Below are 110,758 nucleotides of genomic sequence, written 5' to 3'. Positions count from 1 at the left end.
CGGGCATCCGGATGTCCATCAGCACCACGTCGGCGCGGGCGCTGCGGGCGACCGCCACCGCCTCCCGCCCGTTCGCGGCCTCGCCGACGACCTCGAGATCGGGTGCCGAGTTGATGAGCACCCGGAACCCGTCCCGGATCAGGGTCTGGTCGTCGGCCAGCACCACGCGGATCGGACCGGTCATCGCAGAACCTCCTGGCTGACGGACGCGGGAAGGAAGGCACACACCGCAAATCGGCCTCCGGCACCGGGACCGGCGTCCAGTGTGCCGCCCACCGACGCGGCCCGCTCGCGCATCCCCGTCAGGCCGTGCCCGGGGTGCGCACCGGTCGCGGTGCCCGCGCGGTTCTCCACGGTGATCGTGAGCCCTTCCGGGGTGTAGGTCAGCCGGACCTGGGCGTTCGGGTCACGGCCGTGCTTCCGCACGTTCGTCAGAGACTCCTGCACGATCCTGTAAGCGGCCAGATCGACCGCCGACGGCAGTGGCCTCGCCTCACCCTCCTGCTGGTGCGCGACACGCAGACCGGCGGCGGCCACGGAGTCGAGCAGCCCGCCGAGCCGCGCCAGGCCGGGTACCGGTTCGGTGGATGGCTCGGGATCGTCGGCCTGGCGCAGCACGGTCAGCACGGCGGAGAGCTCCTCGAGCACGGTCCGGACCGACTTGCGGACGTGGGTCAGGGCCTGCTCGGCCTGGTCGGGCTCCTCGCGCAGCACGTGGGAGGCGACCTCGGCCTGCACGTTGATCAGGGCGATGTGGTGCGCCACGATGTCGTGCAGCTCGCGGGCAATGCGCAGCCGTTCCTCCGCGACGCGGCGCCTGGCCTCCTCGTCCCGGCTCTGCTCGGCACGGACGGCGCGCTCCTCGACCGCCGCGACGTAGGCCCGCCGGGTCCGGACGGCATCACCGATGGCGACGGCCATCCCCATCCAGGCGAGGTCCTCCAGGCTCTCGGAGGAGTCCCACAGCTGTCCGTCGAAGAGCACCGCGGCGAGATAGACGACGAGCGCCGCCGCCGCACCGGCGGTCCAGGCGATCGTCCGCCGCCGGCGCGACGCAACGGTGTACGCGCTCACAACCGACACCGCCGTCAGCACGTAGACCTCGCCGCCGTCGATCCGCGCCCACGCCGCAGCGACGGTGACGACGACCAGGACCGCCACGGGCCGCCACCGCCGCAACGCGACCAGCAGCGCCGCCACTGCCGCGATCAGCACGTCCAGCGCCGTCAGGCTCCGGCCCGGGATGCTCCGGGGGCCGCTCAGCACCGACAGCAGGGACAGCACGCCGACCAGCACCCCCAGCAGCGTGTCCACCACCTGCGGGTGGCGGGCAGCGGCAGCCCAGGCACGCAGGAGCCGGGTGTTCGACAGGGCCATGCCGGTCACCGTACGCGGGCCGGACCCCGCCCACGTCGTCCCCGCGTGGTAGCCCGTGGGCAACCCCGGATACCACCGCTGTGGTATCCGGCGGGGACCACAGCGGGAGGACGCGGACCGCACCCCCACCGGGCCATCGTGACGACATGATCGATCGACGCAAGCGCCCCCTGCTGCCGAGAGGCGAGCGGGTGCTGATCAGTGAGCACGACACGGCCGGCGATCGACAAGTCGTCGGCACCCGGTACGCGGTGTACCACCAGGGTGCGCCGCACGAGCCGGAACCGTGGCACCGGCTCGGCTGGGACCAGATCGAACGCGTCGACCGCGACTCCGCTCGCGGCGAACTCGTCCTCGTCCCCGCCGTGCCGGGCCGCGTACCCGTACTGGTTCTCCGGATCCGCGACGGGCAAAGATTCCACGACCTGGCCCGCGAACGCATCGCGGCCACGACGCTGCTGCGCGTGCCGTTGAGCCGCTCCGGGCGTCCGGCCGGCGCGCTGACGGCCCGGCGCCGGGCCGACGGCCGCGGCGAGGTGCTGTGGGTGCTGTCCTGCGGCGGCGAGACCCCGTGGACCACGGGCGAGCTGACCCCGGTCGTCCGGCAGGCGTGCGTCCAGGCGGGCCTGCCTACGACAGCCGTGGTACCCCGCATTGTCCATGGCTGTAGGACGCGGAACCCGCTGCCACCAGGCGATCGTTAGTCCGCCGCCGCGGCCCGTCGCACCTACCGCACTCCGAGGAGCAGCACATGTCCACTCTCGCCACATCCAGGCCCACGTCCCGCGTCCGGTCCGTCCTCGCCTGGTCTCTGCAGGGGCTGCTGGCCCTGGCGTTCCTGTACTTCGGCATCTCCAAGCTCGGCGGCGGCGCGGACGTCGTCGCGTCCTACGAGGAGATCGGCGCAGGTCAGTGGCTGCGCTATTTCACTGCGACGACCGAGATCCTCGGCGGGCTCGCCCTGCTCTGGCTGCCGCTCGCCGGTCTGGCTGCAGCCGCTCTCGCCGTGCAAATGATGGGCGCGGCGATCACCCAGCTCGTTGTCGTCGAGGACGGCGACGCGGTCATCCCGATCGTTTTCGGGCTCCTGGCCCTGACGATCGCCTGGCTCCGCCGCGACCGGTCGATCGACACGCTCCGCAGACTCCACCTGCTGCCCGCTACCCGCTGATCGACCGCGACAGGAGACCGATCCTCATGGCGCACCACCTGTACCGCCTGGGCACCTTCGCGTTCCGCAGGCGCCGTTACGTCCTGGTCGGCTGGCTGCTGGCCCTCGGCCTCACGCTCGGCGGTTCGATGCTCTGGTCCGGCACACCCACCAACGGCCTCGAGGTGCCGGGCACCGAAGCCCAGCAGGCCATCGACACCCTGCACCGGGAGTTCCCGCAGTCCGACGCCGGAGGCGCCTCGGCCCAGGTTGTCGTCGCCACCGGCGAGGGGAGGACTCTCGCCGATCCGGCCGCGGCCTCGGCCGTCACCGCCCTCGTCACCCGGCTCGGGACGGCACCCCAGGTCGCCGGGGTCACCGAGCTCGACGAACGCTCCACCAGTGCCGACGGCCGGACCGGCATCATCGAGGTCACCTTCACCGCCCGGGGCGACGACCTCACCCCGGCGGCGCAGGAGGGCCTCACCGCGGCACTCGACGGTGCCCGGGCGGCCGGACTGACCGCCGAGGCCGGGGGCAACGCGATCGATGGTCAGCCGGCCCTGGGCAACGCCGAGATCATCGGTGTGGCGGTTGCCGCACTGGTCCTGCTGCTCACGTTCGGCTCGCTGGTGGCCGCCGGTCTGCCGCTGCTGACCGCGCTCCTGGGCGTCATCATCGGCTTCTCGTCCATCGCACTGGCCTCGGCCGTGGTGGACATGCCCTCGGCCGTCAGCACCCTGGCCCTGATGCTCGGACTCGCCGTCGGCATCGACTACGCGCTGTTCATCACCTCCCGCTACCGGTCCGAGCTCGCCCGGTGCCACGAGCCGCAGGAGGCCGCCGGCCGGGCCGTCGCCACCGCCGGTTCGGCCGTGGTCTTCGCCGGGCTCACCGTGATCATCGCCCTGGCCGGGCTGATGGTCGTCAACGTCCCGTTCCTGACCGTGATGGGTCTCGGGTCGGCCGGTGTCGTCGCGATCGCCGTCCTGATCGCCCTCACATTGCTGCCCGCCCTGTTCGGCTTCGCCGGGCACCGGATCATCAGCAAGCGGGTGTGGCGGAAACCGGCCACCCGGACGCTCGGCCACCGCTGGGTCTCGCTCGTCCTGCGGCGCCCGCTGATCGCCGTGGTCGCCGGCGTCGCGGTTCTGGGCATCGCCGCGATTCCCGCACTCGACCTGCGCCTCGGCCTCCCCGACGACGGTACGGCCGCTGCGGACTCCTCACCGCGCAAGGCGTACGACCTGATCGCCGACGGCTTCGGCCCCGGGTACAACGGTCAGCTCACCGTTGTCGTGCAGGGTCCCGACGTCAGCACGGTCAGGACGACCGTGGCTGCCGTTCCCGGTGTCACCGCAGTGAGCCCGCCCCGCACCTCGGACAGCGGCACGGTGTCGATCTTCCAGGTGATCCCTGCGACCGGGCCCACCGATCCGGCCACCACCGGCACCGTCGAGGCCATCCGCACAGCGACGTCTGCCCTGCCCGGCGGTGACGTGTCGGTCACCGGCATCACCGCCGTCAACATCGACGCCTCCCAGAAGATCAGCGATTCGCTGCTGCCCTACCTCGCCCTGATCGTCGGCCTGGCGTTCCTGCTGTTGCTGGTGGTCTTCCGTTCGGTGCTGGTGCCCGTCAAGGCCACCCTCGGTTTCCTGCTCACCATCGGGGCGACCTTCGGCGTCATGGTCGCGGTGTTCCAGTGGGGCTGGCTCAACGGACTGCTCGGTGTCCCGGCCACCGGGCCGATCGTCAGCATGATGCCGATCTTCATCATCGGCATCGCCTTCGGCCTGGCCATGGACTACGAGGTCTTCCTCGTGACCCGCATGCGCGAGGAGTACGTCGCCGGCGCCGACCCGCGCGCGGCGATCGTCGAGGGTTTCGCCGGCAGCGCCCGCGTGGTGAGCGCCGCGGCCGTCATCATGATCAGCATCTTCTCCGGGTTCATGCTCTCCCCGGACCTCCAGATCAAGATGCCGGGCCTCGGTCTGGCGACCGCGGTCCTGGTCGACGCCTTCCTGGTACGCATGACCATCGTGCCCGCCGTCCTCGCTCTGCTGGGGCGCAGAGCGTGGTGGCTGCCCAGCTGGCTCGACCGCGCCCTGCCCGACCTCGACGTCGAGGGCAGCCGCCTGCAGGTGCCCTCCCCCACCGGCCCCGAGCCTGCACCGGCGGTCGAGCTCGTCCGCTGACCACACCCACCACCCGCCGCGTCCTGGTCGAACCGGGGGCGCGGCGGGTCAGTCCTTGCCGATGCCGCTCGTGAGGCCGCCGATGAGCTGGCGTTCGGCGAAGGCGTAACACACCAGCGACGGCAGCATGGCCAGCGTGACGTACGCGAGGATCCGTGCGGTGTCCGCCGAATACTGGGACTGGAACTGCTGGACGCCGAGCGGCAGCGTCCACCAGCGGGAGTCGTTGAAGACGATCAGCGGGAGCAGGAAGTTGTTCCAGCTGCCGACCACCGCGAGCACCGAGACCGTTCCCAGGGCGGGCCGGGACATCGGCAGCAGGATGCGCCAGAAGAAGCGGAACGGGCCGCAGCCATCGAGCACCGCGGACTCCTCGACCTCCGCCGGGATGCTGCGGAAGAAGCTGCGCAGGATGACGATGGTGATCGGCAGGCCGAACGCCGCCTGCGGCAGGATGACGCCGAGCGGGTTGTCCAGCAGGTTCATCTCGCGCAGCAGCACGAACAGCGGCAGGATCGCGACGGCGAACGGGAACATCAGCCCGATCGCGAAGACCATGAACACCACCTCGCGGCCCGGGAAGGCGTACCGGGCGAAGATGTATGCGGCCATGGCCCCGACGAGGACCACGAGCACCGTGCTGGCGATGGCAACGACGACGCTGTTGGTCGCCTGCATCCAGAAGGCGGTCGAGCTCACCGCGTCGAGGTAGTTGCCGGGCACCCACGGATCGGGCAGCCCGAACGGGTTGGCGAACAGCTGGCCGTTGTCCTTGAACCCGCCGAGGATCCCGAACACGATCGGCACCACGACGGCCGCTCCCACGGTGATGCTCACCGCGTGCAGCGCACCGGTCCGCAGCACACGCCGTGGATTTCGGGGGCGCCGCTCGGGCGCGACGGTTGTGCTCATCGGCGGTCTCCGATCGTGGTGATCGCGCCCTCAAGGTCGCGGCGCAGGACGAAGCGCTGGTAGAGCAGCCCGAAGGTGAGGCTGATCAGGAAGATCGCCATGCTGATGGCGCTGGCGTAACCGACGTGGAACCGCTTGAAGCCCTCCTGGAACATCGTCACGGCCAGGGTTTCCGAGGACCGGATCGGGCCGCCGCCGGTGAGCACCCAGATCATGTCGAAGAGCTGGATCGTGCCGAGGATCGACAGGAACACGCTGATCCGGATGGTGGGTCCCAGCAGCGGCAGGGTGATGTGCCGGAACGCCTGCCACGGCCCGGCGCCGTCGATGGCGGCGGCGTCGTGGAGTTCCGGCGGGATGCCCTGACGGCCGGCGAGATAGAGGATCGTGTGGAAACCGAAGTACTTCCACGAGATCACCAGGAACAGCGAGTACATGACCGTGTCGGGGTCGGCCAGCCAGGTGGCGCCCAGATCACCCAGGCCGATCAGCCGCGTGACGTGATTGGCCAGCCCCTGGTTCGGCGAGAAGATCATCGTGAACAGGACCGCCGTGACAACTTCCGAGAGCACGTACGGCGTGAAGAACAGCATCCTGTACGCACGCCGTCCGCGCAGCGGCTGGTTGAGCAGCATGGCGAGGGCGAGCGAGACGGGCAGCTGGATGGCCAGCGAGAGCACCACCAGCAGCAGCGCCCGCCGCAGGTCACCGGCGAAGATCTCGTCGGTCAGCAACCGGTGGAAGTTGTCCAGGCCGACAAACGTCGTCGGTACGCCGAAGCCGTTCCACTCGAAGAAGCTGCTGTACGCGGCGATCACGATCGGGGTGAGCACGAGCAGCGCGAAGAGCACCAGGGCCGGGCTCAGGAACGCCACCACGGTGGGCCAGGGCCGCCGGCGGCGACGACGCGGCCCGGCCGGTTGTGGTGGCGCCGGCGCCGGTCGTCGTTCCTCGGTGAGCACCGCCGATCAGCCCTGTTTGGCCGCGGTGGTGACAGCCTGGACCACCTGATCCGGCGACGACTTGCCCGCCAGCAGCTCGGCCACGCTGTCGTTGACCTGCTGACCCACGGCCGGCGCGTAGGCCTGGTCGAGGTAGAGCTGGAAACCCGTCGAGCGGGACAGCGTGTCGGCCACGAGCTTGAGGGCCGGGTCGGTGACGGCATCCCCGGCCGCCTTGACGACGGGCAGCACACCGGCCGTCTTCGCCTCGATGCGCGCGTTGTCCGGCTGGGCGATGAACTTCAGGAACTCCACGGCTTCCGGTGGCGCGTCCTTGCCGACGGCAAAGCCACCACCGCCACCGAACGCGTCGGTGATCTGCCCCTTGCCGCCGTCGACCGCCGGGAACGCGAAGAAGCCGAGCTTGTCGCCGAGGCCCTTCTTGCCGGCGGAGTTGTCGCGCTGGACAACCGGCGCCCATTGACCCATGAGCTCCATCGCCGCCTTGCCGTTGCCCATGGTCGCGGCCTGCCCGTCCGCCGTGGAGTAGCCGGCGGCCAGGAATCCGGTCTGGAACGGTTGCAGGGCAACAAGTTCGGCCAGCCGGGCACCCGCCGCGACGAAGTCGGGCTGAGTGAAGTTCTTGTCCACGGCGGCCTGCCGCAGGGCGTCCAGACCGGCGACCCGCATGGCCAGGTAGGCCCAGTAGTAGTGGCCGGGCCATTTCTCCTTGCCGGCCAGCGCGATCGGGGTGACCGAGGCCGCCTTGAGCCGCCGGACGGCCTCGAGATAGTCCGTCCAGCTCGCCGGTGGCGCCGTCACCCCGGCCTGCTCGAAGAGCTGCTTGTTGTACCAGAACCCGACCATGCCCGTGTCCACCGCCGACGCGTACGTCTTCCCGCCGATCGTGTACGCGTCCAGGGCCGTGGGGATGAGGGTGTCGCGCCACTGGCCGACGTCCGCGCTGAGGTCCTTGACCATGCCCGCGTCGGCCTGCTGAGCGAGGACGCCGCCACCCCAGGTGTGGAAGATGTCCGGCGGGTCACCGGCCTGGATCACGGTGGTCAGCTTGGTCTTGAAGGCCTCGTTCTCCAGCGGGGTGATCTCGAACTTGACCCCGGGGTGGGTAGCCTCGAACTGGCGGGCCATCTCGGCCCACTTCGACATCATCGGGTCGGTGTTGGCGATGTGCCACCACCGGATCTTCTTGGAAGAACCGGACCCTCCCCCGTCACCGCTGCACCCGCCCAGGACGGTGCCGGCCGAGGCCGCGGCGGCCAGACCGAGCAGCAGTCTGCGGCTGAATCGCGTCGGATCTGTCACGGTCAACTCCCCTTTCGGCGCCGTCACCGGCACACGGAGGCCGGCGGCCCGTGGCCCGGGCCGCGAACTGGCCCGGGCAGGCCCGGCTCTGTGCCGGGCCCGCCCGGGATGGTGCGTCAGCGCTGGCGGGTGAGCAGTCCGGGCCGGTACGGCAGCAGGCCGTAGTCGACGCCGTTGGAGTTGGGGTTACGGCCTTGGTAGAGCAGTTGCAGGTTGCACGGATCGACGGTCATGGTCTGGTCCGCGCTGGTACGCAGCAGTTCGCCGTGGCTGATGTCGTTGGTCCACGTCGCACCACTGTTGGCCTTACCCGCGAACGGGTTGCTCTCGGTCGCCGCCTGCGGTGTCCACGAACCGTTGAGACTGGTCGCGGTGAACGACCGGAAGTACCGTCCCTGACTGCCGATCGCCTCGACGATCATCAGGTACTGGTTCTGACCGGCGACCTTGTAGACCTGGGGTGCTTCGAACAGGTTGTTGGTGGTGTCACTCATGATCGTGGTGTAGCTCGAGCCGAAGTTGCCGGGGAAGTTCCCGATGGGCATGCTGGCCCGGTAGATCTTGCCGTTGTCACCGGCGAAGAACAGGTACATGTTCTGGCTGTCACCGATGATCGTCTGGTCGATCGGCCCGGTCCCGGACCCGGTGATCGAGCCGGTGAACAGAGGTTGGGCAGCTGACCAGCCATTGGGGTTCGTCGGGTCACTGCTGGTGCGGTAGGAGAATGCCGTCGGGCCCCACTGGTAGGTCAGGACCCAGATGCTGCGCGGCGCGAAGTAGAACAGCGACGGCGCCACCGTGGCCGAGTTCATGGCGTTCTGGCTGGCCGAGGCCAGGTCCGACCAGTTCGTGATGAGGCTGAAGTTCATCGAGCCCCACGTCGAACCGTTGTCGTGGGTGGTGGCGTAGACGAGCTGCTTGCCGTTGTACGGCGCGACGGTGAAGTCCTTCAGTGACACCCAGCCCGACCTCGGGTTGGCCAGCGGTCCCGTCGAGCTCCACCGGTACGACGACGGAAGCGTGCATGAGCCGCTCGGTGGCGGTGTGGTCGGGTTGGAGCCGCCGACACGCACGAGCTGCCACTGCTGGTTGGTGCCGTTCCAGTCGCTGTACTGGACGACGTTGCCGCCGTCGGCGGTGGATGCGCCCTGCACCTCGACGGCCTTGCCGCTGTTGCGGTTGATCAGCTGGATGTACCCGTCGATGTCCTGGATGCTGAACTGCTGGTTGGTGGTGTTGTTGTCGGTCCACTGGACGATGGCGCCACCGTCGGCGGTGGACAGGTTGTAGACGTCCAGCACCTTGCCGGACAGACGGGATTTCAGGCGGTAGTAGCCGCCACCGGAATCGACGAACTGCCACTGCTGCTGAACGCCGTCGTTACGCGACCACTGGGTGATCCGCGCGCCGTCGGTCGTCGCCAGGTTGTACACGTCGAGCGCCTTACCGCTGTTGCGGTTGACCAGGACGTACGACGCGCTGGTGTCGATGGTCGCCGCCGAGGCCGCGGGGGCGTTCACGACCGCGATCAGTCCGACGGACAGCGTCGCCAGCGCTGTGGTTGCAGCCGCCAGCCATCGGCGGCGCCTCTGGGGAGATGTTGTCACGTGGGTCCTCCGGGGGAAAAGGATGGAATGGGATTGTGAGCGTTAACAACTCACCGTTGAAAGCGGTCCAGGGACAGGCATTCAAGGATCGCAATGTTGCCAGAAGGTTTCCGCCGGCTCAACAAGAATCGATGTCGACTCCCTTTGAAAGGCCGGCGTAACAGCTTTTCCCGTCTTTTCGCAGATGTTTCTGAGCTACCGAAACTTTCGGCTGTTCATCACCGCCGACGACCGGCGCGAGCGAACGATGAAGGTGCTGGAGAGCGGCAACAAGCTGAGATCAGCACCACCTGGCGGGTTCACAGGGTTTCCGGAAGATTACCGGAACATATTGACAAGCCTTCCGGGCCGCGCCAATACTTTTCCATCGACAGGCGTCAACGTCGCGCGATACGTCGCACCAGCACGGTGACCGTCCACCGGGTCACCGTGCGCTCGACTCCGGCGGTGTCGCGCTTTTGATCTCCGCCGGCCTCATCGAGGAGGAATCACATGCACGAGATCTCCCCCCGTCCGAAGCGCACCAAGCGCAATCGCATCAGACTGCTCGTCAGTGCCGTCTGCGCCGCCGTGCTGGCGGTCGCCTCGGTGACCGTGGCCGGAGTCGCCCAGGCCGAGGCGGACCGGACCCTCACCTCGAACCTGACGGGGTACCACAACGGCTACTTCTTCTCGTACTGGAAGGACAGCGGCAACGTCACGATGAAGCTCGGCGCCGGCGGCAACTACAGCGTCCAGATGAGCGGCATCAACAACTTCGTCGGCGGCAAGGGCTGGAAGCCCGGCTCCAGCCGCACCGTCAACTACTCCGGCAGCTTCAACCCCAACGGCAACGGCTACCTGGCGCTCTACGGCTGGACCACCAACCCGCTGATCGAGTATTACGTCGTGGAGGACTACGGCAACTACAACCCCAGCTCCGGTACGACGCGGCTGGGCACGGTGACGACCGACGGCAGCACCTACGACCTCTACCGCACGCAGCGGGTCAACCAGCCGTCCATCATCGGCAACGCGACGTTCTACCAGTACTGGAGCGTCCGCCAGCAGCACCGGACCAGCGGCACGATCACGACCGCGAACCACTTCAACGCCTGGTCCCGGGCCGGTCTGACCCTCGGTACCCACGACTACCAGATCATGGCGACCGAGGGGTACCAGAGCAACGCCAGCTCGACCATCACGGTCAGCGAGGGCGCCGGTGGCGGCACCACCACGCCGCCCACCTCCCCCGGCCCGACCAACCCTGGTGGCGGCTGCACCGCGACCCTCTCGGCCGGGGACAGCTGGAGCGACCGCTACAACCTCAACGTCGCGGTCGGCGGGACCAGCAACTGGATCGTGACGATGAACGTCCCCTCCCCCCAGAAGATCAGCTCGACGTGGAACACCACCGCCACCTGGGACTCCAGTGGTCAGGTGATGACCGCCAGGCCGAACGGCAGCGGCAACAACTTCGGTGTGACGATCATGAAGAACGGCAGCTCCACCTGGCCCACGGTCTCCTGCCGCGCAGGCTGACCCGCACGACGTTCCGACAGGAGGGGCCGGGATGATCCCGGCCCCTCCTGCGTGTGCCCACCGGCTTGACGTTTTCCCATATGGGAAAATATGGTGGTGGTCATGGCACGAGCAGCAACGACGTCGGACGCGTTCAACGCGATCGCCGAACCTCAGCGCCGGGACATCCTGACGCTGCTGCGGGCGGGCGATCGCCCGGTGACCGACCTGGCCCAGCAGCTGGGCATGAGCCTGCCGGGCGCTTCGAAGCACCTGCGGGTGCTCCGAGAGGTGGGCCTGGTGCGGGTCCGCGGTGCGGGGCGGCAGCGCCTCTACGGCCTGGACGCCCGCGGGCTGCGGCCGATCCACGAGTGGGTCGGCGGGTTCGAGGAGTTCTGGACCGGGAGCTTCGACCGGCTGGACAGCTACGTGCAGGACCTCAAGCAGACACGCATGGAGGAATGACGCATGGCGGAGACAGAGCAGGACCGCGAGATCGTGGTCTCCCGGGTCATCGACGCACCCCGGGAGCTGGTGTTCGAGGCCTTCACCGAGGTGCGGCACCTGTCGCAATGGTGGGGGCCGGAGGGGTTCACCACCACCACGCGGTCGTTCGAGTTCCGTCACGGCGGCGAGTGGGACTTCGTGATGCACGGACCGGACGGCACGGACTACCCCGAGTGGATCACCTGGACCGAGATCACCGCACCGGAGCGGATCGCGCTGCTGCACGGTGAGTCCCGCGACGACCCGAACGCCTTCGAGTCGGTCCTGACCTTCGAGGCCGACGGTACGGCGACCCGGCTCATGATGCGCACCGTGTTCCCCACCAAGGAACTGCGCGACACCGCGGTCGAGAAGTACCACGCGATCGAGGGCGGCCGGCAGACCCTGAACAACCTGGCGGCCTACGTCACCGGGCTCACCGGCGCGGGAGCGCAGAACTGATGGCCGGCCGGGTGTTCTTCAGCGTGACGATGTCGCTGGACGGGTTCGTCGCGCCCGGGTCTCCGGACGAGCTGATGGGCCCGCAGTGGCGGGAGCTGCAGGCGTGGGTCTTCCCGCAGCGGTTCTTCCGGGAGAACCTGCACTTCGGCGAGGGCGGCGAGGAGGGCCTCGACAACGACATCCTGCGGCAGACCTTCGAGCGCACCGGCGTGAGCGTCATGGGCAAGCGCATGTTCGACGCCGGTGAGCAGGCCTGGCCGGAGGACGCCCCGTTCCACACGCCGGTCTTCGTCGTCACCCACGAGAAGCGTGACCCGTGGGAGCGGGCCGGCGGGACCACGTTCCACTTCGTCACCGACGGCATCGAGGCTGCTCTCGACCGGGCCCGCGAGGCCGCCGGCGACCGCGACGTCCGCATCGCGGGTGGCGGCACGACGATCCTCCAGTACGTGAACGCCGGACTGGTCGACGAGTTCTCGATCGCCGTGTCGCCCATGCTGTTCGGCTCCGGCATCCGCCTGTTCGACGGCGTAGACGCGTCCAGGGTCGCCCTGGAGCAGATCCGCTCGGAGTCCTCGCCGCGCGTCACCCACCTGACGTACGCCGTACGTCCCCGGTAGGTGCGTGTCACCTCAGGACAGTGCGGCGACGGCGACCCTCGTCGCCTCGGCGATCAGGGCATCGTCGGTGGTGGCGTCCGGCACCCCGCGGTCCGACTGGACAGCGATGACCAGGGGGCTGCCGGTGGGTGGCCAGACGACCGCGATGTCGTTGCGGGTGCCGTACTCGGCGCTACCGGTCTTGTCACCGACCTTCCAGCCGGCGGGCACGCCGGCCCGGATGCAGGTGTCACCGGTCGTGTTACCGAGCAGCAGGTCCGTCAGCTTCTGCCGCCGGGGCCCGGGCAAGGTGTCACCGAGGACAAACTCGCGCAGGTCGGTGCCGAGCGCCCGGGGTGTGCTCGTGTCCCGCCGGTCGCCCGGAGTGGCCTCGTTGAGGGACGGTTCGGTGCGGCTGACGTCGGTGGTGGTGTCACCGATCCGGCGCAGCTCACGCTCCAGACCCTTCGGGCCGTCGACCTTGTCCAGCAGGAGGTTGGCGGCGGTGTTGTCGCTGTACTGCACGGCCGCGGCGAGCAGCGCCTCGACCGTCATCCCGGTGGCCACGTGCTTCGAGGTGACGGGCGCCCATTCCAGCAGGTCCGCTTCGGTGTAGCGGACGAGCTGTCGCAGGCCGGCGTCGGGCAGGCGGCGCAGCAGCACGGCGGCCAGCAGCGCCTTGAAGGTCGACGCGTGGGCGAAGGGCTCGTCCGCGCGATGGCCGACCGTGCGCCCGGTTCCCGTGTCGACCGCGTGGACACCCAGACGCGCGTCGAACCGGCGTTCGAGGTCACGGAACTGGCGGGTGCCGGTGGCCGACGGCGACACGGACACGACGCTCGGCGGTGCGGGTGTTTCCACCGCCCGGACACCACATCCGGTCAGCAGGACTAGCGCGAGAGCAGCGACGGCAGAACGAATCATGCCTTCGAGCATGCGGACCGCGATCCATACAGTCAAAGACACCAACCGCAGGATCCATGCGCTTTGTGCATACGATGGGGTGGTGGATCTGATCGGGGCCTGCCGGGTGTTCGTGCACGTCGGTGAACGGGCCAGCTTCACGCTCGGCGCCGCGGCCGCCGGCGTGCCTCAGCCGGTGGCCAGCCGGAGGGTCGCGGCGCTGGAGAAGCGGTTCGGTGAGCGGCTCTTCGACCGGGCCGCCCGGCGTGCTGTGCTGACCACGTTCGGGCGTGACCTGCTGCCGGCGGCCAAGAGGCTGGTGCAACTGGCCGATGCGCTGGACGAGGACGTGGCGAGGGCCAGGCTCCGGCCGCTCACCGTGGCGATGCCGGAGACCTGTTCCGTGCGGCAGCTCGCCCTGCTGGGCGCCGCCGCCCGTGAGGAGAGCACGATCCTGGACTTCCGGCAGGCCGGGCCGACGGCTCGCACGGAGCTGCTCAGATCCGGCGAGGTACGCGTGGCGGTCCTCGCCGTCCCGCCCGACGCGGCAACCTGGGTGGCGCCCCTGGGTGCAGCCTCGGCCCGCGACACCGGCCCGGCGGTGCTGCACATCGACTCGCTCAGGCCACGCCGTTCCGCGCGGTCGTCCCGGCGGATCTGGATCCAGCCCGAGGACGACGTCGCCCACATCCGGGACACGCTGGTTCGTCTGGGTCATCGCGCCGCCCTGGCCCCCGCTCAGATCGCGGTCGCGCCGACACTCACCGCCGCGGTGTCCGAGGTGGTCCGGACCGACGATCTGGTGCTGTGCACGGCCGCCCAGGCCGACGAGCTCGAGCTGTACTGGCGTCCGCTGGCCGGAGATCCCGTCGCCCGGGGTTACGAGGTGGCCGCCCCGGCCGGTGGTGACGCCGACCGGCTCCGCGGCGAGCTGGCCTCGCAAGTCGGCCGGTGTCTGGCGGCGCGAGGATGAGTGCCGAACGGCTCGTCCGGGACCTGCGACGGCGACTGACCGCGGCCGGGCTGGCCGGCTCGTTCCTCGTCCGGGACCTCAGGAGCGGTGCCGAGATCGGCATCGAGCCCGACCTCGTCCACCCGGTCGCGTCACTGGTGAAGGTGCCCCTGGCGGTGGCCGTGCTCGACCGTGTCGAGGACGGCCGCCTCGACGGCGCCACGATGATCGACGTCGAACCGGGCCGGGTCGAGTCCGCCGGTCCGATGGGGCTGACGAAGTTCCGTCATCCCGCCCGGATCGCCGTGGACGACCTGCTCTATCTCAGCACCGCCGTCAGCGACAACACCGCCGCCGACGCGCTGTTCGACCTCGTTCCCCCGGAGGAGGTGCACCGGGCCGTCCGCGAGGCGGGCATCTCCGGGATCACCGTCCGGCACCGGCTGCGCGAACTCGCCGAGACACCCGCGGAGCGTTTCGAGCCCGAGGACGTGCACCTCGCGCACTCGCTGGCCATCGGCGCGCAGACCCCGGGACGCGGGAACGCGGTGCCGCAGCTGGACGTCAGCCGGGCCAACTCCGGCACCGCCCGCGCCTTCGCCGACCTGCTCGAGGCCCTGTGGACACCGGCACGGATCCCGGCCGGGGTCGCCGCACGGGTCCGGTCGCTGATGGCCGGCAACGTCGTCCGGCACCGCCTGGCCCCCGACTTCACCTCGGACTCCTCGGCCTGGTCGTCGAAGACCGGCACCCTGCTCAACTTCCGGCACGAGGTGGGGGTCGTCGAGCACGAGGACGGCGGGATGTTCGCCGTCGCGGCGCTGACCGAGTCCCGCGTACCGGCCGCCGTCCAGCCTGCGGCCGAGGCCGTGATCGGAGAGACGGCGCGCGCCCTCCACGACTACCTGCGGGCTTAGGGACGGACCGCTGCCGCGACGACGACGCTGTTGACGATGGTGGCCGTGACGGTACGGGTGACCGCCTCGGACGCGGCGCCGGCACCCCAGTTGCCCTGCTCGAGTTCCTTGGCGCGCTGGATGACCGGCGTGCTCCAGGGGATGCCGGGGTCGAACTGCGGAAGTGTCCCGCTGCCCGACAGCAGAGCCGCGAGGGCGGCGACGCGCGGCTCCGGCTCGACACCGTCGACCAGCGCCGCCCGGACGTCGGCGAGCAGCCGATCCCGGTGTCCCGTCCCACCGTCGGCCAGCTTCTGCACGGTCACCAGCCCGAGCACCTTGCGGCTGGTACGGCGGAGGTGACCCTGATCGACGAGCCTGTCGAGCAGCGGGGCGCGCAGGGGTGGCCCGATCGCCGCGAGCACGGTCTGGACGCTCCGGGGCTTCTCGGCGACGTAGTCCCACGCGGACCGCAGGACGGGGTCCGCCGGCGGGTGCTCCTCGACCGCCTCCACCTGGACCGATCCCATCCGGCCGGGGGCCGTTCGCACGTGCTCGCCCAGCGCGAGGTCGGCGAGCACCGCCCCGCCGAGGACGTAGAAGAGCGTGTTCTCGCCGGCGATGGTTCCGGAGTCCGGCTGGAACAGCAGCAGGAGCAGGTCCTCGGCCACAGTGTTCATGGCTCCAGCAGAAACCATGTTCCCGCCACACGGTCAACCGTTACCGGTAGAAGTCACCCGGGTCGCCCGCCAGTGCGGCCTTGACGTGGGCGGTCCACTCGTCGGCGACCACCTCGATGCGGTCCTGTTCGAGACCGTCCAGCGCGGCCCGTACCAGCACGGCCGGGTCGCCCTTCGGACCGTCGTAGTCGCTCAGGTCGGTGTCGGCGGCTCCGAGGTGCAGGGCGGTGACCAGCGTCTTCTGCTCGGCGAGTTCCAGCCGCACGCCGTTGGTCAGGTTCCACTGCGCGGCCTTGGCCACCCCGTACGCGGTATGGCCCGGGTAGTTGAACCACGACATCGCGGAGAGCACGTTGAGGATCGCCCCACCGGCGAGTTGTGGCGCAAAGGCACGGATCATGCCCAGCGTGCCCCAGAAGTGCGTGTCGAGTTCGAGCCTGATTCGGTCGAGATCGCCGGTGACCAGACCGGTCGCCGTGTCGATTCCGGCGTTGTTGACCAGCATCGTGACGTCGGGCGCGGCCGCCGCGGCGGCGGTGATCGACTCAGGGTCGGTGATGTCGAGCCGCAGGACCGTGGCGCCGGGCAGGTCGACGAGTTCGGGCCGGCGGGCGGTCGCGTAAACCTTCGCGCCGCGGGAGAGAAGTTGCTCGGCGAAGTGCTTGCCGAGTCCACGATTGGCGCCGGTGACCAGCGCGACTGCTCCGGAGATCTGCATGCCCCGACGCTAGAACCTGCCGTTGACGTCAGAGGCAAGTCTTGCGAGCGCCGTCACAGGCGGGTTGACCCTGTGGCAGGAACACGGTGTCGGATGGAGGTGACAGGCGGCTCGACAGAAGGAAGATCAGTCATGAGCGAACCGGAGTTTTTTGTCACGCCCGGATACGGCGAAACGATGCTGGCGGGCCGCCACTACAGCCAGGCGGTGCGGGTCGGCAACCGCGTCGAGATCTCCGGCCAGGGCGGGTGGAGCGACAGCTTCGAGTTCCCCGCGGATCTCGAGGCGGAGATCGTGCAGGCCTTCGGCAACGTTGCCCGGACCCTGGCCCAGGCCGGTGCCACCTGGGCCGACGTCATCTCGGTGGACTCGTTCCACGTCCTCGGCGCCGCCGATTTCGAGTCCCACAACCGGATCATGGTGGAACAGTTCGCCCAGCGCATGGGCGATCGCGCCCCCATCTGGACCGAGCTCGGTGTGGCCGCCCTGGGCGACCCGGCCATGCGCATCGAGATCCGGGTCGCCGCGGTGATCTGACGTCGAGGTCCGGCCGGGGCCGTCAGTCCCGGGTCAGGATGACCTTCCCGGCCACGGTGCCGGATTCGGCGAGGGCGAGCGCCTCGGCGGCCCGGCTCAGGGGAAAGGTCGCGGCGATCTGCGGGGTGATCCCACCTTGGGCGAGCAGCGCGAACACCGCGGTGAGGTCCTCGCGCAAGCGTCCGCGGAACTTCGCCTTCTGCCGTTCGCCCGCCCAGAAGTTGTAGAAGCGTGCGCTGCGGTTGTTCGGGGAGAGATGCCACATCCACAGTTGCGAGAACAGGCTCAGGTACGCGACCTGCGGCGAGCCGGACTCGTCCTTCAAACCGGCGATGCCGTAGGAGACCAGCGTTCCGCCCTTGCGGACCAGGTGCCAGGACTGCTTCAGGCCCTCGCCTCCGACGTGGTCGAAGACGGCGTCCACGCCGGACGGTGCAAGCGCCCGGATCCGGCGGTAGAGGTCCGGGTCGCGGTAGTCGACCGGGATCGCGCCGAGTTTGTTCAGCAGTTCGTGGTGCCGGGCCGAGGCCGTGCCGATGACCTTGATGCCGGCGTGCCGGGCCAGTTGCACCAGTGCCGAGCCGACACCGCCGTTGGCGCCCAGCACCACGATCGTCCCGCCCGCCTCGACCTTCGCCACCCGGAACAGCATCTGGTACGCGGTGACGCCGTTGACCACGAGTGTCTCGGCCGCGGCGGCGTCGACACCGTCCGGCACCGCCATGAGGTCGGCGGCGTCGACGACGAGGTGACTGGCCCAGCCGCCGACCTTGGTGACCACGGCGTACCGGTGGTCGAGCAGGGCGCTGTCCACGTCCGGTCCGAGGGCGGTGACCGTGCCCACCGCGTCGTAGCCGGGCACGAAGGGGAACGGCGGCTGACCGAAGTACCGGCCGAGCCGCATCTGCTGCTCCGCGAACGACACACCGGTGGCGTCCACCCGCAGCAGCACCTGGCCCGGTCCCGGCGGCGGCAGTTCGCGGGCGCGGACCTGCAGACCGCCCGGTTCCACGATGCCGGGAAGGACAATTTCGGTCGCGAGGGTCGTCATGGTTCGTTCCTTCGAGAGGGGTGTCGGGCGGGGGTGGTCGGTGGTCACTCGGGTGCGTGGTCCGACGAGTACGGCGTGCTGACGCTCCGGTACGCGAGGTGCATGATCATGCCGTTCGCGCCGTGCTGGAAGTTGTGGCAGTGGTCCATCCAGATGCCGGGGTTGTCGGCGATGAACTCGATCTCGTAGAGCTCACCGCTGCCGACGTTGAGCGTGTCGGTCCACCATGGACTGCCGGTGGCGGGGACACCGTTGCGGGACAGCACGCGGACCCGGTGACCGTGCAGGTGGAACGGGTGATTGATCAGGCTGCGGCTGGCGAGGCGCACCCTGACGCGGTCTCCCCGCTCGACCTCCAGAGACGGCACCGCCGGGTACAGCCGGCCGTTGATGAGACTGCTGACGTACGAGAGGCGGCCTTGACTGAAGCCGAACCCGTCGTCCAGCCGCAGGTCGAACGTCCGCTGGTAGGGGGCGGCCGCGGGTGGCGTACCGGATCCGTAGGTCAGGGGGTCGAACTGCCCACCGTCGGCGGCCGGTGCCGGGCCCGCTGCGCCGTCAGGGCTGAACGTGAGTGCGACGTCCGGGCTTCCCGCGAGGGCCACAGTGGCCGGGCCCGCGGGCATCGTGAAGCTGAGGTCGTAACGCCCACCGGCGGCGAGCAGCAGTTCGGTTCCGGGCTGCAGGGGCGTGGCGCCCTCGACGGTGTTGCCGTCGATCGCGGCAACCTGGAACGGCGTACCGCGTACCTGGAGGGTCTGCGGCTCCTCTGAGCTGTTGATCATGCGGAGCAGGACGTTCCGGCCGGCCGGGAGCTGAGCGGGGGCGGGCCGATCGTCGCGGTCGAACGCGGTGACGTCGCCGCCGGAACCGGGCCAGGCATGGGTGAACACCGTTCGCTCGGTCCCGGTGAACGGCGCCGTGTCCTCGACGATCAGCGCACCGTAGAGGCCCTTCTTGACGTTGAGCAGGCCGTCGCGGTGCGTGTGGTACCAGAACGTCCCCGCCCGGGTCGCGGTGAACCGGTAGACGTGGCGCCCGCCCGGCGGCACCGCGTCCTGGGTCACGCCCGGCACGCCGTCCTCCGCGTTCGGCACGTCGACCCCGTGCCAGTGCACGGTCACGCCTTCGGCCACGTCGGTGTTGACCAGTGTCACCTCGATGAGCCGGCCCTTCTTCACGCGGATCTCGGGGCCGGGGGAACTGCCGTTGAAGGTCAGGGCCTCCACCGTGCGCCCGGAGGCGAGCCGCACCTGCGACCGGGCCGCCACCAGCGTCGTCCGCACGTCGGGCACCTGATTGCGGGGTCCGACGAGCTGGTCGACGCTCAGCTGTCCGGCACCACCGTGGTCGTGGTCCGTCGCGGACGCGTTCGCCTGGCCCGCGACCACCAGCGTCACGGCCGGGACGAGCAGGAAGGCCGTGGTCAGCCAGGGCAGGCGGGACAGGCGTGACCGCGACTCGCGCCAGCGACCGACCGCGACGGAGAGGCCGCCGATGCCCGCCAGGGCCAGCACCGAGCCGGCAAGCACCAGCACGGTGTCCTGCGGGGCGAACGGCGCGAGCAGCCACCAGACGGAGAGCATCGCGCCGGCTGCACTGAGGTGTGCGGCCGTCCGGCCGGGCCTCCAGACCGCCCACAGCGCGGGCAGGAGTGCGAGCGGCACCTGGACCGCCAGCCGCGAATCCGCCAGCAGCAGCCCACCGGTCAGCATCAGGCAGGCGACGGCCAGGCGGCCGGCCGCGAGCGCGGCGAGTGAGATGAGCCAGAGGCGGGTTCGACGGATGCCGGCCACGGGCGCGGCGATCAGCGTCAGCACGGCCAGCGTCAGATCGATGAGGATGAGAATTGCTTGCACCCGACCACGGTGCGGTGGCGACGGGTCCGCTCGCGTCGGCAACGACTGCCTAACCGAGCTTTACGGATGAAAGTTTACGTGTGTAAGGTTACGGCGTGAACCTCACCGAGACCGGCCGTGCCCGCAACCCCCGCGGCGAAGGTGCACGCCTGCGCGACGAGATCGTCGGGGCCGCCGTGGACCTGCTCGACGAGACCGGCGACGAACGGGCGCTGACGCTGCGGTCCATCGCCCGGAGGGCGGGCATCGCGGCGCCGTCGATCTACCGGCACTTCCCGGACCAGCCGGCCATCATGCTGGCCGTGGTGCGTGACGCCTTCGCCGAGCTGCATCTGGCCCTGCGCGCCGCCGTGACCGGCGCCGGGGACGACCCGCGTGAGCGACTGCTGGCCCTCTGCCACGCGTACCTGCACTTCGCACAGTCCCGGCCGCAGCGGTACCGCACGATGTTCGGCGGCCTGTGGACCCCGACGCCGGGCGAGAGCTCGATCGTGGCCGAGGACCTGACCAGCCTGGGCAACGAGAGCCTGGCCCTGCTGGCCGAGGCTCTCGACGCCTGCGTCGCCACCGGGACCTCGCTCAGCACGGACCCGGCCGGAGACGCCGTGGCGGTCTGGCTCGGCCTGCACGGATTCGCCCACCAGCGCGCGGTCAGCCATCGTCTGCCCGGCCCCGCGGACCTCGGCGAGCGCATGATCACCGCGCTGGCCCGGCTGACCCAGCGATGATCACGACCTCCGACCTGCTCGTCGGCCGGACCGGCGAGATACGCCGGCTCGACGAGCTGACCGGCGCGGCGGCTGCGGGCCGGGGCGGCACGCTGGTCCTGCGAGGCGAGGCGGGCATCGGCAAGAGCGCCCTGCTGGCCCGGGCCGCCCAGGCCGCAACGGCGTTCCGGGTCGTCCGCGCGTCGGGCTCGGAGTTCGAACAGGAGCTGCCGTACGCCGGACTGCACCAGCTGTGTGTGCCGATGCTGGAGCACCTGGCCGAGCTGCCGCACCGGCACCGTGACGCTCTGCGGGCGGCGTTCGGGCTCGCCGTGGGGACGTCCGATCCGTACCAGGTCGGTATGGCCGCTCTGGGTCTGCTGACCGTCGCAGCCCGCGACCGGCCGCTGTTGTGCGTGGTCGACGACGCGCAGTGGCTGGACAGCGCGTCGTCGAGAGTGGTGCTGTTCCTGGCCCGCCGGCTCGCCGCCGACCCGATCGTGATGCTGTTCGGCGTTCGGCCCGGATCGGGCTCGGACGACCTGGGCGAGCTGCCCACCCTGCCCGTCGGCGCCCTCGACGACGAGGACGCCCGGATCCTGCTCAGGACACGCAGCCCGTTCCCACTGGACGATCAGGTGCGGGACCGGCTGGTCGCCGAGGCCCAGGGCAGTCCGCTGGCGCTGCTCGAGCTGCCCAGGGCCGGTGGTTTTGTGCTGCCCGGGGCGTCGTCGGTGCCGAGCCGGATCGAGCACGGATACCGGGCCCGGCTGACGGGGTTGTCCCCGCGGGCGCGGCTGCTGCTGACCGTCGCGAGCGCCGACCCCACCGGCGATCCGGGTCTGCTCTGGACGGCCGCGCGCCACCTCGGGCTCGACCTGACCGTGGCCGGGGCGGAGGCGGCCGGGACCGGGCTGGCCGACTTCGGCCCGCGGATCCGGTTCTGTCACCCGCTGGCCCGGTCGGCGGTCTACCGGGCCGCCTCCGACAGCGAGCGCCGCACGGCCCACGACGCGCTGGCCCGCGCGACGGACCCCGACGCGGCGCCGGACCGGCAGGCCTGGCACCGGGCGCAGGCGTGCGCCGGCCCCGACGACACCATCGCCGACGAACTCGAGCGGGGCGCGTCGCGGGCGCGGGCCCGGGGTGGTGTGGCGGCGGCAGCCGCGTTCCTCGAACGCTCGGTGGCGCTCTCCCTCGACCCGGAACGCCGGATCGACCGCACCCTGGCCGCCGCGCAGGCCACCTTCGAAGCGGGACGAGCGGACAACGCGGTCGAGCTGCTGGCGACCCTGGACCCGGCGACCCTCGACGACCACCGGCGCGCCCGGGCCGACCTGCTGCGGGGCCGGGCCGCTTTCACCCGGCACGATGTCGACGCCGGCCCGATGCTGATGGCACGGGCCGCGCAGCAGCTGTCGACAGTGGACCCGGCCCGGGCCCGCGAGTGTTTCGTGGAAGCCCTCGAGATGAGCCTGGTCGTCGGCCGGGGCCGCGGTGTCATCCGCAGGATCGTGGCCGCGGCCCGGTCCTCGGCACCGGCGTCGAGCTCCCCGGACCTGCTGGACGCGCTGATCGAGCTGGTCACCACCGGGTATCCGGCCGCGGCTCCCCTGCTGCGGCACGCCCTGCACGGTGACACCGAGCCGTTGTGGGTACGCCGGCCGGCCCTGGCCACGATGATCGCCGTCGAGCTGTGGGAGCCGGAGACGCACAACACCATCGCCGCCTGGCTGGTCAAGCAGGGCCGCGAGTCGGGCTCGCCCCAGCAGCTCCAGCTCGGCCTCGCGCAGAAGGCCACCGAGGGCATCATGACCGGTGACATCGCCCGGGCGATCGCCGCGACCGCCGGGGAAGCCGCGATCGCCGACGCCGCCGGACTGGCTCCGCTGGTCTACCACCGGTTGCACCTGGCCGCGCACCGCGGCCGGCGGGACGACTTCCTGGAGCTGACCGCTCCCCCGTCGGCGGGGCAGGTGACCAATCTGCACGCGACGGCGGCCATGCTGCACAACGGGCTGGCCGACTATCCGGCCGCGCTGCGGGCGGCCCGCCGGGCCATCGAGCACAACGACATCTTCCTCACGGGACAGGCACTGCCGGAGCTCATCGAGGCGGCGGTCCGCTGCGGCGACCACACCGCCGCGCGGCAGGCGCTGGCCTCGCTGACCGAACGCACCGAGGCCGCCGGGACCACCACGGGCCGGGGAATCGCCGCTTGCGCGCGAGGGCTCGTGACCGGCGTCGAGGACCACTTCCGGGAGTCCGTCGAACTCCTCGCCGAAGGCCGCCTGCTCCCCTACCTGGGTCGCGCCCACCTCCTGTACGGCGAATGGTTGCGCCGTGCGGGCCGCCGCCGCGACTGCCGCCCCCACCTGCACACCGCCCACGAGCTGCTGACCCGGGCCGGGAACGAGGGCTTCGCCCGGCGCGCCGCCGACGAGCTGCGCGCCACCGGCGAACGGGTCACCTCCCGCTCCGAGCAGCCGTACGAGCGGCTGACCATGCAGGAGGTCGCCGTGGCCCGCCTCGTCGCCGCGGGCGCCACCTCCCACGAGGTGGCGAGCCAGCTCTTCATCAGCAAACGCACGGTTGACGCCCACCTGCGCAGCATCTTCCGCAAGCTCGGTCTCACCTCACGGCGGCAGCTCCGGGACCACCCCGACCTGCGCGCCGCCCAGGGCTAGCCTGGGTGCAACACAACCTGGCTGGGCTCTCCGGGCGCACCTACCGTGGCCGCATGGAAGAACACACAGGGACCAGCCACCTCGGGATGTGGGTGACCTCGGACAACCACATCCGGCAGGAGTTGCGCGCCGACGGGCGTTACGACGAGGCCCGCGGCACCCGGGCCAGCGCCTACACCGGCCGTTACGAAGTCTCCGGCGAGCACATCGACTACTGGGACGACACCGGCTTCACCGCCGACGGCCGGTTCGACGGCGACGTGCTGCACCACGGCGGCTACCTCTTCTACCGCGAGGGCAGCCGGGCGCACCACGCCGCTCAGACCACCTGACGGGCCTCGGCGCTCAGAGCTCCTGACGGGCCTCGGCTCGCAGGGTTATTGCGACGCCGGCCAGCACCAGACCGGCCAGCACCCCGAACGCGGTCAGCGTCACCACGTCCGGGCGGATCAGCGGCTGCTCCCGCAGGGCCTGCCAGGTGGTCAGCACGGTGATCCCGGCGTAGCCGGCCCCCGCCAGCAGCAGGAGCCGCACCCTGGCCCGCTCGGACAGCCGCCCGGCGAACCGCGTCAGCCCCCACGCCAGCAGCGGCAGCACCTGCAACGCGTGCAGCCCGATGAAATGGCCCACCCGCAGGTCCCCGCCGACGGTGCTCCAGCCGACCACGGGCAGGCCCGGACCGCCGTCCGCCGCCCCGACCGTGTGCTGGTTCGCACTGCCCATCGGGGTGGCGACAAACAGGCCCACCAGGGAAACACCCACCCCCAGAGCCACTCCGGTACGCACGACCCGATCCGGGATCCGCGCCCGCAGCACCGCCACAGCGATCAGCAGGTGCGCGAAGAACAACACGATGATCGCCGCGAACATGATGTTCCACAGCGCCGTGTTCAACGGCGTGGACATGTTGTAGTGGCTGGTCGTCCCCCGGATCACCTGGACGACGACCACCGCCATCTCGATGAACAACGACAGCACGATGACCAAGGCCGACCGCTCGGCCAGGCGGCTGCGCCTGGGGAGCAACGACAGCATCCAGGCCAGCGCCACGGCGTACAGGAGGATCGAGACCGAGAACTTGAACGGCTTGAGCCAGATCGCGGACCCGGTCAGCACCCGGCCGTCGGCGAGGACACCGATGGTCGTGACGACCACCAGCACCGCCATCGCCGCGGCCAGGACCATCATCGGGCGGTTCCACGAACCGGTCCTGCTCGTTCTTGTCGTCTCCGGGGAAAGTGTTGCCATGGCGTCGATCCTGATCGGCGCCGGCGATCGGCGCGTCGGCAACAACTGCCTACTCCGGTCAGGCGTCCCGCAGTGATCGGAATGTCGTCCGGATCTGATCGGTGAGCAGGTCCGGCTGCTCGAGGGCGGCGAAGTGACCCCCGCGGTCGAGCTGGTCGTAGTGCAGCACGGTCCGGTAGCGGCGTTCGATCCAGCGCCGCGAGGCCTGCACGGCCTCGCCCGGGAAGATGCTGAAGCCGGCGGGCACCGGGTTCGGTTCCCCGGGGCCGCTCATGGTGGTGCTCTGCCTGTCCTCCCAGTACAGCCGGGCCGAGGACGCCGCAGCGTTGGGCAGCCAGTAGAGCATGATGTCGTCGAGGATCTCGTCGCGGTCGATGACCTTCTCGGGGTTGCCGTCGCTGTCGGTGACGTCCTGGAAGAGGGTGTAGATCCAGGCGGCGAGGCCGGCCGGCGAGTCCGCGAGTGAGTAACCGATCGTCTGTGGACGGGTCGCCTGTTCACGGGCGTATCCGTCCAGTTCGCTCTGGTAGCGCTGAGCGCGCGCCATCATCCGCTGCTCGTCCTCGGTCGCCTCGCTCATCTCCTGCCCGGTCGGGAACACCAGCGGCAGGTTGAAGTGCACACCCCGGCAGTGCTCGGGTGCCCGGCGGGCGATCTGCTCGACCACCGCCGCACCCCAGTCGCCGCCCTGGGCGAAGAAGGTGTCGTGGCCGAGACGCCGCATGAGGGTGACCCACGCGTCGGCCACCCGCGGGATGTTCCAGCCGGTGCCGGTGGGTTTGCCGGAGAAGCCGAAGCCGGGCATGGACGGGATCACGACGTGGAAGGCGTCCTCGGCCCGGCCGCCGTGGGCGACCGGGTCGGTCAGCGGGCCGATCAGGTGCCGGAACTCCAGGACGGAGCCGGGCCAGCCGTGGCACAGCAGCAGCGGAACCGCGCCGGGCTCGGCCGAGCGGACGTGCAGGAAGTGGATGTCGATGCCGTCGATGACGGTGCGCGACGAGCCGAGGTCGTTGATGGCCCGTTCGGTACGCCGCCAGTCGTAGCCGGTCGCCCAGTGGTCGCACAGCGCCCGGATGCGGTCGAGCTGTGGTCCCTGGCTGCCGTCCGCGACTGTTTCGCGGTCCGGCCAGCGGGTGGCGGCGAGACGGCGCCGCAGGTCGTGCAGGTCGTCGTCGGAGACCGCGATCGGCCAGCTGTTCATCAGATGCTCCCTGACCCAGAAGTGGAATAAGAATTCAACTTAGCCTACGATCACCACATGACCGCTCCCCTGCGGCGTGATGCCGAGCGCAACCGCCGGCTGCTGCTGCGTACGGCGTACGAGCTCATGGCCTCGAAAGGTCTTGACGTTCCCTACGAGGACATCGCCAAGGCCGCCGGCACCGGGATGGGCACGATGTACCGACGCTTCCCGCAGCGGCAGGACCTGCTCGACGCCCTGTTCAGCGAGCACATCGACACGGTGATCGGCTTCGCGGAGCAGGCCTCGCGCCACGACGACGCCTGGGCGGGGCTGACGTGGTTCCTCGAGCAGCAGCTCGAGATCGAGGCGCAGAGCCGCGGGCTCGGCGAGCTGCTGCGCAGCCGGAGCCAGGCCACGGCGCTGGTCCAGCGGGCACACGAGCGGATGACGCCGCTCGTGGCGGACCTCATCACCCGGGCCGTGGCCGCGGGTCAGCTTCCGACCGGCTCGACCCCGGCCGACTTCGCCGCCGCGCACCTGATGGTCGGCAGTGTCATGGACGCCTCCCGCACCTTCGCACCGCAGCTGTGGCGCCGGGCCCTGCGGGTGGCCCTGGCCGGGCTGCGCCACGCCGACCTGTCCGGCGACCCGCCGGACGAGACAGTCATCGACCACCTCTACAACGACCAGAAGAGATGAAGGTTCAGCCCACCATGACCCTGCCCGACGATCTGATCGCGGTCCTCAACACCAAGGCCATCTGCTTCGTGACCACCCTCATGCCCGACGGTTCGCCGCAGATCTCGCAGACCTGGGCCGGCACGGACGGCGAACACGTGCTCATCAACACGGTGGACACCCACCAGAAGACCCGCAACATCCGGCGTGACGCGCGCATCGCCATCGGCATCGCCGACCCGGCCGCGCCGCTGCGGTCCTGGGCGCTGCGCGGGATCGTCGTGAACGCCACCACCGAAGGCGCCCGGGAGAGCATCGACGAGCTGTCCCAGAAGTACATCGGCCGGCCCTACCCCGGCTTCGGCGGCGGCGATCAGCAGCGTGTCCTGCTCACCGTCAAGGTCGAGAAGCTGCACCAGCCCTGAGCCGGTAGTGTCGATCCATGTCCGCCCCCGGAGACGTGCGACCGGAGATCCTCGACCGGCTGCGCCCGATCTGCCGGCAACTGCCGGAGACCTACGAGGAACCGGCGTGGATCGGCGTCCGCTGGCGCATCCGCAAACGCACGATCGCCCACGTCTACACGGCCGACCCCGCGCGCACCCTGTCCTACCCCCGCCATCCGGTCATCGGCGAGGATCCCACCCTCCTGACCTTCCGCGTACCCCCTGACGACCTCGACGGTCTCGTCGGCACCGGCTTCCCGTTCTTCCGCGCGGGCTGGGGCCACAACGTCGCCGGCGCTGTCCTCGGCGATCACACCGACTGGACCGAGATCGCCGAGCTGCTCACCGACAGCTACTGCGAGATGGCCCCGAAGTTCCTCGCCGCCCGAATCTCAGCTCTCTAGCCGCGCCTTGATCGCGCCGGCGGCCATCCGCTCCGGCGGCTCACCGGGTGCTCCCGGCCGCTGGGCAGGCACTGGCCGATCGTCGACAGCACACACCCGGCGAAGATCGGCCCCCACACGGCGTGCGCGATCGTTCATGTCAGCTCTCCTTGATAAGCGAGTATGCCCGCGGTTAATGCGGTGGACGCGTCGTTCCGGGCCTTGTACCTTGCGACTGACCGCGACACCACCCGAGGAGGTGAGCCCCGTGAACGTTGTATCGATGTGGGTGCTCCCCCTGGCCGTCACGGTAGGGCGATCGACGTAGGGGTCGCCGGGAGCGCCTCGCCCATGAGGCACTCCCGAGAGGCAATCCCCTGTGAACCACGACGTGATCATTGCCGGATGCGGGCCGGCCGGCGCGATGCTGGCCGCCGAGCTGCGGCTGCACGAGGTGCGGGTGCTCGTCCTGGAGAAGGACACCGAACCCGTGTCGTTCGCCCGCATCGTCGGTCTGCACATCCGCAGTCTCGAGCTGCTGGCCATGCGCGGGCTGCTGGAACGCATCGCCGCCCACGGACGGCGACGTCCGGCCGGCGCCTACTTCGCCGCCATCGACAGACCCGCGCCCGCCGAGGTGGACTCCGCGCACGCCTATCTGCTGGGCATCCCGCAGCCGGTCCTCGTCCGCCTGCTCGAAGAACACACGATCGACCAAGGTACGCAGGTCCGGCGCGGGTGTGCGGTGACCGGCCTGGAGCAGGACGACAACGGTGTGACCGTCGAGCTGGCCGATGGCGAACGGCTGCGCGCGCGTCATCTCGTCGGCTGCGACGGCGGCCGGAGCACGGTCCGCAAACTGCTCGGCGTCGGCTTCCCCGGCGAGCCGTCACGCACCGAGACGCTGATGGGAGAGATGGCAGCTGATCTGCCGCAGCCGGAGCTCGCCGCTTCGGACCGGCGCCTCAGCCTCAGGCCCGCGGGCGCCGGGCTCTACCGCGTCGTCGTCCCGGCCGCGGGGGTCAGCGACCGTGCGGACCCGCCCACCCTCGAGGACTTCCGGCAGCAGTTGCGCGCCGTCGCCGGAACCGATTTCGGTGTGCACTCCCCCCGCTGGATGTCCCGCTTCGGCGATGCCACCCGGCTGGCCGACCGCTACCGGGTGGGGCGGGTGCTGCTGGCCGGCGATGCGGCTCACATCCATCCACCCCTGGGCGGGCAGGGGCTCAACCTCGGCGTTCAGGACGCGGTCAATCTCGGCTGGAAGCTGGCCGCGGAGATCCGCGGCTGGGCGCCGGAGACACTGCTCGACACCTACCAGAGTGAACGCCGTCCGGTGGCCGCGGACGTGCTGGACAACACCCGTGCCCAGACCGAGCTGTCGTCCGACGAGCCGGGTCCGCGGGCACTGCGCCGGCTGTTCCTCGAGCTGATGGAGTTCGACGAGGTCAACCGCCACCTGCTCGAGAAGATCACCGCGATCGGCGTCCGGTACGACTTCGGCCCGGGACCCGATCTGCTCGGCCGCCGCCTGCGCGACCTCGACCTCGGTCAGGGCCGCCTCTACGACCTGATGCACCGCGGCCGCGGCCTGCTGCTGGACCGCACCGGACGCCTGAACGCCGACGGCCACCGGGACCGGGTCGACCGTGTCGGGGATCCCACGGCGGACCTCGAGGTCCCGGCTGTCCTGCTGCGCCCCGACGGCCACGTCGCCTGGATCGGCGACGATCAGCGGGACCTGGACGACCACCTCACCCGCTGGTTCGGCGGGGCCACATCCATCGATAAACGGTGATATTGTCACCCGGCAATTCAGTGTTCACCGCACACAACGGGGGCTTCATCGTGTCCGAACCACATCGATCGAGCCGGATCTTGCGGGCCTTGGCGGTTGTCACCGTCCTGCTCGCCGGCCTGGTCTCCTTCACCACTTCTCCCGCCGCGGCTGCGCCCACCGGCCCGGCCGCCGCGGCGCCTTGCTACCCCGACGAGGACCCGTACGCCTGCCAGTACCTCGAGCTGTACTCCTCGCAGGAGTTCAGCGGCACGCTGGAGCAGATCCCGACGCAAGCGGACGGCACCTGTGCCGACCTGGCCAAGCCGGTGACACGGGCGAGTTCGCTGAGGAACCGGCAGGACCTGGCGGTGCTGTTCTACGACGCCACCGGGTGCACCGGCACGTCGTACAGGGTCGGCTCCTACTCGTACCTCCGGGATCTGACCCCGACCGGGTTCACCCGGGCAGTGTCGGTGAAGTTCGTGACGGACGTGTGCAGCAGTAAGCAGCGCTTTGTCGTCTGCCTGCACAAGGACATCGAGTCGGCGGGCGTCTTCCAGGCCTACCCCAAGCAGACGGTCAACGCGTGCGTGCAGCTCCCGGCGGCGCTCAAGGGGCAGGTCACCTCGATCATGAACAACCTGCAGGACGACGCCACCCGGCGGCAGGACGTGCTGCTCTTCGCCACCGACAACTGCACCGGCGCCGCGCACCGGCAGAACGCCTGGACGGGCCACCCGGACCTGGCCGACGTGGACTTCGACAACAAGGCGCGGTCGGTCAAGTTCGTGGTGGACCCGTGTGTCGGCCAGGTCATCTGTCTGTGGAACGACGTCCTCTACGACGGGCCGGCCCAGGTCATCGGTTTCCAGGCGACCAACACCTGCATCACGCTCAACACCGCGGTCCGCGGCCAGGTCAGCTCGCTGCGGCAAAATCTCTACTACCCCGACCAGGACGTCCTGCTCTACACGGGTGACGGCTGCACGGGCACGTCCAAGCGGATCGACGCGGGGACGGCCCACTCCCAGCTGAGCGACATCGCCTTCGACAACAAGGCCCGCTCGGTCAAGTTCCTCCAACAGGACGCCTGACCAGCAAGCGGTCCTCCGGCCGTCCGGCCGGAGGATCGCGTCTCTCGTTACGGTCAGACCGTAAAGGCAGCGGGCCGGGAGGTCGCGATCTACCGGCTGATGGGGTCACCCGGCTTCCCGCTCGACGAGGAGATGACCGCGGCGATCGGCCGGCGGTCGCACGAACGGCATCCGGCAGTGGCCGCCGGCAGCGCGCGGCAATCGCCGCCTCGCCGGAGGTGGATGACCGGGCGTGGACCGCTAGACTCTGGGGTCTGCGGTCCGGCACCGAAAGGTGGTGCCGGCGAGCCCAGCGTCAAAAAAGCGGCGCAGGTCCCGGCTTCCTACCCCGCGGAGGATGCCTGCAGTGACCTGCGCTTCGGCTCATTTCAGCGGATATGAGCAGTTGTGCCATTTTCAAGGGATTTATTCCGTGACCGATCAGCAGCCGTTGGATCCCACGCACGCTTTTGCCGAGCTCGGCCGGATCAAACTGCACGAGACGGACCTCGACGGTGTCCTGCTGCAGGTGGCCACCCTCGCCAAACGGACGATTCCCGGCATCGAAGATGCCTCGGTGAGTCTGATCCGGGCCAAGAACGCCCGCACCGCCGCGTTCACCGGCGAGCTCGCCCGCCAGATGGACGAGCGGCAGTACGAGGAAGGCGGCGGCCCCTGCATGGAGGCGGCCGCGACCCTCGCCGTCGTGTCGGTGCCCGATCTCGGTGACGAGCAGCGCTGGCCGCACTACACCCCGGCGGCCCTCAAAGCAGGCGTGCACAGCTCACTGTCGGTCGGCCTGCCGATGCACGAGGACGTCACCGGCGCGCTGAACATGTACTCCCGGAAGCCCGACGCGTTCGACGACGAAGCGGTCGTGCTCGCCCGGACGTTCTCCGGTTATGCCGCGGTCGCCGTGTCCAACGCCCACACGTACGACGCGACAACCACGCTGGCCCAGCACATGCAGGCCGCCATGGAACACCGTGCCGTGATCGAGCAGGCCAAGGGCATCATCATGGCCAGCCGGCACTGCACGGCCGACGAGGCGTTCAAGATCTTGAGCAAGCTGTCCCAGGACACCAACCGCAAACTTCGCGACGTCGCGGCGGCCCTGGTCGAACAGGCGCCGGCGTCCCCGAAGCGCTAGCGGGCGCCCCACCGGTCGCGGATGCCCACCGGCCGACTGCTTGACCGGAAGGCATCCGCCGGACCCGCACGGCAAGGCACGAGCAGGACCGTTCCCTACCTATCCGCACGATACGCAAGCGCGTCACGGCGTCGGCCGGTCAAGTTCGTCTCCGGCGAAAAACCTGCGTTTCGTGGATGACCTAAGCGTGGTTCTGTCATGACAGAAGAATCGATCCATCCCGGAACCCATTGGCAGCGCTTCGCCACCACGGACCCCGACGAGGGGTACGACCACATCCGAAAGGCCTACGTCGACTTCAGCGTCCGGTCGTCCAACGATCGCGGCGAGGGGTTCCGGCTCCGCACGGTTGCCACCGAACTCGGTGATGTCGGTCTGTCGCGGATGGTCTACTCGGCGCACACCTTCGTGGAAACGGTGCCGGAGGGTGACCTCAACGTCTCCCGGGCCATCAAGGGCCGGTACTCCTTGATCCACGGCAAGGAGGAACATCGGGTCCTTCCCGGTGAGGTGTTCCTCATCCTGCCGGACCATTCCCTGGGCACCGATTTCGAGGACGTCGACGTCTTCACGACGCGGCTACCCCGAGCCCTGCTCGAGGAGGCCGCTCACACGCCGGCCGGCTTCAACGGCGCCGACCTGCGCTTCGACAGCACACAGCCGATCTCGGCGCAGCTGGGCCGGCACTGGTCGGCAACGGTCTCCTACGTCACCCAGAGCATCCTCTCCGAGCCCAGTCTCCGGACGAATCCGCTGATCATCGCGGAGGCACGCCTGCTGCTGGCCCGGACGGCGCTCGCCGCCTTCCCGAACACCAGCCTCGACGCCCGTCCGACGAGTACCGGTGGCGATGTTCGTCCCCACGGGCTGCGCCGCGCTCTGGCGTACATCGACGACAACGCCGGCCGGCCGATCTCCGTGGCGCAGGTCGCCGCCGCGACAGGCCTGCATCCGCGCTCGCTCCAGCTCGCGTTCCGTCGCCACCTCGGCACCACACCGACGAACTACCTGCGCAGGGTCCGTCTCGAACACGCGCACCGCGACCTGCGGAACGCCGACCCGGCCACCGGCGTCACCGTCACGATGATCGCCAACCGGTGGGGCTTCCCCCACCTCGGACGGTTCAGCGCCGACTACCGCCGCGCCTACGGCTTCAGCCCGAGCCACACCCTGCGAACCTGACCCCACCGCCGGGCCGGCGGACAGGAAGTCCGGATTCCGGCCCTCGCGTGGCCGATACTCGCGCATCGTGACCCGATCCGCCCGCAGTACCCGAAGCCGCCGAGTGGTGGCGATGCTGACCGCGACGGTCCTCGCGGCGGTTGCCTGCGACAGCCCGCCACCCCACGAGGTGGTGCTGCCGAGCCGGGAAGCAGTGCAGCCGACGCCTCCGGCCGTCCTGCCGGAACAGGACGGTGCCCTGCGCGTCGACCAGGTCGGCTACGTGACCGGGGAGACCAAGATTGCGACGCTGCTGGCACCGCGGGACGCCACGGGTGCCCGCGTCACCGTTGTCGGCCCGCGCGGCGAGACGGTGCTGCCGCCGGTCGGGACCCGCCGCGGCACCTGGAACACCGGGTTCCCGTCGGTTCACCTGATCGATCTCACGGCACTCACCCGGCCCGGAACCTATCGCGTACGGGTCGAGGGGCCGGTCACCGCCGAGTCTCCGCCCTTCCGGATCGGATCGGCCGGTGACCTCTTCGGCCCGCTGGCGGGGAACTCGCTGGTGTACTTCCAGGCTCACCGCGACGGCGCCGACCAGGTCGCCGGCGCGTGGCGGCGGGCTCCGGCGCACCTGACGGACCGCGAGGCGACCGTCTACAGCGACCCCGGCTACGACGACGACGGCCGGATGGTCACGGCGATGGAACCGGTCGGCGGCCCCGTCGACGTCGAAGGCGGCTGGTACGACGCGGGCGACTACCTCAAGTTCTCCCACACCACCGCGTACGCGCTGATCGCGATGCTGCTGGTGCAGCGGGACGGACCGGCACCGGCCGGGCTGGCGGACGAGACCCGGCACGGCATCGCCTGGCTCGACAAGATGTGGGACGAGGACACCGGCACGCTCTACACGCAGGTCGGCATCGGCAGTGGCATCAACCCCGGCTTCCTCGGCGATCACGACACCTGGCGACTGCCGCAGGACGACGACCGGCTGACGGCCGAGCCCGGCGAGGCCCGCTACTACCAGCGGTACCGGCCGGTGTTCCGGGCCGCCGCCGCGGGCGCACCGCTGAGTCCCAACCTGGCCGGCCGGGTGTCCGCTGCCTTCGCCCTGGCCGCGCAGGTCGAGGCGTCCACCGACCCCGCCCGGGCCCGCCGCCACCTCGCCGCGGCGGCGCAGATCTTCGCGCTGGCCGACACCTCGGACACCGGTGATCTGGTCACTGCTCAACCCCGAAGCTTCTATCCGGAGGACAGCTGGGCCGACGATCTCGCCACCGGCGCCGCCGAGCTCGTCCTGGCCGGCCAGGCCCTGCGGGATCCGCGGACGTCCGAGTGGGCCCGGCAGGGCGAGCACTGGGCCGAGGTCAACACCGGCACGGGTCGCACCGACGCCCTCAACGTCTACGACCTCAGCGCCATCGCCGATGCCGAACTCGTCAAAGCGGGTGTCAGCCCCGGCGGCCTGCTTCGTGATCTTCGAAAGCGCCTCGACGCCGGTGTCCGGGCCGCCGGGACCAATCCGTTCCGGGCTGCCGCCGGCAACGGCGGATACGACTACGCCTCCCGCGAGCTCGGTTATGTCGTCACCGCCGCGCTGTACCGCGGGATCACCGGCGACGACCGCTACACGGACTTCGGCACCACCCAGCGTGGTGTCGTCCTGGGCGCCAACGGATGGGGAACGTCGCTGGTCGTGGCCGCCGGTACGACGTTCCCGCGCTGCCCCCACGATCAGATCGCGAGTCTGACCGCCGGACCTCCGGCGCCCGGCATGACCGGCGCCGTGGTCAACGGACCCAACAAGGCCGAACGTATCCACGAACTCATCGAGCAGCGCACCAGCGATGCGTGTTCCACGGACTCCTTCGCGGCCTACGACCGCGACGACGCCCAGTACACCGACGACGAGCAGGTCTCGGCCAACACCGAACCGTCCATCGACTTCACCGCAACAGGCATGCTCGCGTTCGCCCTCACCGCCCGTGATCTCTGAGCGCCGCCGTACCCTGGACGTATGTCAGGCCCACGGCCGCCGGTGTGCAACGCCGCTCGTCGTCGTGCCTGCAATTACGCGATCCTTCTGGTCCTGGTCCTGGTGGCCCTGCTCTTCTCCGCCGGCAGCGACCATCACCGCGCCGACAGGGCCACCGTCGTCCCCGTGGCGAGCAGCGAGGAGCCGGCCCTCGACGGGCCGGGCGAGCACCCTCATCACCACGGCAGCGAATGGACCCCCACGACGACCAGCAGGATCCGCGTCGTCGAGCCTGCCGCCACCACCGTGTACCCGGGACACGAGCCGACCGCGACGCCGGCCACGGGGGACGCGTCCCCGTTCCTCACCGTTCTGTCGCATGTCCGGGAGCTCGCTCAGCCGGGAGTCCTGCGGGTATAGCGCCGGCCGATTCTGCGCCGCCCACACCGTTGATCGCCGTCTTTTAACACGGCGGCGCGGTGACACCCCCCGTTCGAAGGACTGTCCGTGATGCCTGCCCGCCTGCCCTCGTTCAGAGCAGACCACCCGTGAACGCCACCGAACCCCTGCCACCGCGCCGCTCCACCCACACCTTCGGGCCGTGGGCGTACGACCGCTGGGGTGACACCGGCCGGCCCGTGGTCCTGTTGCACAGCCTGCTCTTCGACCGCCGGGTCTGGTGGCCGGTGGCCGCGGACCTGGCGGCGTACTGCGTGGTCATCGCGCCTGATCTGCCCGGGCACGGCAACTCTGCTGCCCGCGAGGGACTGGCGCCGGCACAGCTGGCCTGCGAGATCGCCGAGCTGGTGCACAGTCTCGATCTGCGCAGGGCGCCGGTGGTCGTGGGACACGGCACATCGGCACTGATCGCCACCGCGTTCGCCGCCTCCTACGCCATCCACACCCTGGTCACCGCCGACGAGATGGACCCCTGTCACGTCAACACCGCCGAACAGCTGCTGGCGGCCATCCGGCCTCAGGAGGTCCCGGCCGTCTATCGCCCGTACGCCATGGCCCCGCCCGACTGTGTCCTCTTCAGCGCCTACCGCACGGCCGGCCTGGGCGCCGAGCATCCGTCAGCGCCGGCCGACGTCCCGCACGTGCTGGTCAGCAGCGGCAGCCCTGGATGCGACACCGGCACCGGGGAACTGCGCTACACGGCAGCAGCGCGAATGCCGCAGCTCAGTGACCCGTACCGATTTGCTGCGGACCTGAGGGCCCTGTTGTAGCCGCCTGAGCCCAGGACCTGAACCGGCCGGCTGGTCCTGGGCTCACACGCCCGGCAGGCCGGTCAGGCCGGCGATCAGGCCGAGCAGGGCGCTGACGCCGAGCACCCGCAGCACCGGCCATTTCCACCGGAAGATCAGAGCTGCGGCGATGACCGCAATAACCACCGGTATGGGACGCACCGAAGCGAAGTCGGGCAGCTGCAGGTGCAGCGGCCCTCCGGTGACGGTACGGGTCCGCTCGAACAGGGCGTGCACGGCGAAGTAGAGGCCGAGCTGCGCGATGACACCGACCACGGCCGCCGTGATGCCGGTCAGGGCGGCGGAGAGGCTCTGATTGCCGCGCAGCCGCTCGACGTACGGTGCGCCGAGCAGGATGAACAGGAAGCACGGCACGAAGGTCACCCAGGTGGTCAGCAGCGAAGCGACCACACCGGCGGTCCAGGGGTTCAGCGGTCCGGGATCGTGATAGGCGCCGAGGAACGCCACGAACTGCACGACCATGATCAGAGGACCGGGCGTCGACTCGGCCAGAGCCAGGCCACGGACCATGTCACCGGCGCTGAGCCAGCCGTAGTGCTCGACGGCGCGCTGAGCCACGAAGGCCAGGACTGCGTACGCGCCGCCGAACGTCACCACGGCCGTACCGGAGAAAAAGAGCCCCTGCTGGGTGTAGACGCTGTTCCCGCCGGTCAGCGCCGCGACGGCGGCGATCGGCAGGAACCACACGACCAGCCCGGCACCGAGAATGGTCGACGCGCGCCGTTTCGACGGCCGGTCCTGGTGCAGCGCATCATCGGAGATCAGCGGCGGTGGCCCGTCGTCAGGGGCGGCCGGGCCGTCACCCGTCCTGGCCGCCCGCCGCCGCAGGGCCCAGCCGATCCCTCCGGCCACGAGGATCACCACCGGGAAGGGCACGGCGAACGCGGCCAGCGCCACGAACGCGGCCACCGCCGGGCCGAGCAGCACCCGGTCGGTCAGCGCACGGTTGCCCACGCGCCACACGGCCTGGGCGACGATCGCGACGACCGCCGGAGCCAGACCGGCGAAGATGCCGGTGACCACGGTGGTGTCCCCGAAGGCGACGTAGACGATCGACAACCCGAGCAGGGCCACGACACCCGGAATCACGAACAGGGTCCCGGCGATCAGACCACCACGCAGACCGTTGAGCAGCCAGCCGATGTAGATCGCCAACTGCTGGGCCTCCGGGCCGGGCAGCAGCATGCAGTAGTTCAGGGCGTGCAGGAAACGCTTCTGGCCGATCCAGCGGCGATCGTCGACGAGATGACGCTGCATGACCGCGATCTGGCCCGCCGGCCCCCCGAACGTCTGCAGCGAGATCAGGAACCACACCTTGACGGCCCGCCGCAGCGGCACGACGTCATCGTGCAGGGTGCCGGTCATTCGCCCTCCCGAGCAGCGCGCTGCGTTACCCCACCCCGGGCCGGCTACCCCACGACGACACCGTCGCGTTCGCCGGCCGGGACCATGGTTACATGACACGATTCCGGCCGGAGAAATACGCCGACGGGTGTAGGTGTGTCATCGCGGGGAGTCGGTGACAGACACTGCGTAAGGACGACGTCCGGCACCGCTGCCTCGTCCTAGCTTCGCCACATGAACCTTTCCCGCGTGCTCACCGGCCTTCTGGCCGCTCCCGCCGCGATCGCGGCTCTGGACCTGGCGAACCCGCAGTGGTCCTGGGTCGAGGTGCCGGCCAGCAACTTCGTCGGCGGCCGGTCCGGCTGGCTCCTCAGCCTGGCCGCGATCGGCGCCGGGCTGGCGTCGGCGGCCATGATCGGTCCGATCGGCGCCCGGTCCGGAGGTCGCCGCGCCGTCCGGTGGCTCCTCGGCGTGTGGGCCACCGGCATGATCATCGCCGGGATGGTGCCCGCCGATCCCCCGGAACGCTGGGACGACCGGAGCGCGGCCGACACGGTGCACGGGATCGCCGCGCTGACCGCGTTCCTGGTGCTCCCGATCGCCGCGACCCTGCTCACCCGGGCCTGGTGGCGCGACCCGCCCTGGCGCCGATGGCGTGCCCTGCTCGCGGTGACAGCCGCCGCGACGGTGGCCGGCTACGCCGCGTTCCTGGTCGCCCTGGTGGACGTCATGGGCGGCCCGGAACTCGGGATCGGACCGTACGCCACCCTGGTCGGACTGCTCGAGCGGACCATGCTCTGGTCGTACGTCGGCTGGCTGGCCTGCGCGGCTGTCGCAGCAAGCCGGATCGCCCCCGCGACCAGGGCGGGGTGATGCCGCCGGGGATCAGGTGGAGATGTGCAGGGCCGCGGCGAGGGGTGCCGGGAGCGGGTACGGGCGCTCGTCCGGGAGCATCCGCTCGGCCCGGAAGAAGTCACCCTTGCGGACCAGTTCACCCATGCGGCGCGCCTGGTGGGTGACGTCGGTGATGCCGACCGTCCAGTCCTGGACGTAGCGGTCGATCGTCTCCACGCCGAGGCCGACCCGCAGGGCCCGGTGCGGCAGCGGCTTGAGCTCGATCGAGCGCTCGTGCTCCCACTGCACGCGGACCGGGCTGCGGCTCAGGGTGGCGGCCCACTGCTCACGGTCGGGGAAGAACGTGTGGTCGTACTGGGCGAGGCAGGAGTGGGCCAGCGCCCATTCGAAGCCTTCCCGGGTCATCTCGACCGCGAGCACGCGCTCCTGGGTGTCCGGCGCGGCCCACTGCGAACGGAACATCATCCACAGGAACGACGGTTTGAGCCACGTCATCCGGTCGCGTTTGAAGGGCGGCACAAAAGCGCCGGCCTTGGCCGCGGCCAGCGCGACCGCCGGCGGGTAGGCCTGGTACACGGTGATCGTCTCAGGCGTGTAGACGGCACGCACCTGGCGTACCGGAACCTGCTGCAGCACAGTTCTGATGATCGTGCGCCGGGGACGCCCGCGTGGCCGTTTTCGCCCGAACACCACTCGACCGGTGTCAGGCGCCCTCGTACATCTTGTCGATCTCGGCCGCGAAGTTCGCCTCGGTGGTGCGCCGCTTGATCTTCAGCGACGGTGTGAGCTCACCGCCCTCGATGCTCAGGTCGCGGGGCAGGACGGCGAACTTCTTGATCGTCTCCCAGCGGTTGAGCTTCGTGTTGAGCTGCTCGACATAACCGCCGACCAGGGTGCGGGCCTGCTCCGAGGCGGCGATCTCGGCGTACGGCCGGCCCTCCAGCGGCCCACCGGCGGTCCAGGTGGCAACGGCGTCGGGGTCGAGCGAGACGAGCATCGTGCAGTAGTTACGGTTCTGACCGACAACAACCGCCTGCGACGCGTACGGGCACAGGGCCTTGAACGTCCCCTCCAGGTACGACGGAGCTACGTACTTGCCGCTGGACGTCTTGACCAGGTCCTTCTTCCGATCGGTGATCCTCAGGTAGCCGTCCGCGGACAGTTCGCCGATGTCACCCGTACGGAAGAAGCCGTCCTCGGTGAAAGCAGCCGCCGTCTCCTCGGGAAGGTTGTGGTAGCCGCGCATCACCGGTGCGCCACGCAGCAGGATCTCACCGTCGGCGTCGATGCGGCACTCCACGTCACCCAGCGCCGTGCCGCAGGTGCCGATGCGGACCGCGCCGGGGCGGTTGACGAAGACGCCCGCGCTCGTCTCGGTGAGCCCGTAGCCCTCGCTGATCGGCAGACCGGCCGCGGCGAAGAACTCACCGAGCGGCACGGAGACGGCTGCCGCACCGGCGACCAGCACGCGGATGCGCCCGCCGAGCCGCGCGTGCAGTTTGGCGAACACCAGTCTGTGGGCGATCGCGGAACGCAGCGATCCGCGTCTGCCGCCGGTGCGCACCGCCCAGGCGAAGATCGCGGCCCGGGCGCCGCCGGCCTGCTGCGCGGTGAGGACGACCTTGTTGTAGACCTTCTCGAACACCCGCGGTGGCGCGCACATGATCGTCGGCCGGACCACGGCGAGGTTGTCGATCAGCCGGTCGACCCGGCCGTCCACATAGGTCGGCAGTCCGACGTGCATGACGCCGCACAGCAGCGACTTGCCGAACGAGTGCGACAGCGGCAGCCACAGATATTGCAGGTCGTCGGGCTTCATCAGGTCCAGCTCACTCTGCGCCACCGCCTCCCAGCACCAGCCGCGATGCAGCAGCTCCACACCCTTGGGGCGGCCGGTGGTGCCGGACGTGTAGATCAGCGTGGCGAGATCGCCGGGTCCGATGCCGGCGACGACGTTCTTGATCAGGTCCGGCTCGCCGGCCAGGGCCGCGACGCCGCGCGCCTCGAGCTCGGCCAGGGTCAGCTGCGGCGGTGTGGCCCCGGGGTCGGCGGTGCCGTCCATCAGCACGACGTGGGTGAGCCCGGGCAGGGTGGCGCCGGCGAGCTTCGCCGCCTGCGCCGGGTCCTCGGCGATGAGCACCCTCGAACCGGAGTCGCCGAGGATGTAGGCGGTGTCCTCCGGCCCGGTCGTCGGGTAGACCGTGGTGGTCGCGGCGCCGGCGCACATCACCCCGAGATCGGCGAGAACCCAGTCGAGGCGGGTGCCGGCCAGGATGGCCACCCGGTCCTCGGCCTCGACGCCCAGGCCGCGCAAACCGGCCGCGATCGCGGTGGCCCGCTCGCCGACCTGCGCCCAGGTCGACCAGACCGGCCGCGAGTCGTCGGCAGCCGGGCGGGCGAACGCCTGCCGGTCCGGCGTAACCGCGACCCGCCGCAGGAACATGTCAGGAATCGAGCGGTACGGAATCTCCAGTGCCATCTGGACCCGCCTCCGTCGGCCGGAGAGTTCAGGCTACCAACATCATCGGGGCCCGACCTGGTCAACAGTCCGGAAAGGACACAATCCGATACCAACTCACGAAGTGGCCGCCATGAATGGTTAGTGTCGCGCCAACGGTGACCAGTCGTCACCGCGTTTGTCCGTACCCACAGGACAACCGCGTTTGTCCGTACCCATAGGACGAGGTGAGCACGTTGCGTGCAGCAAGGATGCAGGCCGGAAGGCTCCGGACGGTCATCACCGCCGGTGTTGTCGCGGCTCTGACGATCGGGGCCGCCGGCTGCGCGGAGAGCGACCGCGACAGCGGTGGTGACAAGGGTGCCGCCGCCGGCACCTTCATCTTCGCGGGTGCCGGTGACCCCAAGAACTTCGACCCGATCTTCAACGACGACGGGGAGTCGTTCCGGCCGATCCGCCAGATGTACGACACCCTGGTCACCCACAAGCCCGGCACCGCCGAGCTCGTCGGTGGACTGGCCGAGAGCTGGGAGAACGACCCCACCGGCAAGATCTGGACGTTCAAGCTGCGCCAGGGTGTCAAGTTCCACGACGGCACCCCGCTGGACGCCGCGGCGGTCTGCGCGAACTTCGACCGCTGGTACAACATGAAGGGCGAGGCCGCCCAGTCGCAGATGATCTACTACACCGACGTCTTCGGTGGGTTCGCCGGCAGCCCGGATGCCGTCTACGACAACTGCAAGGCGCAGGACGCCGGCACCGCGGTCGTGACGATGACGAAGTACAAGGGCGCTTTCCCGGGCGCGTTCACGCTCACCGCCTTCTCGATCGCGAGCCCGGCGGCGATGAAGCAGTACGCCGCCGACACGGTGACGCAGAACGGCGACTCGTTCTCCTACAGCGCCTTCGCCAACGAGCACCCGACCGGCACCGGCGCGTTCACCTACGGTGGCTGGAACAAGGCGACCGGCGAGATCACGCTGAACAAGAACCCCGACTACTGGGGTGACAAGGCCAAGGTCGACAAGATGATCATCAAGGTCATCAAGGACGAGAACACCCGCAAGCAGGAGCTGCGCGCCGGTACGGTCCAGGCGATCGACTTCCCCGCCCCGGCCGACCGCAAGGCGCTGGCGGACGAGGGTTACCAGGTGCTCAACCGGCCCGCGTTCAACATCCTCTACCTGGGCATCAACCAGAAGAACCCGAAGCTCAGGGACCTGCGGGTCCGTCAGGCCATCGCGTACGCGCTGAACCGCGCCCAGCTGGTGCAGACCAAGGGCCCCGGCGGCGCAGTCGTGGCCGACCAGTTCATGCCGAACACAGTTTCCGGGTACGCCCCGGACGTGCAGAAGTACGACTACAACGTCGAGAAGGCCAAGCAGCTGCTGGCCGACGCGGGCGCGACCGGTCTGACGCTGAACTTCTACTACCCGACCGAGGTGTCCCGGCCGTACATGCCGAACCCGCAGGAGATCTTCACCGTGCTGGCGAACGACCTGCAGGCCGTCGGCATCAAGGTCAACGGTGTCCCGCGGCCGTGGAACGGCGGTTTCAAGGACGACGTGCAGCAGTTCGGCAAGCAGGACCTGCACATCCTGGGCTGGACCGGCGACTACAACGACCCGGGCAACTTCGTCGGCACGTTCTTCGGCCGGGCCAAGGTCGAGTTCGGTGACGCGGCGATGTCCGACATGTTCACCGCCATCGGCAAGGCCGACGCGACCGTCGACCAGGCGGCCAAGAAGGCGGCGTTCGAGCAGGTCAACCGGGATCTGGCCGCCAAGTGGCTGCCGGCCGTGCCGCTCTGGCACGCCCCGCCGGCCATCGTCGCCACCAAGAACGTCCAGGGCCTGGTGCCGAGCCCGCTGACGGCCGAGGACTTCAACACCGTCTCGGTCACCAAGTAGGTCTCCCAGCACCTCCGCACCGCCGCGGCCCGGACCGACCTCAGGTCCGGGCCGCTCGGCGCGACCACCCGAAGGATTCCTCATGGTGAGAGTCATCCTGCGCCGCCTGGTCCAGCTGGTCGTCACGTTGATCGCGCTGATGACCCTGGTCTTCTTCTGGCTGCGCAGCCTGCCCGGCGGGCCCGTCGACGCGTTGCTGGGCGAACGCGCGACCCCGCAGACCCGCGAGCTGCTGACCCGGGCCCTCGGTTACGACCAGCCGATCTGGGTGCAGTACGGCCGCTTCCTCAAGAACGTCGTCACCGGCAACTTCGGCAACTCCATCCGTACCGGTGAGCCTGTCATGGACGTGATCAGCCGGTCGTTCCCGGCGACGATCGAGCTGGCCGTCGCGGCGATCATCATCGCGATCGGGCTGGGCATCCCCCTGGGCTACGTCGCGGCCCGGTACCGCGGGCGGTTGCTCGACAACGCGACCATCATCGTCACCCTGATCGGCATCTCGATCCCGATCTTCTTCCTGGGTTATCTGCTCAAGGACTGGCTGACCCAGGACATCCACTTCTTCCCGCCGTCCGGCCGGATCACCACCGGGCTGGGCAACACCGACGTGACCGGCTTCTTCGTGCTGGACGGACTGCTCACCCGGGAGTTCGACGCCTCGGCCGACGCCCTCTGGCATCTGGTGCTGCCCGCCTTCACTCTGGCCACGATCCCGCTGGCGATCATCATCCGGATCACCCGGGCCAGCGTGCTCGACGTGCTGGACGAGGACTACATCCGCACCGCGGACGCCAAGGGCCTGCGCAACGCCACCATCCGCAAGCGGCACGTGCTGCGCAACGCACTGCTGCCGGTGGTCACCACCATCGGGCTGCAGACCGGTGCGCTGCTGGCCGGCGCGGTGCTGACCGAGAAGGTCTACAACTGGGGCGGCCTGGGCACGCTGATCACCGACTCGATCAGCGGCGGCCGGGACTATCCGGTGCTGCAGGCGCTGATCCTGCTCGCCGCCGTCGTCTTCATCGTGGTCAACCTGCTGGTCGACCTCTCGTACGCGATCATCGACCCGAGGGTGCGTGTCCAGTGACCGGAGGGATCTCGACACTCGCCGACCACAAGCGTCGCCGCATCGAGGAGCTGACCGCCCGTACGTCGGAAGCCGGCGGGGTCAGCCTGATCCGCGACGCCGGCCGCCGGCTGCTGCGCAACCCCACGGCGATCGTCGGCGGGGCCATCATCCTGCTGTTCCTGGTCATCGCGATCTTCGCGCCGCTGGTGGCGCCGCACGACCCGGTGCAGCGGTTCCCGGAGCTGACCCGGGACCTGACCGTCGACTCGATCCCGGGCGCCACCGCGGGACATCCGCTCGGCAGTGACCCGCTGGGCCGCGACTTCGCGTCCCGGATGATCTACGGCGCGCGGCAGACGCTCTTCGTCGGCGTGCTCGCCACGCTCATCGGCCTGCTGCTCGGTGTGCTGCTGGGTGCGATCGCCGGCGCCGTCGGCGGCTGGGTGGACGTGCTGATCATGCGTGTCACCGACGTGATGCTGGCCCTGCCCAGCCTGCTGCTGGCGATCACCCTGGTCGCCCTGGCCAGCCGGTCCACGCAGTGGACGGTGATCATCGCGGTCGCGGTCGTCAATGTGCCCATCTTCGCCCGGCTGCTCCGAGGATCGATGCTGGCCCAGCGCGAGAGCGACCATGTGCTCGCGGCCCGCGCACTGGGCGTGAAGAGGCGGGACATCGTGCTGCGGCACATGCTGCCGAACTCGCTCACCGCGGTCATCGTGCAGGCCACCCTGACCTTCGCGGTGGCGATCCTGGACGCGGCCGCACTGTCGTTCCTGGGTCTCGGGGACCCGGACATCAACCGGGCCGAGTGGGGCCTGATGCTCGGTGTGGACGGCGTCCGTTACTTCGAGGTCCGCCCGGAGCTGGCCTACTTCCCGGCCCTGGCGATCATCGCCGTGGCCCTCGGCTTCACCCTGCTCGGCGAGAGCATGCGCGAGGCCCTCGACCCGAAGAACCGGCGGTGACTGTCATGCCATTGCTCGACGTTCGTGACCTGTCGGTCGTCTTCCAGCGCAAGGGCACCCGGCCCGTCACCGCGGTGGACGGCGTCAGCTTCACCGTGGAACCCGGCCAGACGGTCGGGCTGGTCGGCGAGTCCGGGTGCGGCAAGTCGGTGACCAGCCTGGCGATCATGGGCCTGCTCCCCCGCCGTGGCAACACCGTCACCGGCGAGGTCCGCTTCGAGGACACCGACCTGCTCAAGCTGCGTCCGCAGGACCTGCGCGACCGGCGCGGGCGGGACATCGGCATGATCTTCCAGGACCCGCTGTCCTCGCTGAACCCGGTGATCCCGCTGGGCGTCCAGGTGGCCGAGGTGCTCGAACGCCACCAGGGCCGGACCCGGCAGGCGGCGCTGCGGGAAGCCCGGGGACTGCTCGACGCGGTGGGCATCCCCGACCCGGCGCGGCGGCTCAAGGAGTTTCCGCACCAGCTCTCCGGTGGCATGCGGCAGCGGGCCCTGATCGCCATCGCCCTGGCCTGCAAGCCGCGCCTGCTGATCGCCGACGAGCCGACCACGGCGCTGGACGTGACCATCCAGGCGCAGATCCTCACGCTGCTCAAGGAACTGGTCGACGACTCCGGCACGGCCCTGGTCATGATCACTCACGACCTGGGGGTGGTGGCCGGGCTCTGCGACACGGTCAACGTCCTCTACGCCGGCAAGGTGGTCGAGCGGGCCGAACGCCACGACCTGTTCGCCGAGCCCCGGCACCCGTACACCCACGGGCTGCTGCAGTCCGTGCCCCGTCTCGACGCCGACCGGGGTGGGCGGCTGCACCAGATCCGTGGCTCGGTCAGCGACAACATCCCCTGGCCGGAGGGCTGCGCCTTCGCACCCCGCTGCGACCGGGTGATCGACGACTGCATCGGTGACACGGTCCCCCTCGAACCCACCTACCGCGGCGGCGCGCTGCGGTGCACCAACCCCGTACCGCAGGAGGTGCCGGCGTGAGCGACGCACTTCTCGAGATCGACGATCTCAAGGTCCACTTCCCGATCAAGAGCGGACTGCTCTTCGACCGTACGGTCGGCCACGTGTACGCCGTCGACGGTGTGTCGCTGAAGGTCCGCCGGGGCGAGACGTACGGCCTGGTCGGCGAGTCCGGGTGCGGCAAGACCACGCTGGGCCGCGGCCTGCTGCGCCTGGTCGAGCCGACCAGCGGCACGATCACCTTCGACGGTACGGACGTCCGCGCGCTCCAGGGCGAGAAGATGCGGCTGTTCCGCCGGCGTATCCAGATGGTCTTCCAGGACCCGATGTCGAGCCTCGACCCGCGGCAGTCGGTGGAGTCCCTGCTCGTCGAGGGTCTCAAGGCACACGGCCTGCACAAGGACAAGGCCGACGTGCAGCGACGACTGAGGTCCACTCTGGACTCGGTCGGTCTGCCCGCGTCGGCGCTGAACAATTACCCGCACGAGTTCTCCGGCGGGCAGCGCCAGCGCATCGGCATCGCCCGCGCCCTGGTCCTCGGTCCCGAGCTGATCGTCGCCGACGAACCGGTGTCCGCGCTCGACGTGTCGATCCAGGCTCAGGTGATCAACCTGCTCGGCGACCTGCAGGACTCGCTCGGGCTGACCTACCTGGTGATCGCGCACGACCTGGCGGTCGTCCGGCACATCTCCGACACGATCGGCGTGATGTACCTCGGATCACTGGTCGAGGAGGCGGACGGCGACCAGCTCTACGAACGGCCGCTGCACCCGTACACGAAGGCTCTGCTCTCGGCCGTGCCCATCCCCGACCCGCAGGTGGAGGACCGGCGCGAGCGGATCCTGCTGGCCGGCGACCTGCCGTCTCCGGCGGCACCGCCGAGCGGGTGCCGCTTCCGCACCCGCTGCCCCTGGTCGCAGCAGCGCTGCGCCGAGGAACGACCGGAGCTGCGCGTCTTCGACGACACCGGGCAGCGGGTGGCCTGCCATTTCGCCGAGGAGATCCTTCGCGGTGAGCTCGAGATGCACGATGTACGCGCCGAGCTCGTCCGGCCGGACTCCGACACCGCACCCGCTGTCGGCGCCGAGCTCATCCAGACCCGGACCGACCTGCCGGCGCCGTAACGGCTGCGGGAGAAGATCCGCGATGACCCGCCGCTGCCGGTGGGTCATCGCGGACACGCGCATCAGCCGGCGACGGCGGTGCCGTAGCCCTCCATCGCCAGGTAGGGGTTGAGGTGCGGGTGCCGGCTGCCCACCGCCACGTCCCGCCAGAAACGCTGCAGCGGCTGAGCCGTCCGGAAGCCGCTCGAACCGTGCAGGTCCAGCATCCGCTCGACCGCGGCGCGACAGTCACGACCGGCCTCACTCATGGTCAAGTGCAGCCGGGAGGCGTCCAGAGGGGTCAGTTCCGCGCCGCCGTCCAGCTCCGCGGCCACGGACAGCATCGTGCGCTCGGCCCGCTGCGCCAGCGTGGTCGCCTCGGCCAGCCAGTGCCGCGCACCAGGCGACTCAGCCATGCGGGAGTAGGCCGTCATGAACGGTTTGCGGTCCGAGGCGAACATCGCCGTGATCACGTCGAGCGCGCCGAACGTCGCCCCCACCACTGGGCCCAGGACAGTGAGCCCGAAGAACTGCAGGGTGCCGGGGTCGGGCGGGAGCTGCAGCGGCCGGATGAGCTCCGCGGGAACCAGCACGTCGTCGGCGACAACCGTGTGACTACCGGTGCCGCGCATGCCGGCCATCTGCCAGGTGCGGTCGATGGTCAGGTCGGCCAGCGGGATCTGTGCGTACGAGAAAGTCCCGTCGACCATCACCGCCAGGCCGGCCCAGGCCGCGTCCTCGCAGCCGGAGACGTTGGGCCAGCGGCCGGTGACCCGGACGCCGTCCGGGCCGGCCACACCACGGCCGCCCGGCACACCCGATCCGCAGATCAGGACGTCCGGGTCGGCGAAGAACTCCCGCCGCGCCGGCTCGCTGAAGTTTGCGCCCCGGGCGACCAGGAGCTTGCCGGTCAGGCAGGTACCCGCGATCCAGGCCGTGGAAGGGCAGGCCCGGCCCATAGCGGCGAGCGTGCGCACGGCGACCGTGGCGCTCGCGGCGGCGCCCCCGTACTCCGCAGGTGTCCCGAGGGCAAAGGCCCCCGCAGCCCGCGCGGCCTGCAGACTCTCCGCGGTGGGCCGCTCCTGCGCTTCGGTCTTCTCCGCGTTCGCGGCCAAAATGTCGATCATGAGTCAACCGAAGCACCGGACCCGGCCCGCAGCCATGTTCGTCCGGACCGGAAAAATACGCTTCCGGTTAGCATGTGACGAATGGACATGATCACGGCGACGATCAGCAGTGCGCGGATCGGCCGCGCCAACGGTCGCCGGGTCGCCGAAGCCAACGCCTACGGTGTGCGCTTCCCGAAGTTCCCCGTGCTCGGGTTCCACGTCATGCTGTCCGGCGAGGGCTGGCTCATCACGCAGTCAGCACCCCCGGTCGCGATCCGGCCGGGCGATGTCGTCTTCACGGCCTCCGGTGCCGAGTTCGGTCTCGCGCGGTCACCGCGCGCCCTCGCGGAGCTGCCACCGATCGTGCTGGCCGACGTGCCGCCACCGCCGGCACCCGTCGAGTTCGAATTCCTCTGCGGCGGCTATCCGCTGGAGTTCGGCAAGGTCCCCGGCTTCCTCCGGCACCTCCCGGAAGTCGTCACGTTCACCCCTGACTACGAGCGCCACCCGCAGCTGCAGGCCCTCGTGGAGATGCTGCACTCCGATTACACCGAGCCGGGACCGGGCACCGGCGCCGGCCGGTCGGCCCTGATCGACCTCATGCTCGTGCACATCCTGCGTCACCTGCAGGAGCACGGCCGCCTCGCCGGCTGGCCCCCGAACACCGACCCCGGCATAGCCGACGCGCTGCACGAGATCCACACCCGTCCGGAACACAAATGGACCGTGCAGGAGCTCAGCGAGGTGGCCGGGATGTCGCGCACGGCGTTCAACCGTCGCTTCACCGCCTCGGTGGGCACGTCACCGATGGCGTACCTGATCAATTGGCGCCTCGACATGGGTGCGGGATTGCTGCGCCGCTCCGACGTACCGCTGGCCGGGATCGCCCGGAAGGTCGGCTATTCGACGGAGTTCGCGTTCGCGGCCGCCTTCCGCCGCCGGTACAACGTCTCACCGGGACGTTTCCGCGCTGCGTGACCCTGTCCTCGGCTAGTGCTCGGCCTGGTGCTCGGCCTGGTGCTCGGCCTGGTGCTCGGCCTGGTCGAGGAACTGCTTCAGCAGGGCTGCTGTGGACGGTGCCGCGACGTTCAGGATCTGACCGAAGATCTGTTTCAGCTGGCCCACCTGCTCGGGGCTCAGGGTGTCGAGGAAAACCCGGCGGACCTCGCGGACGTGCCCGGGGGCCGCCGAGACCAGGTGAGCCAGACCGGCATCCGTCAGGACCGCCTCGATGCCGCGCGTCTTACCTTTGCGGTAGACCCAGCCCTGCTTCTCCAGACGCCCGACGGCGTGCGAGAGCCGGGACAAGGAACCACCCGTCAGGAAGGCCAGGGTGGTCATCTGCGCGGTCCGGTCGGGTGCGCGTTCCAGAGTCACCAGGATCGAATACTCGAAGAAGTTGATGCCGGCGTCCCGCTTGAGCTGTGCGTCGATCGCTGCCGGGAGCGCCATCATCACGCCGACCGTGTAGACCCAGGCAGCGGTCTCCTGGGAGCTCAGCCACGGTACCTGCTCGTCCTGCACGTCCTGGACCTCTTCGGCGCTCTGGTGACCAATACCGCCAGTATGGCACCCGCCGATCTTGAGACCGGGGCTGTCTTCCCGGGCGCCGGCCCGGCCCTGTCTTCCTGGACGCCGTCCCGGCCGCGTCTTCTTGAACGCCGGCCCGACCCTGTCTTCCTGGACGCAGGCCCAGCCGCATCTTTCTTGAACGCCGGCCCTGTCTTCCTGGACGCCGGCCCAGCCGCGTCTTTCGGGGGCCGGCCCGGCAGGCGGTTCGCCCGCCGGGCGGTGGGCCGGCCGGTCAGACGGCGAGTTTGCGGCCGGCCTGAGCGGCAGCCTCGTGCGCGGTCCGCTGCAGGTTCTCGGCGGTCTCGAGCAGCTCGGCCATCGCCGGCGTGACCGCGGCCAGGGTCAGCTCCTGCTCGACCACGGTCAGGTCCGCACCCCACACGTCCGCGATCACGTGGCGGAGGAAACCGGTGTTGTGGTCCCAGCCCTCCCGCGGGGTGCCCGGGCCGTAACCGCCGCCGCGCGAGGTGACCAGGATGGTCGGCTTGCCGTCGAGCAGGCGCTCGCTGTGCACACCACCGGCCATGACCAGGTCGATCCAGATCTTGACGTGCTGCGAGACACCCCAGTTGTACAGCGGCAGAGCGAGGATCGCTCCGTCGGAATCCCGCAGCTCACCAGCCAGCTTCCGAGCCAGCGCGATCGCCTCGCGCTGGCTCTCGGTGCGCTGGTCCTCCGGCGTGAAATTGCCGAATGCCGCCTGGGCCCAGGCATCGGAGGGCAGCGGCTCGGCGCCGAGGTGACGGCGCACGAACGTTGCCTGCGGGCGGGCCGCCAGCCATTCCGCCTCGGCGGTGTCGGCCAGCGCACTGCTGGCGGAACGGTCTCCCTGGATGCTGGCGTCGATTCGAAGGACGGACATGGCTAGCTCCCGAGGTCGCAGCTTGAACATTCAAGGTAACTGTGACACCGCGAGCTTGAATGTTCAAGGTAAGTGACCACGGTCACCAGGAAGCCGCCCGCCCGGGTCGGAATCGGACCCGGGCAGACCTGCTACCCCCTTACTTCGCGGCGGCGAGAACGAGGCCGGTGACGGCCTTCGGGTTGCTCACCATCGCGGCGTGCGAGCTGCTGATCTCGATCGTGTGGGCCTTGGCGCGCCTGGCCATGAACCGCTCGGCCTCCGGCGGAATCGCCTTGTCGTCCTTCGCCACCAGGTACCAGGAGGGCACGGACTTCCACGCCGGCGGCCCGGACGGGTAGAGCAGCGAGCTGACCGCCGCCGGCCGCTGGGCAGCGGCCATCAGCGCCGCCTCCGAGGCGGGCACGTCCGCGGCGAAGATCTGGCGGAACGACGACTGCTTGATGTATGCATCCGCGTCGACACCGCCACCGGCCTCCGGAGGCAACGGTCCCGCCCCTGGGAAGGTTCGGTACTCGACGTTCTCCAGCAGGTCGGAGTGGCCACCGCCGAGGCTGTTGGCCTGGAACACGGCCTCACCCTCGTCCAGCGCGTACGCGGCGATGTAGACCAGCGACTTCACATTGGGGTTCCCCGTGGCCGCGTTGGTGATGACCGCGCCGCCGTACGAGTGACCGACCAGGACGATCGGACCCGGGATCTGGCTGATCACGGATTTTACGTACGCGGAGTCACCGGCGAGACCGCGCAGCGGGTTGGCCGGTGCCATCACCGGGTAGCCGAGCTTCTGCAGCGCCTTGATGCTGGCGCCGAAACCGGACGCGTCCGCGAACGCGCCGTGGACGAACACGATGGTCGGCTTGGTCCGATGGGCCTCGGCCTGGGTGGCAACGGTGAGCGAGACGCCCACCGCGAGGGTCAGGGCCGCCAGGCCGGCGAACAGTTTGCGTCTCACGCGAACCTCCGGATGAAGGAAAGGGCGGTGTCGCAGACCTCGCGCCAGCCGCTGTCGATGGTCAGGGAGTGGCCACGGTTGTCCAGCGACGCGATCTCGGTGGTGCCGGCGTTGTCCGACTGCAGCTTGTAGGCAGCCCGGTTGATCGCCGGCGGCGACGTGTTGTCCCCGATGCCCTCGATGATCAGCAGCGGCCCGCGGTCCGGGTTCCGGTAGTCGGCCTTGGCCTCGGTCCACGGGTTGAGGTTGGCCGCGGCCGCCTGGAAGAGCGGCTCGCCGGACGCGGGCACCGCGAACTCCTTGTAGAGCTGCTGCGCCTCGTCCTCGGTGACCGCACTGGCAAACGCGAACCGGAACTGGTCGTAGGTCAGCGGGATGGCCCGGTGCCGGTTCAGCGGGTTGCCGAGAACCGGTGACGAGGCCTTCAGGGCGGAGAAGGGCAGCGGGAGAACACCGCGGAACGGCGCCGAGTCGATCGCCACCGACGCGGCGGACTGCCCGCGACCAGCAATGATCATGGTGAGCAGGCCGCCGAACGAGTGACCGAGGACGGCCGGCTTGCGGTCCAGCCGGGAGATGACCTCGGAGTAGTGGTCGGCGACGTCGCCGACGCTCTTGCCGGCGAACACCTCCGGGTGGGCGTTGGCTTCCTCGACAGTCTCCGGGTCGTCCGGCCAGCCGGGGGAGACGGGGGCGTAGCCGGCCTCGGCGAACACGGCGGCCCACCGGTCCCAGCTCGACGGCAGCAGCCACAGGCCGTGGATGAACACGACGGGCCGCTTCCCGGACGCGTTGGCCGCGGCCACCTGTTGATCGACGGATGCGGTGAGATGGTCGGTCATCGGACTCCTTGCGACAGTGCGGTGCCGAGCAGCTCGGCAACCGCGACAGGGCGGGACAGGGGGAGGGAATGGGACGCGTCGACCTCGGTGCTGATCGACCCGGCCGCCAGCGACCGCTGGGTCGGCACGTCCAGGACACGGTCGGCGGAGGCGATCAGGTACCAGGACGGCACCGACGCGACCTCCACCGGCCGTTCCTCGAAAGCGGAGGCGCGGACAGGCCGTTGCAACGCCGCGGCCACGGCCGCGTCCGCAGGATCGAGATCGGCGGCGAGCACCGCGGGATAGTCACGGCGGTCGAGATAAAGCTCCGTCTCCGAGCCGCTCCGGTACGGCCGCAGCGCCGCGAGGAACCGATGAGCGGCGGCGTCGCGCAGGATGTCCACGATGGCTCTGGTGCGGTCGGGCAGGAACGCGGCCAGGTAGACGACACCGACGACGTTGGCGGCTGACACGGCGGCGACCGAGACGACCGCTCCCCCGTACCCGTGCCCCACCAGCAGCACCGGAGCGTCGTACTCGGCCACTGCCGACGCCAGATAGGCGGCGTCGGACGCGAGGCCCCGCAACGGGTTCGGCACCGCGACGATCTCGGTGCGCAGCCCGCGTCCGGCCCGGACGGTGCCGGCCCAGACACCGGTGTCGCTGAACGCGTCGTGCACCAGCAGCACGGTCGGTGTGCTGCCGTTGCGGGTACGTCTGCTGGTCACCCGTTCAAGGTAGGAGTGGTGGGGACGTGCTTGCGTACGTCGGATGACGTAGGTGTCAGAGCGGCCGTTCGGTCAGAAACGCGGCCAGCTCGCCACGGGACTTGACGCCCACCTTGGGATAGATCCGGTAGAGATGGGTGCTGACCGTCCGCGGCGAGAGGAACAGCCGCTCGGCGATCTCCCGGTTGCTCAGCCCTTCGGCGGCGAGCCGGGCGATGTGCCGTTCCTGCGGTGTCAGCTCGTCGATCGCGTCCAGTGGCTTGCGCCGGGTCTCACCGGTGGCCCGCAGCTCGGCACGCGCCCGGTCGGCCCACGGCGTGACTCCGAGCGCGTCGAAACTGGCCGCGGCGGCGCGCAGCACCGGCCGGGACTCGGCGGCCTGCCGCTGCCGGCGCAGCCAGGTGCCGTGGGCCAGCTGCAGCCGGGCCTGCTCCAGCGGCCAGGCGCTCAGGTCGGTCGCCAGCGCCGCCCGATAGCCGTCGGCGTCGTCGGCCAGCACCGCCCGGGCGTAACAGAGACCCGCGATCAGCGACGGGGCCAGGCTCCGCTCGGCGACCGGCTCCAGCTCCGCCACCACGCCACGCAGCTCGTCCTGGGCACCGCTGAGCACGGCCGCCTCGGCCAGGTGCCCGACCATGCCGAACCGCACGTACGGGTGATAGGTGATGTCGCCGGGATCGAACATCCGGTGGAGCTGCCGGTAGGCGTCCTCGGGGCGCCCCGCCGCCAGCGCCTGCACTCCGCGGATCTGCTGGACCAGGCACAGCATCGGGTGCATCTTGGCGGGCAGCAGCACACTCTCGCCCAGGTCGGCCGCCACCAGTGCGGCGTCGCCGTTGCCGCGCAGCGCGTCGGCCAGCCCGACGCACAGGCGGCCCGTGAGCGCCCAGGACGGCTGCCCGGTCTCCTGCGCGAGACTCACCCCTTCCTCCCCGGCCTGAACGGCGGCACGGGTGTCACCGGTGCCCGCGGTCACGAACGACAGGTTGACCAGGAGCATCGCCAGGCTGCCGATGCGGCCCTGTGCCCGCAGGTCGGGCACCGCCGACCGGGCGAAGGCGGTGGAGATCTCGTAGGCGCCCATCGCCGAGGAGCCGACGGCCAGGTCGTGGCGCTCGGCCGTCGTCAGGTCCAGCCGGGTCAGCAGGGCGGCCATCGGGCCGAGGCAGGCCGCTCCCCGGTCGACCGGTGCAATGGTGGCCAGCGCGGCGATGATCCGGGGGTCGCGCGCCGGGGTCTCGATGGCGTCCGCCACCGCCAGGAACCGGTCCCGTGTCTCGTCGTCGATCGCGGAGTAGAAGATCCGCAGCGCGACTGAGGCCAACGAGTCGACTGCTGCCCCCGCATCGCCGTCGCGGCGCATGGTGTCGATCAGATCGGCGTAACCGCGCAGCTGCCGCCCACCGGTCCAGCCCGAGGCGAGGTAGACCTCCCGCAGCCAGGCCAGCCGGGCCCGGTCGCCGGGCCGCAGCTGCCGATCGTCGATCTCGGTGGAGAGCCGGCGCACCCCTTCGGCATCACCCTGGTCGTGGGCCAGATAGGCAGCCAGCATCAACCGCCTCCCCCGTGCTTCGGGATCCTCACTGAGCTGGGCAGCGCGTTCCATCGCGGCGAGCGCCGCCGCCACCGCCTGCTGGTCGCGGACCCGGACGGCCAGCGCGGCCAGTTCGTCGGCCAGCGCCTGGTCCGGTCCGGCCGCAGCGGCCGCCCGATGCCAGAGCTGCCGGTCGGGATCCGCCACGACCGCCGCCAGGGCGTCGTGCACGCGGCGGCGCTGGGCCGCACCCGCCGACTGACGCAGCGCCGAGCGCAGCAGCGGATGCCGGAACCGGATCCGATAGAGATCGTCCACCGTGACCAGCCGCGTCACGACCGCAGGTTGCACGTCGTCGGCCAGGATCACCCGGCCGACGCTGCGGCCGGCCGCGGCGAGCACCTCGTCGAGGTCGTCGCCGTCGTCCAGCGCGGCGACGAGCAGCAGGGTCCGGGTCGGCTCCGGCAACTCGGCGACCAGACCGGCGAAGGTCCGCTCGACCCGGGTGCTCAGCGGCAACCAGGACGGCAGCAGGGCGGCTCCCCCGGAGCGAGCGGCCACAGCACCGAGCTCGACCACCCCCAGCGGATTGCCGGCGGCTTCGTCGAGCACCCGCGTACGCAGGGCCGCGGCGAGCCCGGGTGCCGTCCGGTCGAGCAGAGCGCCCGCGTCGGCGGCGGACAGGGGTTCGAGCCGCAGCTCCGGGAGCCCAGCGCCGGCCAGCCGTTGGTCGACGTCCACACCGTCACGGGCGGTCATGATCACGGCGATCCGGTCCGACTCGATCCGGCGGGCCAGGAAGGTCAGGACATCCCAGCTGGCCCGGTCCAGCCAGTGCGCGTCCTCGACGGCCAGCAGCACCGGCTCCGCGTCCGAGCTGAGCCGTTCCAGCAGCTCGACGGCGGTACGGAAGGGCGACTCGAGATCCAGCGGCAGGGGGCGTACCAGCTGGGAGAGACCGGCGAACGGGATGTGCACCTCGGCCTGCACCCCCGACGCGGACAGCACCCGGATGCCACGCCCTCCGGCCAGCCCGGCCGCCAGCTGCAACAGCGCGGACTTGCCGATCCCGGCCTCACCGCGCACCACGAGCGCCCGGCCCTGCCCGCCGACCGCATCGTCCAGCAGTGCGGTGAGCGTACCGATCTGCGCGTCACGCCCGATGATCGCCGTCATGCGACCACCCTGGTCTATCGGCAGGGTGCTGCGACAGCCTGGTGGACAGCCACGCACGCTCGGAAAACAGTTGTGCGCCGGTGGTCAAGAACGATGGCAGACTCGCCGCATGGCCCTCGTGCTGGAGACCCGGCGATTCGCCCCGAAGGACCGCTTCGAGGTGGTCCGCGAGGCGGTCTGGTCGTCGCTGGTCCGCGTGGAGCTGGAGTTCGACCGGGAACGTGCCATCGACGCCGACCTGACGTTCCACATGCTCGGCCCGATGGCGGTCTGCTCGGCCGACTCGAACTGCACCGAGATCCGCCGGACGCCGCACCTGGCGAAGGACGACACGGAACCGGCCGTCTTCCTCGGGTTGCAGGGCGCCGGCTGGAGCGCGGTCGAGCAGGGCGAACGGCAGACCGTCATGCGTGAGGGCACGCTCGCGGTCTACGACTCGACCACCCCGTACAAGCTGGCGAATCACACCGGGGTCAACCACCACTACTTCCGCATCCCGAAGAGCGAGCTGGCGCTGCCGGAGGACATCCTGGCCCGGCTGATCGCCCTGCAACTCGACCCGGCGAACCCCGTCACCCGGCTGCTCTCCACGTACCTGCACGCGCTGGTGGCCGAGCTGACCACGACGCCGCCGCTCGACGTGCCGGCGCTGGCCACGCCGACCATCGAGCTGATCCGGGCCGCGGTGGCCGCGCAGTTCCCGGACGATCCGCTGGTGCGTGAACCGCTCCGGGAGACCATGCACCACCGCATCCTGATTTATCTGGAGTCCCACTTCGCCGACCCGGACCTCTCCGCCGCCAAGATCGCCGCCGCGCACCACGTCTCGGTACGCCAGATGTACTCGGTCCTCGCCGGGGCGGGGGTCCGGCTGGGGGACTGGGTACGCGCCCGGCGCCTCGAGCAGTGCCGCCGCGAGTTGCTCGACCCGCGCTTCGCGGTCGCCACCGTGGCCCGGCGCTGGGGATTCTCCAGTCCGGCCCACTTCAGCCGGGCGTTCCGGGACGCCTACGGCATGTCGCCGACCGAGTGGCGCGGCCGCTGACACGCTGCTGTCAGTGCGGGACGGGCCGGTAGACGAGCTCCTGGATGTGGCCGTCGAGGGTCCGGCTCTCCAGCAGCTCGAGGTCGAAGTCGCCCGCACCGCCGAGGATCGGGCTGGTTCCGGTACGCCCGGAGATGACGGGGAAGATCGTCACCTGGAAACGGTCGACCAGGCCGGCGGCCATCAGGGCCCAGTTCAGCGACAGGCTGGCCTGCGAGCGCAGCGGCACGTCCGACTCGCGCTTGAGGCGGGTGACGATGTCCACGGCGTCCCCGCTGACGATCGTCGCGTCGGGCCACCCCAGCGTGTCGCGCAACGTGGAGGAGATCACCGTCGCCGGCATGCGCATCGTCCGGACGTTCCACTCGTGCAGCGTGTGGGGGTCGTCGCCCGAGACCATGATCTCGGCGTTCTCGCGGAACGTGGTGGCTCCGAAGACCATGCGCTGCTCGCCGGCGAACAGTGACGCGCGGTGTTCGAGCAGCTCAGGGCCCTCCTTGCCCCAGTACCCGCCCCAGTCGCCGCCCTCGGCGAACGAGCCGTAGCCATCGAGGGTGGAGAAGACGTCCCAGGTGTAGATCGCAGTCATGTCGGTTCCCTTCCGAGCGGGCAGTTCCACCCTCTCCACGAACGGCACGGGGTCGATCCGACACGTCCGGGCGTACCAATTTCTTGGTGATCCACTCGCCTGCCTGGCACCGGCGCGGGGAGATGCGCTACAGTGGCCTAGTTGCAGTTTTGATTTCCGTAGACGTTTGACAGCGCCTGATGGGTTATTAAAACCCCCTCGGGCGCTTTTCGTTTGTCGTGTCGGTTTCGGCGCAGGGTAATCAACGCGGCGGCGTCAGGGTCCGCACAGTGCGGCCTCTAACACTGCGAAGGAGCAGACATGACTACAGGCACCGTGAAGTGGTTCAACGCTGACAAGGGCTTCGGCTTCATCACCCCGGACGACGGCGGCGCTGACGTCTTCGCCCACTTCTCTGCGATCGCGACGAGTGGCTACCGCAGCCTCGACGAGAACCAGAAGGTCGAGTTCGACATCACCCAGGGCCAGAAGGGCCTGCAGGCGGAGAACATCCGCCCGCTCTGATCTTCGAACTGCGAACGGCGGCCCTCTTTTCAGCGGGCCGCCGTTCGGCGTTCAACGGCAGCGGGCCGGGCCTTCCGGTCAGGCACGTCACTGACGGACGCGATGCCTCACCCCCCGACGGCGATCGGTCACACCGACGAGAGCCGGGCATGCGCGCGACCCCCCGAAGGACATGGCTATGACGACGACCTACTCCGGACCGGCCCGGCTCATCCTGGCCGACGGCGCCTGCATATCGGGCATGACCTCCCTCAGTACGAATCAGCGCGGCGGTCTCAACGGCTGGAGCGGCACGTTCCGCCCGGACGAGATCACGACGGACCTGCGTAACGCGGCCGACGGGCTCAAGCTGGAACTGCCCTACGACCGCATGGGCACGGTCGATGTCACCGGCATGCGCAAGCTTCTCGCCACGCAACTGTTGATCTCGTTGCAGGGTCAGGGACCCGCACCGTTCTGAGTCCGGGCCACCGGTTCGCATGACGGCACGGTTGTGATGACCCCAACACGGGCGTTCCGGGTTAGCCTTAGCGCATATGGCTACCTTTCGCAGCGCCTCAGTCCTCCTTTCCGCGGACGGCACCCGGACCCCCGGCACCGCCGCGCTCTTCGCCGAGCCCGCCCGTAAGGGTGGTGTCCCGTCCTGGGCGGGCGACTTCCGGCCCGCCAACAGCGCCGGCAACGGCCCCAAGAACGCGGTCGGCAAGACCTTCACGCTGGAGCTGCCCGACGGCGCCACCGGCAAGGTCGTCGTCCAGAAACTGAAGAGTGGCAAGGGCGGCGTCATCCTGGCGCTGATGGGCGAGGACGCGCCCCCCTTCTGATCCACCCGCGCCCCGTGCGCCCGGACATTTACCGGGCGCACCGGGCGGTGGTCTTGCAAACCCCGGACCGGCCCGGATCGCATCGACCGTCGTGGCGGCGAGACCAGCCTCCACCATTAGTTCGGCCGCCGCGTCCAGCACCGCTCGCCGGATACGCGCGCTGCGAGGGGTCGGCTGCCGGCCGGATTCCTCAAGACTTCGCTCCGAACACTGTGGACGATCCGACGGGACGCCACTTTTCGAGCTCCGCGCGGACGTGAGCGGGCGAAGCCGGCCCACAGAGCGCTCATGTTCCCGGCGGTCGCCCGCATTCCCGGCAGCTCACCCTCGCCGATGTTGGCGAACTTGAGAGCGATGTCGGGAGCCACCCGCAGCGGAACGGCTCCTGTCACCCAGACTTGGTTTCCCTCAGGGGGCGTAGACGTCGACAGTCGCGGTGACGGCACCTTCCAATCCGGCGATCCGGCCGGCCGCGTCGCCGTCCAGGCGTCCGATGATCACGATGCCGGGGAAGTACGACTGGTCGCCGTAGTAGAGGACGAAGTCGTTGCCGGGCGCGTAGTAGCCGACATCTCCGACCTCGGGGTCGGCGCCGTCCGGTTGTCCGGCCAGCGACAGCGGTGACGGCAACGGGCCGGTCTTCTCCACCGAGCCGTGATCGGTCATGTCGATGGTCAGCGGCAGCTGCGCGACAAGGTCGCGTCCGGCCGCACTGTCCTGGATCGTGGCCGAGAAGCGCTCGCCGCCGATGGTGATGCTGATCTTCATCTGCTGCTCCTGACGGGACGCGCCGCCCGGTCCGGGCTTCGCCGGGGCGGTGACTGATGGACCCACCGGCGGGTTCTCGGGCCTGCCGGCGTCACCGCAGCCGGCGACGGTCAACAGTGCTACGAAGACGGCTGAGCGTAAGGCGGGCATGGCATCTCCTTCTGTCCATCCTGGAGGACCTCGTCGAGGATCCGGGCGGCGTTGCCTGCCTCCTGCCCCAGGACCTGCAGCAGCCCCCGTAGCTGGGCCTCGCTCAGACCCGTGTTGAGGCCGATGGCGAAGTGCGACCGCAGCTGTGACTCGGTGCCCGTCAGCGTGGCCAGCGCGGCGATGGTGACCACTTCGCGGCTGCGCCGGTCCAGGTTGTCGCGGCCGAAGATGTCACCGAACAGGTGCGTCTTGAGGAACTCGTCGATCGCCGGTGCGAAATCGAACAGGGCGCCGGTGACCGGAGCGCCGGTCAGCTCGGTCTGGGTCCGGGTGCCGAGCGCCAGGATGTCCGTACGGTCGGGCAGCGGGCTCGGCTCCGGGCCGGTCTCGTCCTTGATCCCCCGGTCCTCGCGCTGCTTCAGCACGGTCATGAACGTGCCGAGGCCGTTGAGGCTGCGGGGGAAGCCGGCGTAGGCGTACATCTGGACCAGCGCCTCCTTGACCTCGTTGACCGTCACACCGGCGTCCAGGGCCTGGGTCAGCGCCGTGGTCAGCCGCGGCAGGTCACCACCGGCGGTGGACGCGCCGATCAGGGCCAGCGCGGCGTGCTGTTCGCTGAGTGCGCCGGTCTGCCGGTGGTCGCCGTACTGGTCGTCGGACACGTGCTCCAGCCAGGTCACGGCCTGCTCGTCCAGCACCCCGGTCAGGGCGAGGTGGGTCATGACGCTGTCCGGTGCGGCGCCGTGCCAGTGCTTCACGCCGGGCGGGCACCAGACGACATCGCCGGCCCGGATCTCCTGCACCGGACCGTCCCACTGCTGGGTACGCCCCACCCCCGCGGTCACGACCAGCCGTTGCCCCGCCGGATGCGTGTGCCACGCCGAGCGGGCGCCGGGCTGGAACGTCACATACGCACCTGAGTACGGGGCTGTGGCGTCCGCGGGGAACAGCGTGTCGACGCGTACCGTGCCGGTGAAGGTGTCCGACGGACCCGCCGCGGAGGTTTGATCCTGAACACGGGTGATCATCTGCTCGGGCGCTTTTTGACGTTCCATGAGAATGGACCTCACATCTCGAGGGGCGAAGAAGGTCAGAGGACGGCCGGGCAGAGGGGATCCACGGCAGCGGGCTGCTCGATGACAAGAACGATGGTGGAGCCGGTGTGCGGCTCACCGGCCGGCACGGCTGCGATCCAGGGCAGTGACATCGCCGCGAGGGCCGCAGCGAACAACAGCTTCATACCGAGAGTCACGCGCACGTCCGTGTTCCCTTCTTGGTGAACGGGCAGCGGTTACGGACGCAGCAGCGTCTTGATGGCGCGGCGCTCGTCCATGGCCTGGTATCCCTCGGCGGCACGGTCGAGGGGCAGGTCGAGGTCGAAGACCCGGCCCGGGTCGATGGTGCGGTCGCCGATCAGCTGCATCAGCTCGGGCAGGAAGCGGCGCACCGGGGCGGGCCCGCCGTGCAGGTGCACCAGCGCGCCGAAAAGTTCCAGGCCAGGCAGGGACACGTCGTGGGTGACGCCGACGAAGCCGACGTGTCCGCCGTGGCGGGCCGAGTTGATGGCCTGCATCATCGATTCCTGGGTGCCGACGGCCTCGACGACCGAGTGCGCGCCCAGCCCGCCGGTCAGGTCCTTGATGCGCGCGATGCCCTCGTCGCCGCGTTCGGTGACGATGTCGGTGGCGCCGAACTCGCGGGCCAGCTGCTGCCGGGGCTCGTGCCGGCTCATCGCGATGATCCGCTCGGCGCCCAGCTGCCGGGCGGCCAGCACCGCGAGCAGGCCGACAGCGCCGTCGCCGACGACCGCGACCGTCTTGCCGGGGCCGGCCTCGGCGGCGACCGCCGCGAACCAGCCGGTGCCGAGCACGTCCGAGGCCGCCAGGTAGCCCGGGATCAGGTCCGCCGGCGGTACCTCGGGTGTGGCGACCAGCGTGCCGTCGGCGAGGGGGATCCGCGCGTACTGCGCCTGGGTGCCGACCGTGCCCATCAGGACCCGGTGCACACAGCCCGACTGGTATCCGGCCCGGCAGATCTCGCAGGTGTTGTCGGAGGCCCAGAACGAGCCGACGACGAACTGACCCGGCTTCAGGGTAGTGACCTCGCTGCCGACTTCCTGCACGATGCCGACGTACTCGTGGCCCATCGGTGTCGCACCGTCGAGCTTCTCGACACCCCGGTACGGCCACAGGTCGGATCCGCACACGCAGGCCGCCGACACCTTGATGATCGCGTCGCCGGGGTGCTCGATCCGGGGGTCGGGGCGGTCCTCGACACGGACGTCGCCCGGGGCGTGCATGACAACACCACGCATGACTGGTTCTCCTTCTCGGTACCGTTCGTCTCCTGTCCAGCAAAACGCGCCGGCGGAGGGTGGAAAAGGTTCTGCTGATGGGTGTACTGGCAGGGCATCCCAGCCCGGCCGCGCCCGTCGTACCGTCGAGACATGGACAACCGAGCCGAGGTCCGCGAGTTCCTCACCACCCGCCGCGCAAAGATCAGTCCGCAGCAGGCCGGTCTGCCCGCCACCGGCCAGCGCCGCGTGCCCGGGTTGCGCCGCAGTGAGGTCGCCGCCCTGGCCGGCATGAGCGTCGAGTACTACGCCAAGCTCGAGCGCGGCGCCCTCGCCGGGGTCTCCCCCGGTGTCCTCGAGGCGATCGCCCGCACCCTGCGGCTCGACGACGCCGAACGCGCCCACCTGCTGCGCCTGGCCCACGAGGCCGACGGGAGCAACGCCGTCCTGCGCCCGCACCGCCGGCCCCGGCAGACGCAGATCCGGCCCAGCCTGCAGTGGTCGCTGGACACGATCACCACCGGCCCGGCCATCGTCGTCAACAACCGCCAGGACCTGCTGGCCGCCAACCACCTCGGACGCGCCATGTACAGCGACGTCTACGCCGATCCGTCCCGGCCGCCGAACTTCGCCCGGTTCACGTTTCTGGACAGCGCGGCCCGCCGGTTCTACCCGAACTTCGACGTCGCCGCGGACATGACCGTCGCGAACCTGCGTACCGCGGCCGGCAAGGACCCTCACGACAAAGGCCTGCACGACCTGGTCGGGGAGTTGTCCACCCGCAGCGACGACTTCCGCCGCCGCTGGGGCTCCCACAACGTGCGCACCCACGGCACCGGGGTCAAGACCTTTCACCATCACGCCGTCGGCGACCTCGAGCTCGCCTACGAAAGCATGGACCTGCGTGCCGATCCGGACCTCACCATGACCCTGTACGCCGCAGAGCCCGCCTCCCCCACCGAGGACGCCCTGCGCCTGCTCGCCTCCTGGGCCGCCACCCACGGGACCGACCGGGGGTCGGTCAGACCTGTTGCTCGGTGATGACGGCGGTGGCGGTGTCCGCCAGGGTGGTTCCTTTCTCGGCCGCGCGCATGCGGAGCACGAGGTACGCGGCGTCCGCGGTCCGGTGGGACGTTGCCATGATCACTCCGATGGCCTGCTGGATGCGGGCCCGCACGGCGAAGGCACCCATCAGGCCGGCGATGAGGGCTTCGCCACCGGGCTCCAGGGGTTCGTCGGCGGGGGTGGCGGCGGGGTCGTAGGCGGCGCTGACGGCGGCGATCAGCGGCGCCAGGTCGTACGCGTCACGGCTGTAGAGGTTGAGGGCCGCGACCGAGACGCCCCGACCGGCGAACAGGGGGATCGACAGGGATGCCGTGACGCCGAGCCGGCTCGCGGAGTCACGGAAGCCCGGCCAGCGCATGGTCGCCGAGATGTCGGGCACGGGGGTGGGAGCCGCGGTGTCCAGGGCCTCGAGGCACGGGCCGGTCTGGTCGTCGTACTGGGCCTGGTCGACGGTGCGGGCGATGTCGCTGGTGGTGGCGACCGTGGTGACGGCATCCTCGCGGTACGCGGTGACCGAGGCGTAGGCGATCGCCGTGATCAGGTCGGCGCTCGACTGGGCGATGGTCAGCAGCTGCGTGTCGATCCAGGAGGCGTCGTCTGGTGTTCCCGCCAGGGCGATCAGGGTCTCCGTCAGCGGGTTCCCGGCCATCGACGGCGGGAGGGACGGTTGCTGCGACCACGTCGTCACGAAACATCCTTGTCCTAGGAGTACGGCGGCAGAAGCGATCAGTGTCGTACGGCTTCGTCGATCAGTGCGGTGGCAGCGTCGTGCAGGTCGCTGCCGGCTATGTCGGCGAGGCGCGCCAGGATGACCGACGCCTCCTCGGCGGTGCAGTGGTGCTCGGCCATGATGATGCCCTTGGCCTGCTCGACGAGGGCGCTGTCGTCCATCGCGGACCGGGTGTGGTCGGCGATGAACGCCGACTCGTCGTCCAGGTGCGCGTTGGCCATGGCGACAGCGGCGTACCCGGCGAAGGTCTCGGCCAGGATGACCGCGTCGTCGTCGAAGGCGTGCGGCTCGAGGGCGTACACGTTCAGGGCGCCGCTCACCGATCGGCGCAGCGGCAGGCCGATGGACATGGAGCTGTGCACGCCGGTGGTGAGGGCGTGGTCGGCCCAGGCGGGCCAGCGGCTGTCGCCGGCCAGGTCCGGCACGGTCACGGTCAGGTTCGCGGCCGCCGCTGCCAGGCAGGGGCCGTTGCCCTGCTCGTACTGCCATTCGTCGATGGCCAGGGCCCGTTTTCCGGTGAACGCGGCGGTGTGCGCCCCGCCGGGACCGACCAGGGTGATCGAGACCTCGTCGGCGCCCGGGACGGTGCGCCGGGCCAGGTCCGCCACCTTGGCCAGGGCCGTCGCGAGGTCCGTCTCGCTGAAGTCGATCCGCCCGAGTTCGGCGAACGCGTCCGTCGGCTTGATGGCTTGCGGGTGCGTCATCGAAGGTGCCCTTCCTACAGGATTACCGCAGGACCGCGCCGGCTTCTTGACGACGGCTCGCCGACGTCGGGGTCGGCCGCAGAATGCACCGTGTTCCCGGCGGGCGGCGTTCAAAACTAAGAGACGGGGGCGCTGTCGACGAGGGCCTGGGCCACGTCGCGGAGCTTGCGGTTGGTGTCCTGGGAGAGTTTCGCGAGGATGGCAAACGCCTCGGCGCTGCTGCACCGCCGTTGGCCCATCAGGATGCCTTTGGCCTGCTCGATGACCGCCCGGCTGGCCATGGCGGCCTGCATCTGGTTGGCCAGTGAGGCCTGAGTGTCGTACAGGTGCGCGTTGGCCAGCGCGACCGCGGCGTATCCGGCGAACGTCTGTGCCAGGGCGATCCCGTCGTCGTCGAACGAGTGCGCCTTGATCGCGTAGACGTTCAGCGCGCCGGCGGCGGACTCGTGCACCGGCAGTCCGACCGACAGCGAGCTGTGAGGCCCCGCTTCGATCGCCCGGGCGGCGAAGTCCGGCCACCGTTCCTCGGTGCCCATGTCGTCGATGGACATGACGTCCCCGGAGGCCAGGGCGTCCAGGCACGGGCCGTGACCCTGCTCGTACTGCCTCTCGTCGAGCGCCAGGGCCAGCTCGCCGGTGTACGCCGCCGTGTAGGCGCCCTTGCCGCGGCTGAGGGTCACCGACACTTCCGCGGCGCCGGGGATGGTCCGCTTGGCTAGGCGGGCCAGGTGCTCCAGGACACCATCGAGGTTGGTGTCGCTGAGCTTGATCCGGCTGATCTCGGCGAACGCCTCAGCGGGATCCAGGGGGTACTGGTCGGTCATGTCAGGGGTATCCCTCGAGTCGTGCACCACCCCGGACCGTGTCAGGCCCGGACGATGCTCGGGTCACCTGCAAGAAACCCAGGAGCAGATTCCGGAACTCACGCCGCTGCTTGACGCACGCACGCCGGCGCGTCGGGCGCGCCGGCTACAGAACACCACCATAGCGCCGTGTGCACTGCCGGGCACGTCACCGGCATACACCCGAATCCGGTGGGTAGTCGGCGCGCACACCCACCGGACAGGGAAAGGAACGGAAGCATCAGATGAAGAACACCGACAATCACGCCGTCGCGCAGGCGGTCCACGACCTCGGCTCCGCACTGTGGTTCGGCGGGACCGTGATGGGCGTCGCCGGGGTGAACAAATCCGGTGCGGACCTCCAGCAGGGCATCGACCGGATCCGCGTCGCCTCGTCCGCCTGGAAGCGGTTCGCGCCGGCGCAGTGGGCCGGGATCGCGGCGACCCTGGGTGCGGGCTTACAGCTCACCCGCGTCGGCGGCCGGCGGATCGCGCTGCAGAAGGGCTTCGGCACGATCGGGGCCCTGAAGGCCGGCCTTGCCGTGGCCGGAGCGGCCGCCACCGGGTACGCCGCGTACTCCGGCAACAAGATCTCCCAGGTCGCGGAGCAGACCGAGGCCCGCGGCCAGAAGCTCGAGGTCCTGGACGCCACCCAGCCGACCGACCAGACGCCCCCCGAGCTGGCGAAGTGGCAGCGCCGGCAGCGTTTCGCCCAGTACGCGGTCCCGGTGCTCGCCGCCGCGAACATCGCCTGCGGTTCCTACCTGGTGCAGTCCTACCGCGCGGCGGCCACGCTCAAGGGTGTCGCGCGCCGCGTGCTCCCCGGCTGACGTACCCGAGATCGATCAAGGAGAACAGATATGTCCAGCGACGAGGACGACCAGGAAGAGCTGCGCGTGGCGGCCCGGGAACGGATCGAGGACATGCCGGGTGAGACGGCACTCGGCAACCCCGACCCCGCGGCCGGCGGCCACGGCGACCCGAAGGAATACCAGGGCAACGAAACACCCGGCAAGGACGAATAGCCGCGCGGGACCCCGGTCGAGCCGGTCGCACGACCGGCTCGACCTGGTGGGCCAGCCAAACCGGTTCACAGGCCGGACGGTACGCCCGGACCGTCGTCGGTGGAGCCCTGCCCGAAGTTGCTGCGCCGCCCCGCCACCGCCGGATCCGGCGACAGGTTCGGCTGGCCGCCCTGCTCCCCGGCCTGCGGTTCGTGTTCCTCGTCCGGGTCGTAGGCGAGGGGCTTCTCCGGTGGGCGTACATCGGTGCCGTCCCGCGCGGTCGGATCGTCACCGGCGCGCTGCTCGCCGATGCTGCCGCCCGGTACGGCGGTCGGTTCGCTGCCCTCGTCGAGCGGGTTGTTCGCGTCCACGCCCCATGGTTGTTCACTCATGACGTCCGGCTACCCGGTTCGGCGGCGTTCAGCCGTACCAGATTGGCCGGAACTGATGACGTGAGACCGCCGATTTCGGGTAGGCGACGGGCCGAAGTCTCACAGACAGCAACCCGCTGAAAGGTGTCGCCATGAACCTGGACTTTCTCCGACCGCTCTTCGACCAGCCGGGACCCTGGGTGTCGGTCTATCTGGACGCCACCCGGGCGAGCGAGAACGCCGACCACGAGGTGAATCTGCGCTGGCGTGGACTGCGCGAACTCCTCGAACAGCAGGGCGCCGAGGCGATCACGCTCGACGCCGTGCAGAGGGCTGTCGACGAACACCCGTACCAGCCGGGTCGTTATGGTCTGGCGATCTTTGCCCGGGCCGGTGAGGCGGTCCTGGTCGAGACCCTGTCCGCGCCGCCCCCGGCCGACGAGGCACATCTGGGCTCCCTGCCGCACGCCATGCCGCTGGTGGCGCAGCGCGGCGAGGAGGTCCCGTACGTGCGGGTGCTCGCCGACCGCACCGGCGCCGACCTTGACGCACTGTCGGTCGGTGGGGCGCCGAGGCACCGTACCGTGACCGGCAGTGCGAAGTTCCCGCTGCGCAAGGTGCAGGTCGGCGGCTGGTCGCACCGGCACTACCAGCAGGCCGTCGAGGAGTCCTGGAAGCACAACGCCGACGACGTGGCCGCCGCCGCGGTGCAGCTCGCCGAAACCGTCGGCGCGGAGGTCATCGTGGCCGGTGGGGACGTCCGCGCGGTGCAGACGCTCGCAGGCCGGCTGCCGAAGCGGTGGCAGGAACGCCTGGTGCAGACCGATGCGGGAGCGCGGCACGCCGGCGCCGACGAGGAAGCCCTCGACGACGTCACGATCCAGGCCGTCGCCGACATCGCCGACCGGACCACCCGGGAGGCGATCGACCGGTACCAGGCCCAGCGAGGTTCCGGACAGGCGAGCACGGGCCTGACCGACGTGGTGACCTACCTGCAGCGCGGCCAGATCGACACCGTGCTGCTGGTCAACGACCTGTCGTCGACCGACACCCTGTGGATCGACCCCGGCGACCCGACGCTGGTCTCGGTCGACGATCACGTCCTGCGGGAGGCCGGCGTGCAGAACCCGCAGAAGGTCCGCGCCGACGCGGCCCTCCTCCGGGCGATCGCCGGCACCGGCGCGCACCTGGTCCTGCTGGGCCCGGACGAGGTCCCCCTGGACCACGGCATCGGCGGCGTCCTGCGGTACGCGGACGCGAGCAGCGCCGCGGACTGATCAGCCGCGGTGCGGCGGCCGGGCCTGGCCGCCGCACCGCGGTTACCGGCGCTCGGCCGCCTGCGTACGGTCGAGTGATGAGTTGTCGCGCCCGCAGCCGTCATACCTGCGACAGGACATGACGAGGCGGAGGGACGACACGATGAGTACGGACACGCGGCCGGTCGACGAGCCGGCGTTCTCGGGGCTGGCGGAACGGCACCGGCGGGAGCTGCACGTGCACTGCTACCGGATGCTCGGGTCGTTCGAGGACGCCGAGGACACCGTGCAGGAGACGTTTCTGCGGGCCTGGCGGCGGCGCGAGACCTTCGAGGGGCGGTCGACGTTCCGGACCTGGCTGTACCGCATCGCCACCAACGCCTGCCTGGACCGGCTGGCCCGGAGCCGCCCGGAGCCCGCGACCGGTGGTGAGGTGCCGTGGCTGCAGCCGTACCCGGACCGGCTGCTCGACGAACTGCCCGCGGGTGACGCGGACGAGCCGGAGAGCCTGGCCGTCGCGCGGGAGACGATCGAGCTGGCCTACCTGGTCGCGGTCCAGCATCTCGCGCCGCGCCCGCGGGCCGTGCTGATCCTGCGCGACGTGCTGGGCTGGCCGGCCAGGGATGTCGCGGAGCTGCTCGGGGACTCGGTCAACTCGGTCAACAGCGCGCTGCAGCGGGCCCGCGCCGGCATGCGGGAACACCTGCCCACCGAACGGCAGGACTGGACCGGCGGCCAGGAGGACGCCGGTACGCGGGAGCTGGTCCGCCGCTTCACCGACGCCAGCGTGGCCACGGACATCGACCGGCTCGCGGTCCTGCTGCGGGACGACGTCCGCTCCTCGATGCCACCCACACCGGGCCTGTCCGCCGGCCGCGATGCGGTGGTCGCCGGCTGGGTTGAGGACGGATTTGCCGGCATGACGGGCCTGCGCGCGGTCCCCACCTCGGTGAACAGGCAACCTGCCGTCGCCTTCTACCACTGGCGTGAGCAGGAGAGGGCCTATCTGCCGCTGACCCTGGACGTCCTGCGCATCACCGGCGGGGCCATCACCGAGATCGTCACCTTCGGCGCCGACCGGTTCGCCCGGCTGGAGCTGCCGGAGCGCCTGCTGGAGGACGCATGAGCAGCGGGAACGGCGCCAGAGCCCTCGCCGGCCCCGGGCTGATCGCCACGCTCGTGGCGGTGGTGGCCACCACCCTCGCCGCCGCGCTGGCTGGGGCCGCCGGGGTCACCTTCGAGATTCCCGACGGTGGCGAGACGATCCCGTTGCCCGGGTTTGCCGTGGTGACCGGCTTCTTCTGCGTCGTGGGTGTTGTCCTCGCCGTCGCCCTGCTGCGCTGGAGCGCTCACCCGGGCCGGCTGTTCGTCTGGACCGCCGCGTCCCTGACGGCGGTGTCGCTGGTCCCGCCCCTGATCTCGGGGGCGGATGCCGCCTCCGTCACCGCGCTGCTCGGGCTGCACCTGGTTCCCGCGGCGGTGATGATCCCCGCCCTGACCCGGAGCCTGCGCGCCCGGACGGGCTGAGCGCCGATCAGTCGCTCGGGCTGCGGCGCTTCGACGGCGACAGTGTCCGGCCCGGTGGCCGCGCCTTGCAGGAGGTGGCGGGCGTGGCCACCGGGCCCGGCTCGGCGGTCAGACCGCGGGCCGCGGCCGCCACCAGGTCGCGGAGCCACCGGTGCGAGGGATCGTGGGTCTGCGCCGGGTCCCACCACAAGGTCTCGACCACCGGGGGCAGGTCGAACGGCACCTCGAGCACACACAGGTCCGGGCCGGCGACGCGCGCGGCCAGCCGCTCCTGGATCAGGCAGAGATGATCAGTGCCCCGGACGAGCTCCGGCAGCAGATGGAACCCTCCCACCGAGAACCGCGCCTCGGGCCGCAGACCGCGCGCCCGCAGGTTGGTCAGCACCGGGTGGTCGGCGTGCATGTCCTGGTGCAGCACCCACGGAAGCGCCGCCAGCGTCTCCACGGTCAGCCCGCCGGTCACCGCCGGGTTGTCGGCGGCGGCGAGGCAGACCCACCGGTCGGAGAACAGCGTCGTGCCGGGCAGACCGGGCGGGGCCAGGCTGCGGGGCAGCACCAGCCCGTCGGGGACCCGGATCCGGCCCGGTGCCGCCCCCGGTGGACAGTCGGTGGGCAGCCGGTCGAGGCGCAGGCTGGCGACGGGTGACGCCTGCCGGAGCTCACGCATCAGGGGCGGGCCCAGCACCGCGGCGGCATAGTCGGAGGCGAGCAGCACGAACTCCCGTTCGCAGGCCTCGGGGTCGAAACCCTGCGCGGCGGTGAAGGTCTGCTCGACCAGTTGCATCGCCGCGGCGCAGGTCGACCGCAGACCCGCACCCAGCGGGGTCAGCTCGTAGTTGTTGCCGACCCGGACGAGCAGCTGGTCACCGAAGTGCCGGCGCAGCCGGGCCAGCGCCTCACTCATCGCGGGCTGGCTCATCCCGAGCCGGCGGCCGGCCCGGGTGACGTTGCGCTCGGCCAGCAGGGCGTCGAGCGCTGCCAGCAGGTTCAGGTCGATGCTCGCGGTGCGCATGCGGCGGGGTTCAGAACCCGGTCGCGGCGCGGAAACGCTGCGCCGGTCCCGCGGAACGTTTACCGAGCAGCACCCGCGAGCCGTCGCTGCTGACATGACGATCGGGATAGTTCGTCGGCCGCAGTTCGAAGTCACCGGCGTCACCGGCCGCACGGGGGCAGAAGGTCGCGTCCGCGGCGAAGAGCGGTGAGGACTCCCGCGGCTGCAGCACCAGGACGAAGTTCTGGTGGCGGACGAACCGGCCGGGGAAGTTCACCGATTCGAACGACACGCATTTACTGTCCGACAGGCCGCGGCGCAGGACGAACGTGGCATCGGCCCGGACGGCGGCGGGGCTGCGCGGGCCGACGGGGGCCAGCCGCACACGGAAGTCCTGGTGCCGCAGCGCCAGACCGGTCGTGCCGGCGGCCAGCAGGCTCAGCCGGCTCCCCGGCTCGGGCAGCAGCCGGGTGGCCGCGCGGCTCGGCGTGCGGCCGGGCGAGGGTGGCCGGGCCACCGGCAGGGGCTTACCGGTGGCCGCGGCGATCGGGGAAAGGGCGAACGACGAGGCCGGGGAGGGCGGATCGGACTGCAGCGGGATCAGCACCTCGGGCTCGGCCGTCGGCGGCGCGATCCAGGCCCGGGCGGCACCGGCGTCGTCCCCGGCCGACCGGCGATCGATCATGATCACCAGCACCATCGCCAGCAGGGCGAGCGCGGCCCCGGCGACGATGACAACCGAACCGCCCGGCGGGCCGGAGGAGGGTGGCGGGTCCGATTGCTGATGGGACATGAAGAGTCTTGTCTCCCGGTTATCGGCCGCCACCGCGGCGAAGCCAGAAAAGGAATGCCCGGCAATATTCGGGTACGGGACGACGGAAAGCAAGAGCGGGCGATCCGGTGTGAGCGCTATCAGAAGTGTCGATCCAGGACATCGCGTAAACCGATACCGACGGTCCTTTCACAACGCCTTTACGGTCGTTCGAGGGAGTCGAGCGACGCGACTCAGCACCATCGGACCAAAGTGAACTATTCTCGCACTCGTCTTGACAGGCATCGATGACAGGCACAGTCTTTGGACACGTTCGCCCTGCTGGATCGTGTTCCAGCGTGAGTCAAGCGGGTGCCGCCATGCCGTTGTCCTCGCTCCGCCGTCCCGTCGCCCTGGCCCTCGCCCTGCTGCTGCCGGCGACCGCCCTGCAGGCACCCGCAGCCGCCGCCGCGGCCGGGATCACCGTTGCCGCCGATGCCCTCGACGGAGTCTGCGCGGCGATCCAGGCCTATGACGGCACCCGCACCATCGGCTATGTTGTGCGCAGCTCGACCGGCTACGGATTCACCAATTCCGCCGCGTCCGCCACGCCGTTCCGGCTCGAGGCCACGCAGCTTTCCCGTTACGAGCTCTTCGACAACACGGGCGCCCCGGCCTATCAGAGTGTCGCGGGTTTCATCCTGCCGGGCGACGCGTACGGCGACCGGGCCGACTGGACGGTCAGCCCCAGCGGCGACCGGTACCGCTTCACGAGCACCGCCACCGGACAGGTCATGGGCCAGTTCCTGTGGGGACTGGGCTCAGGCAGCACGTCGAGCTCGATGGCGTTGACGCCGGCCACGGGATGCTGGACCCCGCCCGACATCGATCCGGCCGTCTCCGGCACCGCCGCACCCGGGATGGTGGGCACGATCGACGCCCACGCCCACATCACCGCCGGCGCCGCGTTCGGCGGGCGCCTGCACTGCGGCGAGGCCTGGGCTCCCGGCGGCGTCCGCGACGCGCTCGCAGGATGCGCCTCCCACGCGAGTCTCAACGTGGGCGCACTGTTCGAGGGCATCATCGGCGGGACCGACGTGATCAACTCGGCCGAGGACGGCTGGCCGACCTTCGGCGACTGGCCGCAGCACAACTCGCTGCTGCACGAGCAGTCCTATTACCGCAGCATCGAGCGGTCCTGGCGGTCCGGTCAGCGGGTGCTCAACGCGCTGCTGGTCGCCAACCGCGTCATCTGCGAGATCTTCCCGTACCGCGACACGTCGTGCGACGAGATGGACCAGCTCCGCGTCCAGGCCACCTATCTGTACTCGATGCAGGACTACATCGACGCGCAGCACGGCGGCCGGGGCAAGGGCTGGTTCCGGATCGCCACGACGCCGGCCCAGGTACGCACCATCGCCGCGCAGGGCAAACTGGCCGTCCTCGTCGGCGTGGAGAACTCCGAGGTCTTCGGCTGCCGCGAGATCAACGACGTCGCCCAGTGCAGCCGGGCCGACATCGACGCCGGACTCGACGAGTTGCAGGCACTCGGCGTCTCGGGCCTCTACCCGGTGCACAAGTTCGACAACGCGTTCGGTGGCACGCGGTTCGACTCGGGGGTCACCGGCGCGGCGCTCAACGTGGCGAACCTGCTGTCGACCGGCCACTGGTGGACGGCCACCAGCTGCACCGGCCCGTCCGACAACGAGCAGCCGCTGGTCAGCGACGACTTCGCGGAGCTGCTGAAACTCGGGCCGCTCGACCTGCCCGCGGGGGCGGTGCTGCCCGTCTACCCCAGCGGCCCGATCTGCAACACGCGGGGCCTGACGGCGCTGGGAACGTACCTGATCCAGCAGATGATCAGCCGCGGCATGATCATCCACGTCGACCACATGGGGGTGAAGACCGCGCAGGCGGTACTGGACCTCGCCGACGCGGCCGACTATCCGGGCGTGACCTCCGTGCACACCTGGGCCGATCCGGCGCTGGTCGAGCGCATCCTGGCCCGCGGCGGCTTTGTCGCCACCTACGCCTTCGCGGCCTCCGAGTTCCTGACCGAGTGGCGCGCCAACCGCGCCCTCCCCCACGGCGCCTCGATCACCGGGTACGGCTTCGGCAGCGACGTCAACGGCCTGGGCCCGCAGGCACCACCGCGCGGGACCGACCCCCTGACGTACCCGTTCACCGCACCCAACGGCACCACGGTCAGCAAGCAGGTCTACGGCTCACGCACCTTCGACCTCAACACCGACGGCGTCGCCCAGTACGGCCTCTACGCGGACTGGACCACCGACCTGATCAGGCAGGCCGGCCCCGACGGCCCCGCCCTGCGCCAGCAGCTGATGAACGGCGCCGAGGCCTACACCCGCATGTGGGAAGGCGCGATCGCGGCGAGCTAGGTGTCGCCCCGGATCATCGGGGAACAGACAGCTGATGGCTGTCACTCTGGCGCTGCTTGCCGCCCTCAGCTACGGCGTCGGCGACTTCATCGGCGGCGTCGGCGGGCGACGCTCCAACCCCGCGCTGATGCCGATAGCGGTGCAGATGGTCGGCGTGGTGACAGCCGTCGTGGCGGTACTGGTGATCGGCGGAACACCGACGCCACACGTATGGGTGTGGGGGGCCCTCAGCGGCGTGGGCAGCGGAATCGGGAACGTCTGCCTGCTGCGTGGTCTGGCGGTCGGCCGGATGAGCGTCGTCGCCCCGTTGTCGGCCATCATCACCGCGGCGCTGCCCGCCGTGGTGGGCCTGCTCGCCGGCGACCGCCTCACCTGGTGGGGCTGGACAGGAATCGTGCTGGCGCTGCCTGCCATCGCCCTGGCCTCACGGTCCGGATCGGGCCAGGGATACCGGATGACCGATGTCGGCTACGGGCTCGCGGCCGGCCTCGGTTTCGGTCTGCTGTTCATCGCCCTCGACCAGGCCGGAACAGACGCCGGTGCGTGGCCGCTGCTTCCCGGCCAGCTCGTGGCCCTGGTCCTCGTTCTGGTGGTGGCTCTGCCGCAGCTCAGCCAGGCCTCGGACATCGGTGCGGTGGTTCGCTGGGGCGGCGCCTCCGGCCTCCTCGGTGGGTGCGCCAACCTGCTGTTCCTCTTCGCCACCGGGGCCGGACAGCTGACCATCACCGCGGTCCTCGCCGGTCTCTACCCGGCGGTCACCGTCACACTGGCCGCGATCGTCCTCCACGAGCGGATCAACCGAAGCCAGCAATACGGCCTCCTCGCCGCCGCCGCCTCAATCGTCCTTATCATCACCGGCAGCTAGAGGACCGATCGTTTACTGTCGCTGCGCCTGCTGATGCACGAAGATGTGTCCATGACGATGATCCTGGTTGCCGCTGTGGTCGTCCCGGCGCTGCTCATCGCGCTGGGCATGGACATCAACGCTCGCCGGCGGGGAACGAAGGCTTCTCCCCCTCAGGACCCGTCAGCCGCACCCCTCACCGAGCAGACGTTCTGGGGCTACGCCGCCGTCGAGTAGGACGTCGTACCCCGTTGTTAGCCTGCGGCGGTGCGAACCTTGGTGGAGGGCAACGGTGACCGGCTGGTGCTGCTGTTCGGCGCGGACCGGGATCCGGGGCCCGAGCTGACCTGGGCCCGCGGCATCACTCTGGCCGTCGGCGACGGCCTCCCTGTCGATCACCCAGGGCCGGTCGGGGTCGTGGGAACCTCAGGTGCCGGACTGGACGCGCTGGCCTTTGCCGAGCGTCACGCCGGGATCGTCGATCGGCTCGTGCTGATCTCGACACCGATTCCACCGGACGAAACGATCGAGCTGTCCGGGGTGAGCGCCAAAACCCTGCTGCTGTTCGCCGCCCGGGACGAGGCGACGGGCGCCCGGACCGGACGGTGGTGGCAGCAGCGACTTGACGACGCGCGGCTGGAGGCCAACCCGCAAGGCGGACCGGACCTGCTCGAGCCCATGTGGAAGAGGGTGCTGTCGCACCTGGCCCCGCATTGCAAGCGTTAGGGGTCTCAGGCGACCGACCGGATGCGGGTGACCAGCACCGAGCCGAGCACCGTCACCGCCGCGACCACCAGGTAGAGCACCGTGTATCCGCCGAGGTAGGCCACGATCGGGAAGGCCAGGGCCGGGCCGAGCACCTGCGGCGCCGAGTTGGCGATGTTGATGATGCCCAGGTCCTTCGCGTGGTCCTGCTCGGCCGGCAGCACCTGGGTGATCAGCGCCTGGTCGACCGACAGGTAGACGCCGAAGCCGAGCCCCAGCACGGCCGCGGCGATCAGGGCTCCGGTCCACGTCGGCCAGAGGGCGAGCAGCCCGGCGGCGGCCGCCATGACGTAGCCGGAGAGGATCACCGATGGTTTACGCCGGCCGGTCCGGTCGGAGACGACACCACCGATCACCACGGTCAGCACCGTCGTTGCGGTGTAGACCAGGATCAGCAGCAGCAGGCCGTCCTCCGGGTTGCCGTGGTGCACCCGGTCGCGCAGGAAGTAGAGCAGGTACAGCGTGGCCATGGCGTTGCCGAGCTGGACCAGGAAACGGGTGGCCCAGGCCCACGCGAAGTCCGGATGCGCCCGCGGGTCGAAGCGGAAGACACCGGCCAGTCTGCGCAGGGTGACCCGCGGGGCGGCGCCCGCCCCGACCGCCGGATCGGGTGTGGCCAGCACGAACGGCAGCACGGTGAGCGCCACCAGCACGGCGATCAGGAAGTAGCCGCCGGCCACCACCGTGACCAGCAGGACCCCGACCACCACGCCGATCGACTGCGTCAGACCCACCCACCCGGAGACCAGGCCCCGCTGGCGTACAGGGGTGCGGTCCGGGACGATCGCAGTGAGGCCGGCCTGCAGGGTGTTGAGACCCGCCTGCGCGACACACCAGGCCAGAGTCAGCCCGATCAGGGTGCGCTGGCCGGAGAGCAGCGCCAGCCCCGCGCAGCCGAGCAGGGCGCCGGCCACGATCCAGGTGTGCCGCCGCCCGGACCGGGCCGTCGTCGCGTCCGACAGCGCACCGGCGATCGGGCCGACCAGCACGGCGACCAGCGCGCCGGCACCGGTGATGATGCCCAGCGCGGTCGTCTTGTCCACACCGGCCAGGTCCTGCGCCTGGTTGGGCAGCAGCACCTGCAACGGACCGAAATAGCCCATCCACAACCCGAGGTTGGCCAGCGACAGCAGACCGATCCAGCTCCGGCCGACCCGCTCCGGCTGCGCCGTCGTGGTCATCTCCGGTCACTCAGGGCGGTCCGCAACCAGGAGAAAGAGTCCTTCCGGGTACGCAGCTGAGTGTCGAAGTCGACGCGCACGAGCCCGAACCGCTGGTCGTAGCCCTCGGCCCACTCGAAGTTGTCCAGCAGCGACCAGACGAAGTAGCCGCGGACGTCGACACCCTCCTCGATCGCCTGGTGCAGCGCCCGCAGGTGCCCGTCGAGGTAGTCGATGCGGGCGGTGTCGTGGATGCGCCCGTCCGCGGTGACCTCGTCGACGGTGGAACAGCCGCTCTCGGTGATGTAGATCGGTGGGAGCGCATCGGCGTACCGGTCGAGCAGCCCGACCAGCAGGCCTCGCAGGCCGTCGGGAACGACCGGCCAGCCGAACGCCGTGGTCGGTACCCCCTCGATCGGGACCATCTCGAACGGCAGCGGCGACCCTTCCGGCGCCGCGGCGACCCTGGTCGGGTTGTAGTAGTTGATCCCCAGCGCGTCCAGCGGCGTCGCGATGATCTCCCGGTCGCCGTCCAGGACGAAGGGCGCGCCGTCAGTCAGCGGGCTCCCGCCGAGCAGCACCGGGTCCAGGAACAGCCGGTTGTGGAAGCCGTCGTAGACCGCCGCGGCGGCCAGGTCCGCTTCCGACTCACTCGCGGGGATCACCGGCGTGCAGTTGTTGGTGATCATGATTTCGGTCGCGCCGCCGGCCCGTAACGCCCGCACCGCCAGACCGTGCCCGAGCAGCTGGTGGTGCGCCACCGGCAGCGCGTCGAACATCAGCTCCCGGCCCGGGGCGTGCGTACCGAAGGCGTACCCCTCGGCCATGTGGACGATCGGCTCGTTCAGCGTGATCCACCGGCTGACCCGGTCACCGAGCCGCTCCACGACCGCGGCGGCGTACTCGGCGAAGCGGTAACTGGTGTCACGGCTCAGCCAGCCGCCGCCGTCCTCCAGCGCCTGGGGCAGATCCCAGTGGAACAACGTGGGCATCGCAGCGATCCCCCGGGCGCCGAGCTCGTCGACCAGCCGGTCGTAGAAGTCCAGACCCTTGGCGTTGAAAGACCCGGACCCGTCCGGCTGCACGCGCGGCCAGGCGATCGAGAACCGGTACGCGTCGACACCCAGCTCCGCGATCAGCCCCACATCCTCGGCGAACCGATGATAGTGATCGCAGGCGACATCACCGGTGTCACCGTTGCGAACCCGCCCCGGCGTGTGGGCAAAGGTGTCCCAGATCGACCTGCCCCGCCCGTCCTCCCCCACAGCACCCTCGATCTGGTACGCCGCAGTGGAAACGCCCCACACGAAGCTCGACGGAAAACCGGGCAAAGCAGCCATGGCAACTCCTGAGGAAGTGAGTGCGGCTCATATTAATGACGAGAGGCGTGATCGTCACTCGATGAGGTGACGTTTCGCCGTTTGGGTAACGGGTAGCCGGGCGGGTGCCCGGCCGATGCTCCACGATGGCCGGGTTTGCGTGTCGGACGCGGATGGGTGGGAGCATTGCGATGACGCCTGCGGCCTTGGACTACGTCGCTGCTAGCAGTTTGGAAGAAACGCTGGATGCTCTTGCGGACGGCGACGCCTCGGTGCTCGCCGGTGGGCAGAGCCTGGTTCTGGACGTGATCCACCGTGACGGCCACTGTCACCGGGTGGTCGACATCAACCGGGTGGCCGAGTTCGCGGGGTTGGTCGAGGCGGACGGCATGCTGCGGGTCGCGCCGCTGGTGCGGCACCGGACCTTCGAGACGGACGCTGTCGGCGGTGGGCTGGGCAACCTGCTGCGGGTTGTCGTGAGCCACATCGGACACCCGCCGATCCGGGCCCGGGGGACGATGATCGGCAGTCTTGCGTACGCGCACCCGGCGGCCGAGTGGCCGGTCGTGGCGACGATTCTCGGGGCCGAGCTCGACCTGGTGGGACCGGACGGGTGCCGGACCGTGGCGGCGGAGCGGTTCTTCACGGGCCCGTTCTCGACCGTGCGCCGTCGTGAGGAGTTGCTGGCCGAGGTGCGTCTGCCCCTGCTGCCCGCCGGCACGGGTGCGGGTTTTGCCGAGCAGCGGCTGCCCCAGGCGAAGTTCGCCGAGGCCGCGGCCATGGCGGCGGTGACCGTGACGGACGGGCTGGTCAGCGCGGCGGCGATCGGCCTGGTCAACGCCGGGCCGTGCCCGATCCGGGCGCGCGCCGCCGAGGACGTCCTGATCGGCTCGACCTTCTGCGATGCCGCCATCACCGAGGCCGCCGAGGCCGCCGCGACTCTCGACGCCGCCCCGTCCGGGTCCGAATCCGACCAGCGCAGGCAGCGGCGCGCCCTGAAGGTCCTGGCCCGCCGTGCGCTGACCCAGGCGCGCGACGGATGGTGATCGACGTGCGGGTGACACTGTCGGTCAACGACGACCGCCGCGAGCTCGACCTCGAACCCCGGCAGTCCCTGGGCGACGCCTTGACCAGCGTCTACGGGGCAACCGGCGTCGACCTGCGCTGCACGGACGGCACGTGCGGCGCCTGCACGGTGCTCGTCGACGGCGAGGTGACCCAGTCCTGTCTGCTGCTGGCCGTGCAGTGCGACGGTGCTCACGTGCGTACGGTCGAAGGGCCTGCCGTCGACCGGCCCGGCGGCGATCGGTCGTAATGTTCGGGTATGACCCAACGACTCGTCAGTGTGTGGCAACCTTTTTTCCTCGGTAGCGAGAGCCTTGAGGCGGCGGTCGCGGCCGCGACCGAGCTGGAGGAGCTCGGGTACGCCCGCATCTGGTTCTCGGCCGGTTTCGACGCCGACGTCCCGCAGCGGTACCGCGAGCTCCTCGACGGGACCAGCCGCATCGGCGTCGCCTCGGGGATCGTGTCCATCTGGCACTCGTCACCGGCTGCGGTGGCGGCGTACACCCAGGACGCGGAGCGGGCGCACCCCGGCCGGTTCCTGCTCGGCCTCGGGACCAGCCACGCCGTGATCGTCGAGGGTGACGGCACCGATTACACCAAGCCGTACTCGAAGATGGTCAGTTATCTGGACGCCCTCGACGCGGCGGGACTGGCCCCCGAGCGGCGCGTCCTGGCCGCCCTCGGCCCGCGCATGCAGACGCTCTCCCGCGACCGGTCGGCCGGCGCCCACCCGTACTTCGTTCCGGTCGAGCACACCGCCGAGGTGCGTGCGGCCCTGGGTGAGGGACCGCTGCTGGCGCCGGAGGTCGCCGTGGTTCTCGAGGCCGACCCGGATGCCGCACGGGCCACCGCCCGGCAGTACACGGCGGGTTACCTCGCCCTGCCGAACTACACCAACAACCTGCGCCGTTTCGGCTGGACCGACGACGACCTCGCCGGGGGCGGCAGCGACCGCCTCGTCGACGCGCTCATCCCGTGGGGCACACCCGAGCAGGTCGCGGCCGGCATCAACAAGCACTTCCAGGCCGGTGCGGACGAGGTGGCGATCCAGGTCCTCAACGGCGGAGACGCCTCGGCGTTTCCCTCCGAGGCGTTCCGCGCGCTGGCTGCCCAGCTGATCTGAGCGGCGACTACTTCTTGATCTTCTCCGGGACGACGCCGGCCGCTGCGGCCATGCGGTCGACGGCGTCCTGGTGGACGTGCAGACCGGCGCCGAGCTCGAGGATCTGCTCGCGGCTCAGCGGGACGTCGACCTGGATCGTCGCGTACACCTGGGAGGTGACCGCGATGATCAGCTGCTGCGTACCTCCTTCGAGGGGGTGCAGGATCGCCTGCTTGCCGGCGACGGTGAGAGTTTCACCGGAGAGCTCGCCGCGGTACTCCTCGAGCTCCAGGTAGATGCCGATCTTGCCGGTGAGGATCTGCGGGTCGTAGAGCTCACCGGCCGGTGTCGACGGCTTGATGCCGGCCGGGCGGTTCCGGGCCTTCTCGGGGGCGAGGGTGAGGCCGCCGTAGTAGTCGTGCTGGATGAAGAAGCCCTCGGGCACCTTGTCGATCGTGAACCAGCGGGACTGGTCACCGCGATAGGCGACCAGCTTCAGGTTGCCGGCCGCATTCGTGACCACTGCGGGTACGGGCGCCGCAGCGGGACCCGCGCCGGGGCCCGTGCCGGTGCCGGCCAGGGAGACGGCCGCCACGATCGCGGCAACGCCGAAAGCCGATCCGGCGGCGGCAGTCACGGTCCGGCGACGCCGCACGGCGCGGCGGCCACGGGCGATGTCGGCCACGATGGCGTCCTCCGAGGCTGCCTCGATGGGACCGCCGAGCTGCTCGATCCGGGTACGCAAATCACTCATCGTCCTGCTCCTTGCTGCTGGTGTTCGAAAAAGATCGAGGTGGCGGGCAGCCGTAGCGAGGCCCGCAACTTGTCGAGCGCCCGCGCGGTCTGGCTCTTAACCGTGCCGGCCGAGCAGCCGAGCGCCTCCGCCGTCTGCGCCACGTCGAGATCGTGCACAAAACGGAAGATCACCACGGCACGCATCCGGGGCGGCAGCGCCCGCAGCGCCTGGGACAGTTCCTGGTCGCCGTCGGAGGTGGGCGCGCCCGGGGCCGACGGCTCGGGGACCTCGGCCACCGGGCGACCGAACCGCCAGACCCGCTTGCGCTCGTCGGTCAGGGCGTTGACCAGCGTCCGGCGGACGTACCCCTCCGGGTTGTCCGCCCGGCGGTAGGACGCCCAGGACACGTACAGCTTGGTCAGCGCCGTCTGCACCAGATCCTCGGCCAGATGGGCGTCACCGGCGGTCAGCAACCGCGCGGTGTAGAGCATGGCGCCCCGCCGTGCGGCGACAAAGGCGTGGAACTCTGCGTCGCGCTCGGGTCCGCCCGAGCTTCTTCGTTGTCTCACGTTCACCATGACCGGAGCGGTGAGGGCTCAGGTTGCACCGAGCCACTCGAACTTAAAGTTTGGCGACCATACGCCCGAGGGTCCGTGGGGCGAGCCGCAGCATCGCCGGCATCAGCCTCGTCTGACCGGGCAGCGCCATCGGCCGGCGGTGCCGCAGCGCTTTGAGCGTCACCGCCGCGACCTCGGCCGGTGACATCATCGGGCCTGTCTTGCCCGCGTTCATCGGGGTGTCGGTGGTGGGGGGAAGCAGCTCGAGCACGTGGGTGCCCCGGGGTGCGAGCTGGCGGCGCAGCCCGTCGGCGAAACCGTGCAGTCCGGCCTTGACGGCACCGTAGGTCGGCGCGCGGGTCGGAGAGACCAGAGCGAAGCCGGAGGTCACGAACACGATCGCCTCCAGGGCCGGCCAGCGCCGCAACACCTCGCCGGTCAGCTCGATGGGCGCCGTGAGATTCAGGTCGATCTCCTCGTCGAGGGCCAGGGTGGCGTCGTCCGCGGCGAAGTCCCGTTCGACGAACGTACCGGCGTTGTTGATCAGGATGTCGAGCCGGCCGAACCGTGCGGTGATCGCCTCCAGCAGAGCGGCTCGATCCTCGGGGACGGTCACGTCGGCCCGGACAGCCAGCGCTTCCGGGTGGTCCCGGCTGAAGCGATCGAGCGCCGGCTCCGAGCGGCCGCACACCGCCACGGAAGCACCTTCGGCCAGGAAGGCCTCCGCCAGACCCCGGCCGATGCCCGACGTCCCGCCGGTGATGAGAACAACCTGCTGCACGGTTCTACCTCCCCTTACTTCGGTATCATTCGGTACCGAACAGGAGCGTAGCACTTCGGAACCGATCAGTACCGAGGAGGTAGTCTAGGGCCGTGGAGAGCAAACGGATCGGTCGGCCCCGGGCGTTCGACGCCGACGAAGCCCTCGAACGAGCGGTGCAGGTCTTCTGGGCCCAGGGGTACGAGGGCGCAAGCCTCGACGACCTGACCGACGCGATGGGCATCACCCGGACCAGCATGTACAGGGCCTTCGGCAACAAGGAGAGCCTGTTCCGCCAGGCGCTGGCGCGGTACACCGAGGGCCCGGCGTCCTACTTCGCGCAGGCGCTGCGGCAACCGACCGCCCGCGAGGTGGCCACCACCTTCCTGCACGGGGCGGTCCGCGCCTCCACCGGCGCGGACTGCCCCGCCGGCTGCCTCGGCGTGCAGGGCGCCCTGGCGACCGGCGAGTCCGGCCGCCAGGCCCGTGACATCCTCACCGCCTGGCGCGAATCAGGCACCGCCCATCTGCGCGACCGCTTCCAGCGGGCCGTCGACGACGGCGACCTGCCGGCCGGCGCCGACCCGGGCCTCCTCGCCCGGTACCTGATGACCGTCGGCAACGGGATCGCCGTCCAGGCCGCCGGCGGCACCACCCGCGACGAGCTTCAACTGGTGGCCGACCTGACCCTGCTCTCCTGGCCACCGGTCGGCGCCTGAGCGGCCCTGGCGGCAGTGGTCCTTCGACCGGGTCCCGCGGTGACGATCAGGAGGTGTAGTAGCCGGCTTCGAGGTCGTCGAGCAGGGTCGGGCCGGTCGGTTTCCAGCCGACCAGCTGTTGTGTCGCCGTACTCGAGGCGGGCTGGTCACCACCGAGCAGGGCGCCGAAGATGCCCAGCTGGGCCGGGTCGACGGGCGCGGCCGGGAGGCCGGTCTTGCGGGCGATGACCTCGGCGACCTCGCGCATCGGCACACCTTCTTCGCCGACGGCGTGCAGCACGGCACCGGCGGGTGCTTTCTCCAGCGCGAGCAGGAACAGCCGTCCGGCGTCGCTGATGTGGACTGCCGGCCACCGGTTGCGGCCGTCGCCGACGTAGGCGGCGGTGCCGAGCTGACGGTCGAGACCGACGAGGGCGGCGATCAGACCGTTGCGGTCACCCTGACCGTGGACCGTGCGTGGCATGCGGACCAGTCCGGAGCGGATGCCGCGGTCGGAGAGCGCGAGCACCGCCGCGGCGGTCCGGGAGCGCGCGCCGGCCGGGCCCTCGGGATCCAGGGCGTCCTGCTCGGTGGCGATCTGCCCGAGGCTGGTGGGGGTGCCCGAGGCGGCGAAGAAGGCCTTGCCCGTCCCCTCGATCGCGTCGCCGATCCTGCCGATCAGGCTGACCTCGTTGGCGATGGTCTCGTCGAACTCGTCGAAGTTGATGGTGAAGGCCAGGTGGGCCGTCGCGTCGGCCTTCGTGGCCTCCGCCACCAGCAGGTCGTGGTCGTGCATGTCTCCTCGCACCGGCGTACCGCCGGCGGCGCGGACCTTGTCGGCGGACGTGTCCGAGCGGACGAGCCCGGTGACTTCGTGGCCGGCGGCCAGCAGTTCCCGGGTGAGGGCGGAACCGATCCAACCGGAGGCTCCGGTGATGAAGACGCGCATGGGTGAAACTCCGTTCGAGGAGCAGTGATGTTACTTGGTCACATCACCGTACACCCTGATGTGACCAAGTCACATCAGGTAGGCTCGCGGCATGGGTCGGTGGGAGCCGGATACGCGTGGCAGGCTGCTGCACGCCGCCCTCGAGTTGTTCGCGGACCAGGGGTACGACGCCACGACGGCCGCACAGATCGCCGAACGCGCCGGGCTGACCAAGACGACGCTGTTCCGGCACTTCGCGGACAAGCGCGAAGTGCTCTTCCAAGGGCAGCCGGCTCTCGTGGCCGTGGCCATCGCAGGCGTGGAGTCAGCGCCCGAGGGCGCCACCGCGCTCGACCTTCTGCGCGCCGGACTGCTCGCGCTCTGCGAGGCACACGTGCCCGAACAGCAGGAGATCGGCCGGCAGATCGATCGCCTGATCGCGGCCAGCCCCGAGCTGAAGGAACGCGCCATCTTCAAACGTTCGGCCATCGCCGCCGCCCTCGAGACGACCCTCGCCACCCGCCTCGGCGACCGGCGGCTGGCCGGCGTACTCGCCGACCTCGGGGTTCGCGCCTATTACGAGGGCTTCTCGCTGTGGTCCGACACCCGACGCGACGACAAACTGGCCGACGTCGTCGCCGATGAGCTCGCGGCGTACGAATCAGTGCTGCCGCAGGTCACCGGGCGCTAGCCGGGCGGTGGCGCTCGTAGTGGCGTGCGGCCCGGGCGCGGTTGCCGCAGGCGGTCGAGCACCACTCGCGCCGGGGATGGTCCTTGACGAAGTAGAGGACACAGCCGGGAGCGTGGCAGGCGTTCAGGACACCGTCCGGCCCGGTGAGCAGGTCGATGGCCTCGACAGCCACGACGGTCAGGGCGGCGCCGGCATCGGCGGGGGCTTCTCGCGGCCGCAGGTGCAACTTCCCGCCGGACAACCCCAGCGCGGGCTGGACGGGAATGAGGGCTGCCGCGTTGTTGACCGCGGCGACGGCGGTCTCGACGTCCTGCATCGCGGACGCCGCAGCCGGCCGCGTGTCCTCCGTTTTCAGGGCAGCCAGCCGCCGCAGGGCATCTCGCAGGGTGACGGCTGCCTCCAGGTGGGCCGCCGTCGCTGACGACTCCCCCGCGGTCAGGCCGGTCGCGCTCAACCATTGCGCCAGCTCGCCGGGGGTGGAGAGTGAATCATGCACGCCGCGACGGTCGGCCCAGATGGTGTTCATCAGGCGGACGAGCCGCGGCTCGGATTCCCCTGCCATGTTCTAACGGTAGCACTGGCTTGTCAGCGTGAGAACTCACTGCTATACATCTAACGGCAAGAGCTTTCCTGTGCCGTTAGAACTGAGGAGCACCATGAGCAACCTGCCCCTGATCGACCCCGCCACCGCCACCGGCAAGGCCGCGGATCTGCTCGCCGCGGTCCAGCAGAGCCTCGGCGTGGTCCCGAACATGACCAGGGCGATGGCCAACAGCCCCGCCCTGCTGGACGGCTACCTCGCTCTGTCGGGCGCGCTCAGCAAGGGTGCCTTCAGCGCGGCCACCCGCGAGCGCCTGGCCCTGGCGGTGGCGCAGGACAACACCTGTGACTACTGCCTCTCGGCTCATTCGTACCTGGCCGAGCACGCCGCCAAACTGCCGGCCGACGAGATCAGCGCCGCCCGGAAGGCCACCAGCGAGGACCCGAAGACGGCCGCGCTGCTCACTTTCGCGGTCGCCGTCAACGCCTTCCGCGGCGACATCAGCACCGCGGACCTGGACGCCGTCCGCAGTGCCGGGGCCGACGACCGGGAGATCGCCGAGGTTGTCGGTCACGTCGCCCTCAACGTGCTGACCAATTACTTCAACAAGGCAGCCGCCGTCGACATCGACTTCCCGGTCGTGACCGCATGACCGGGCCGGCACCCCGTCCCCCGCTGCCCCCGTTCGACGAGGCCGGCGCGCGGGCCAAGGTCCAGGCCGCCGAGGACGCCTGGAACAGCCGTGACCCCGAACGAGTCGCCGCCGCCTACACACCGGACAGCCAATGGCGCAACCGCGACGAGTTCCTCACCGGCCGCGACGAGATCGTCGCCTTCCTCACCCGCAAATGGGCCCGCGAACGCGACTACGCCCTGCGTAAGAGCCTGTGGGCCTTCACCGCCGACCGCATCGCCGTCCGCTTCCAGTACGAGTGGCGCGACGAATCCGGCCAGTGGTGGCGCAGCTACGGCAACGAGAACTGGCAGTTCGATGCCTCGGGGTACATGAGCCGCCGCGAGGCGAGCATCAACGACGTCCGCATCAACGAGGACGAGCGACGCATCCACGGCACCCGGCCGGCGGCCGAACACGGGGACGACCTGCCGCTGCACTGAAGCGTGCAACCGGTGGCCGTCCGTGATCTGCTCGGCCGGTGATGTCTTCCGAGGTGGCGCTGCTGACGGCGACGGCCGCCCACGCCGGCTTCCAGGTGACCGTGACCGTGCTGGTCTACCCGGCGCTCGCCCGGGTGCCGGCCGGGCAGTGGGCGGCCGCGCACCTCGCGCACTCCCGGGCGATCACCCCGCTGGTCGTGGTGGTCTACGGCGCTCTGGTCGTCACGGGTGGGTGGTCGTTGCTGTCGGGGCCGGACGGCTGGACGATCGTCGCGCTGGCCACGCTCGCGGTGGCCGCCCTGGTCACGGCGGTCGTCGCCGCTCCGGCCCACGGCCGTCTCGGCGACGCCCACGACCGGGCGATCGTCCAGCGGTTGGTGCGGGCCGACCGCGTACGGGCGGCAGCCGCGGCGCTCGCCGTCGCCGCGGCTGCCCTGGCCGCCTGGTGAGACCGCTTTACTTCACCGCGCCCCGGGTGACGCCGGAGATGACCCAGCGCTGGGCGAACACGTACACGATGAGCAGCGGTGCCATCGCCATGAGGTAACTGGCGAACGCGGCCGGATAGTTGGTCTGGAACTGGGACTGGAACACGTACTGCACCAGCGGCAAGGTCGCCGATCCGGGGTCGGAGAGGATGACCAGGGGCAGCAGGAAGTCGTTCCAGGCCCACAGGCAGGTCAGGATGCCGACCGTGGCGTTCATCGGGGCCATCAGCGGGAAGATGACCCTCCAGAACACCTGCCAGGTGGACGCGCCGTCGATGACCGCGGCCTCCTCGAGGGCCTGCGGGATGCTGTTGATGTAGGCCGTGAAGATGAAGATGTTGAACGCCAGGCCGTACACGACGTACAGCAGGACCAGCCCGACCCGGTTGTCCAGGTGCAGGATCGCCGTCTCCTTCGCGACCGGCAGCATGATGATCGGGAACGGGACGAACAGCGCCGAGACGAAGTAGTAGTACAGGATCTTGAACAGGCGCCGGTGCATGTTGCGGGCGATCGCGTACGCGACCATCGAGTTCGTCAGCAGGGTCAGTACGACCGCGCCGACGGTGATGACGGCGCTGTTGAGAGCCGTACGGGGAAAATCGGTGAGCCGCCAGGCGTCGGCGAAGTTGGCCCACCGGATGTCGGTGGGCAGGCCGAATCCCGTACCCCCGAGCTGATCCGTGGTCTTCAGGGCGGTGACAACGGCGAAGTACAGCGGAACGGCGATGGTCAGCGCCAGCACCATGAGCAGCGCTGTGAGCCACCAGTTGATGCCGGGGCCGTCCTGCCGGCGGCGAAGCGTGGTGGCCATCAGACCTCTACCTCCCGGCGCTGCAGCACGCGCAGCTGAACGATGGAGAACCCGACGATGACGATGAAGAAGATGACCGAGTTGGCGCTCTGGTATCCGTACTCGCCGCCCTGGAAGCCGCCCTTGTAGATCAGCAGGGCCACCGACTCGGTGTCGGTGCCGGGACCGCCGCCGGTGAGGGCGACGATGTGGTCGAAGATCTGCAGGAAGCCCTTGAGCGACAGCACCATGTTGATGGTGAAGAAGCCGGCGATCATCGGGAACGTGATGCTGCGGAACTGCCGCCACGCGGACGCACCGTCGAGGTTGGAGGCCTCGTACATCTCGGTCGGCACGGTCTGCAGCCCGGCGATGTAGATGATGATGTTGAAGGCGGCGGACTGCCAGACCGCCAGGATCACGATCGCGATCCACGCGGTGCTCGCCTTGGTCAGCAACGACGTCGACAGCGAGTCGATGCCGATCTTCGTGGCCAGCGCGGGCACCGAGTTCGAGAACAGGTAGTTGAAGATGTACCCGACGACCAGGATGGCCAGCACGTTCGGGATGAAGTAGATGCCGCGCAGCCCGTTCTTGAACTTGATCCGGCCGTTGAGACCGACCGCGATCGCCAGCGACACGATGTTGACCAGAACGGTGGCCACGGCCGCGATCAGAAACGTGAACCAGTACGCGTGCAGCACCCGCGGATCGGTGAACAGTGCGATGTAGTTCCTCAGCCCGACGAAGTTCGCCGGCCCGTACCCGGGTGAATCGGTGAAGCTGTAATAGATGCCCTGGATGACGGGGATGGTGTGGAAGATGAAAAAGAGCAGGAAAGCCGGCAGCACCATCACGTAGAACGCGTTCGCCAGACGTACGCCGGGCTTCATGACTTGATCACCGCTCCCAGCCCCCACGTCCGTCGTTTGGCGACCTTGTCCCAGTCGCTGTCGAGTTTGCGCAGGAACGTGTTCTCGTCCCCGGTGATCAGGAATTCCTGGAGCAGCGGACCCAGCGGGATGGCCTGGATGAACTGGTGATCGGTGAAGCCGACGATGCGACCGGACCGGATGTAGCTCTGCACGCCCGTCAGCGCCGGATCGTCGTTGGTCAGCCCTTTCAACGTCGGGATGGCCACCTGCGCGGCGCAGTAGTCCTGCATGACCTTGGTGCCCATCAGGAAGTTGATGAACTTGCTCGACTCGGCCGGATGCGCACCGTTCCGGGAGGCCGTGAGGACCACGTCCACCCCGGAGACCAGCGACGTCTTCGCCGGATCGTTCGTGGCCGGCAAGGCCATGCTGGCCACCGTGAAGCCGGGCTTGCCGTCGCGGATCTGCGGCACGGCGTAACTGCCCAGCAGCAGCATCGCCGACTCACCCCGGGCGAACGCGGCGGTGCCGTCCTCGTAGCCCTTCGACAGCGGGTCGGGCTGGGTGTAGCGATACAGCTCGGCCAGTTCGGCGGCCGTGCTGCGCCAGCCCTCCGCGAACGTCGTCCGGCCCTCGAACCGCTGCTGGAAGAAGTCGGCCGGTTGCAACTGCGCGGAGAGCGGGGCGAGCGGGGACTGGGCGGTCCAGGCGTCGGCGAGCGTGCCGTAGAACGGGGTGATGCCCGCGGCCTGGAACTTCTTCGCCGCCGCGATGAGCTCGTCGAACGTGGTCGGCACCGCCACACCCTGCTCGGCGAAGAGCTCCTTGTTGTAGAGCAGCCCGCTGGCGTTGGCGGCGAACGGCACGCCGTTGACCTCACCCTTCGAGCCGGCGCCGAGGCTGCCGGTCACGGACAGGTACGCCGGATTGACGTCGGCCAGCACCGGATCGTCCCGGAAGTCGCGGAAGATCTTCGCGCTGGCGAACTCGCCGAACGTGCCGTTGCCGTTCAACGTCATCACGTCCGGGACGTCGTTCTTGACCAGACGGGTCCGCAGCGCGGTCTCGGGGTCGGCCGGGTTGTCGACGACCACCCGGATGTCGGGGTTGGCCCGCTCGAACTGCGCCGCGAGCTGCTGGAAGTACTGCTGAGCCTCGGCCTTGAACTGGAAGAACGTGATCGTGGTGCGGTTGTCGGACGAACAACCGGCCAGTGCGGATCCCGCCAGCAGGGCGAGGACCAGCAGCATTGAGGAGGGATGGGGGCGATGGCGGAGCGCCGGCCTCGATCGCGCTGAGGCCGCTGGTGGACGTAGCGGCACGACGACCTCCGAACCTGGTGATTCGATCAGGTTGACGCTATGTACCCATCCGGACAGAGACAACCATCGTTCCGTTGCCCCGGTTTCACCTGGTGCTCATCGGGCCGGCCGGGCGAGAACGAGCAGGCCGATCATGGACAGGACGGCGCCGGCGATCATGAGCAGCGCCATCGGCACGGCGGTGTGCTCGCCGCCGAGACCGGCGATCGGGGCGATGGTGCCGGCAGCCACCCACTGGACAAAACCGAGGATCGCCGACCCGGTACCCGGATGCTCGGGCACCTCGGCGGAAGCGAGCGCACCACCGTTGGGGCCGATGAGCCCCTGGGCGGTCATCAACACCAGGAAGCACACCACGGCGAGCAGCAACGGCGTACCGAACCAGATCGCGCCGGCCAGCATCGCCACACCCGCCGCGAGCGCCGCCACCTGACCGGTGAGGATGACCTTGCGGGTCGCGACGCGTCCGGCCAGCCGGGCGGCGACCAGTGCGGCGACGGTCATGCCGGCGGCGTTGGCGGCGAAGTCGGCGGAGTACATCATCGGCGACAGGCCGTTCATCGACTGCAGCACAAACGCCGAGGTGGCCACGTAGGCGAACAGCGCACCCATCGCCGACCCGCTGACCAGCAGATAGCCGACGTAACGACGGTTGGCCAGCACGAGTCGCCCGGCCACCGCGAAGGCCCGCAGACCACCGCCGTGACGCCGCTCGGGCGGCAGCGACTCGGGCACCGCGACCAGCACCGCGACGACCATCACCAGGCCCAGCGCCGCCACGACCCAGAACGACACCCGCCAGTGCGACAACTGCAGGATGACCGCACCGAGCAACGGACCCGCGATCGGAGCGATACCACCCACACCGGCAACAACATTCAGTACGCGGATCAGCCGGGCGCCGGTCGCCAGGTCGACGATCACCGCCCGGCCGATCACCATCGCCCAGCCACCGGTGAAACCCTGCACGAACCGGGCGGCCATCAGCACACCGATCGACGGGGTGAGCGCGCACACGACCGAGGCGGCGGCCATCAGCACGAGTGCCGCGAGCAGCGGACGGCGCCGGCCACGCTGGTCCGACACCGGGCCGCCGACCAACTGCCCCAGGGCCATGCCGACGAAGAACGTGGTCAAGGTCAACTGCACCTGGGTCGCGGTCCCCGCCAGATCACCGGCAACCCGCGGAAACGCCGGCACGTACATGTCGGTGGCCAGCGGAGCGATGGCGGTCAGGAAGATCACCGTGGCGACCAGACCCGAGGTGAGGCGCGCCCGATCAAGGTTTTGCGGAGAATCGACGGTCAAAGTCACCACCCCAGCACACCGCCACCCGCCGCCCCGGGGAAGTCACCGACGATGGGTGTACCGGGAGTACCTCCCCGGCCCGAAATGCAGTTGCGATCGTCGATCGCTGTGCGCTTGTATCCGCGGGTGCTGGAAACTTCGAGAGCCGGTCTGCACCTGCGTCAGCTCGCCCCGTCGGATGCCGCCGATTACTACGCCCTGGTGCAGGCCAACGCCGGGCACCTGACCAGGCACGGCGACTACCAGGACGAGGTCGCCGCCACGGCCGACGAGGTCACGGAGAGCCTGGCCGGCCAGGACGGGGCACAGTTCCGTTTCGGTGTTTTCCTGCACGGGCGGCTGATCGGACGAGCAGACCTCATCCCGGTGGACCCGCCGCGCTTCGGCCTCGGCTACTGGCTCAGCGAGGACGCCACCGGCAACGGCTACGCCGGCGCAGCGGTCGGCGCGCTGCTCGACCACGCACGCGCGGTGCACGGCGCCACCGACGTCTTCGCCGGCGTGACCCACGGCAACCGGCCGAGCGAAGCCCTGTTGCACCGCCTCGGCTTCACCGTCGTGGCGGACCTGGGCACCTACAACCGCTTCCACCTGGCTCTGGGTCAGGTCACCGTCCGCTGACCGAGATCCGCCTGCGCCGGCGACGGGCGGGCGGTGGATAAGCTTCGGGCATGAGTGAGCGCGGGCAGGATCTGCTGGGCACGATCCGGGGACCTCAGGATCTGAAGGGTCTGGATGCCGAGCAGATGACCGCGCTCGGGGCCGAGATCAGGGCTTTTCTGATCGCCAAGGTGGCGCGTACCGGTGGTCACATCGGTCCGAACCTGGGCGTGGTCGAGCTCACGCTGGCGATGCACCGGGTCTTCGACAGCCCGCGTGACAGGTTCATCTTCGACACCGGGCACCAGGCCTACGTGCACAAGATGGTGACCGGGCGGCAGGAGGGTTTCGACCGGCTGAAGCGGCGGGGCGGGCTCACGGGTTATCCGAGCCGGGCGGAGAGCGAGCACGACCTCGTCGAGAACTGTCACGCGTCCACGGCGCTGTCCTACGCCGACGGCATGGCCAAGGCGTACGCGTTGCGGGGTGAGGCACGGCACGTCGTCGCGGTGGTCGGGGACGGGGCCCTCACGGGTGGGATGTGCTGGGAGGCGCTCAACAACATCGCTGCCACCCGCAATCCGCTGGTCATCATCGTCAACGACAACGGCCGGTCGTACGCGCCGACCGTCGGCGGGCTCGCGGATCATCTGGCGTCGTTGCGGCTCAGCCCGGGGTACGAAAAAGGGCTTGAGCTGATCAAGGACACGCTCGGGAAGACGCCGCTGGTCGGCAAGCCGTTGTTCGGCGCTCTGCACGCGGCCAAGAGGGGCATCAAGGATGCCGTGGCGCCGCAGGCGATGTTCGAGGACCTCGGGATCAAGTATTTCGGGCCGGTCGACGGGCACGATCTGGCCGCGATGGAGTCGGCGCTCGCCCGGGCGAAGGGTTACGGCGGCCCGGTCATCGTGCACGCGGTGACGCAGAAGGGTCGCGGCTACGCGCCGGCCGAGCAGGACGAGGCCGACCGGCTGCACGCGCCGGGGGCGTTCGACCCGGAGACGGGCAGGCAGCTGGCCGCGCCCAGCCTCAAGTGGACCAAGGTGTTCGCCGACGAGCTGGTGGCGCTCGCCGGTGAACGGCCGGACATCGTCGGCATCACCGCGGCCATGCCGGAGTCGACGGGCATCGACGCGCTGGCCGCCGCGTACCCGGATCGGGCCTTTGATGTCGGTATCGCCGAGCAGCATGCGACCACGTCCGCTGCCGGGCTCGCGCTGGCCGGTCTGCACCCGGTCGTGGCGATCTACGCGACGTTCCTCAACCGGGCGTTCGACCAGGTGCTGCTGGACGTGGCGCTGCACCGGCTGCCCGTGACGTTTGTCCTCGACCGGGCCGGAGTCACCGGGCCGGACGGGCCGAGTCACTACGGCATCTGGGACATGTCCCTCCTCGGTGTCGTGCCGGGTCTGCGCGTGGCCGCGCCCCGCGACGCCGAGACCCTGCGGACGTCGCTGCGCGAGGCGGTGGCGATCAGCGACGGCCCGACCGTGGTGCGCTTCCCGAGCGGATCGGTGCCCGCCACGGTGCCGGCGCTGCGCCGGGTCGGCAGTGTCGACGTGCTCGCCGAAACGCCTGAACGCAAGGACGTCCTGCTGGTCACGGTGGGACGGTTCGCTCAGCTGGGCGTACAGGTGGCGGCTGAGCTGGAGAAACGCGGCATCGGCGTCACGGTTGTCAACCCGCTCTGGGTGCGCCCGGTCCCGGTCGAGCTGGTCGGGCTCGCCGGTGCGCACCGGCTCGTCGTGACCGTCGAGGACGGGGTCCGCAACGGTGGCATCGGTGACGCGGTCGCCAAGCTGCTGCGCGACCACGAGCTGGATGTGCCGCTGCGTGACCTGGGTGTGCCGGTGCAGTGGATCGACCACGGCACGCGCGCCGAGATCCTCGCCGAGATCGGCCTGACGGCCGCCGACATCACCGAGCGCGTACAGCGCTGGACCGAAGGGCTGTCAACTTCCGACCAGCCCGTTCGGTCCAGCATCGGTCGCGACTGACCTCTCAGGAGCCTGCCGACCGGTACGCCTTACCCGCCTCGGTGGGTGTGGTGGCGTCGCGGTACAGCCCGTAGTCGACGGAGTCACCCACGGCGGGCAGCGAGAACCAGGCGTACCGCTCGACGTACGGGGCGCTCTGCAGCTGTGCCGTGGCATTGCGGATGAAGGCTGTGATCTGCGCGGTGTTCGGGAACTTCGGGGTACCGGAGAAGTTCATCAGGCCGAACTCGGTGACCCAGATCGGCAGCTGGTAACGGTCGTGCACGGCCTTGACGTAGCCCATGAACTGGCCGACGGCGGCGTCGCTGAAGTCCGAGCCGTACCAGTGCAGGGTGATGAAGTCGACCTTGAGGTTGCGCTGGCGGGCACCGGTCATGAACTGGTCCAGCCAGCCACCCGGGGTGTCGCCGCCGTACGCCACGGCCGGGCTGCCCAGCCGCATCCCGGTCCCCTGCAGCTGCGGCCACAGGTCGAGCGCCTGCTGAACGGGCATCTTCGCCTGCTCGTTCAGGTCGGGCTCGTTGAAGCCGAGCAGCGTGGTGCCCTCGGTCTTGACCTTGGCAAGGTTGGCCGCGGTCACGACCGTCTCGTCCCAGATCATCGGCACGAACTCGGCGTCGGCGGGCATCTTGTCGTTGTTGGTGCCCCAGTTGTAGTACCAGCCGGCGCCGACGTCCTTCACGCCTCCGGCCACGCCGGCGAACTCCCAGCTGCTGACACCCTTCTTCTTGACGCCGGTGGCGGGCGGCTGAGTGGCTGGGGGCTGAGTGGCCGTAGGCGCCGCGGTGGTCGGTGCCGTGGTGGCCCCGGGCACCTGCCAGGTCTGACCCGCCGCACCGGTGCACGTCCAGATCTGCAACCGGGTGCCGCTGGCCGAACTCTGCCCGGTCGCGTCCAGACACTTCCCGGACCCGGCGTTCACCAGCCGGCCGCCCTGCGCGGACCACTTCTGCGCGCCGCTGTTGTTGCACGCGTACAGCTGGACCTTGGCACCGTCGGCAGCGGACGCCGCCGTGACATCGAGGCACTTCCCGAGAGCCTGGATCTGCTGACCGTCCACGGTCCAGCGCTGCGCCCCGGTGCCGTTGCAGTCCCAGAGCTGCACGGCCGTCCCGTTGGCCGAATTGGCCCCCGCGACGTCGACACACTTGCCGCCGAGGCCCTTGATCGGCCCGGCATCCGCCGCCATCGCGGTGGTGATGCCCAGAACGCCGAGACCGGCGACAACGGTGGCTGAAACGGCGACGGCCAGGACCCGCCGCCGGGAACGCAATGCTGACATGACCAGGAACCTAGCCCGGCAAATCGCCACACACCGTAGTGCCGCAACGAACTTAACCAGTGGCTAAGGACGTCCGCCCGTACGACCGGTTCTGCTTCCGGAACCGGAAAAACGTTATCGCCGAGGACAGCTGTGGGCGGGCACCAGGTGCCCGCCCACAGCCGCTGGTTACCTAGGAGACGGTCACGCTGGTGGTTGTCACCGCGCTCGTCACACCGTCGTCGACAGTCACGGCCACGGTGTAGTTGCCCGGCCGGGCGTACCGGTGGCTGCCGGTGACGGTGGCCTGGCCTGCATCGTCGACGGTCACGGTCGCCGTCTGCAACGCTGTCGCGTCTCCCCAGTTGATCCGGGCGGTGTAGGTCGCCGTGCCACCTGACGCGGTGGCGACCTTCGCCGTGAAGTCGGCGCCGGCCCGCTGGGTCCCGACAGGAACGGGAGTCGCGGAAAGCGCCTTCTCCGCGGTTCGCCGACCGTCCGAGGCGATCGCGAACACGTGCACACGCCCGACCGCTTTCGGGTCACCGGTCTGGGTGGGCAGCTCCAGGGAGACCGGGGTCTTGCCCGCCGGGATCGTGTACGGCGCGGTCGAGAAGATGGCGACGGTCTGACCATCGCTGTCACTCGCGCCGTTGAGCCGGCCGGCCGACTTGCCCACCACGATGTTTCCGCTGATCGGATTACCCGCCGCCCCGACCCAGTCTCCGTAGTCGATCGCCACCGGTGCGGTGGAACCGTCGCTGAAGCGCAGGGTGGCCGTGATGTGCTGCGTCGCCTGTGTTGCCGTACCGATGATCGAGAGCTGGGTCGCGTCGGACCCGGGGGCCAGACGGATCGTCTGGCCGTTCGCGGTCGCGTTGTCGAGGCCCTTCGGGGTGGCGTTCGGCAGGTCGAAGGTGAGCTCGGTGCCCGGCACCGCGATCGTCTTGCCCTGAACCAGTCCGCTGTCGGCGAGCAGCTTGCGGTTGAACGCCCACCCGCCGGCGTCACAGTCGGCGCCGACACCAGGGTCGCCGATGCAGGCCGAGTCGAAGGCACCCGTGAGTGTTTCATCGCGGCCCACCGAGACCACCACCGTGGTGCTCACCTTGGACTTACCCTCCGATGCGGCCACGACCACCGAATACTCCCCGGAATTCGGGAACGTGTGCTCGGCGCTGACCGTCTGCGTGCCGAGCGGCGTACGCGTCAGGGTCGCGGGTTGTGGACCCTTGCCGTCGAGGAAGTCCGCGGTGGCGGTGGCACTCGTCGCGCCCGAGACCGTGGCCAGTGCTGTGGTCACGGCCGCCCCGGGCACCGCCTGCAGACCGGTCGCCGGAGTGATCGCAAGTTCGCCGGTGGAGCCCGGACCGGCGAGCAGCTCGACCTCGGCCAGGGTGGCCGGTGCCGGACCGGAGAGCGTCAGCCGGTAGACCTTGTACGGTCGCGGCCTGCTGATCTGGAACGGCCGGGTCTGCATCGGCCACCGGAACGCCTCAGCGGTGCGGGTGTCCAGCGTCTTCCAGGTCGTGCCGTCGGCGGAGCCCTCCAGCCGCCAGGAGGTGGGTGCGCTGCCGGTGCTCCCGGACGTCAGGGTGTAGGAACCGACCGTGACGGCGCCGCTGGTCGACTTCCAGGTGATCGCCGGCGTCGCTGTCGCAAACGTGGTGGCGGTGCGTGAGGTGTCGTCGGTCAGCGGCGCGAGGCTGCTGCCGTCGGACACGCTCAGCACGCCGTAGCCCGCCTTGGTGGCGTCGGTGCCGGGTGTCCGCTGCGGCTGCGCCGGTGTGGTGCGCTGCCCCCAGCGGGTCGGTGTCGAACTCATCGTGAACTCGACCCGGCCACCGCCGGTCAGGGCGTCCACGGGCAGCGTCGCGGTCCGTAGCTTCTTGCCGTTCAGCTCGGCCGAGCTGATGTACCGGCGGTCGGTGCTGTTGCCCGGAGCGCTGATGACCAGCTTGCGGCCGTTCTCGAGGTGCACCGTGGACTTCTTGAACAGCGGCGAGCCGACGGTGTACTCACCACTGCCCAGCGACAGGGGGTAGAAGCCGAGAGCCGAGAAGATCGACCAGGCCGACATCTCACCGTTGTCCTCGTCGCCCAGGTAGCCCTGGCCGATCTCGCTGCCGACGAAGAGGCGTTGCTGGATCTCGCGGACCGCTGCCTGGGTCTTGCTCGGCTCCCCCGCCGCCGCGTAGAGGTAGGGGATGTGGTGCGAGGGCTGGTTGCTCATGCCGAGCTGGCCCATCCGTACGGCGCGAGCCTCGACCATCTCGTGGATCGTGCCGCCGCCTCCCGTCTCGGGGGTGGCGAAGAACTGGTCCAGCTTCTTGACCAGCCCGGCCGAACCGCCGTAGAGCGACTCGAGGCCGTCCACGTCGAAGGGTGCATGGAACGCGAAGTTCCAGCCGTTGGTCTCGGTGTAGGGACCCCACCAGGCGGTCGGATCGAAGTTCGCGCCACCGGCGACAGCGCCCGCGGCGGTCTTCGGCCGGAAGAACCCCGTCTTGGGGTCGAACATCTGCACGTAGTTCTTGGCCCGGTCGAGGAAGTACGCCGACTCCTCGGTGAGCTGGTGACGCCGCGCCGCCGGGGTCTTGCGGTCCTTGGCGAGCTCGGCCGCCATCAGCCCGATGCCGTGATCGTTGATGTAGCCCTCGAGGCCCCACGACACGCTCTCGCCCTGCGAATCGGGCGTGTAACCCAGGAAGATCGACTTGTCGAGGCTCTTGCGTCCCACGTTGTTCGACGGTGACACCGCGGTGGCGTTCTTGAGCGCCGCGTCGTAGGCCTCCAGCGCCGTCGCGGTCGGCAGAGCGCCGTTCAGGTACGCATCCGCAAAAGCCACGTCCGAGCTGGTCCCGGTCATGATGTCGGAGTATCCGGGCGACGACCAGCGGGCGATCCAGCCACCCTCGCGGTACTGCTGCACGAAGCCGTCGACGAGCTCCGCCGCGAGCTTCGGATAGAGCAGGCTGTACAGCGGCCAGACGGTCCGGTACGTGTCCCAGAAGCCGTTGTTGACGTAGATCTTGCCGTCGACGATCTTCGCGTTGGTCGTGGTGCCGGTGGCCGCACCGGTCTGCGGCGCCACCGGGCTCGCGTGCTGGTACTTCGGCGCCGCCGCCGTCCCGGTGTTCTCGAACTGCGAGTTCGGGTACAGGTTCAGCCGGTAGAGGTTCGAGTAGAGCGTGACCAGCTGGTTCTGGGTCGCCCCCTCGACATCGATGACGTCGAGCCGGTCGTTCCAGGCCACGGCCGCCGCCCGGTTGACCGCCGAGAAGCTCTTGCCGGTGACCTCCAGGTCGAGGTTCCTGTGCGCCTGGTCCAGGGAGATGAACGAGGTGGCCAGGCGCAGCAGCACTTCCTGGCCGGGCTTGGTGGCGAAGCTGGCGTAGCGGGCGTCGGTGCGGCCGCCGGTCGCCGTCCCCACGGTGGTGGGAGTGGTGTCGAAGGCGCCGTAGACGAACATGCGGCTGATGCCGCTGCCGTTGCCACCGTCGACCCAGCCGGACACCACCCCGTCCGCGGCGACGTTCAGCGACGCCGAGCCGCCGACACGGTCCACGACGACGCTGCCCGTGGTCCCGGGGAACTGGAAGCGGTAGACACCACCGTGGTCGGTCGGCGTGACCTGGGTGGTCAGGCCGTTCTGGAACTTGACGCTGTAGAGGTCCGGGCGCGCGATCTCGTCGGCGTGACGGAACGGCAGGGCCCGCGCGGCGAGGTCACCGGTCGGCGTGGCCGACAGCGACGGCATGATGCCGAGCTGGTTGCGGTCGCCCATCCAGATGCTCGGCTCGTGCGAGATGCCGATGGCTTCCAGTGTCGGCAGGTTGTCGGCGTTGTTGGCCCGCTGGTACTCGTACAGGGTGCCCTGGCTGTCGCCGTCGGTCATCGGCGTGAAGAAATTGAAGCCGTTGGGCCAGGCGGTCGCCGGCACGTTGGTGCCCCGCGAGTACGCCGAGCTCGACAGCGTGCCGCGCCGGGTGTCGACGTAGTTGAGGCGGTTCGAACCGTCGATCCCGGGAGCCCGGGTGCCGATCCGGACGTCGTCGACCCAGCCCGAGAACACGGTGCTCGCCTTGCCGCCCGGATAGTCGTAGCTGAGCAGGACCTTCTCGACCGTGCGACCGGCGAGGCTGCTCAGGTCGATGTGGATCGCGTTCCACTGGTTCTCGAAGAGCGACTTCTGCTGCCCGTGGTCACGCGCGCTCACCCCGAAACCGTTGCTGTCCACCACCCGGTTGCGCGTGGAGAGCTTGCTGCCGTTGTCGAGGACCAGATCAAGAGCCACCCACGACGACGGTACGGCCAGATCGCCGGAGCCCTCAGGGAAGATCAGGTACGACAGTTCGCTGCGGTTGGTGAGGCGCCGGCCGACCTTGTCGAACAGCACATCACTCGCTGCGGCAGCCCCGTCGGCCACGTGCTTGCCGCCGTACCGCAGGGCCCGGGTGCCGGTGAAGCCGACGCCGGGCTTGGAGTTCAGGCCGCTGGCCGGGCCACCGGCCACCGTGGCCAGCATCGGCGCCTCGCCGGGCCGCCCGTCACGCAGGTCCCAGTCGGCCAGCTGCGTGATGGCCTCGCCGGCGTTCAGGGTGATCGAGAGACGGTACGAGGTGTAGGCCGTCGTGTTGGTGGTCTTGTACTTCTTCTCCTGGCGACGGTCGCTGAAAGCCTGGTCAGCCTGGGTGTCGATCGGCGTCCAGGTCGTCCCGTCGGTCGAACCGTCGACCGTCCAGTTCTTCGGGTCACGTCCGGGAACGTCGTCCGCGCTGGTCATCGCGTAGTCGGTGGCGACCACCGGCCGGTCGAAGCGGTACACGATCTCGGCCGTCCGCGCGAACGCGAGCCACTTGGTGCCGGAGTTGCCGTCGAGCAGCCGCGTGGCCGTCTCACCGGGCGGGTTCTCCGCCGAGGCCGTGACACCGGCCGCGAAGGCCGACAGGCTGCCGGGCGGTATACGGCCGGTGACGTTGGTCTGCTTGCCGAAGGGCGTGCTGTCCAGTGACGGCGGATCGGCTTGCTCGAACGACGACTGGAACGCCGGCGCGGCGGGACGGTCGGCCGGCGCGGCCTGCGCCGGCGCCGCACCAAGGGGTATACCGGCGATGACAACTGCTATGGCGAGCGCAGAGCGCATGGAAACCTCTATCTCGGAACAGCGTTCTCGGTGAAGACCGCGCACCGGTGGGCCTCGGAGGCGCCACCGCAACACTGGCGAAACAAGATCGTAGCGTGTGTGACAACGTTGTCAATGCGGTGTCCGAGATGGTCACGGCGGGCGTTCACGACTCGGTTTGGTTAGGGTCGTTTGAGCCCTTTTCCCCCGACGACGAGGACCGACATGACGCGGATCGACGACGACGTCGCTCTCGAAACGGCGCTGGACCCGCTGGTCCTGGCGTTGGACATCGGTTCCACCGCGACCCGGGGCGGTGTGCATGATGCGTCGGGCCGCCGGGTGCACGGGCTGCAGCACAAGGTGCCGCACGCCTTCCTGGTGGCGCCCGATGGCACCTCGGTCATCGACCCGGAGCAGGTGACCACCGAGGTTGCGCAGATCATCGACACGGTGACCGCCGACCCCCGGCTGGGGAGCCGCATCGCCGGCGTGGCGATGGACACCTTCGCCGCCTCGCTGATCGCCGTCGACGCGGACGGGCGGGCGCTGAGCCCGTGCCTGACCTACGCCGATTCCCGCAGCGCCGGGGCGGTCACCGCGCTGCGTGAGGAGCTCGACGAGCACGCGGTGCAGCAGCGTACCGGCACCCGGCTGCACACGAGCTACCACGCGCCGCGCCTGCGGTGGCTCAGGACCGCTCAGCCGCAAGTGGTTGCCGGGGCTGTGTTCTGGTGGTCGCTGGGTGAGTACGTCTGGGCCCGGCTGATCGGGCAGCCGCTGGCCGGGACGTCCACGGTGGCGTGGACCGGGTTGCTCGACCGCCGCACCGGTGAGCTCGACGCGGAGCTGCTCGCGGCCGCGGGTGTGGGTCCCGAGCAGTTCTCGCCGCCGCGGGACATGACGGATCCGGCGCCTTCGGTGGCTCCGGGACGCTGGCCGGCGCTGACCCGGGCGGTGTGGTTTCCCGTCATCACCGACGGCTTCGCCAGCAACATCGGGGCCGGGGCAATCGACTCGACGGTGCTGACCGCGGCGACGGCCACCAGTGGCGCGCTGCGGGTGCTGCTCGACGGTCCGGCTGATCCGCTGCCGTTCGGTCTGTGGAACTACCGGGTCGACGCGGGCCGCACCCTGCTCGGCGGGGCGATCAACGATGTCGGCCGGGCCGTGAGCTGGGCGCAGAGCACGTTGCGTCTGAGCCCTGACGTCACGTCGGCCCTCGCGACGCCGCCGGGTGAGGCCACACCGCTCGTGCTGCCCTACCTGACCGGTGAGCGCGCGCCCGGCTGGGTCGGTGAGGCACGGGCGGTGTTCGGCGGGGTGTCGGCGGCCACGGATGCCGACACGCTGTTCCGCGGGATCGTCGAGGGGGTGGCCATGACCTACGCGCGGGTCGCCGACGAGCTGCGCCCGGCCGCACCGCAGATCCTCGAGGTCGCGGCGGCGGGCCGGGTCAGCAACGACCAGCCCGACTGGTTGCAGATCCTGGCCGACGTGCTCGAACGTCCGGTCACGCACGTGACCCGGCGCCGCGCCACGCAGCGGGGCACGGCGCTGCTCGCGCTCGACGTCCTGGCGCCGGACGTCCCGCGGGCGCCCCGGGTCACCGGTTCGACGTACGAGCCGCGGCCCGCGCACGCCGGGTACTACGCGGAGCGGCGAGCCCGGTTCGGCGAGATGTACGACGCGCAGATCCGCGGTTGAGGGGCGAGCATCAGAAGGTCGCGATCGGGTTGACCGGGCTCCCGGACGTCCCGGCGAAGCGGACCGGGGCGACCGCGAGCTGGAAGTCCCATTGTCCGAGCTCGGCCGCCATCGCCGCGCACGCCTCCAGGTCGCAGTTGTCGAGCAGCCACAGGCCCATCGCGACCAGGCCCACGGCGTGAACGGGCATCAGCACGTCGTCGAACCCGGACGGCTGAACGTCCTGCGGGGTGTCGGCGCCGATCAGCGCGACGCCCCGTTCCCGCAGCCACGGCAGGCACGACGCGTGCCAGCCGGCCTGCGTGAAACCCACGGTCGCCCCGGTCTCGTGCCGGGCGCGCCCGTAACCGGTCCGAAGGAGGACGGCGTCACCGGACCGCACCCGTACGCCCTGACGGCGCTCGGCCCGCTCGAGATCGTCGGGGAACACGCCCTCCCCCGGCTCGAGCCACGGCACGTCGCGGACCTTCGCGACGTCCAGCAGGACACCCCGCGTGACGATCCCGTTCGCCGCGGCGGTGACGGCCGCCCACGCCGACCCCGTTGCCGCGTCGACCAGCGAGTGCGGCCGCCCGTTGTACATCCGGCCGTCCCAGAACAGGTGGCAGGGCGAGTCGAGGTGGGTGAGGGTGTTGCCGTGGAACGAGAGGCCGAGCCGCTCCGACGAGAAGCCCCAGTGCCGGTCGGCGTGGAAGGCGGCCGGCATGTTCTCCGCACCCGGCATGTCGGCGGCGCACGGGCACGTCGTCGTCGACCGTTCCATGTCTTCCGGTACGCCGACCTCCCACGCGCACGACACACTCCGGCCGTGGCGTACGGCCCGTGCCGCCGCCAGCCGCACGTCGTCGGTGATGTGGTTCAGGGTGCCGAGCTCGTCGTCGTCACCCCACCGCCCCCAGTTCGACAGCGTGTCGAAATACGCGAGCACGTCGTCCTGCGCGGTCATCGGCTCCTCCGGTCACACGGTTGGCGGCACCGCCGGCAGGCTATACCGCGTCGCCGACCTCGGAGCGGACGCTGACGATCTCGCTGTCCACGTCCAGCCCGGGGTAGTAGTCGAGCAGCCCGGGCAGGACATCGGCGGCCCCGGCGAAGCCGTCCTCACGGGCCTCCTCGTCGGACGACCCCCTGCGGGATGACCTCAGTCGTGCTCCATCGTCAGCGACGTGCGACAGCTGAACGCGTCGACGGGCCGCAACGCCTCGCCCTCACGGCTTCACTCGGTGAACATCGTACAAGAATGTATCTTGTCGAACCTTTTGGCAGCGAGGTCGTCCTTGTCGATCAGGAAACACGCGTAGTGGAACTCGCTCTCCGTGGAGAACTGGGCGAGCGGCACCCACTGCCGTACCAGCCGCTCCTCCTCTTCGTGCTCCAGGCGCCGCCATTCGTCCTGGGACATCTCGGGGTTCGCCCTGCGCTGCCCCTCGCCGTAGACCCCGGCCATCTGCGAGTGCGGGCTGTGCCCACTGCCGATGTTGCGGCCGTACCCGCCGAGTTGGAGCGTGCTGTGGTGGTTCGGCCTCTCCTCCGGCCAGAGCTGCTCGACGACCTCGCGCAACTCGTCGAGGTGCTTCAGCGAGCCGAACAACTCCTTCACATCGGCCGTCGCGAACTGGACGCCCCGACCCTCGATCCACTCCGGCAACTCTGGCCGCACCCGCGCGACGATCCAGTGCTCGGGGATGAGGAACGGAATGGTCTCCTCCATGTAGGTCGACCTGGAGTCGTGGCCGGGCGGCGGCGCCGCCTCCTCGGTCTCCGTGCCCGCAGGAACGTACAGAACCCGCGAGTAGTCGGTAGTGGGGTACTCCTCGATGTCTTCCTCGTGGTGCAGGAAAAACAACAGCGACCCGTCCTCCGGCAGACCGAGCCCCTCGGCCCGAGGAAGAGCCGCACAGTCGACAGACCCGATGAACGGCAACGGGGAGCTACCCCCCGGCCATTCCACGCCCACCGGTAACCGGGGAAGGCCGCCGACCTGACCGACGACTTCGCCCTCACCCGTGCTCAGCCAGGTCCAGACCCCGAACCGGATCAGCTCGGCGAACTTGCCGATCTCGTCCTCGGGAATGCCCCGATCGACTGCGGCACTCCGGAACTGCTCATAACGATCCATGACAGGGATGATCGCAGATCGTGTGACACCGTTCTTGCAGCACGGTCCTATTTAGACGGAGTCGAATTCCGACACTCACGCCGATCCACTGCGGAACCGCGGAAGTGCTCGTATCGATCCATGCCGCGGCGTCGCAGAAGTGCTTGGGCGGCCCGCCACCAGGGCGGCCTGATCAGCCGGCGGGATGCCGGCGGGTGTGGTCGGGTGAGGCACAGAGGGCCTTGTCCAGGAGTGTGTCGACGGCGGCGAAGACCACAGCGTAGTCAGCGCGCAGGTCCGGCGTGACCGCCACCGTGACCTGCCGGCGCCTGTCCTGCGTGGAGAACGACCAGGTCTGGTACGTCAGGGTTCCGCCGTCGTTGCCGTACACACGGGTTCCGCACGGGGTGTCGCGCCAGGCCAGACCGAGCCCGTAGGAGCCGCCCGCGACTCCCGGGGTTTTCATGGCGGCGAGCAGGTGCGGCGGGAGCAGACGGCCGCCCAGCAGCGCGGCGAAGAACTCGTTGAGGTCCCTGGTCGTCGAGATGATCTCCCCGGCCGCACCGAACACCGACGGATTCGCCCGCGTGAAGTCGGTCAGCACCACCTCGCCGTCGCGCAGTGCCGGCACGTAACCGTGCGGGTGCGGCCCGGGAATCCCCGGTGACGTCCCCGGCATCGAGGTGCCCCGCAAACCCAGCGGTCCGATCAGCCGGCGTTCGACCTCCTTCCCGTACGCCCGGCCGGTCACCTTCTCGATGATCAGGCCGAGCAGCAGGTAGTTGGTGTTCGAGTACGCGTACGCCGAACCCGGATCGCCGGACGTCGGCGGGTGGGCCACCGCCCGCTGGACGAGTTCGGCCGGGGTCCACGTCCGCAGGCGGTTGCTCAGGAACTCCGGGTCCGGCGGCATCGGCAGCGTCTGCACGTAGTCGAACAGGCCGCTGGTGTGGTTGAGCAGCTGTCGCACGGTGATCCGTCGGCCGCCGGGGACAACACCGGGCAGCCACGATTCCACCGTGTCGTCCAGCCGCAGCCGGCTCTCGCCGACGAGCTGCAGAACTACGGTGGCGACAAACGTCTTCGTGATGCTGCCCGCCCGGACGCGGCCGTCGACCGGCACTGCCCGCGTTGTGCCCAGCTCGGCGACGCCGCTCGCGCCTCGCCACCGGCCGTCCGGGCCACGCGTTTCGGCCAGCGCGCCGACCGTACCCGCATCCACAATGGCGTCGAGCAGCTGCTGCAGCCCGGCGCGGTCCTTTGTCGGTGCCGCCGGGGCAGCGCCCGGGGCCGCCATCACCGCCGACACCGTCATCGCGATCACCATCGACCGATGTCCCCGCATCATCCGACCTCCTCGAAAGCTGTGCCCTTACCGGCCCTGATCACGCTAGGGAGGCACGCGTCCGGAGAGGACCCGGCTGACGGCCGTCTTTCCCTGGGGGATTTCCCCCGGAGTGGTGCCGGCAGGAGTACGGTGAGCCTTGGTGTGCCGGGAAGTCTGGTCGGCGGTCATATTCGCGTCGGCCGGTGAGGACTTCCCATGAACGATTCAGCGCTGCACACCGTCAATCTGACCAAACGGTACGGCTCTGTCACGGCTGTCGACGAGCTGTCACTCGACGTCCCCGCCGGTGAGGTGTTCGGCTTTCTCGGGCCCAACGGCGCCGGGAAGTCCACCACCATCCGGATGCTGCTGGGCCTGGCCCGCCCGTCGGCCGGCCGGGCCTGGGTGTTCGACACGGATGCCGCCGATGTCGCCCGCGCGCACCGCCTGCTGGCGTACGTGCCGGCAGATGTGGCGTTGTGGCCGAGCCTGACCGGCGCGGAGATCCTGCACCTGCAGGCCCGCACCGGTTCGGGAACGGACCTGGCCTATCGTGACGAGCTCGTGGAGCGGTTCGCGCTCGACACCACCAAGCCCGCCCGCACCTATTCGAGCGGCAACCGGCAGAAGGTGGCGCTGGTCGCGGCGTTCGCCACCCGGGCGCCGCTGCTGGTGCTCGACGAGCCGACCAGCGGCCTCGACCCGCTCATGGAGCGCGAGTTCCGCACCGCCGTCGCTCAGGCCCGTGAACGCGGCCAGACGGTGTTTCTCAGCTCGCATCAGCTGTCCGAGGTGGAGTCGATCTGTGATCGCGTGGCCATCCTGCGGGGCGGCCGGCTCGTCGAGATCGCCGCCCTGGACCAGCTACGAGGTTTGCACCGTGCCGAGGTGACCGTGTCCTACACCGGTGCGCCGCCTCCGGGCCTGGACACGATTCCCGGCGTTGATGCGGTCGAGCAGGTCGGGGCGGGCCGGTTGCGGTTCTCGCTCATCGGCAGTCCGGCACCGGCCTTGCAGGCGCTCGCCGCCGCCGACGTCACCGCGCTGGCGATCCGCGAGCCCACCCTCGAGGAGATCTTCCTCGACTACTACGGCGCCGCCGAGGGCACACGATGAACCCGGCTGGAGGGGCCGTCACGCGGCTGGCGGTACGCCAGGTGCGCCGCAGCGCACTGATCACGCTGGGTCTGGCGGCGACCATGCCGGCGTTGGTCGTGGCCACCTACACCGGCGTCATGGCCGATCCGGGCGCGGCGGGCAGCATCGCCGCACTGGCCGCCAATCCCGCCATCCGCACCCTCTTCGGTGAACCGGTGGCTCTCGACCAGGCCGGTGGGTTCACGGTGTGGCGGGTCGGCACCTTTGTCGCCGTCCTGCTCGCCGCGTGGGCGATCCTGGTGACGACCCGGATCACCCGCGGCGAGGAGGACGCCGGCCGGTGGGATGTGCTGCTGGCCGGCCGGGTGCCGCTGCGGGCGGTCGTGGCCCGCCATCTCGCCGTCGTCATGACCGTCCCGGTCGCTGCCGGGGCCGCGGTGACGGCCGTACTGATCCTGGCCGGTACCGATCCGGCCGGCGCCGCGGTGCACGGTGCGGGTCTCGGCGCGCTGGGGCTGTTCTTCGTGGCCGTTGCCGGACTGACGGCGCAGGTGTTCCCGGCGCGGGCGGCCGCGACCGGCTCAGCCGTGGCCGTACTCGGCGCAGGACTGCTGATGCGCATGGTCGGCGACGGCCTCCCCGAAGTGGGATGGCTACGCCGGCTGTCACCGTTCGGGCTGCTGGCCCTGAGTGAGCCGTACGGGCAGAACCGCGTACTGCCGCTGCTGATCCTGTTCACCGTGGCGGTGGCGCTCGCGGGTACCGTCCTCGCCGCCGCCGGCCACCGGGACGTCGGGGGTGGGCTGGTCGCGGCTGCCTCCGGTCGCCGGCCGCGCCTGAGGTTGCTGGCCACCGTGGAAGGGTTCGCGGTGCGGCGCCTGCTGCGGCCGTTGACCGGGTGGGCCCTCGGCATCGGCGCCTACTACCTGCTCATCGGCTTCACCGCGAGGTCGGTCACCGAGTTTCTGGCCGACAACCCCGCCTTGGCCGACGAGGCGGCCCGAGCGGGGTTCACCGGCCTGGGTGCGGTCGAAGGATTCGCCGCGACCCTGTTCGCGTTGCTCGCTCTGCCGGTCGGCGGCTTCGCCGCGGTCCGTGTGTCCGCGTTGGTCGCCGCCGAGACCAGCCGGCACCTGACACTGCTGTGTGCCCAGCCGGTCAGCCGGTTCCGTCTGCTCACCGCGAAGCTCGCGGCCACCACCGGCGGTGCGCTCGTCCTGATCACGGTGGCCGGGGCAGCCGTCTGGGTGGGTGTCACCGCGACCGGCGGTGAGCTGAGCCTGCCCGCCGCCCTGGCCGGAGCCGGCAACACGCTGCCCATCGTGCTGCTCAGCCTCGGTGCGGCCACCTTCGCGGCCGGCTGGGCGCCGCGGGTGGTCGCGATCGCCGGGTCCCTGCCCGCCACCGGCGGATTCCTGCTGCTGGTGATCGCTGAGAGCATCGGCGCACCGGCGTGGGTCGCCGGGCTCTCACCCTTCGCTCACCTGGCACCGGTCCCGCTCATCGGCGTCGACGGGGCCGCCACGGCGACCATGACGGCGCTCGCCGCCGCCCTGATCGTGGGAGGTGCCCTCGGTTACCGGCGGCGTGATCTTCAGGGGTGAGGCGTCGTCCGGGTGGTGCCGGTGTCCTGCTGATAGACGTCCGGGATGTCGTCCCGGTCGGCGTCGACGTTCTCGGCTTCGTAGAGGCGCCGGTAGGTGCGGTTGCGAAGGCGCAGGAGGACCGTGGCGAGCAGGGCGGCGGCCAGCGAGCCGGCGAGGACGGCGACCTTGACGTGATCGTCGCGGTCGCTGCCGATGCCGAAGGCGAGCTCTCCGATGAGCAGCGACACGGTGAAGCCGATGCCGGCCAGCACAGCAAGGCCGAACACGTCGATCCAGGCGAAGCCGGTGTCCATCTTCGCCCGGGTGAAGCGCGTGGTCAGCCAGGTCGCGGCGGTGATGCCGATGGGCTTGCCGACGACGAGGCCGACCATGATGCCCACAGCCACCGGGTCGGTGAGGGCCGAGCCGAGACCGCTGAGCCCGCCCACGGCGACACCGGCGGACATCAGCGCGAAGACCGGCACGGCGACACCCGCGGAGATCGGCCGGAAGCGGTGCTCGAAGTGCTCCGCCAGGCCCGGACCGGCCTCCGGGCCGCCGGCCTTGCGGCTGCGCAGCACCGGCACCGCGAAGCCCAGCAGGACCCCGGCCACGGTCGCGTGGACGCCGGAGGCGTGCATCAGCGCCCACGCGGCGAACGCCAACGGCAGGAGCAGCCACCAGGACCGCACCCGGCGCTGGACCAGGACGGTGAACAGCCCCAGCGGCACCAGCGTCGCCAGCAGGGGAAGAACGGACAGGCCGGAGGTGTAGAAGACGGCGATGATCACGATGGCCAGCAGGTCGTCGACCACGGCGAGGGTCAGCAGGAACGTGCGCATCGCGTGCGGCAGGAACCGGCCGATCACCGCCAGCACGGCCAGCGCGAAGGCGATGTCGGTGGCCGTCGGGATCGCCCAGCCCTTGCCCTCTCCCCCGCTCGCGCTGAGATTGATCACCGCGTAGAGCGCGGCGGGCACCAGCACACCGCCGACCGCGGCGGCGATCGGCACGGCCGCCCGCCGCGGATCGCGCAGGTCGCCGGCGACGAACTCCCTTTTGAGCTCGAGCCCGGCGACGAAGAAGAAGATTGCCAGCAGTCCGTCGGCGGCCCAGGTCGCCACGGACAGGTTCAGGTGCAGCGCCTCCGGGCCGAAGGTGAACCCGCGCATCGCCTCGTAGCCGCCTGACCAGGGCGAATTGGCCCAGACCAGGGCGACGACCGCACCGGCCAGCAACAGCATCCCGCCGATGGTCTCCTTGCGGAGGACATCGCCGATGCGGCGGGCCTCCAGCCAGGAACCGCGGCCGAACAGGCGAGGGCTGTGGTCGGGGGCGTCAGACACAGGTGTGCTCCAGATTTCAGGGTCGGGTAGGACGTTGCCGACCAGACTTCCCGGCGCACCTGGCGACAACCCTACCGGACGTCAGTTCCCCCGCTCGGCGGTCAAGCGGAAAGGAGTGGCAGCAGCCCCGCGGCCGCTATCCCGCCGGCGGCGGCCACGGCAGCCGTCGCGACGGTCACCCGCCACCCGAAGGCCTTCCCGACCATGATCATTCCTGGGAGGCTCACCGCCGGCAGAGTGACCAGCAGAGCGCCGACACCACCGAGGGACAGCCCGGCCAGAGCGAGACCCTGGGCGATCGGGATCTCCCCGGCCGTCGGGATGACCAGGGCCGTGCCGACGAGGGCCGCCACCAGCACGACCAGCAACCCGGAGCCCTCACCGAGCGGGAACAACCAGCCCCGGAAAGCACCGATCAGCATGACGACAACGAGGTACTCCGGCAGCAGGATCACCGAGGACCGGAGCAGGACGCTCAGGTACCGGCGCACCGACGGAGGCGGGTCGTCGGCATCCTCGGCCGCGGAGGCCGCCGAGGCCGTCGAGGCCGCGGCGGCAGCCGGTGCTCGCCCGTCGGCCAGCCAGGAGACCAGTGCCGCCCCGCCCACGACCACGAGCACACCGACCACCAGCCGGGTCGCCGTCCTCTGCCAGGGCGCCACCAGCAGCAGGAACACCAGCACAGCCGGGTTGAGCAGGGGGTTACCCAGCCAGTACGCCACCACCGCCGCCGTGGAGACACCGCGGCGCTTGAGTCCGACCGCGACCGGCGCCGTGCAGCACGCACACATCATCGACGGGGTTCCGGCCAGCCCGCCGGCCATCGCCGACCGCAACCGCCCGGGCCGGTTCAGCACCCGCACCAGCCAGGTCTTCGGGATCAAGGTCTGCAGGGCCGCGCTGATCAGCAGGGCGGCCAGCAGAGCACGCCAGACCGCCTTCCCGTACGCCCAGGTGAAGCTGGTCGCGGCCGACCAGGACGGCGCGTCCCCGGGCTGCACTCCGCCGGCACGCAGCACGTCGGCGCCGGCCCAGCCATGGCTCGCGGCCAGCCCGGGAACCTTGGCCGCATAGGGCATCCACTTGGCCCACGCGAGCAGGGTCACCGTGAGTACCGACGCGGCGACCACGCCCATGACCAACCGCGCCGGTCTGCCGACAACCTCCACAGGACCTCCCATGATCCGCACACGCCGCGGCGCGCGTACCCGGCGGGCCCGCCCGCAAACGGCCGGGGCTCAGGCGGTCAGGTCGAGAACGACCTTGATGTCGCCGGGGCGTGCCTCGAGGGCCTCGGCAAAACGTTCCAGGGGCACTCGCCGGGTGATCAGGCGGGACAGCCAGCCGGCATCGGCCCTGGCCAGCGCGCCGGCCGCGGCGGCGTAGTGGCTCAGGTTGGCGTTGACCGAGCCCACGACGACGTCGTTCTCCAGCACGATGTCCCGGTTGGCCGCGCCGATGTCCACCGAGATCTTGCGTCCGACCGAGGAGACACCGGTCAGGCAGACGATCCCGTACGAGGCTGTGCTGTTCATCGCCTCGAACACCACACTCGACACGCCGGTGGCTTCGATGATGATGTCCGGCTTGGCCCGGGCGGCGACCTCTCCGATGCCGGTGGAGTGGTACTGCGCGCCCAGGGCACGCACCGCCTCAGGCTTCGGCCCGTCGGTGTCCAGGTCCAGCACGTGCACCTCCAGACCACGTTGCACGCCCAGCAGAGCCGCCAGCAGCCCGATCGGGCCCGCCCCGGTGACCAGGACGCTGCGGGGTTCGAACCAGGATCGCGCCCCGACCTTCTCCACCTGTTCCCAGGCCTTGGCCACCACGCTGGCCGGCTCCATCAGCATGCCGACCTGCTCCAGCCGCGGATCCAGCTTGACGGCGTACCCGGTCTCGACCGTCCACAACCGGCTGCCGTACCCGTCGATCTCCTTGATGCCCCGCTCGGTGTACCGGCCGTTGCGGCACATGTCGAACTCGCCGTGCGCGCAGGCTCCGCAGGGCTCGGGGTCCGGGCGGCGGACCACCCCGACGACCAGATCACCGGGCGCGAAGCTGCTGTCCGGCGGTGCGGTGCGGACCCGGCCCAGGGACTCGTGGCCCAGCACCAGGCGGTCGCGTCCGGGCGGCGCCCACCCGTACTCCCCGGCGACGATCTCGCGGTCGGTGCCGCAGACACCCAGCGCCAGCCCTTCGACCAGCATCTCCCCCGGACCGGGTACGGGATCGGGAACCTCCCGGACGTCGGCGGAGTTCGCCACCAGGGGTTGGACGGTCAACGCAAGCATCGGTCTCCTCTACGACTGGCCCCACCGATCACACCACGGGATCAGCCCACGGGCACCCGGGGCGCCTGCTTCGTGGTGACCCCCGGCCTCCACCAGTTCCA

At 70.2% G+C, this 110,758-nt stretch carries 111 protein-coding genes (2 of these 111 only partly in view); 57 read left to right on the top strand and 54 right to left on the bottom strand.

The features are described from left to right. Nucleotides 1–184 carry the 5' end (the start) of a response regulator gene (locus AFR_RS14900; RefSeq protein ID WP_023361303.1) on the bottom strand. The gene continues 500 nt to the left of window position 1, outside the view, so only the first 184 of its 684 coding nucleotides appear in the window; its start codon is at nucleotides 182–184; the stop codon falls past the left edge of the window. Further along, entirely contained in the window at nucleotides 181–1,377 is a 1,197-nt protein-coding gene (locus AFR_RS14895) for a sensor histidine kinase (RefSeq protein WP_023361302.1), read from the bottom strand. The genes AFR_RS14900 and AFR_RS14895 overlap by 4 nt, the downstream gene beginning before the upstream one ends. Nucleotides 1,378–1,523: 146 nt before the next feature. On the opposite strand from AFR_RS14895, the gene AFR_RS14890 reads away from it, so the two are divergent. The 3 genes from AFR_RS14890 to AFR_RS14880 are packed head-to-tail and all read left to right on the top strand — an operon-like array spanning nucleotide 1,524 to nucleotide 4,725. Continuing rightward, entirely contained in the window at nucleotides 1,524–2,081 is a 558-nt protein-coding gene (locus AFR_RS14890; protein ID WP_023361301.1) for a hypothetical protein, read from the top strand. Between the two features lie 47 nt (nucleotides 2,082–2,128). After that, complete coding sequence (locus AFR_RS14885) at nucleotides 2,129–2,548, top strand: DoxX family protein (protein WP_023361300.1); 420 nt, start codon at nucleotides 2,129–2,131, stop codon at nucleotides 2,546–2,548. A 26-nt stretch (nucleotides 2,549–2,574) separates the two neighbouring features. After that, the gene (locus AFR_RS14880) at nucleotides 2,575–4,725 is read left to right on the top strand and encodes an MMPL family transporter (RefSeq protein ID WP_023361299.1); all 2,151 of its coding nucleotides are present in this window, start codon (nucleotides 2,575–2,577) and stop codon (nucleotides 4,723–4,725) included. A gap of 48 nt (nucleotides 4,726–4,773) precedes the next feature. Here the strand turns inward: AFR_RS14880 and AFR_RS14875 are convergent, their stop codons facing one another. The 4 genes from AFR_RS14875 to AFR_RS14860 all read right to left on the bottom strand — a co-directional run bounded on the left by AFR_RS14875 (nucleotide 4,774) and on the right by AFR_RS14860 (nucleotide 9,508). Further along, a complete protein-coding gene (locus tag AFR_RS14875) occupies nucleotides 4,774–5,637 on the bottom strand; it encodes a carbohydrate ABC transporter permease (RefSeq protein ID WP_052359393.1) in 864 nt (287 codons plus the stop codon). Next, a complete protein-coding gene (locus AFR_RS14870) occupies nucleotides 5,634–6,599 on the bottom strand; it encodes a carbohydrate ABC transporter permease (RefSeq protein ID WP_041840876.1) in 966 nt (321 codons plus the stop codon). The genes AFR_RS14875 and AFR_RS14870 overlap by 4 nt, the downstream gene beginning before the upstream one ends. A 6-nt stretch (nucleotides 6,600–6,605) precedes the next feature. Continuing rightward, nucleotides 6,606–7,901 (bottom strand): extracellular solute-binding protein, encoded by a 1,296-nt coding sequence (locus AFR_RS14865; protein WP_023361296.1) that lies wholly within the window; start codon nucleotides 7,899–7,901, stop codon nucleotides 6,606–6,608. Between the two features lie 116 nt (nucleotides 7,902–8,017). Continuing rightward, nucleotides 8,018–9,508 carry a non-reducing end alpha-L-arabinofuranosidase family hydrolase gene (locus AFR_RS14860; RefSeq protein WP_041840875.1) on the bottom strand — a complete coding sequence of 497 codons (1,491 nt, stop codon included), beginning with the start codon at nucleotides 9,506–9,508 and terminating at the stop codon, nucleotides 8,018–8,020. A gap of 492 nt (nucleotides 9,509–10,000) precedes the next feature. Here AFR_RS14860 and AFR_RS14855 point away from each other — a divergent pair, with 492 nt between their 5' ends. The 4 genes from AFR_RS14855 (at nucleotide 10,001) to AFR_RS14840 (ending at nucleotide 12,576) form a co-directional block, all read left to right on the top strand. Next, nucleotides 10,001–11,029, top strand: coding sequence for a glycoside hydrolase family 11 protein (locus AFR_RS14855; RefSeq protein WP_023361294.1), 1,029 nt, complete (start codon nucleotides 10,001–10,003; stop codon nucleotides 11,027–11,029). A gap of 102 nt (nucleotides 11,030–11,131) precedes the next feature. Further along, complete coding sequence (locus tag AFR_RS14850; protein WP_023361293.1) at nucleotides 11,132–11,473, top strand: ArsR/SmtB family transcription factor; 342 nt, start codon at nucleotides 11,132–11,134, stop codon at nucleotides 11,471–11,473. A gap of 3 nt (nucleotides 11,474–11,476) precedes the next feature. Then, on the top strand, nucleotides 11,477–11,956 hold the full coding sequence (locus AFR_RS14845) for an SRPBCC family protein (RefSeq protein WP_023361292.1): 480 nt from the start codon (nucleotides 11,477–11,479) through the stop codon (nucleotides 11,954–11,956). 29 nt (nucleotides 11,957–11,985) lie between these two features. Then, the gene (locus AFR_RS14840; RefSeq protein WP_438829940.1) at nucleotides 11,986–12,576 is read left to right on the top strand and encodes a dihydrofolate reductase family protein; all 591 of its coding nucleotides are present in this window, start codon (nucleotides 11,986–11,988) and stop codon (nucleotides 12,574–12,576) included. A 12-nt stretch (nucleotides 12,577–12,588) separates the two neighbouring features. Here the strand turns inward: AFR_RS14840 and bla are convergent, their stop codons facing one another. Further along, entirely contained in the window at nucleotides 12,589–13,479 is an 891-nt protein-coding gene (gene bla / locus AFR_RS14835; RefSeq protein ID WP_041842216.1) for a class A beta-lactamase, read from the bottom strand. 82 nt (nucleotides 13,480–13,561) lie between these two features. Here bla and AFR_RS14830 point away from each other — a divergent pair, with 82 nt between their 5' ends. After that, on the top strand, nucleotides 13,562–14,431 hold the full coding sequence (locus AFR_RS14830; protein ID WP_023361289.1) for a LysR family transcriptional regulator: 870 nt from the start codon (nucleotides 13,562–13,564) through the stop codon (nucleotides 14,429–14,431). Beyond that, a complete protein-coding gene (locus AFR_RS14825; RefSeq protein WP_023361288.1) occupies nucleotides 14,428–15,327 on the top strand; it encodes a serine hydrolase in 900 nt (299 codons plus the stop codon). The genes AFR_RS14830 and AFR_RS14825 overlap by 4 nt, the downstream gene beginning before the upstream one ends. Here the strand turns inward: AFR_RS14825 and AFR_RS14820 are convergent. Both AFR_RS14820 and AFR_RS14815 read right to left on the bottom strand, forming a co-directional pair. Next, complete coding sequence (locus AFR_RS14820; RefSeq protein WP_023361287.1) at nucleotides 15,324–15,986, bottom strand: GOLPH3/VPS74 family protein; 663 nt, start codon at nucleotides 15,984–15,986, stop codon at nucleotides 15,324–15,326. The genes AFR_RS14825 and AFR_RS14820 overlap by 4 nt on opposite strands. Before the next feature lie 40 nt (nucleotides 15,987–16,026). Next, nucleotides 16,027–16,704 (bottom strand): SDR family oxidoreductase, encoded by a 678-nt coding sequence (locus AFR_RS14815; RefSeq protein WP_023361286.1) that lies wholly within the window; start codon nucleotides 16,702–16,704, stop codon nucleotides 16,027–16,029. A gap of 132 nt (nucleotides 16,705–16,836) precedes the next feature. Here AFR_RS14815 and AFR_RS14810 point away from each other — a divergent pair, with 132 nt between their 5' ends. Next, nucleotides 16,837–17,241 carry a Rid family hydrolase gene (locus AFR_RS14810; protein ID WP_023361285.1) on the top strand — a complete coding sequence of 135 codons (405 nt, stop codon included), beginning with the start codon at nucleotides 16,837–16,839 and terminating at the stop codon, nucleotides 17,239–17,241. A gap of 22 nt (nucleotides 17,242–17,263) precedes the next feature. On the opposite strand, the gene AFR_RS14805 is transcribed toward AFR_RS14810, so the two are convergent. Continuing rightward, nucleotides 17,264–18,292 carry a medium chain dehydrogenase/reductase family protein gene (locus AFR_RS14805; RefSeq protein WP_023361284.1) on the bottom strand — a complete coding sequence of 343 codons (1,029 nt, stop codon included), beginning with the start codon at nucleotides 18,290–18,292 and terminating at the stop codon, nucleotides 17,264–17,266. A 44-nt stretch (nucleotides 18,293–18,336) separates the two neighbouring features. After that, nucleotides 18,337–20,151, bottom strand: a complete 1,815-nt coding sequence (locus AFR_RS14800) for a multicopper oxidase family protein (RefSeq protein ID WP_023361283.1) — start codon at nucleotides 20,149–20,151, stop codon at nucleotides 18,337–18,339. A gap of 95 nt (nucleotides 20,152–20,246) precedes the next feature. On the opposite strand from AFR_RS14800, the gene AFR_RS14795 reads away from it, so the two are divergent. From AFR_RS14795 to AFR_RS14785, 3 genes are read left to right on the top strand one after another with little or no spacing between them, the layout of a single operon-like run. Next, nucleotides 20,247–20,879, top strand: a complete 633-nt coding sequence (locus AFR_RS14795) for a TetR/AcrR family transcriptional regulator (RefSeq protein WP_023361282.1) — start codon at nucleotides 20,247–20,249, stop codon at nucleotides 20,877–20,879. After that, a complete protein-coding gene (locus AFR_RS14790; protein ID WP_023361281.1) occupies nucleotides 20,876–23,545 on the top strand; it encodes an AAA family ATPase in 2,670 nt (889 codons plus the stop codon). The genes AFR_RS14795 and AFR_RS14790 overlap by 4 nt, the downstream gene beginning before the upstream one ends. Before the next feature lie 53 nt (nucleotides 23,546–23,598). Continuing rightward, a complete protein-coding gene (locus tag AFR_RS14785; protein WP_052359715.1) occupies nucleotides 23,599–23,877 on the top strand; it encodes an Atu4866 domain-containing protein in 279 nt (92 codons plus the stop codon). 13 nt (nucleotides 23,878–23,890) lie between these two features. Here the strand turns inward: AFR_RS14785 and AFR_RS14780 are convergent, their stop codons facing one another. Continuing rightward, a complete protein-coding gene (locus AFR_RS14780) occupies nucleotides 23,891–24,793 on the bottom strand; it encodes a hypothetical protein (protein ID WP_238547282.1) in 903 nt (300 codons plus the stop codon). A gap of 58 nt (nucleotides 24,794–24,851) precedes the next feature. Continuing rightward, a complete protein-coding gene (locus tag AFR_RS14775; RefSeq protein WP_023361278.1) occupies nucleotides 24,852–25,997 on the bottom strand; it encodes an epoxide hydrolase family protein in 1,146 nt (381 codons plus the stop codon). 57 nt (nucleotides 25,998–26,054) lie between these two features. Between AFR_RS14775 and AFR_RS14770 the strand changes: the two genes are divergently transcribed. The 10 genes from AFR_RS14770 to AFR_RS43625 all read left to right on the top strand — a co-directional run bounded on the left by AFR_RS14770 (nucleotide 26,055) and on the right by AFR_RS43625 (nucleotide 35,863). After that, complete coding sequence (locus AFR_RS14770; RefSeq protein WP_023361277.1) at nucleotides 26,055–26,678, top strand: TetR/AcrR family transcriptional regulator; 624 nt, start codon at nucleotides 26,055–26,057, stop codon at nucleotides 26,676–26,678. 14 nt (nucleotides 26,679–26,692) lie between these two features. Next, entirely contained in the window at nucleotides 26,693–27,082 is a 390-nt protein-coding gene (locus AFR_RS14765) for a TIGR03618 family F420-dependent PPOX class oxidoreductase (protein WP_023361276.1), read from the top strand. Between the two features lie 17 nt (nucleotides 27,083–27,099). Continuing rightward, complete coding sequence (locus AFR_RS14760; protein ID WP_023361275.1) at nucleotides 27,100–27,507, top strand: MmcQ/YjbR family DNA-binding protein; 408 nt, start codon at nucleotides 27,100–27,102, stop codon at nucleotides 27,505–27,507. 403 nt (nucleotides 27,508–27,910) lie between these two features. Continuing rightward, nucleotides 27,911–29,284, top strand: a complete 1,374-nt coding sequence (locus tag AFR_RS14755; protein ID WP_084298377.1) for an FAD-dependent monooxygenase — start codon at nucleotides 27,911–27,913, stop codon at nucleotides 29,282–29,284. Nucleotides 29,285–29,373: 89 nt separating this feature from the next. Continuing rightward, entirely contained in the window at nucleotides 29,374–30,360 is a 987-nt protein-coding gene (locus AFR_RS14750) for a hypothetical protein (protein WP_148307965.1), read from the top strand. Nucleotides 30,361–30,772: 412 nt separating this feature from the next. Then, complete coding sequence (locus AFR_RS14745; protein ID WP_023361272.1) at nucleotides 30,773–31,489, top strand: GAF and ANTAR domain-containing protein; 717 nt, start codon at nucleotides 30,773–30,775, stop codon at nucleotides 31,487–31,489. A 198-nt stretch (nucleotides 31,490–31,687) separates the two neighbouring features. Beyond that, nucleotides 31,688–32,671 carry a helix-turn-helix transcriptional regulator gene (locus tag AFR_RS47820; RefSeq protein ID WP_023361271.1) on the top strand — a complete coding sequence of 328 codons (984 nt, stop codon included), beginning with the start codon at nucleotides 31,688–31,690 and terminating at the stop codon, nucleotides 32,669–32,671. A 112-nt stretch (nucleotides 32,672–32,783) separates the two neighbouring features. Continuing rightward, nucleotides 32,784–34,655, top strand: coding sequence for a glycoside hydrolase family 9 protein (locus AFR_RS14735; RefSeq protein ID WP_148307964.1), 1,872 nt, complete (start codon nucleotides 32,784–32,786; stop codon nucleotides 34,653–34,655). 21 nt (nucleotides 34,656–34,676) lie between these two features. Beyond that, nucleotides 34,677–35,054: a hypothetical protein gene (locus AFR_RS14730; protein ID WP_148307963.1), complete on the top strand. Its 378-nt coding sequence runs from the start codon at nucleotides 34,677–34,679 to the stop codon at nucleotides 35,052–35,054. A 128-nt stretch (nucleotides 35,055–35,182) separates the two neighbouring features. Beyond that, a complete protein-coding gene (locus AFR_RS43625) occupies nucleotides 35,183–35,863 on the top strand; it encodes an alpha/beta fold hydrolase (protein WP_023361268.1) in 681 nt (226 codons plus the stop codon). Between the two features lie 42 nt (nucleotides 35,864–35,905). Here the strand turns inward: AFR_RS43625 and chrA are convergent, their stop codons facing one another. Continuing rightward, nucleotides 35,906–37,267 carry a chromate efflux transporter gene (chrA, locus tag AFR_RS14720; RefSeq protein WP_023361267.1) on the bottom strand — a complete coding sequence of 454 codons (1,362 nt, stop codon included), beginning with the start codon at nucleotides 37,265–37,267 and terminating at the stop codon, nucleotides 35,906–35,908. Between the two features lie 213 nt (nucleotides 37,268–37,480). On the opposite strand from chrA, the gene AFR_RS43620 reads away from it, so the two are divergent. Next, nucleotides 37,481–38,119: a DUF998 domain-containing protein gene (locus AFR_RS43620; protein WP_052359391.1), complete on the top strand. Its 639-nt coding sequence runs from the start codon at nucleotides 37,481–37,483 to the stop codon at nucleotides 38,117–38,119. 12 nt (nucleotides 38,120–38,131) lie between these two features. On the opposite strand, the gene AFR_RS14710 is transcribed toward AFR_RS43620, so the two are convergent. Both AFR_RS14710 and AFR_RS14705 read right to left on the bottom strand, forming a co-directional pair. After that, nucleotides 38,132–38,737 carry a DUF4291 domain-containing protein gene (locus AFR_RS14710; RefSeq protein ID WP_023361265.1) on the bottom strand — a complete coding sequence of 202 codons (606 nt, stop codon included), beginning with the start codon at nucleotides 38,735–38,737 and terminating at the stop codon, nucleotides 38,132–38,134. Between the two features lie 67 nt (nucleotides 38,738–38,804). After that, nucleotides 38,805–40,580, bottom strand: a complete 1,776-nt coding sequence (locus AFR_RS14705; RefSeq protein WP_023361264.1) for an AMP-dependent synthetase/ligase — start codon at nucleotides 40,578–40,580, stop codon at nucleotides 38,805–38,807. Between the two features lie 215 nt (nucleotides 40,581–40,795). On the opposite strand from AFR_RS14705, the gene AFR_RS14700 reads away from it, so the two are divergent. From AFR_RS14700 to AFR_RS14680, 5 genes are all read left to right on the top strand, one after another. Next, nucleotides 40,796–42,469 carry an ABC transporter substrate-binding protein gene (locus AFR_RS14700; protein WP_338012109.1) on the top strand — a complete coding sequence of 558 codons (1,674 nt, stop codon included), beginning with the start codon at nucleotides 40,796–40,798 and terminating at the stop codon, nucleotides 42,467–42,469. Between the two features lie 82 nt (nucleotides 42,470–42,551). After that, nucleotides 42,552–43,559: an ABC transporter permease gene (locus AFR_RS14695; protein WP_023361262.1), complete on the top strand. Its 1,008-nt coding sequence runs from the start codon at nucleotides 42,552–42,554 to the stop codon at nucleotides 43,557–43,559. Then, nucleotides 43,556–44,509, top strand: coding sequence for an ABC transporter permease (locus AFR_RS14690; protein ID WP_023361261.1), 954 nt, complete (start codon nucleotides 43,556–43,558; stop codon nucleotides 44,507–44,509). Before AFR_RS14695 ends, AFR_RS14690 begins: the two co-directional genes overlap by 4 nt. Nucleotides 44,510–44,514: 5 nt before the next feature. Then, on the top strand, nucleotides 44,515–45,498 hold the full coding sequence (locus tag AFR_RS14685) for an ABC transporter ATP-binding protein (protein ID WP_041840869.1): 984 nt from the start codon (nucleotides 44,515–44,517) through the stop codon (nucleotides 45,496–45,498). Next, nucleotides 45,495–46,601, top strand: a complete 1,107-nt coding sequence (locus tag AFR_RS14680) for an ABC transporter ATP-binding protein (protein WP_023361259.1) — start codon at nucleotides 45,495–45,497, stop codon at nucleotides 46,599–46,601. The genes AFR_RS14685 and AFR_RS14680 overlap by 4 nt, the downstream gene beginning before the upstream one ends. A 62-nt stretch (nucleotides 46,602–46,663) precedes the next feature. Here the strand turns inward: AFR_RS14680 and AFR_RS14675 are convergent, their stop codons facing one another. Continuing rightward, nucleotides 46,664–47,707: an acyl-CoA dehydrogenase family protein gene (locus tag AFR_RS14675; RefSeq protein WP_023361258.1), complete on the bottom strand. Its 1,044-nt coding sequence runs from the start codon at nucleotides 47,705–47,707 to the stop codon at nucleotides 46,664–46,666. A gap of 81 nt (nucleotides 47,708–47,788) precedes the next feature. On the opposite strand from AFR_RS14675, the gene AFR_RS14670 reads away from it, so the two are divergent. Next, nucleotides 47,789–48,667 carry an AraC family transcriptional regulator gene (locus AFR_RS14670; RefSeq protein ID WP_023361257.1) on the top strand — a complete coding sequence of 293 codons (879 nt, stop codon included), beginning with the start codon at nucleotides 47,789–47,791 and terminating at the stop codon, nucleotides 48,665–48,667. A gap of 12 nt (nucleotides 48,668–48,679) precedes the next feature. On the opposite strand, the gene AFR_RS14665 is transcribed toward AFR_RS14670, so the two are convergent. The 6 genes from AFR_RS14665 to AFR_RS14640 form a co-directional block, all read right to left on the bottom strand. Beyond that, nucleotides 48,680–49,213, bottom strand: a complete 534-nt coding sequence (locus AFR_RS14665) for a MarR family winged helix-turn-helix transcriptional regulator (RefSeq protein WP_023361256.1) — start codon at nucleotides 49,211–49,213, stop codon at nucleotides 48,680–48,682. Between the two features lie 280 nt (nucleotides 49,214–49,493). Further along, nucleotides 49,494–50,123, bottom strand: coding sequence for an FMN-dependent NADH-azoreductase (locus AFR_RS14660; RefSeq protein ID WP_023361255.1), 630 nt, complete (start codon nucleotides 50,121–50,123; stop codon nucleotides 49,494–49,496). A 139-nt stretch (nucleotides 50,124–50,262) separates the two neighbouring features. Further along, the gene (locus tag AFR_RS14655) at nucleotides 50,263–51,078 is read right to left on the bottom strand and encodes an alpha/beta hydrolase (RefSeq protein ID WP_023361254.1); all 816 of its coding nucleotides are present in this window, start codon (nucleotides 51,076–51,078) and stop codon (nucleotides 50,263–50,265) included. Then, a complete protein-coding gene (locus AFR_RS14650; protein WP_023361253.1) occupies nucleotides 51,075–51,920 on the bottom strand; it encodes an alpha/beta hydrolase in 846 nt (281 codons plus the stop codon). Before AFR_RS14650 ends, AFR_RS14655 begins: the two co-directional genes overlap by 4 nt. Next, nucleotides 51,917–52,630: an alpha/beta fold hydrolase gene (locus AFR_RS14645; RefSeq protein WP_023361252.1), complete on the bottom strand. Its 714-nt coding sequence runs from the start codon at nucleotides 52,628–52,630 to the stop codon at nucleotides 51,917–51,919. The genes AFR_RS14650 and AFR_RS14645 overlap by 4 nt, the downstream gene beginning before the upstream one ends. Nucleotides 52,631–52,685: 55 nt before the next feature. Further along, nucleotides 52,686–55,340, bottom strand: a complete 2,655-nt coding sequence (locus AFR_RS14640; protein ID WP_023361251.1) for a helix-turn-helix transcriptional regulator — start codon at nucleotides 55,338–55,340, stop codon at nucleotides 52,686–52,688. Between the two features lie 109 nt (nucleotides 55,341–55,449). On the opposite strand from AFR_RS14640, the gene AFR_RS48390 reads away from it, so the two are divergent. Next, nucleotides 55,450–56,385 (top strand): AraC-like ligand-binding domain-containing protein, encoded by a 936-nt coding sequence (locus AFR_RS48390; RefSeq protein ID WP_023361250.1) that lies wholly within the window; start codon nucleotides 55,450–55,452, stop codon nucleotides 56,383–56,385. 10 nt (nucleotides 56,386–56,395) lie between these two features. Here the strand turns inward: AFR_RS48390 and AFR_RS14630 are convergent, their stop codons facing one another. Then, complete coding sequence (locus tag AFR_RS14630; protein WP_023361249.1) at nucleotides 56,396–56,974, bottom strand: dihydrofolate reductase family protein; 579 nt, start codon at nucleotides 56,972–56,974, stop codon at nucleotides 56,396–56,398. A gap of 300 nt (nucleotides 56,975–57,274) precedes the next feature. Between AFR_RS14630 and AFR_RS14625 the strand changes: the two genes are divergently transcribed. The 3 genes from AFR_RS14625 (at nucleotide 57,275) to AFR_RS14615 (ending at nucleotide 58,302) form a co-directional block, all read left to right on the top strand. Then, nucleotides 57,275–57,478 carry a cold-shock protein gene (locus tag AFR_RS14625; protein ID WP_023361248.1) on the top strand — a complete coding sequence of 68 codons (204 nt, stop codon included), beginning with the start codon at nucleotides 57,275–57,277 and terminating at the stop codon, nucleotides 57,476–57,478. Nucleotides 57,479–57,656: 178 nt separating this feature from the next. Next, a complete protein-coding gene (locus AFR_RS14620) occupies nucleotides 57,657–57,938 on the top strand; it encodes a hypothetical protein (RefSeq protein ID WP_023361247.1) in 282 nt (93 codons plus the stop codon). A gap of 76 nt (nucleotides 57,939–58,014) precedes the next feature. Continuing rightward, nucleotides 58,015–58,302, top strand: a complete 288-nt coding sequence (locus tag AFR_RS14615; RefSeq protein WP_023361246.1) for a hypothetical protein — start codon at nucleotides 58,015–58,017, stop codon at nucleotides 58,300–58,302. 408 nt (nucleotides 58,303–58,710) lie between these two features. Here AFR_RS14615 and AFR_RS14610 read toward each other — a convergent pair whose 3' ends face one another. From AFR_RS14610 to AFR_RS14600, 4 genes are all read right to left on the bottom strand, one after another. Beyond that, nucleotides 58,711–59,070, bottom strand: coding sequence for a cyclophilin-like fold protein (locus AFR_RS14610; RefSeq protein ID WP_023361245.1), 360 nt, complete (start codon nucleotides 59,068–59,070; stop codon nucleotides 58,711–58,713). A 119-nt stretch (nucleotides 59,071–59,189) separates the two neighbouring features. Next, nucleotides 59,190–60,275, bottom strand: a complete 1,086-nt coding sequence (locus AFR_RS14605; protein WP_084298030.1) for a (R)-mandelonitrile lyase — start codon at nucleotides 60,273–60,275, stop codon at nucleotides 59,190–59,192. A gap of 35 nt (nucleotides 60,276–60,310) precedes the next feature. After that, nucleotides 60,311–60,472 carry a hypothetical protein gene (locus tag AFR_RS46760; RefSeq protein ID WP_158510546.1) on the bottom strand — a complete coding sequence of 54 codons (162 nt, stop codon included), beginning with the start codon at nucleotides 60,470–60,472 and terminating at the stop codon, nucleotides 60,311–60,313. A gap of 39 nt (nucleotides 60,473–60,511) precedes the next feature. Then, entirely contained in the window at nucleotides 60,512–61,534 is a 1,023-nt protein-coding gene (locus tag AFR_RS14600) for a zinc-dependent alcohol dehydrogenase family protein (RefSeq protein WP_023361243.1), read from the bottom strand. A 132-nt stretch (nucleotides 61,535–61,666) separates the two neighbouring features. Between AFR_RS14600 and AFR_RS14595 the strand changes: the two genes are divergently transcribed. Further along, complete coding sequence (locus tag AFR_RS14595; RefSeq protein WP_023361242.1) at nucleotides 61,667–62,554, top strand: helix-turn-helix transcriptional regulator; 888 nt, start codon at nucleotides 61,667–61,669, stop codon at nucleotides 62,552–62,554. Here the strand turns inward: AFR_RS14595 and AFR_RS43615 are convergent. The 3 genes from AFR_RS43615 to AFR_RS14580 form a co-directional block, all read right to left on the bottom strand. Beyond that, nucleotides 62,535–63,266: a GAF and ANTAR domain-containing protein gene (locus AFR_RS43615; protein ID WP_023361241.1), complete on the bottom strand. Its 732-nt coding sequence runs from the start codon at nucleotides 63,264–63,266 to the stop codon at nucleotides 62,535–62,537. The genes AFR_RS14595 and AFR_RS43615 overlap by 20 nt on opposite strands. Before the next feature lie 38 nt (nucleotides 63,267–63,304). Next, nucleotides 63,305–64,012: a GAF and ANTAR domain-containing protein gene (locus AFR_RS14585; protein ID WP_023361240.1), complete on the bottom strand. Its 708-nt coding sequence runs from the start codon at nucleotides 64,010–64,012 to the stop codon at nucleotides 63,305–63,307. Nucleotides 64,013–64,128: 116 nt separating this feature from the next. Beyond that, nucleotides 64,129–64,836 (bottom strand): GAF and ANTAR domain-containing protein, encoded by a 708-nt coding sequence (locus tag AFR_RS14580; protein ID WP_023361239.1) that lies wholly within the window; start codon nucleotides 64,834–64,836, stop codon nucleotides 64,129–64,131. A 263-nt stretch (nucleotides 64,837–65,099) separates the two neighbouring features. Between AFR_RS14580 and AFR_RS14575 the strand changes: the two genes are divergently transcribed. Together AFR_RS14575 and AFR_RS46755 are read left to right on the top strand one after the other, a co-directional pair. Further along, on the top strand, nucleotides 65,100–65,684 hold the full coding sequence (locus AFR_RS14575) for a hypothetical protein (RefSeq protein ID WP_023361238.1): 585 nt from the start codon (nucleotides 65,100–65,102) through the stop codon (nucleotides 65,682–65,684). Between the two features lie 30 nt (nucleotides 65,685–65,714). Continuing rightward, a complete protein-coding gene (locus AFR_RS46755; protein WP_158510545.1) occupies nucleotides 65,715–65,879 on the top strand; it encodes a hypothetical protein in 165 nt (54 codons plus the stop codon). 65 nt (nucleotides 65,880–65,944) lie between these two features. On the opposite strand, the gene AFR_RS14570 is transcribed toward AFR_RS46755, so the two are convergent. Continuing rightward, on the bottom strand, nucleotides 65,945–66,250 hold the full coding sequence (locus AFR_RS14570; protein WP_148307962.1) for a hypothetical protein: 306 nt from the start codon (nucleotides 66,248–66,250) through the stop codon (nucleotides 65,945–65,947). Nucleotides 66,251–66,381: 131 nt separating this feature from the next. Here AFR_RS14570 and AFR_RS14565 point away from each other — a divergent pair, with 131 nt between their 5' ends. The 3 genes from AFR_RS14565 (at nucleotide 66,382) to AFR_RS14555 (ending at nucleotide 69,012) form a co-directional block, all read left to right on the top strand. Next, nucleotides 66,382–67,506: a baeRF2 domain-containing protein gene (locus AFR_RS14565; protein ID WP_023361236.1), complete on the top strand. Its 1,125-nt coding sequence runs from the start codon at nucleotides 66,382–66,384 to the stop codon at nucleotides 67,504–67,506. 142 nt (nucleotides 67,507–67,648) lie between these two features. Further along, the gene (locus tag AFR_RS14560) at nucleotides 67,649–68,611 is read left to right on the top strand and encodes an RNA polymerase subunit sigma-70 (protein ID WP_023361235.1); all 963 of its coding nucleotides are present in this window, start codon (nucleotides 67,649–67,651) and stop codon (nucleotides 68,609–68,611) included. Continuing rightward, nucleotides 68,608–69,012 (top strand): DUF6069 family protein, encoded by a 405-nt coding sequence (locus AFR_RS14555; RefSeq protein ID WP_023361234.1) that lies wholly within the window; start codon nucleotides 68,608–68,610, stop codon nucleotides 69,010–69,012. Before AFR_RS14560 ends, AFR_RS14555 begins: the two co-directional genes overlap by 4 nt. Nucleotides 69,013–69,019: 7 nt before the next feature. Here the strand turns inward: AFR_RS14555 and AFR_RS14550 are convergent, their stop codons facing one another. Together AFR_RS14550 and AFR_RS14545 are read right to left on the bottom strand one after the other, a co-directional pair. Continuing rightward, entirely contained in the window at nucleotides 69,020–70,024 is a 1,005-nt protein-coding gene (locus tag AFR_RS14550) for a LysR family transcriptional regulator (protein ID WP_023361233.1), read from the bottom strand. 10 nt (nucleotides 70,025–70,034) lie between these two features. Beyond that, nucleotides 70,035–70,796, bottom strand: coding sequence for an AbfB domain-containing protein (locus AFR_RS14545; RefSeq protein WP_023361232.1), 762 nt, complete (start codon nucleotides 70,794–70,796; stop codon nucleotides 70,035–70,037). Nucleotides 70,797–71,134: 338 nt separating this feature from the next. Here AFR_RS14545 and AFR_RS14540 point away from each other — a divergent pair, with 338 nt between their 5' ends. Genes AFR_RS14540 through AFR_RS14530 form a run of 4 tightly spaced genes read left to right on the top strand, consistent with a single transcriptional unit; the run spans nucleotide 71,135 to nucleotide 74,723 of the window. Then, nucleotides 71,135–73,153 (top strand): hypothetical protein, encoded by a 2,019-nt coding sequence (locus tag AFR_RS14540; RefSeq protein WP_023361231.1) that lies wholly within the window; start codon nucleotides 71,135–71,137, stop codon nucleotides 73,151–73,153. Nucleotides 73,154–73,187: 34 nt separating this feature from the next. Continuing rightward, entirely contained in the window at nucleotides 73,188–74,018 is an 831-nt protein-coding gene (locus AFR_RS14535; protein ID WP_023361230.1) for an EamA family transporter, read from the top strand. Between the two features lie 51 nt (nucleotides 74,019–74,069). Then, nucleotides 74,070–74,234: a hypothetical protein gene (locus AFR_RS46750; protein WP_158510544.1), complete on the top strand. Its 165-nt coding sequence runs from the start codon at nucleotides 74,070–74,072 to the stop codon at nucleotides 74,232–74,234. 30 nt (nucleotides 74,235–74,264) lie between these two features. Beyond that, nucleotides 74,265–74,723, top strand: coding sequence for an alpha/beta fold hydrolase (locus AFR_RS14530; RefSeq protein ID WP_148307961.1), 459 nt, complete (start codon nucleotides 74,265–74,267; stop codon nucleotides 74,721–74,723). Between the two features lie 5 nt (nucleotides 74,724–74,728). On the opposite strand, the gene AFR_RS14525 is transcribed toward AFR_RS14530, so the two are convergent. Then, on the bottom strand, nucleotides 74,729–75,943 hold the full coding sequence (locus AFR_RS14525) for an MFS transporter (protein WP_023361228.1): 1,215 nt from the start codon (nucleotides 75,941–75,943) through the stop codon (nucleotides 74,729–74,731). Next, entirely contained in the window at nucleotides 75,940–77,262 is a 1,323-nt protein-coding gene (locus tag AFR_RS14520) for a GH1 family beta-glucosidase (RefSeq protein WP_023361227.1), read from the bottom strand. The genes AFR_RS14525 and AFR_RS14520 overlap by 4 nt, the downstream gene beginning before the upstream one ends. Before the next feature lie 170 nt (nucleotides 77,263–77,432). Between AFR_RS14520 and AFR_RS14515 the strand changes: the two genes are divergently transcribed. The 3 genes from AFR_RS14515 to AFR_RS14505 are packed head-to-tail and all read left to right on the top strand — an operon-like array spanning nucleotide 77,433 to nucleotide 79,429. Next, nucleotides 77,433–78,287, top strand: coding sequence for an FAD binding domain-containing protein (locus tag AFR_RS14515; RefSeq protein WP_041840866.1), 855 nt, complete (start codon nucleotides 77,433–77,435; stop codon nucleotides 78,285–78,287). Nucleotides 78,288–78,292: 5 nt separating this feature from the next. After that, the gene (locus AFR_RS14510) at nucleotides 78,293–78,556 is read left to right on the top strand and encodes a 2Fe-2S iron-sulfur cluster-binding protein (protein WP_158510543.1); all 264 of its coding nucleotides are present in this window, start codon (nucleotides 78,293–78,295) and stop codon (nucleotides 78,554–78,556) included. 9 nt (nucleotides 78,557–78,565) lie between these two features. Continuing rightward, nucleotides 78,566–79,429, top strand: coding sequence for a TIGR03620 family F420-dependent LLM class oxidoreductase (locus AFR_RS14505; RefSeq protein WP_023361224.1), 864 nt, complete (start codon nucleotides 78,566–78,568; stop codon nucleotides 79,427–79,429). 7 nt (nucleotides 79,430–79,436) lie between these two features. Here AFR_RS14505 and AFR_RS14500 read toward each other — a convergent pair whose 3' ends face one another. The 3 genes from AFR_RS14500 to AFR_RS14490 are packed head-to-tail and all read right to left on the bottom strand — an operon-like array spanning nucleotide 79,437 to nucleotide 81,482. Further along, the gene (locus AFR_RS14500) at nucleotides 79,437–80,162 is read right to left on the bottom strand and encodes a hypothetical protein (protein WP_023361223.1); all 726 of its coding nucleotides are present in this window, start codon (nucleotides 80,160–80,162) and stop codon (nucleotides 79,437–79,439) included. After that, the gene (locus AFR_RS14495; protein ID WP_041842200.1) at nucleotides 80,159–80,713 is read right to left on the bottom strand and encodes a SigE family RNA polymerase sigma factor; all 555 of its coding nucleotides are present in this window, start codon (nucleotides 80,711–80,713) and stop codon (nucleotides 80,159–80,161) included. Before AFR_RS14495 ends, AFR_RS14500 begins: the two co-directional genes overlap by 4 nt. Nucleotides 80,714–80,765: 52 nt before the next feature. Then, complete coding sequence (locus AFR_RS14490) at nucleotides 80,766–81,482, bottom strand: SDR family NAD(P)-dependent oxidoreductase (protein ID WP_023361221.1); 717 nt, start codon at nucleotides 81,480–81,482, stop codon at nucleotides 80,766–80,768. A 92-nt stretch (nucleotides 81,483–81,574) separates the two neighbouring features. Here AFR_RS14490 and AFR_RS14485 point away from each other — a divergent pair, with 92 nt between their 5' ends. Continuing rightward, nucleotides 81,575–82,180 carry a TetR/AcrR family transcriptional regulator gene (locus AFR_RS14485; protein ID WP_023361220.1) on the top strand — a complete coding sequence of 202 codons (606 nt, stop codon included), beginning with the start codon at nucleotides 81,575–81,577 and terminating at the stop codon, nucleotides 82,178–82,180. A 46-nt stretch (nucleotides 82,181–82,226) separates the two neighbouring features. On the opposite strand, the gene AFR_RS14480 is transcribed toward AFR_RS14485, so the two are convergent. Then, the gene (locus AFR_RS14480) at nucleotides 82,227–83,108 is read right to left on the bottom strand and encodes an SDR family oxidoreductase (RefSeq protein WP_023361219.1); all 882 of its coding nucleotides are present in this window, start codon (nucleotides 83,106–83,108) and stop codon (nucleotides 82,227–82,229) included. 91 nt (nucleotides 83,109–83,199) lie between these two features. Between AFR_RS14480 and AFR_RS14475 the strand changes: the two genes are divergently transcribed. After that, a complete protein-coding gene (locus AFR_RS14475) occupies nucleotides 83,200–83,778 on the top strand; it encodes a TetR/AcrR family transcriptional regulator (protein ID WP_023361218.1) in 579 nt (192 codons plus the stop codon). Here the strand turns inward: AFR_RS14475 and AFR_RS14470 are convergent. Further along, entirely contained in the window at nucleotides 83,765–84,340 is a 576-nt protein-coding gene (locus tag AFR_RS14470; RefSeq protein ID WP_023361217.1) for a CGNR zinc finger domain-containing protein, read from the bottom strand. The genes AFR_RS14475 and AFR_RS14470 overlap by 14 nt on opposite strands. Before the next feature lie 94 nt (nucleotides 84,341–84,434). Here AFR_RS14470 and AFR_RS14465 point away from each other — a divergent pair, with 94 nt between their 5' ends. The 3 genes from AFR_RS14465 to AFR_RS14455 are packed head-to-tail and all read left to right on the top strand — an operon-like array spanning nucleotide 84,435 to nucleotide 85,884. After that, a complete protein-coding gene (locus AFR_RS14465; RefSeq protein ID WP_023361216.1) occupies nucleotides 84,435–84,971 on the top strand; it encodes a carboxymuconolactone decarboxylase family protein in 537 nt (178 codons plus the stop codon). Beyond that, the gene (locus AFR_RS14460; protein WP_023361215.1) at nucleotides 84,968–85,435 is read left to right on the top strand and encodes a nuclear transport factor 2 family protein; all 468 of its coding nucleotides are present in this window, start codon (nucleotides 84,968–84,970) and stop codon (nucleotides 85,433–85,435) included. The genes AFR_RS14465 and AFR_RS14460 overlap by 4 nt, the downstream gene beginning before the upstream one ends. Nucleotides 85,436–85,473: 38 nt before the next feature. Further along, a complete protein-coding gene (locus AFR_RS14455) occupies nucleotides 85,474–85,884 on the top strand; it encodes a hypothetical protein (RefSeq protein WP_202963999.1) in 411 nt (136 codons plus the stop codon). A gap of 7 nt (nucleotides 85,885–85,891) precedes the next feature. Here the strand turns inward: AFR_RS14455 and AFR_RS14450 are convergent, their stop codons facing one another. The 4 genes from AFR_RS14450 to AFR_RS14435 form a co-directional block, all read right to left on the bottom strand. Further along, nucleotides 85,892–86,737 (bottom strand): carbohydrate ABC transporter permease, encoded by an 846-nt coding sequence (locus AFR_RS14450; protein WP_023361213.1) that lies wholly within the window; start codon nucleotides 86,735–86,737, stop codon nucleotides 85,892–85,894. Continuing rightward, nucleotides 86,737–87,609, bottom strand: a complete 873-nt coding sequence (locus AFR_RS14445) for a carbohydrate ABC transporter permease (protein ID WP_023361212.1) — start codon at nucleotides 87,607–87,609, stop codon at nucleotides 86,737–86,739. Before AFR_RS14445 ends, AFR_RS14450 begins: the two co-directional genes overlap by 1 nt. Then, the gene (locus AFR_RS14440) at nucleotides 87,606–88,841 is read right to left on the bottom strand and encodes an ABC transporter substrate-binding protein (protein WP_023361211.1); all 1,236 of its coding nucleotides are present in this window, start codon (nucleotides 88,839–88,841) and stop codon (nucleotides 87,606–87,608) included. The genes AFR_RS14445 and AFR_RS14440 overlap by 4 nt, the downstream gene beginning before the upstream one ends. Before the next feature lie 168 nt (nucleotides 88,842–89,009). Next, complete coding sequence (locus AFR_RS14435) at nucleotides 89,010–90,221, bottom strand: multidrug effflux MFS transporter (RefSeq protein WP_052359713.1); 1,212 nt, start codon at nucleotides 90,219–90,221, stop codon at nucleotides 89,010–89,012. A gap of 108 nt (nucleotides 90,222–90,329) precedes the next feature. Here AFR_RS14435 and AFR_RS14430 point away from each other — a divergent pair, with 108 nt between their 5' ends. After that, nucleotides 90,330–90,842, top strand: a complete 513-nt coding sequence (locus AFR_RS14430) for a GNAT family N-acetyltransferase (protein WP_202963998.1) — start codon at nucleotides 90,330–90,332, stop codon at nucleotides 90,840–90,842. Nucleotides 90,843–90,892: 50 nt separating this feature from the next. Continuing rightward, entirely contained in the window at nucleotides 90,893–92,818 is a 1,926-nt protein-coding gene (gene dxs / locus AFR_RS14425) for a 1-deoxy-D-xylulose-5-phosphate synthase (RefSeq protein ID WP_023361208.1), read from the top strand. Between the two features lie 4 nt (nucleotides 92,819–92,822). On the opposite strand, the gene AFR_RS14420 is transcribed toward dxs, so the two are convergent. Further along, complete coding sequence (locus tag AFR_RS14420; RefSeq protein WP_041840863.1) at nucleotides 92,823–94,100, bottom strand: glycoside hydrolase family protein; 1,278 nt, start codon at nucleotides 94,098–94,100, stop codon at nucleotides 92,823–92,825. A 172-nt stretch (nucleotides 94,101–94,272) separates the two neighbouring features. After that, complete coding sequence (locus AFR_RS14415; protein WP_023361206.1) at nucleotides 94,273–99,225, bottom strand: GH92 family glycosyl hydrolase; 4,953 nt, start codon at nucleotides 99,223–99,225, stop codon at nucleotides 94,273–94,275. Between the two features lie 204 nt (nucleotides 99,226–99,429). Between AFR_RS14415 and AFR_RS14410 the strand changes: the two genes are divergently transcribed. After that, complete coding sequence (locus AFR_RS14410; RefSeq protein WP_023361205.1) at nucleotides 99,430–100,911, top strand: gluconokinase; 1,482 nt, start codon at nucleotides 99,430–99,432, stop codon at nucleotides 100,909–100,911. A gap of 10 nt (nucleotides 100,912–100,921) precedes the next feature. On the opposite strand, the gene AFR_RS14405 is transcribed toward AFR_RS14410, so the two are convergent. The 3 genes from AFR_RS14405 to AFR_RS14395 form a co-directional block, all read right to left on the bottom strand. Continuing rightward, nucleotides 100,922–101,857, bottom strand: coding sequence for a cyclase family protein (locus AFR_RS14405; protein ID WP_023361204.1), 936 nt, complete (start codon nucleotides 101,855–101,857; stop codon nucleotides 100,922–100,924). Nucleotides 101,858–102,127: 270 nt separating this feature from the next. Further along, nucleotides 102,128–103,030 carry a DUF1963 domain-containing protein gene (locus tag AFR_RS14400; protein WP_023361203.1) on the bottom strand — a complete coding sequence of 301 codons (903 nt, stop codon included), beginning with the start codon at nucleotides 103,028–103,030 and terminating at the stop codon, nucleotides 102,128–102,130. A gap of 172 nt (nucleotides 103,031–103,202) precedes the next feature. Further along, on the bottom strand, nucleotides 103,203–104,357 hold the full coding sequence (locus tag AFR_RS14395) for a serine hydrolase domain-containing protein (protein ID WP_023361202.1): 1,155 nt from the start codon (nucleotides 104,355–104,357) through the stop codon (nucleotides 103,203–103,205). Nucleotides 104,358–104,552: 195 nt separating this feature from the next. Here AFR_RS14395 and AFR_RS14390 point away from each other — a divergent pair, with 195 nt between their 5' ends. Next, on the top strand, nucleotides 104,553–105,452 hold the full coding sequence (locus AFR_RS14390; RefSeq protein WP_023361201.1) for an ABC transporter ATP-binding protein: 900 nt from the start codon (nucleotides 104,553–104,555) through the stop codon (nucleotides 105,450–105,452). Beyond that, the gene (locus AFR_RS14385) at nucleotides 105,449–107,038 is read left to right on the top strand and encodes an ABC transporter permease (protein ID WP_023361200.1); all 1,590 of its coding nucleotides are present in this window, start codon (nucleotides 105,449–105,451) and stop codon (nucleotides 107,036–107,038) included. The genes AFR_RS14390 and AFR_RS14385 overlap by 4 nt, the downstream gene beginning before the upstream one ends. Here the strand turns inward: AFR_RS14385 and nhaA are convergent. From nhaA to AFR_RS14365, 4 genes are all read right to left on the bottom strand, one after another. Beyond that, nucleotides 107,029–108,336, bottom strand: a complete 1,308-nt coding sequence (gene nhaA, locus AFR_RS14380) for a Na+/H+ antiporter NhaA (protein ID WP_238547361.1) — start codon at nucleotides 108,334–108,336, stop codon at nucleotides 107,029–107,031. The genes AFR_RS14385 and nhaA overlap by 10 nt on opposite strands. Nucleotides 108,337–108,467: 131 nt before the next feature. Next, nucleotides 108,468–109,547: a permease gene (locus AFR_RS14375; RefSeq protein ID WP_041842194.1), complete on the bottom strand. Its 1,080-nt coding sequence runs from the start codon at nucleotides 109,545–109,547 to the stop codon at nucleotides 108,468–108,470. Between the two features lie 57 nt (nucleotides 109,548–109,604). Further along, nucleotides 109,605–110,657 (bottom strand): glucose 1-dehydrogenase, encoded by a 1,053-nt coding sequence (locus AFR_RS14370; RefSeq protein ID WP_023361197.1) that lies wholly within the window; start codon nucleotides 110,655–110,657, stop codon nucleotides 109,605–109,607. Nucleotides 110,658–110,698: 41 nt separating this feature from the next. Beyond that, nucleotides 110,699–110,758: the end of an MMPL family transporter gene (locus tag AFR_RS14365; RefSeq protein ID WP_023361196.1), read on the bottom strand. It continues 2,043 nt past the right edge of the window; only the last 60 of its 2,103 coding nucleotides appear in the window; its start codon lies off the right edge, out of view — the gene reads right to left on this strand; its stop codon occupies nucleotides 110,699–110,701.

This window comes from Amorphoplanes friuliensis DSM 7358, assembly GCF_000494755.1.
In the GTDB taxonomy this organism is placed as follows: domain Bacteria; phylum Actinomycetota; class Actinomycetes; order Mycobacteriales; family Micromonosporaceae; genus Actinoplanes; species Actinoplanes friuliensis.
This window is presented reverse-complemented; position numbering and strand designations above follow the sequence as displayed.

Excerpts from the sequence above, each read along its gene's own strand:
- AFR_RS14895 (WP_023361302.1), bottom strand. The coding sequence starts at position 1,377 with ATGGCCCTGTCGAACACCCGGCTCCTGCGTGCCTGGGCTGCCGCTGCC.
- AFR_RS14625 (WP_023361248.1), top strand. The coding sequence starts at position 57,275 with ATGACTACAGGCACCGTGAAGTGGTTCAACGCTGACAAGGGCTTCGGC.
- AFR_RS14705 (WP_023361264.1), bottom strand. The coding sequence starts at position 40,580 with ATGGCACTGGAGATTCCGTACCGCTCGATTCCTGACATGTTCCTGCGG.
- AFR_RS14520 (WP_023361227.1), bottom strand. The coding sequence starts at position 77,262 with ATGGCTGCTTTGCCCGGTTTTCCGTCGAGCTTCGTGTGGGGCGTTTCC.
- AFR_RS14615 (WP_023361246.1), top strand. The coding sequence starts at position 58,015 with ATGGCTACCTTTCGCAGCGCCTCAGTCCTCCTTTCCGCGGACGGCACC.
- AFR_RS14775 (WP_023361278.1), bottom strand. The coding sequence starts at position 25,997 with ATGAACAGCTGGCCGATCGCGGTCTCCGACGACGACCTGCACGACCTG.
- AFR_RS14885 (WP_023361300.1), top strand. The coding sequence starts at position 2,129 with ATGTCCACTCTCGCCACATCCAGGCCCACGTCCCGCGTCCGGTCCGTC.
- AFR_RS14440 (WP_023361211.1), bottom strand. The coding sequence starts at position 88,841 with ATGCTGCTGGTCCTCGCCCTGCTGGCGGGATCCGCACTGGCCGGTTGT.
- AFR_RS14640 (WP_023361251.1), bottom strand. The coding sequence starts at position 55,340 with ATGACGGCGATCATCGGGCGTGACGCGCAGATCGGTACGCTCACCGCA.
- bla (WP_041842216.1), bottom strand. The coding sequence starts at position 13,479 with ATGATTCGTTCTGCCGTCGCTGCTCTCGCGCTAGTCCTGCTGACCGGA.
- AFR_RS14845 (WP_023361292.1), top strand. The coding sequence starts at position 11,477 with ATGGCGGAGACAGAGCAGGACCGCGAGATCGTGGTCTCCCGGGTCATC.
- AFR_RS14760 (WP_023361275.1), top strand. The coding sequence starts at position 27,100 with ATGTCCGCCCCCGGAGACGTGCGACCGGAGATCCTCGACCGGCTGCGC.
- AFR_RS14660 (WP_023361255.1), bottom strand. The coding sequence starts at position 50,123 with ATGTCCGTCCTTCGAATCGACGCCAGCATCCAGGGAGACCGTTCCGCC.
- AFR_RS14550 (WP_023361233.1), bottom strand. The coding sequence starts at position 70,024 with ATGCGCACCGCGAGCATCGACCTGAACCTGCTGGCAGCGCTCGACGCC.
- AFR_RS14855 (WP_023361294.1), top strand. The coding sequence starts at position 10,001 with ATGCACGAGATCTCCCCCCGTCCGAAGCGCACCAAGCGCAATCGCATC.
- AFR_RS14805 (WP_023361284.1), bottom strand. The coding sequence starts at position 18,292 with ATGACGACCCTCGCGACCGAAATTGTCCTTCCCGGCATCGTGGAACCG.
- AFR_RS14785 (WP_052359715.1), top strand. The coding sequence starts at position 23,599 with ATGGAAGAACACACAGGGACCAGCCACCTCGGGATGTGGGTGACCTCG.
- AFR_RS14555 (WP_023361234.1), top strand. The coding sequence starts at position 68,608 with ATGAGCAGCGGGAACGGCGCCAGAGCCCTCGCCGGCCCCGGGCTGATC.
- AFR_RS14850 (WP_023361293.1), top strand. The coding sequence starts at position 11,132 with ATGGCACGAGCAGCAACGACGTCGGACGCGTTCAACGCGATCGCCGAA.
- AFR_RS14420 (WP_041840863.1), bottom strand. The coding sequence starts at position 94,100 with ATGTCAGCATTGCGTTCCCGGCGGCGGGTCCTGGCCGTCGCCGTTTCA.
- AFR_RS14780 (WP_238547282.1), bottom strand. The coding sequence starts at position 24,793 with ATGGCAACACTTTCCCCGGAGACGACAAGAACGAGCAGGACCGGTTCG.
- AFR_RS14675 (WP_023361258.1), bottom strand. The coding sequence starts at position 47,707 with ATGATCGACATTTTGGCCGCGAACGCGGAGAAGACCGAAGCGCAGGAG.
- AFR_RS14545 (WP_023361232.1), bottom strand. The coding sequence starts at position 70,796 with ATGTCCCATCAGCAATCGGACCCGCCACCCTCCTCCGGCCCGCCGGGC.
- AFR_RS14525 (WP_023361228.1), bottom strand. The coding sequence starts at position 75,943 with ATGACCACGACGGCGCAGCCGGAGCGGGTCGGCCGGAGCTGGATCGGT.
- AFR_RS14765 (WP_023361276.1), top strand. The coding sequence starts at position 26,693 with ATGACCCTGCCCGACGATCTGATCGCGGTCCTCAACACCAAGGCCATC.
- AFR_RS14685 (WP_041840869.1), top strand. The coding sequence starts at position 44,515 with ATGCCATTGCTCGACGTTCGTGACCTGTCGGTCGTCTTCCAGCGCAAG.
- AFR_RS14695 (WP_023361262.1), top strand. The coding sequence starts at position 42,552 with ATGGTGAGAGTCATCCTGCGCCGCCTGGTCCAGCTGGTCGTCACGTTG.
- AFR_RS14560 (WP_023361235.1), top strand. The coding sequence starts at position 67,649 with ATGAGTACGGACACGCGGCCGGTCGACGAGCCGGCGTTCTCGGGGCTG.
- AFR_RS14580 (WP_023361239.1), bottom strand. The coding sequence starts at position 64,836 with ATGACCGACCAGTACCCCCTGGATCCCGCTGAGGCGTTCGCCGAGATC.
- AFR_RS14770 (WP_023361277.1), top strand. The coding sequence starts at position 26,055 with ATGACCGCTCCCCTGCGGCGTGATGCCGAGCGCAACCGCCGGCTGCTG.
- AFR_RS14630 (WP_023361249.1), bottom strand. The coding sequence starts at position 56,974 with ATGACTGCGATCTACACCTGGGACGTCTTCTCCACCCTCGATGGCTAC.
- AFR_RS14880 (WP_023361299.1), top strand. The coding sequence starts at position 2,575 with ATGGCGCACCACCTGTACCGCCTGGGCACCTTCGCGTTCCGCAGGCGC.
- AFR_RS14810 (WP_023361285.1), top strand. The coding sequence starts at position 16,837 with ATGAGCGAACCGGAGTTTTTTGTCACGCCCGGATACGGCGAAACGATG.
- AFR_RS14575 (WP_023361238.1), top strand. The coding sequence starts at position 65,100 with ATGAAGAACACCGACAATCACGCCGTCGCGCAGGCGGTCCACGACCTC.
- AFR_RS14735 (WP_148307964.1), top strand. The coding sequence starts at position 32,784 with ATGCTGACCGCGACGGTCCTCGCGGCGGTTGCCTGCGACAGCCCGCCA.
- AFR_RS14610 (WP_023361245.1), bottom strand. The coding sequence starts at position 59,070 with ATGAAGATCAGCATCACCATCGGCGGCGAGCGCTTCTCGGCCACGATC.
- AFR_RS14790 (WP_023361281.1), top strand. The coding sequence starts at position 20,876 with ATGATCACGACCTCCGACCTGCTCGTCGGCCGGACCGGCGAGATACGC.
- AFR_RS14400 (WP_023361203.1), bottom strand. The coding sequence starts at position 103,030 with ATGGATCGTTATGAGCAGTTCCGGAGTGCCGCAGTCGATCGGGGCATT.
- AFR_RS14755 (WP_084298377.1), top strand. The coding sequence starts at position 27,911 with ATGCTGGCCGCCGAGCTGCGGCTGCACGAGGTGCGGGTGCTCGTCCTG.
- AFR_RS14620 (WP_023361247.1), top strand. The coding sequence starts at position 57,657 with ATGACGACGACCTACTCCGGACCGGCCCGGCTCATCCTGGCCGACGGC.
- AFR_RS14670 (WP_023361257.1), top strand. The coding sequence starts at position 47,789 with ATGGACATGATCACGGCGACGATCAGCAGTGCGCGGATCGGCCGCGCC.
- AFR_RS46750 (WP_158510544.1), top strand. The coding sequence starts at position 74,070 with ATGACGATGATCCTGGTTGCCGCTGTGGTCGTCCCGGCGCTGCTCATC.
- AFR_RS14825 (WP_023361288.1), top strand. The coding sequence starts at position 14,428 with ATGAGTGCCGAACGGCTCGTCCGGGACCTGCGACGGCGACTGACCGCG.
- AFR_RS14410 (WP_023361205.1), top strand. The coding sequence starts at position 99,430 with ATGACGCGGATCGACGACGACGTCGCTCTCGAAACGGCGCTGGACCCG.
- AFR_RS14375 (WP_041842194.1), bottom strand. The coding sequence starts at position 109,547 with ATGGGAGGTCCTGTGGAGGTTGTCGGCAGACCGGCGCGGTTGGTCATG.
- AFR_RS14405 (WP_023361204.1), bottom strand. The coding sequence starts at position 101,857 with ATGACCGCGCAGGACGACGTGCTCGCGTATTTCGACACGCTGTCGAAC.
- AFR_RS14595 (WP_023361242.1), top strand. The coding sequence starts at position 61,667 with ATGGACAACCGAGCCGAGGTCCGCGAGTTCCTCACCACCCGCCGCGCA.
- AFR_RS14605 (WP_084298030.1), bottom strand. The coding sequence starts at position 60,275 with ATGGAACGTCAAAAAGCGCCCGAGCAGATGATCACCCGTGTTCAGGAT.
- AFR_RS14515 (WP_041840866.1), top strand. The coding sequence starts at position 77,433 with ATGACGCCTGCGGCCTTGGACTACGTCGCTGCTAGCAGTTTGGAAGAA.
- AFR_RS14585 (WP_023361240.1), bottom strand. The coding sequence starts at position 64,012 with ATGACGCACCCGCAAGCCATCAAGCCGACGGACGCGTTCGCCGAACTC.
- AFR_RS14370 (WP_023361197.1), bottom strand. The coding sequence starts at position 110,657 with ATGCTTGCGTTGACCGTCCAACCCCTGGTGGCGAACTCCGCCGACGTC.
- chrA (WP_023361267.1), bottom strand. The coding sequence starts at position 37,267 with ATGACCGGCACCCTGCACGATGACGTCGTGCCGCTGCGGCGGGCCGTC.
- AFR_RS14465 (WP_023361216.1), top strand. The coding sequence starts at position 84,435 with ATGAGCAACCTGCCCCTGATCGACCCCGCCACCGCCACCGGCAAGGCC.
- AFR_RS14385 (WP_023361200.1), top strand. The coding sequence starts at position 105,449 with ATGAACCCGGCTGGAGGGGCCGTCACGCGGCTGGCGGTACGCCAGGTG.
- AFR_RS14395 (WP_023361202.1), bottom strand. The coding sequence starts at position 104,357 with ATGATGCGGGGACATCGGTCGATGGTGATCGCGATGACGGTGTCGGCG.
- AFR_RS14600 (WP_023361243.1), bottom strand. The coding sequence starts at position 61,534 with ATGCGTGGTGTTGTCATGCACGCCCCGGGCGACGTCCGTGTCGAGGAC.
- AFR_RS14415 (WP_023361206.1), bottom strand. The coding sequence starts at position 99,225 with ATGCGCTCTGCGCTCGCCATAGCAGTTGTCATCGCCGGTATACCCCTT.
- AFR_RS14730 (WP_148307963.1), top strand. The coding sequence starts at position 34,677 with ATGTCAGGCCCACGGCCGCCGGTGTGCAACGCCGCTCGTCGTCGTGCC.
- dxs (WP_023361208.1), top strand. The coding sequence starts at position 90,893 with ATGAGTGAGCGCGGGCAGGATCTGCTGGGCACGATCCGGGGACCTCAG.
- AFR_RS14505 (WP_023361224.1), top strand. The coding sequence starts at position 78,566 with ATGACCCAACGACTCGTCAGTGTGTGGCAACCTTTTTTCCTCGGTAGC.
- AFR_RS14875 (WP_052359393.1), bottom strand. The coding sequence starts at position 5,637 with ATGAGCACAACCGTCGCGCCCGAGCGGCGCCCCCGAAATCCACGGCGT.
- AFR_RS14815 (WP_023361286.1), bottom strand. The coding sequence starts at position 16,704 with ATGCAGATCTCCGGAGCAGTCGCGCTGGTCACCGGCGCCAATCGTGGA.
- AFR_RS14480 (WP_023361219.1), bottom strand. The coding sequence starts at position 83,108 with ATGCGCGTCTTCATCACCGGAGCCTCCGGTTGGATCGGTTCCGCCCTC.
- AFR_RS14840 (WP_438829940.1), top strand. The coding sequence starts at position 11,986 with ATGTCGCTGGACGGGTTCGTCGCGCCCGGGTCTCCGGACGAGCTGATG.
- AFR_RS14565 (WP_023361236.1), top strand. The coding sequence starts at position 66,382 with ATGAACCTGGACTTTCTCCGACCGCTCTTCGACCAGCCGGGACCCTGG.
- AFR_RS14540 (WP_023361231.1), top strand. The coding sequence starts at position 71,135 with ATGCCGTTGTCCTCGCTCCGCCGTCCCGTCGCCCTGGCCCTCGCCCTG.
- AFR_RS14820 (WP_023361287.1), bottom strand. The coding sequence starts at position 15,986 with ATGAACACTGTGGCCGAGGACCTGCTCCTGCTGCTGTTCCAGCCGGAC.
- AFR_RS14450 (WP_023361213.1), bottom strand. The coding sequence starts at position 86,737 with ATGGCCACCACGCTTCGCCGCCGGCAGGACGGCCCCGGCATCAACTGG.
- AFR_RS46755 (WP_158510545.1), top strand. The coding sequence starts at position 65,715 with ATGTCCAGCGACGAGGACGACCAGGAAGAGCTGCGCGTGGCGGCCCGG.
- AFR_RS14890 (WP_023361301.1), top strand. The coding sequence starts at position 1,524 with ATGATCGATCGACGCAAGCGCCCCCTGCTGCCGAGAGGCGAGCGGGTG.
- AFR_RS14475 (WP_023361218.1), top strand. The coding sequence starts at position 83,200 with ATGGGTCGGTGGGAGCCGGATACGCGTGGCAGGCTGCTGCACGCCGCC.
- AFR_RS14535 (WP_023361230.1), top strand. The coding sequence starts at position 73,188 with ATGGCTGTCACTCTGGCGCTGCTTGCCGCCCTCAGCTACGGCGTCGGC.
- AFR_RS47820 (WP_023361271.1), top strand. The coding sequence starts at position 31,688 with ATGACAGAAGAATCGATCCATCCCGGAACCCATTGGCAGCGCTTCGCC.
- AFR_RS48390 (WP_023361250.1), top strand. The coding sequence starts at position 55,450 with ATGGCCCTCGTGCTGGAGACCCGGCGATTCGCCCCGAAGGACCGCTTC.
- AFR_RS14445 (WP_023361212.1), bottom strand. The coding sequence starts at position 87,609 with ATGAAGCCCGGCGTACGTCTGGCGAACGCGTTCTACGTGATGGTGCTG.
- AFR_RS14650 (WP_023361253.1), bottom strand. The coding sequence starts at position 51,920 with ATGACCGACCATCTCACCGCATCCGTCGATCAACAGGTGGCCGCGGCC.
- AFR_RS14460 (WP_023361215.1), top strand. The coding sequence starts at position 84,968 with ATGACCGGGCCGGCACCCCGTCCCCCGCTGCCCCCGTTCGACGAGGCC.
- AFR_RS14390 (WP_023361201.1), top strand. The coding sequence starts at position 104,553 with ATGAACGATTCAGCGCTGCACACCGTCAATCTGACCAAACGGTACGGC.
- AFR_RS14500 (WP_023361223.1), bottom strand. The coding sequence starts at position 80,162 with ATGAGTGATTTGCGTACCCGGATCGAGCAGCTCGGCGGTCCCATCGAG.
- AFR_RS14570 (WP_148307962.1), bottom strand. The coding sequence starts at position 66,250 with ATGAGTGAACAACCATGGGGCGTGGACGCGAACAACCCGCTCGACGAG.
- AFR_RS14470 (WP_023361217.1), bottom strand. The coding sequence starts at position 84,340 with ATGGCAGGGGAATCCGAGCCGCGGCTCGTCCGCCTGATGAACACCATC.
- AFR_RS43620 (WP_052359391.1), top strand. The coding sequence starts at position 37,481 with ATGAACCTTTCCCGCGTGCTCACCGGCCTTCTGGCCGCTCCCGCCGCG.